This window comes from Streptomyces sp. NRRL B-24484, assembly GCF_000717715.1.
Lineage (GTDB): Bacteria > Actinomycetota > Actinomycetes > Streptomycetales > Streptomycetaceae > Kitasatospora.
In genome coordinates this window covers 1-113,757 of sequence record NZ_JOAI01000031.1, presented here as the reverse complement: position 1 = coordinate 113,757, position 113,757 = coordinate 1, and the positions used below count along the sequence as shown (strand labels likewise).

Sequence of the window (113,757 nt, the reverse complement as noted above, 5' to 3'; positions counted from 1 at the left end):
CCGTGGCCGCCTCAGTCCCGGTAGTCGTCCTCGTCGAGGGAGACCACGATGGACTGCTCGACGGCGTCCCCGTCGTCGGCCTGGTCCGCGCCGAGGGCCCGCCGCTCGCGCAGTTGCTCCAGTTCGTCGCCCTGGCGCTCGGCCACCTCCCGCTCCTCGTCCTCCGCCTCCATGACGGCCGGCGACTCCTCGTCGTAGTCTTCGGGGAACTCCGGGTTCTCTGGGTTCTGGACCATGGCGCCAGTATCCGTCGCGGACCGTCCGCCCGCGCCCCCTCGGCCGACCTCGGCGTGTTGGACGCCGCCGGCGGACGGGGCCCGCTCCCGGTTCAGGCGGCGTCGCGGGCCCGCCGCCGGTACTGGCCGGGCGGCAGCCCGTACGCGCGTTTGAAGGCCTTGGCGAAGGCGAATTCGGAGCGGTAGCCGACCCGGTCGCCGACCACCGCGATCGGGGTGTCGGAGTGCCGCAGCAGCCCGGCCGCGGTGGTCATCCGCCAGCGGGTGAGGTAGGCGAGCGGCGGTTCGCCGACCAGGGTGGTGAAGCGGCGGGCGAAGGCGGCCCGGGAGAGTCCGACGCCGGCGCCGAGGCCCTCGACCGTCCAGGCGCCGCCCGGCTCCGCGTGGATCGCCTTCAGCGCGGGGGCGATCGCCGGGTCGCGCAGGGCCGCGGCCCAGCCGGCCGCTGCGGCGTCGGGTTGCTCGTCGAGCCAGGCCCGCAGGATGTAGAGCAGCAGCAGGTCGATCAGCTGGGTGACGATGCCGTCCGAGCCGGGGCCGGGCCGCTCCAGTTCGGCGGCGAGCAGGTCGACCGCGGAGGCGAGCGCGGTGTGGCGGCCGCGCCGGGCCGGCAGGTGGATCAGCGGCGGCAGGGTGGCGACCAGCGGGTGGGGGCGCTCCTGGTCGAGGAGGTAGGAGCCGCAGAGGATCGAGGTGACCGGGCCGCTGCCGGCGTCGGCGGGGCCCGGGCCCGGCGGGAGCGGCCAGCTGCGGTCGGCCCGGTAGTCCACGACCGGGGAGCCGGGGTCGTCGGCGAGGACGTGCTCGCGGCCGCTGCGCGCGAAGACCACGTCGCCGGGGCCGAGCGGGGTGGCCGCACCGCCGGGCTCGATCAGCCAGCAGGTGCCGGAGAGCACCACGTGGAAGCCGGCGCCGGTCTGCTCGGCGAAGCGCAGGCCCCAGGGCGCCCGGCAGTCGGTGCGGGCGGAGACGGGACTGCCCGTCCGGACGGAGGCGACGGCGTCGGTGAGGATGTCCACCCGGCGAGCCTATCCGCCCGTCCGCGGAGGAGAGACGATCGGACATCGAATCGAGCGGATCAGCCATTCGCCGTCTTCCGTCCGGCTCCTACGGTGGATCCCGAACCGGTCGGCGGGGCCTCCCTGCCGCGCCTCCAGCAGCCCCGAGGAGTTCCCTGTGCGCGCCGTCACCCAGCTGTCCTTCGGCACCCCCGACGTCCTCGTCCCGACCGAGGCCGCCCGGCCGGTCCCCGGCCCCGGCGAGGTGCTGGTCCGGGTACGGGCGGCCTCGGTCAACCCGGTGGACGCCCACGTCCGGGCCGGCACGCTGCCGATGCTCGGCGAGCCGCCGTTCGTACTCGGCTGGGACGTCTCGGGCGTGGTCGAGGAGGTCGCCCCCGACGTCACCCGGTTCGAGGTCGGCGACGAGGTCTTCGGCATGCCGTGCTTCCCGCGGCCGGCCGGCGCCTACGCCGAGTACGTCGCCGCGCCGGCCGGGCACCTCGTCCGCAAGCCGGCGGCCCTGGACCACGTGCGGGCCGCCGCGCTGCCGCTGGCCGGACTCACCGCCTGGCAGGCGCTGGTCGGCACGGCCGGCCTGCGCGAGGGCATGCGCGTCCTGGTGCACGGCGCGGGCGGCGGGGTCGGCCACCTCGCGGTGCAGATCGCCAAGGCCCGCGGCGCGGAGGTGCTGGCCACGGCGAGCGCCGCCAAGCACGACCTCCTCCGCTCGCTCGGCGCCGACCGCGTCATCGACTACCGGACCGGCGACTTCGCCGCCGGGCTGGACGGGATCGACGTCGTCCTCGACGGGGTCGGCGGCTACGGGCCGCGTTCGCTGCCGGTGCTCGCCGAGGACGGCGTCCTGATCACCCTGATCGAGCGGAACAGCCCGGAGCTCGCCGCAGCCGCCGCGGCGGCCGGCCGGCGCCTCGCCGGGCCGGTGGTCGAACCCGACGCCGCCGGGCTGACGGCCCTGGCCGCGCTGGTCGAGCAGGGCCTGCTGCGGCCGTACGTGCAGCACGTGCTGCCGCTGGAGGAGGCCGCGAAGGCGCACGGTCTGATCGGGTCGCGCGCCACCCCGGGCAAGATCGTGCTGACCGTCTGAGCCCGGGTCAGGCGGGCCCGGCGGCGGCCCGGTCGAGGAAGACCAGCCGGGCCCGCTTCTCCGGCTTCTCGATCTCCGGGCCGGGTTCGAAGCCGCAGCGCCGCAGCAGGGCGATCGCCCGGCCGTTGCGGGCGTCCGGCTCGGCGACGATCCGGCGGCGGGCCGGGTCGGCGAACAGGAAGCGGACGAACACGCCGACCAGCGCCCGACTGACGCCGTGCTGCGGGGGGCCGTCCGGCGGGCCGATCAGCAGGTGCATCCCGTGGTCGCCGGGCCGGACCTCGTAGCACTCGCCGACCGGGTCGTGCTCGGGCCGGTAGCTCTGGAAGAGCGCGGCCGGGCGGCCGTCGCGCAGGGCGAGGAAGGCGTGGTGGGTGGTCAGCGAGTCGACGTACGCGTAGGTCTCCCGGACCTGTTCGCGGTCGGCGTCGAGCATGCCCCAGTAACGGGCGCGGGGTTCGGTGACCCAGCGGTGGACGAGCCCGGCGTCGGCGGCCGGGTCCAGCTCGACGATCCGGACGGCGCCCAACGCGGGCAGCTGCTCCTCGTGCAGCGCGGGGCGGTCCGCGGGCAGGGCCGCCCGGGCGGGGGTGTCGGCGGTCATCACGGCTCCTCGGTGAGACGGGTCCAGTCGGTGGTGACGGGTACGAGGCCGCCGCTCAGCCACAGCGGCAGCTGGTCGCGCCGGTGCGGGTGGCCGGGCAGCCCGGAGGCGCCGAACGGCACCACCCAGCGGCTGTTGTCGCGGTCGGCGAGGTCCCAGACGTACCGGGCCGCCGAGCCGCGGGCGCTGCGGTCGGTGAAGCCGGGCACGCTGGAGGTGGAGAGCACGCAGTCGTGGTCGCCGGCCAGTCCCGGCCACGCGTCGTCGGATCCGCCGTCGACGCCGGGCAGCGCCTGCCAGGGCGCCAGCCGGTGGGTGGCGCCCCAGGTGCGGCCGGTGTCCTCGGCCGCGGCGGTCTCCTCGGCGGCGGCCCGCACCAGCGCGGCCCGGTCCACGCCGGGCAGCCGGTCCTCCGCCAGCAGGGTCTCCAGCGCGTAGGCGATCCGGGGCAGCAGCGCCAGCCAGGGCAGGAACGGATCCGGGTACGGCGAGGGCCCGGTGAGGCCGGCGAGCGCCGGTTCGGCGGCGAAGCGGCGGACGACCGCGGAGCGCAGTTCGGCGAACCGGGCGGCGTCGGCGGAGTCGGCCGCCATCCGGCGGTCCCAGACCAGCAGCCGGTCGCGGAGCTTCTCCGCGGCCGGGCCCAATCCCTCCAGGGAGGCGAGCAGGTCGAGCAGCGGGGCGGCGGAGGCCAGGTGGGTGTCCATGTGGACGACCGCCGTGTCGGCCGCCGTCCAGGCGACCGGGGCGGCGAGCAGTTCGGCGATCCGGTCGGCCCGGTGCGGCGGCGCGAACTCCACGCCGAGCGGGGCCGCGAGGCCCCGCTGATTGGCCATCACCGCGGTGCCGTGCACCTCGGCGCGCGGCATCGGCCGCCGGCCGCGCCAGGCGTGCTCGGCCTCCCAGGCGGGGACGGGCCGCAGGCTGTTGGCGCGGGGCCGGTCCGGGACGGCGCCGGCGACCCGGTGCAGCAGGCCGCCCGCGGTGTCGGCGGCCTGGACGACGTTGACCGGCTCGATCCAGTGGTCGAGGGCGCGGTCGACGTCGGCGACGGTACGGGCGCGCAGCAGGGCGGGCAGCGCGTCGAAGCCGAGCTCGGCGTCGACCCGCGGCAGGCAGCGGAGACTGAGGGCCTCCCCGCCCCCGTCGGTGCCGTCGGGACCGCCGGTGATCACCGGTCCGCGGGCGGTCTCGACGATCTCGATCTCCACCGGTCCGGCGCCGGCGACCTCGACCGTCTCGCGGTGGACGGCGGCGGGCCGCCAGCCGTCCGGGCCGAGCGCCTCGACGCCCGGGCCGTCGGGGCCGTCGGTGCGGCGCAGCCGCTCCCGGTAGAGGTCCTGGTAGTCGGCCATGGCGTTGGTGATCGCCCAGGCGACGCCGCCGGTGTGGCCGAAGTGGCCGATGCCGGGGACGCCGGGCACGGCCAGGCCGATCACGTCGAACTCCGGGCAGGCCAGCCGGATCTGCTGGTAGATGCCCGGGTCCTCGATGAAGCGGTGCGGGTCGCCGGCGATCAGGGCGGCGCCGCTGGCGGTGCGTTCGCCGGCGATCAGCCAGCCGTTGCTGCCGGCGGTGCCGGGGCCGTCGGTGGCGAAGAGTTCGGTGTGCTCCTCGCCGAGGGTGCGGGCGACCCGGTCGCGCCAGAGCTTGGTGGGGAAGCCGGCGAACAGGACGTGGTGGGAGAGCCAGACGGAGAGCGGGGTCCACGGCTCCCAGTGGCCGGGGGCGGTCCCGGCGGCGGCGAACTCGGGTGCCCGGTGGCCGTGTTCGGCGAGACCGCCGTTGACGCCGTCGACGTAGGCGCGGACCCACGCGGCGGTCGCCGGGGCGAGCGCCTCGTAGCAGCGGCGGGCGGTGTCGGCGAGCCGGGCCCGCCGGGCGAAGACGTCCCAGCCGAGCGCGTCGGCGCCGAGGAAGGCGGCGGAGGTGCCGCGGGCGCGGTGCCGCTCGACCTCGATCTGCCAGGCCCGGTCGGCGGCGGCGTTGCGGCCCTGGGCGCGGGCGAGTTCGAGCGGGTCGTCGGCGCGCAGGTGCGGGATCCCGTACGCGTCGCGGTGGGTGCGGGCGGTCATGCCCGGCTCCCCTCGGGGCGCACGGCGCCGCGGCGGGCGGCGGGGACGACCAGCGGGGTTCCGGTCTCGGGGTCCTCGATGACCCGGCAGGGCAGCCGGAAGACCTCCTCGACGAGTTCGGCGGTGACGATCTCGGTGGGCGGGCCGGAGGCGACGACCTCGCCGTCGCGCATGGCGATCAGGTGGGTGGCGTAGCGGGCCGCGTGGTTGAGGTCGTGCAGGACGGCGACGAGGGTGCGGCCCTGCTCCTCGTGCAGCCGGGCGCACAGGTCGAGGACCTCGATCTGGTGGGCGATGTCGAGGTAGGTGGTGGGTTCGTCGAGGAGCAGCAGCGGGGTCTCCTGGGCGAGCGCCATGGCGATCCAGACGCGCTGGCGCTGGCCGCCGGAGAGCTCGTCGACGAGCCGGTCGGCGAGGGTGCCGACGCCGGTGGCGGCCATCGACTCGGTGACGACCTCCTCGTCCCGGGCGGACCACTGGCGGAGCAGGCCCTGGTGCGGGTAGCGGCCGCGGGCGACGAGTTCGGCGACGGTGATGCCGTCGGGGGCGACGGAGGACTGCGGCAGCAGGCCGAGGGTGCGGGCGACCTTGCGGGCCGGGATCGAGGCGATGTCCTGGCCGTCGAGCAGCACCGAGCCGGCGGACGGCTTGAGGGTGCGGGAGAGGGCGCGCAGCAGGGTGGACTTGCCGCAGGCGTTCGGGCCGACGACGACGGTGAACGACCGGTCGGGGACGGTGACGGTCAGGCCCTCGGCGATGGTGCGCTTCTCGTAGGCGAGGGTGAGGTCGGCGCCGGCGAGGCGCGGTCCGCCGGTTTCCATGGTCGGGACTCCGTTCCGGGTCGTGGTGCGGGTGCGGGGCGCGGGCTGTCTGCTCAAATCCGGCCTGCCCGGCGCTCGGTGGCGAGGAGCCAGACCAGGTAGCCGCCGCCGAGGACGCCGGTGACGACGCCGACCGGCAGCTGGTGGCCGGCGAAGGCCCGTTGGGCGAGGTAGTCGGCGGTGACGAGCAGGGCGGCGCCGGTGCACATGGCGGCGAGCAGGTTGGGGCCGGGTGCGCGGGTGAGCCGCTTGGCCAGCTGGGGGGCGGTGAGGGCGACGAAGTTGACCGGGCCGGCGGCGGCCGCGGCGAGCGCGGCGAGCAGGACGGCGCAGGCGAGCAGGGCGAGGCGGACGCGTTCGACCCGGATGCCGAGGCCGCCGGCGGCGTCGTCGCCCATCTCCAGCATCCGCAGGGCGCGGCCGGCGCCGAGCAGGACTGCGGGGCCGAGGACGGCGAGGGCGATCAGCAGCGGGACGGCGTCGCGCCAGCCGCGGCCGTCGAGGCTGCCGGTGAGCCAGAGCATCGCGCGGGCGGCGTCCATCAGCTGGGTGCGGGTCAGCAGGTAGCCGTTGATGCCGGTGAGGACGGCGGCGCTGCCGATGCCGACGAGGACGAGCCGGCTGCCCTGGACGCCCTGTCGCCAGGCGAGGGCGTAGATGGCGGCGCCGGTGGCGATGCCGCCGGCGACCGCGCCGCCGGCCAGGGCGAGGCTGCTGCCGCCGGCGAGGACGACCAGCAGGGCGCCGGCGCCGGCGCCCTGGGTGAAGCCGAGGACGTCGGGGCTGCCGAGCGGGTTGCGGACGAGGGACTGGAAGAGCGCGCCGGCCAGGGCGAGGGCGGCGCCGACCAGCAGGGCGGTGACGACGCGGGGCAGCCGCAGGTCGTTGACGATGAAGTCCTCGGCGGGGCTGCCGCCGCCGGTGAGGGTGCGCAGCACGTCCGAGGTGCTCATCGGGTAGTCGCCGCTGCCGAGGGCGAGGACGCCGACGGCGAGGGCGAGCAGGGCGGCCGCGGCACCGGCCAGCAGGGCGCGGGGCCGGTGGCGGACGGAGACGGCGGCGCCGATCCGGAGGGTGCTGCTCATGCCCGGGCCACCTTTCCGCGGCGTGCGAGGTAGAGGAAGAAGGGGCCGCCGAGGACGGCGGTGACGATGCCGACCTGGAGTTCGCCGGGCCGTCCGAGGACGCGGCCGAGCACGTCGGCGCCGAGCAGCAGGACGGGGGCGAGGACGGCGCAGTACGGGAAGAGCCAGCGCAGGTCGGGGCCGGTGAGGGCGCGGACGAAGTGCGGCACCATCAGGCCGACGAAGACGATCGGGCCGCAGGCCGCGGTGGCGGCGCCGCAGAGCAGGGTGACGGCGGTGATCGCGGCGGCGCGGACCAGTTCGGGCCGGGCGCCGAGGGCGCGGGCGGAGTCGTCGCCGAGCGCCATCGCGTTGAGCGGCCGGGCGAGGGCGAGGGCGAGCAGCAGGCCCGCGGCGATGAACGGCAGCACCTTGAGCACGGTGGAGCCCTGGGCGCCGGCGAGCGAGCCGACCGTCCAGAAGCGCATCTTCTCCAGGGCGCCGGAGTCGAGCAGCATCAGGGCGCTGACGTAGCTGTAGAGGGTGGCGTTGAGGGCGGAGCCGGCGAGGGCGAGCCGGGCCGGGGTGGCACCGCGGCCGCCGCCGACGGCGTAGACCAGGGCGGCGACCGCGGCGGTGCCGGCGAGGGCGAACCAGACGTAGCCGTCGAAGGTGGCGATGCCGAGGAAGGTGCCGGCGGAGACGACGGCGGCGGAGGCGCCGGCGTTGATGCCGAGCAGGCCGGGGTCGGCGAGCGGGTTGCGGGTGAGGGCCTGCATGACGCCGCCGGCGAGGCCCAGCGCGGTGCCGGCGAGCAGGCCGAGCAGGGTCCGCGGCAGCCGCATCTCGTGGACGACGGTGTACGAGCCGGAGGCGGGGTCGGTGAGGCCGTGCCAGACCTCGGCGGGCGAGAGCTCCTTGGCGCCGACGCCGATGCTCAGCGCCAGGACGGTGAGCAGGACGGCGAGGGCGACGAGGAGGCCGGCGGCGCGCAGCGCGGTGCGGGCGCCGGGAGGGCGTCGTCGGGGGTCGGCGGGTTCGGCCGAACTCCCTTGGGCCTGTGGCGGCTTGGTGAGGGACACGGATGGTGCTCCGACGCTGGCGGGGACCGTTTTCCGGAAGCCCCTCTGGACAACGACTTAGGTTAGGTTAACCTAAGTCCCGCTGCGGGTCCGCTGCCAGCCCCCGCCTGCACCAGCCGCTGCGCCCGCCCCCTTCGAACCGAGAGAGACACCGTCATGCCGCGTTCCAGAACTGCCGCTCACCTCTCCCGTCGCGGCCTGCTCGCCGCCGGTGGCGCCACCGCCCTCGGTGCCGTGCTCGCCGCCTGCGGCAGCAGCGGCGGTTCGGGTTCCGACGCGTCGGGCTCCTCGGCGAAGCCCGCCGGTGCGGGCCCCTGGTCGTTCACCGACGACCGCAGGAAGGCGCTCACCGCCGGGTCCGCGCCGAAGCGGATCGTGGCGTACACCGGCACCGCGGCGGCCCTGGTGGACTTCGGCCTGGACGAGCAGATCGTCGGCGTCTTCGGCGAGACGAAGACCGCCGACGGCAAGGCCGACCCGACGGCCGGCGACCTGAAGGTCGACACGGTCGAGATCCTCGGCAACGCCTGGGGCGAGTTCAGCGTCGAGAAGTACGCGGCGCTGCGGCCCGAGCTGCTGGTGACGCACATGTACGACCCGGACGCGCTGTGGTACGTGCCGGACGAGAGCAAGGACAAGATCCTGGGGCTCGCCCCGAGCGCCGCGATCACCACCGCCCGCGTCCCGATGACCAAGCCGATCGAGCGGTACGCCGCGCTCGCGGAGTCGCTCGGCGCGGACCTGAAGGCCAAGAAGGTCACCGACGCCAAGGCCCGCTTCGAGAAGGCCGCCGAGGAGCTCCGCCAGGCGGCCAAGGCCGGCGGCGGCATCAAGGTGATGGCCTGCTCGGGCAGTGCGGACGTCTTCTACGTCTCCAACCCGAAGATCTCCACCGACCTGATGTACTTCGCCGAGCTCGGCGTCGACATCGTGGTGCCCACCAAGCTGGAGGCCGGCGACTACTTCGAGGCGCTCAGCTGGGAGAACGCCGGCAAGTTCCCCGCCGACCTGCTGCTGCTGGACAACCGCTCCACCTCGCTGCAGCCCAAGGACCTCGCCGCCAAGCCGGCCTGGGGCCAGCTGCCCGCCGTCAAGGCCGGCCAGATCACCCCGTGGGACGCGGTGCCGCGCTTCTCGTACGCGGGCGCCGCGCCGCTGCTGGAGAACCTCGCCAAGGCGATCCGGAACGCCAGGAAGGTGAGCTGACGCCGCCATGGCCACCGCTTCCGCGATCGCGGCGCAGTACGGGTTCTTCGAGGCCGGGGTCGTCCGCACCCGCCGGCTCGGGCCGACGATGCTGCGGGTCACCTTCGGCGGCGCGCAGCTGGCCGGTTTCGCCTCGGGCGGCCGGGACCAGAGCTTCTCGCTCTTCCTGCCGCACCCCGGGCAGGACGCCCCGGTGCTGCCGATCGGAGAGGGCGAGGGCCGGTTCGCCGCCTGGCGGGCCCTCGACGAGGGCGTCCGGGCGGTGATGCGCTCGTACACCGTCCGCGCGCAGCGCCGCGACCCGGACGAGGTGGACGTCGACTTCGTGCTGCACGGGGTGGACTCGCCCGGTGCTGCCGGGCCGGCCGCCGTATGGGCGGCGAAGGCCGCACCGGGCGACCGGGTGGTCCTGCTCGGCCCGGCCGTCGAGGACAACCGCAGCGTCTGCTTCCGTCCGCCGGCCGGCACCGACTGGGTGCTGCTGGCCGCGGACGAGACGGCGCTGCCCGCCGTCGGCGGCATCCTGGACGGGCTGCCGCCGACCACCCGCGCCCGGGTCTGGATCGAGGTCCCGTACGCGGAGGACATCCAGGACCTGGCCGCCGGACCGGAGGTGGACATCACCTGGCTGGTCCGGGAGAGCGGGGCGACCCCGCTGGTGGAGGCGGTCCGCGCGGCCGACCTGCCGGGGGGCACCCCGTACGCCTGGATCGCCGGCGAGTCCGGGAGCGTCCGGGCGCTGCGCCGGCACCTGGTCGGCGAGCGCGGGACGGACCGCACCGCGGTGACCTTCGCCGGCTACTGGCGGCGCGGCGCCTCCGAGGAGCAGCTCCGACTGGAGGCCGCCTCCGGCACCGCTCCTGACGGGGACTGATTTCCGACACACCGTCAGCGCCACCTCCACGACGGCCCGTTCCCCGAATCCGGGGGCGGGCCGTCGCGCCCGCATGGAACTTAGGATAGGCTAACCTAAGTTCCACTCCCCGTCCGCGACCGTTGAGGACTGACCATGAGTTTCCGGGGCCACACCGTCGAGCCGTCGGCAGGCAGCACCGCCACCCTGGAGGACGCCAGATCACACCTGTTCAACGACCGCACGGTGGAGCGCTACCGGGATTCCCTGCGGGCCGGCGTCGAGACCGTCGCCGCCAAGGTCTCCACCACCACCCGCCCCTTCACCGGGACGACCCCGGACCGGCTGGCCCCGGAGATATCCGGCATCGACCTCGACCGTCCGCTCGGCGACCCCGCCGAGGCGCTCGCCGAGCTGGAGGACGTCTACCTCCGCGACGCCGTCTACTTCCACCACCCGCGCTACCTGGCCCACCTCAACTGCCCGGTGGTGATCCCCGCCCTGCTCGGCGAGGCCGTCCTCACCGCCGTCAACTCCTCGCTGGACACCTGGGACCAGAGCGCCGGCGGCACCCTCATCGAGCGCCGCCTGGTCGACTGGACGGCCGAGCGGATCGGCCTCGGCCCGGACGCCGACGGCGTCTTCACCAGCGGCGGCACCCAGTCCAACTTCCAGGCCCTGCTGCTCGCCCGCGAAGAGGCCTGCGCCGCCCTCGCGGCCGCCGCCGACACCCCGCCGGCCAAGCACGAACTGCTGCCGAAGCTGCGCATCATCGCCTCCGAAGCCAGCCACTTCAGCGTCAAGAAGTCCGCGAAACTGCTCGGCCTCGGCACGGACGCGGTGATCTCCGTGGAGACCGACCGCAGCCGCCGGATGAAGCCCGAGGCGCTCGCCCGGGAGCTCGCCCGCTGCACCGCCGAGGGCCTGACCGTGATGGCCGTGGTCGCCACCGCCGGCACCACCGACTTCGGCTCGATCGACCCGCTGCCCGAGATCGCCGGCCTGTGCGCCGCCGCCGGGGTGTGGATGCACGTGGACGCCGCCTACGGCTGCGGACTGCTCGTCTCCCCCACCCGCCGGCGGCTGCTCGACGGCATCGAGCGGGCCGACTCGGTCACCGTCGACTACCACAAGTCCTTCTTCCAGCCGATCAGTTCCTCCGCCGTTCTGGTCCGCGACGGCAGCACGCTGCGGCACGCGACCTACTACGCGGACTACCTCAACCCGGCCCGGATGGCCGAGCGGCGGATCCCCAACCAGGTCGACAAGAGCATCCAGACCACCCGGCGCTTCGACGCCCTCAAGCTCTGGCTGACCCTGCGCGTCATGGGCGCCGAGGCCGTCGGCCTGCTCTTCGACGAGGTCGTCGACCGGGCCGCCGCCGCCTGGGAGATGCTCACCGAGGACCCGCGCTTCGAGGTCGTCACCAAGTCGCAGCTGTCCACCGTCGTCTTCCGCTGGCTGCCGCCCGCCGGCCCGTCCCGCGAACTCGCCGACGAGGCCAACCTGTACGCCCGCGAGGCGCTCGCCGCCTCCGGCGAGGCCGTCGTCGCCGGCACCAGGGTCGACGGCCGCCACTACCTGAAGTTCACCCTGCTCAACCCGGAGACCACACTGGACGACATCGCGCACGTCCTCGACCTCCTCGCCGAACACGCCGGCCGGTACGTCAACGACCGGGCCGCCGTCGCCCCCGAGCTCTGCCCCACCGCGGTCTGATCCCCGCCCCCCTCCGCACCACGGGAGAAGCATGTCCACCCACGACTTCGTCGCGATCGGGCTGGGTCCCTACAACCTGGGCCTCGCCTGCCTCACCGAGCCGATCGACGGCCTCGACGGCGTGTTCCTGGAGAGCAAGTCGGACTTCGACTGGCACCCCGGGATGCTGCTCGACTTCGCCACCCTGCAGACGCCGTTCATGGCCGACCTGGTGACGCTCGCCGACCCGACCTCGCCGTACTCCTTCCTCAACTACCTGAAGGAGCGGGGCCGGCTGTACCCGTTCTACATCCGCGAGATGTTCTACCCGGTGCGCAGCGAGTACGACGACTACTGCCGCTGGGCCGCCGCCAAGCTGCGCAGCGTCCGCTTCGGGCACACCGTGACCCGGATCGAGTACGACGAGGCCGACGGCCTGTACACCGTCGTCTCCGGGACCGCCGGCGGGACGGTGCGGCACCGCGCCCGGCACCTGGTGCTCGGCACCGGCACCCCGCCCTTCCTGCCCGGGCCCTGCCGCGGGCTCGGCGGCGACCTGGTGCACAACTCCGGCTACCTGGACGCCAAGCAGGCGCTGCAGAGGAAGCGCAGCATCACCGTCGTGGGCAGCGGCCAGAGCGCCGCCGAGATCTACTACGACCTGCTCGCCGAGACGGACGTGCACGGCTACCGGCTCGACTGGGTGACCCGCTCGCCGCGGTTCTTCCCGCTGGAGTACACCAAGCTCACCCTGGAGATGACCTCCCCCGAGTACGTGGACTACTTCCACGCCCTGCCGGAGGAGACGCGCTACCGCCTGGAGTCCGAGCAGAAGGGCCTCTTCAAGGGCATCGACGCCGACCTGATCAACGGCATCTACGACCTGCTCTACCAGAAGAGCGTCAAGGGCCCCGTCCCGACCAGGCTGCTCACCAACTCCGCACTGCGCAGCGCCTCGTACGACGAGACGCTGGGCACCTACACCCTCGGGCTGCACCACGCCGAGCAGCAGCGGGACTTCTCGCTGACCACCGAGGGCCTGGTGCTGGCCACCGGCTACGCGTACACCCCGCCGGCCTTCCTGGAGCCGGTGCACGACCGGATCCGCTGGGACGGCCGCGGCCGCTTCGACGTCGCCCGCAACTACAGCATCGACACCACCGGGCGCGGGATCTTCCTGCAGAACGCCGGCACCCACACCCACAGCATCACCTCCCCCGACCTCGGCATGGGCCCGTACCGCAACTCGTGGATCGTGCGCGAGCTGACCGGCCGCGAGGTCTACCCGATCGAGAAGACCATCGCCTTCCAGGAGTTCGGCGCGCCGGAGGGCGCCCCCGTATGACGCTCTTCACCCGCACCGACGCCCGCCTCGGCGAGTTCTCGATCCGTCCGCTCGACCCGGACGCCGACGCCGCGCTGCTGCACGCCTGGGTCACCCGCCCCAAGGCCGCGTTCTGGATGATGCAGGACGCCACCGAGGACGACGTCCGCACCGAGTACCGGCGGATCACCGAGCACCCGCACCACGACGCCTTCCTCGGCATGGTCGACGGCGTGCCGGCCTTCCTGGCCGAACGCTACGACCCGGCCCGGCTCGAACTCGTCGGCCTCCACGACGCCGAACCCGGCGACGTCGGCATGCACTTCCTGTGCGCGCCCGCCGACACCCCGGTGCACGGCTTCACCCGGGCCGTCATCACCACCGTGATGGCCTTCCTCTTCGACGACCCGGCCGTCCGCCGCGTCGTCGTCGAGCCGGACGTCCGCAACACCGCCGTCCACGCCCTGAACGCCGCCGTCGGCTTCGAGGTGATCGGCCCGATCGCCAAGCCGGAGAAGGACGCCCTGCTCAGCGTCTGCACCCGCGCCCAGTTCCAGCACGCCCTCGCAGGAGCCGCCGCATGATGCCCGCCGAAGCCGTCGCCCACCTGACGCCGGACGCCTGGGCCCGGGCCAACCGGCAGCTCGTCCGCAAGGCGCTCGCCGAGTTCTCGCACGAGCGGCTGCTCGTCCCCGAGCGGCTGCCCGACGGCCGGTACGCCGTCCGCAGCGACGACGGCGCGGTGGAGTACCGCTTCGCCGCCCGGCTGCGCGCCCTCGACCACTGGCAGATCCCGGACGGGTCCGTCACCCGGCACCGCGGCGAGCAGGAACTCCCGCTCGACGCACTGGACTTCTGCATCGAGCTGCGCGGCACGCTGGGCCTGACCGACGAAGTGCTGCCGGTCTACCTGGAGGAGATCTCCTCCACCCTGGCCGGCACCGCCTACAAGCTGTCCCGGCCCGCCCTCGGCGCCGACGAACTCGCCAAGGCCGACTTCCAGACCGTCGAGACCGGCATGACCGAGGGCCACCCCGGCTTCGTCGCCAACAACGGCCGGATCGGCTTCGGCGTGCACGAGTACCACCGGTACGCCCCGGAGGCCGCCTCCCCCGTGAAGCTGGTCTGGCTCGCCGCGCACCGCGACCACTCGGTCTTCACCTCCTGCGCGGACACCGACTACGACACGCTGGTCCGCCAGGAGCTCGACCCGGCCACCCTGGCCCGGTTCGCCGCCGCGATGGCCGCCCGCGGGCTCTCGCTCTCCGACTACCACCTGCTGCCGGTGCACCCCTGGCAGTGGTGGAACAAGCTGTCGGTGACCTTCGCCGGCGAGGTCGCCCGGCAGCGGCTGGTCTGCCTCGGCGAGGGCGACGACGAGTACCTCGCCCAGCAGTCCATCCGCACCTTCTTCAACACCAGCTCCCCGTCCCGGCACTACGTCAAGACGGCCGTCTCGGTGCTCAACATGGGCTTCATGCGCGGCCTCTCGGCCGCCTACATGGAGGCCACCCCGGCCATCAACGACTGGCTGGCCAAGCTGATCGCCGACGACGAGGTGCTGCGCGGCACCGGCCTGACGATCATCCGCGAGCACGCCGCGATCGGCTACCGGCACCGCCAGTACGAGGCCGCCACCGACCGGTACTCGCCGTACCGCAAGATGCTCGCCGCGCTCTGGCGGGAGAGCCCCGTGCCCTCGCTCGCCCCCGACGAGCGGCTGATGACGATGGCCGCCCTGCTGCACACCGACCGGGCGGGCCGCTCGCTGGCCGCCGCCCTGATCGGGCAGTCCGGCCTCGCCCCCGAGGTGTGGCTGCGGCGTTACCTGGACGCCTACCTGACCCCGCTGCTGCACAGCTTCTACGCCTACGACCTGGCGTTCATGCCGCACGGCGAGAACACGATCCTCGTGCTGGACGGCGGCACCGTGCAGCGGGCGGTCTTCAAGGACATCGCCGAGGAGATCGTCGTCATGGACGAGAACGCGGTGCTGCCGCCCGCCGTCCAGCGCGTCCGCGCCGCGGTGCCCGAGGACATGAAGCTGCTGTCGATCTTCACCGACGTCTTCGACTGCTTCTTCCGCTACCTCGCCGCGACCCTCGCCGAGGACGGCGCGCTCGACGAGGACGGCTTCTGGCGGACGGTCGCCGAGTGCGTCGCCGACTACCGCGACTCGGTGCCGCACCTCGCCGACCGCTTCGACCAGTACGACCCGTTCGCGCCCGAGTTCGCGCTGTCCTGCCTCAACCGGCTGCAGCTGCGCAACAACCGGCAGATGGTCGACCTGGCCGACCCGTCCGCCGCCGTGCAGCTGGTAGGCACGCTGGTGAACCCGATCGCCCGCTTCGCCCCCGCGGCCCGGTGACCGCCGCCACCGCACCGGTGGAGTCTCACCGCGAGGCCCGGCTGCCCGGCCGGTGGCCGGCCCTCGCGGTGATCTGCCTCGCCCAGCTCGTCGTGGTGCTCGACAACACCGTGCTGAACGTGGCCGTCCCCACCCTCACCCGGGAGCTCGGCGCGGACACCGCCGGCATCCAGTGGATCGTCAACGCCTACTCGCTCGTCCAGGCCGGGCTGGTGCTCGTCGCCGGTGCCGCCGCCGACCGGTACGGCCGGCGGCGTCTGCTGCTCACCGGGCTCGTCCTCTTCGGCCTCGGCTCGCTCGCCGCCGGGCTCTCCACCACCACCGGGCAGCTGATCGCCGCCCGGGCCGGCATGGGTGTGGGCGGCGCCCTGCTGACGACCAGCACGCTCGCCGTGGTGATGCAGCTCTTCGACGCCGAGGAGCGCACCCGGGCGATCGCCGCCTGGAGCGCCGTCAGCGCGCTCGGTTTCGCCGCCGGCCCGCCGGTCGGCGGACTGCTGCTGGCGCACTTCGCCTGGGGCGCGCTCTTCCTGGTCAACGTCCCGGTGGTGCTGTTCGGCCTGGCCGTCACCCGGGCGCTCGTCCCCGAGTCCCGCGCCCCCGGCGGAGGCCCGCCGGACCTGCTCGGCGCCCTGCTCTCCACGGCCGGCACGACCGCCGTGGTCTACGCCGTCGTCTCCGGGCCCGAACACGGCTGGGCCTCCGCCCACGTGCTGCTGCCCGCCCCGGCCGGCCTGCTGCTGCTCGCCGCCTTCGCCCGCTGGGAACGGCGGACGGCCCACCCGATGCTCGACCCGGAGTTCTTCCGCGACCGGAGGTTCACCGGCGCGGTCACCGGCGTCGTGCTGATCACCTTCGGCAGTGCCGGGGTGCTCTTCCTGCTCACCCAGCAACTGCAGTTCGTCCGCGGCTACCCGCCGCTGGAGGCCGGCCTGCGGATGGCGCCGTTCGCGCTCACCGTCGTCGCGCTCAACTTCACCGGCCTCACCGCCCGGCTGATCGCCCGGCTCGGCACGCCCCGCTCCATCGCCCTCGGCATGGCGGTGCTCGCCACCGGCTTCTCCGTCGCCGCGTTCGCCGCCGACGGCTACGGGCCGCTGCTCGCCGGGCTGGTGCTGATGGGCACCGGCTGCGCGGTCGCCAACCCGGCCATCGTCGAGGCCGTGGTGGGTGCCATCCCGCCTGACCGGGCGGGTGCCGGGGCCGGCGTCGACGGCGCGATGGCCGAGCTCGGCAGCAGCCTCGGCGTGGCCGCGCTCGGCGCCGTGATGAACGCCCGGCTGACGGCCGTCCTGCCCGCCGCGGCCTCCGTGCCCGCCGCCCTCGCCGCCGCGCACGACGGGGCCGACCGGGCCGCCGTCCTGGACGCCTTCACCGGGGCCGCCCGTACCGCCCAGCTGGTCGGCGCCGCCGCCGTCCTCGCCGGCGGCCTGACCGCCGCCCTGCTGCTGGCCCGCGCCGCCCGGAACACCCCCGGCACCGGCCCCGCCTGACCCGACGGCTCCCGACAGCTCCCGTCTGCTCCCGGCCCGAACGGCCGTACTCCGTTTGCCGCCACCGGACCTCGGGCGGAGCGTGGCAGGTGACTCCCGCCTCCGCCCGAGGCGGCCCGGCGGAAGGGGCCCGGCATGGCGGACGACCGAGCCGAGACCATCGCGCGCTTCATCGCGCCGCTCCGGGTGGAGCCCGGGTCGGACGTCGACCTCGCCCGCGACTTCGACCCCCGCTACCGGGCCCACCTGAAGAAGCGGGACGGCGCCGAACTGCTCAGCACCGGCGTCGAACTGCTCGCCGAGTACCAGGACCGGCTCGCCGCCCAGGACACCTACGGCGTGCTGCTCTGCCTCCAGGCCCTCGACGCCGGCGGCAAGGACGGCACGATCCGCCACGTCATGAGCGGCGTGAACCCGCAGGGCGTGAAGGTCAGCAGCTTCAAGGTCCCCTCGCCCGAGGAGCTCGACCACGACTACCTGTGGCGCTACAACCTCCGGCTGCCCGGCCGCGGCGAGATCGGCATCTTCAACCGCTCGCACTACGAGGAGGTCCTCGTCGTCCGGGTCCACCCGGAGAACCTGGAACGGCAGCGGCTGCCCGAGGCCGCCCGCGGACCGGACGTCTGGAAGCACCGCTACCGCGACATCAACCACTGGGAGCGCCACCTCACCGACAACGGCTTCAAGGTGGTCAAGATCTTCCTCAACCTCTCCCGGGAGGAGCAGCGGATCCGCTTCCTCAAGCGGATCGACCTGCCGGAGAAGAACTGGAAGTTCTCCGCGGCCGACGTCCGCGAGCGCCGCTTCTGGGACGACTACCAGCTCGCCTTCTCCGAGATGCTCTCCGCGACCAGCACCGAGTGGGCGCCCTGGTACGTGGTACCCGCCGACCGCAAGTGGTTCGCGCGGATCTGCGCCGCCGCCGTCCTGGTGCACACCCTGGCCGGGATCGACCCGCAGTACCCGTCGGTCGACGCCGAGGCCCGCAAGCAGCTGCGCCTCGTCCGGCGCGACCTGGAGGCCGCGGCCCCGCCCGGCGCCGAGGCCGACCCGTACGAGGCGGAGCACGGGAAGGGCAAGAAGCGGAAGAAGAAGAAGGCGAGCCGATGACCCAGCAGGCTGACCCGGTGGCGGCTGCGCCCGCACCGAGCTGGTACACGCGGCCGCCGGCGGAGGTGCTGGCCGCCTTCGGCGTCGATCCGGCCGTCGGTCTGAGCGCCGCCGCGGCGGCCGAGCGGCTCGCCGCGGACGGCCCGAACGCGCTGCCCGAGGAGGAGCCGACACCGACCTGGCGGCGGTTCCTCGACCAGTACCGCAGCTACATGCAGATCATCCTGGTCGCCGCCGCGGTGGTCTCGCTGGCCATCAAGCAGTGGAGCACCGGCATCCTGCTGGTCCTGCTGACGCTGCTGAACGCCGTCGTGGGCCTGCGCCAGGAGGGCAAGGCCGAGAGCGCGATGAACGCGCTGAAGTCGATGATGAAGGCCACCGCGCGGGTCCGCCGGGACGGCACCGAGTCGGAGATCCCCGCCGAGCAGCTGGTCGTCGGCGACGTCGTGCTGATCTCGGCGGGCGACCAGGTCCCCGCGGACGGACGGATCGTCCAGGCGAGCGCGCTGCAGATCGACGAGTCCGCGCTCACCGGCGAGAGCGTCCCGGCGGCCAAGGACGCGGGCACGCTGACCGGTGAACGGCTGGCGCCCGGCGAGCAGTCGAACATGGCGTTCATGAACACCCCGGTGACGCACGGCAGCGGACTGCTCATCGTCACCGGCACCGGTGCCGGCACCGAACTCGGCAAGATCTCCGGCCTGCTCTCGGCCACCGAGAAGGAGCAGTCGCCGCTCGACCGGGAGCTCAACACCCTCACCCTGTGGATCGCCGGTGCGGCCGGCCTGACCATGATCGTGATGTTCGCGCTCGGCCGCAGCCGCGACCAGGCCTGGGACGCGCTCTTCGTCAGTGCCGTCTCGCTGGCCATCGCGGCCATCCCGGAGGCGCTGCCCACGGTCTCCCAGGTGATCCTCTCGGTCGGCAGCCTCAACCTGGCGAAGCGCCACGCGATCGTGAAGGAGCTGTCCTCGGTCCAGACCCTGGGCTTCACCTCGGCGATCAACTCGGACAAGACCGGCACCCTGACGATGAACCAGATGACGGCCGTGGAGGTGCTCAGCCCGACCGACCGCTACACCGTCTCCGGCACCGGCTACGGCCTGGAGGGCCGGATCCACCACGCCGCGGGGACCTCGGCCGGCGTCGAGGACGCGGTGCTGCCGTACCTGGTCGCCAGCGACGCCAAGCTGGTGGACGGCCGGGTCGTCGGCGACCCCACCGAGGGCGCCCTGCTGGTGCTCGGCCACAAGGCGGGCCTGGACATCGAGGCGACCCGGGAGCGCTACCCGCGGCTCGCCACGCTGCCCTTCGACCCCGGCTACAAGCTGATGGCCACCTTCAACTCGGCGGTGGACGCGATGGGCCGGCCGGTCGTCCGCTGCTTCGTCAAGGGCGCCGCCCCGGCGGTGATGGACCGGGCCGCCACCGCGCTCTCGGCGGGCACCAGCATCCCCTGGGACGGCGAACTCGCCCGCCGGGCGCAGGCGGCCACCGAGCGGATGGGCGGCGAGGGCCGCCGGGTGATGGCCGCCGCCGTCCGCGACATCGACCCGGCGCACTTCGACCCGGCGGGCGACCTGCTCGCCCTGGTCACCGACCTGCAGATGACCAGTCTGGTCGGCATGGTGGACCCGCCGCGCGAGGAGTCCAAGGCGGCGGTCGCCGAGGCGCAGGCCGCCCACATCCGGGTCCGGATGGTGACCGGTGACGACGTCACCACCGGTGCGGCGATCGCCCGGCAGCTCGGCATCGAGGGCGAGGCGGTGCTCGGCGCGGACTTCGCCGCCATGTCCGAGCAGGAGCAGCTGGAGCGGATCGACACCATCGGGGTGGTCGGCCGGGTCGCGCCCGAGCACAAGGTGCTGCTGGCCGACACGCTCAAGAAGAAGGGCGCCGTCGTCGCGATGACCGGCGACGGCGTCAACGACGCACCGGCGATCAAGGCCGCGGACATCGGCATCGCGATGGGCAGCGGCACCGACGTGGCGAAGAACGCCAGCCGGATGATCCTCTCCGACGACAACTTCGCCACCATCGTCTACGCGGTGGCGGAGGGCCGGAAGCTCTACGACAACCTCACCAAGTACATCCGCTTCGTGCTCCTGCTGCTGGTCACCTTCGTGCTGACCTTCCTCGGCGCGACGATCTTCAACATCGCCGGCGGCGAGCCCTTCCCGCCGCCGCAGGTGCTGTGGATCCACTTCGTGGTGAACGCGCCGTTCGGCTTCGCGCTCGGCTTCGACCAGGAGAGCCCCGGGCTGATGCAGCGGACGCCGCGGCCGCGCGGCGAGTCGGTGCTGACCCGGCCGGTGATGGTCACGGTGGGGCTGAGCGGCCTCGCGATCACCGTCTTCCTGCTCTCGCTGATCAAGCTCGGCGAGGACCGCTACGGCAGCGTGGACACCGGCAGCTCGATCGCCTTCACCGCCTTCTCGCTCTGCCTGATCGTCGCGGCCTTCGAGTGCCGCAGCGAGACGGCCTCGGTGTTCAACAGCACGACCTTCGACAGCAAGCAGATGAACTGGGCCGCCCTCGGCGAGTTCGTCCTGGCCGTGATGGTCACCCAGATGGACGGCTTCCGCCGGATCCTCGGCACCACCCGGATCAGCGTCCAGCAGTTCGGCTGGGCCCTGCTGGCGCCGCTGGCCCTGCTGCTGCTCTGGGAGATCGGCAAGTGGCTGGCCCGGCGGATGCGACCGGTGCCGGCCTCCTGAGGGGCCGAGGGGCCCGACCGGCCGGGCATGCGAAGGGCCGCACCCGTCGCGCGGGGCGGCCCTCCGTCGTCCGTTCCCGGACCTGCAGGTCAGGCCTGGGGCAGGCCGGCCAGCTGGGCGGTGATCCGGGCGATGTCGGCCTCGGCGGCCTCCTGGCGGCCGCGGATCTTGGCGACCACCTCGTCCGGGGCCTTCGCGAGGAAGGCCTCGTTGCCGAGCTTGGCGGTGGTCTGCGCCTTCTCCTTCTCGGCGACGGCGAGGTCCTTCTGCAGGCGCTTGCGCTCGGCGGCCACGTCGATCGCACCCGACAGGTCCAGCGCGACGGTGGCACCGGCCACCGGCAGCGAGGCGGTGGCGGCGAACTCGTCACCGGGCTCGGTCAGCCGCAGCAGCGAGCGGATCGCCTCCTCGTGCGCCACCAGCGGGGTGCCCGCCAGGTCCAGCCGGGCCGGGACGCGCTGGCCCGGCTTGAGGCCCTGGTCGGAGCGGAACCGGCGGACCTCGGTCACCACCTGCTGCAGCGTGGCGATCTCGGCCTCGGCGGCGGCGTCCCGGTAGCCGCTGTCCTTCGGCCACTCGGCGACGACCACCGACTCGGCGCCGGTGAGCGTCGTCCACAGGGCGTCGGTGACGAACGGGACGATCGGGTGCAGCAGGCGCAGCGTGACGTCCAGGACCTCGCCGAGCACCCGGCGGGAGGCGTCGGCCTGCGGGCCGCCGGCCGCCAGGGTCGTCTTGGAGAGCTCGACGTACCAGTCGAACACCTCGTCCCACGCGAAGTGGAAGAGGGCGTCCGACAGCTTGGCGAACTGGTAGTCGTCGTACAGCGCGTCGGCCTCGGCGACGGCGGCGTTGAGGCGGGAGAGGATCCAGCGGTCGGCGGCCGTCAGGTCCTCCGGTGCCGGCAGCGGGCCCTCGACCGTCGCGCCGTTCATCAGGGCGAAGCGGGTGGCGTTCCAGATCTTGTTGCAGAAGTTGCGCGAGCCCTGGACCCAGCTCTCGCCGATCGGCACGTCGGCACCGGGGTTGGCGCCGCGGGCCAGGGTGAAGCGGACGGCGTCGGCGCCGTAGGCGTCCATCCAGTCCAGCGGGTCGACGACGTTGCCGAAGGACTTCGACATCTTCTTGCCGAACTCGTCGCGGACCAGGCCGGTCAGCGCGATGGTGTGGAACGGCGGGGTGCCGTCCATCGCGTAGAGGCCGAACATCATCATCCGGGCGACCCAGAAGAAGATGATGTCGTGACCGGTCAGCAGGACGTCGGTCGGGTAGAACTTCTCGAGGTCGGCGGTCTTCTCCGGCCAGCCGAGCGTGGAGAACGGCCACAGGCCGGAGGAGAACCAGGTGTCCAGGACGTCGGTGTCCTGCGTCCAGCCCTCGCCGGCGGGCGCCTGCTCGTTCGGACCCACGCAGACGACCTCGCCGTCGGGGCCGTACCAGACCGGGATGCGGTGGCCCCACCACAGCTGGCGCGAGATGCACCAGTCGTGCATGTTGTCGACCCAGTTGAAGTAGCGGTTCTCCAGCTCCTTCGGGTGGATCTGGACCCGGCCGTCGCGGACGGCGTCGCCGGCGGCCTGCGCGAGCGGGCCGACCTTGACCCACCACTGCAGCGACAGGCGCGGCTCGACCACGGTCTTGCAGCGCGAGCAGTGGCCGACGGCGTGCATGTACGGGCGCTTCTCGCCGACGATGCGGCCCTCGGAGCGCAGCGCGCCGACCACGGCGGAGCGGGCCTCGAAGCGGTCCAGGCCGAGGAACGGGCCGTGCACGGTGATCACACCGCGCTCGTCCATCACGGTCAGCGACTCCAGGCCGTGCCGCTGGCCGATGGCGAAGTCGTTCGGGTCGTGGGCCGGCGTCACCTTGACGGCGCCGGTGCCGAACTCCGGGTCGACGTGCTCGTCGGCGACGACCGGGATCTCACGGTTCGTCAGCGGCAGCTTGATGGTGCGGCCGACCAGGTGCTTGTAGCGCTCGTCGTCCGGGTGGACGGCGACCGCGGTGTCGCCCAGCATCGTCTCGGCGCGGGTGGTGGCGACCACGATCGAGTCGTCGCCCTCGCCGTAGCGGATCGAGACCAGCTCACCCGGCACCTCGTCGTGCTCGACCTCGATGTCGGAGAGCGCGGTGAGGCAGCGCGGGCACCAGTTGATGATGCGCTCGGCGCGGTAGATCAGGCCGTCGTCGAAGAGCTTCTTGAAGATGGTCTGGACGGCCTGCGACAGGCCCTCGTCCATGGTGAAGCGCTCGCGCGACCAGTCGACGCCGTCGCCGAGGCGGCGCATCTGGCCGAGGATCCTGCCGCCGTAGTTCTCCTTCCACTCCCAGACCTTCTCGACGAAGGCCTCGCGGCCCAGGTCGTGCCGGGAGAGGCCGGACTCGGCGAGCTGCTGCTCGACCTTGTTCTGGGTGGCGATGCCGGCGTGGTCCATGCCGGGCAGCCACAGCGCCTCGAAGCCGAGCATCCGCTTGCGGCGGGTCAGCGCGTCCATCAGCGTGTGCTGGAAGGCGTGGCCGAGGTGCAGCGCACCGGTCACGTTCGGCGGTGGGATGACGATGGTGTAGGTGGGCTTGTCGCTCTTCGCGTCGGCGCTGAAGTAGCCCCGCTCCACCCAGCGCTCGTACAGCACGCCCTCTACCTCGGCCGGGGCGTAGGCGGTCGGCAGTTCGGGGTGGCTGATCGGCCCGCGGTCGGGGGCCTGCTGAGTGTCATCGGTCACCCCGCCATCCTAGTGGACGGGCCGCGAGCGGCCGGACGCCGTCCGTGCGGCGGCGCGCTGCGGCGGCGGGCGCGCGCCCTCGCGGCGGCGGCCCGGACGGTGGTCGGGGCGGCGGGACGGTGGCCGGGACAGCGGTCGGGCGGCGGTCGGGGCGGCGGTCGGGGCGGCGTTTCCGGCGGAGCGGGGGCGGGCCCGGGATCGGTAGGCTGTGCGGCATGTCTGCTCCCGCTGTTCGCGTCCGTTTCGCACCGTCCCCGACCGGCATGTTCCACGTCGGCGGCGCTCGTTCCGCCCTCTACAACTGGGCTGTGGCGCGACAGTCCGGCGGCACCTTCGTCCTGCGCATCGAAGACACCGATGCGGCGCGCAACAAGCCCGAGTGGATCGACGGGATCGTCAACGCGCTCTCCGCGATCGGCATCAACGAGTCCGACCCCGCCTTCGAGGGCCCCTACTTCCAGTCGCACAACGCCGACCGGCACCGCGAGGCAGCCGGGCAGCTGCACGCCGCCGGCAAGGCCTACTACTGCGACTGCACCCGCGAGCAGGTCCAGGAGCGCACCGGCTCGCAGCAGTTGGGCTACGACGGCTTCTGCCGCGAGCGCGGCCTCGACTGGGAGGCCGGCCGGGCGATGCGCTTCCGCACCCCGGACGAGGGCGAGACCGTGGTCGTGGACCTGATCCGCGGCGAGCCGGCCTTCCCGAACAGCGCCATCGAGGACTTCGTCATCGCCCGCGGCGACGGCACCCCGGTCTTCCTGCTGGCCAACGTGGTGGACGACCTGGACGAGGGCGTCACCCAGGTGATCCGCGGCGAGGAGCACCTCTCCAACACGCCCAAGCAGCAGCTGCTGTGGGAGGCGCTCGGCACGAAGCCGCCGGTCTGGGCGCACCTGCCGGTCATCGTCAACGAGAAGCGGCAGAAGCTCTCCAAGCGCCGCGACAAGGTGGCGCTGGAGGACTACCTGGCCGAGGGCTTCCTGCCCGAGGCGATGGTCAACTACCTGATGCTGCTGGGCTGGGCGCCGGGCGACGACCGCGAGATCCTGCCGTTCGAGGAGCTGCAGCAGCTCTTCCACGTGGAGAACGTCAACAGCTCCTCGGCGTTCTTCGACATCAAGAAGCTGACGGCCTTCAACGGCGACTACATCCGGGCGCTGAGCGCGGAGCAGTTCACCGCGGCCTGCGCGCCGTGGCTGGCCGCCCCGCACGCGCCGTGGCAGCCGGAGGCCTTCGACGCGGCCGTGTTCGAGAAGGTCGCGCCGCTCGCGCAGACCCGGATCGCGGTGCTGTCGGAGATCACCGCGCAGGTGGACTTCCTCTTCCTCGACGAGCCGGTCGCCGACGAGGCGTCCTGGGCGAAGGCGATGAAGGCGGGTGCGGCGGAGCTGCTCCGCGACGTCCGGGCGGAGCTCGCCACGGCGACGTGGACGGCCGAGGACCTCAAGACCGTCCTGGAGAAGGTCGGCACCGAGCACGGCCTCAAGCTCGGCAAGGCCCAGGCCCCGATCCGGGTGGCCGTCACCGGCCGCACCGTAGGCCTGCCGCTGTTCGAGTCGATGGAGCTGCTCGGCCGCGACCGCGTGCTGGCCCGCCTCGACGCCGCCGCGGAGCGCCTCGCCGCCTGACCCTCCTCGCAGTGCTCCGTCCGCCCCCGGACCACCGGCCCCGCCGGTACGGTCCGGGGGCGGCGGCGTTCGTGGGCCGCTCCGAATCCCGGAACGCAGAAAGCCCAGGCGCTCGATGAGCATCCTGGGCTTCCGTCCGAGCCGCCTGCGGGATTCGAACCCGCGACCTACGCATTACGAGTGCGTTGCTCTGGCCAACTGAGCTAAGGCGGCGCCGCTGCCGGGACTCCCCGACGAGGTCGAGGATCGCATCGGCAACGCGGGCCAGTCTACACAGTTTCCGGGGGTGGTCCGCACCGCGGACGGCCCGGGGGTCAGGCGGAGGAGACGGCGAGCTTGGCGGCGAAGCCGGCGAAGAGCAGGGCGACGCCGCTGGTGAGCCCTGCGGAGAGGCGCTTGCGGCGGCGGAAGGCGGTCGCGAGCGTGGTGCCGGCGAAGATCAGCACGGAGAGGTAGAGGACGCTGAAGGTCTGCAGGATGCCGCCGAGCAGGCCGAAGGAGAGCGCCGGCATGCCGTAGGACGGGTCCACGAACTGGGTGAAGAAGGACAGCAGGAAGAGGATGGCCTTCGGGTTGAGCAGGCTGATCACCAGCGCCCGGCGGAAGGGGTTCTCGGCGCTCTCCGGCAGCGTCTCGGCGGCCGCGGCCACGTCGAGCGCCTCGGCCGCGGCCCGCCGCTCGCGCCAGAGCTGCCGGGCGGCGCGGATCATGCCGACGCCGATCCAGAGCAGGTAGGCGGCGCCGCCGAACTTCACCACGGCGAAGACCGCCGGGTTGGCCTCCAGCAGCGAGGAGGCGCCGAGCGCGGTGAGGCTGATCAGGGTGAAGTCGCCGAGGAAGACGCCCGCGGCGGCCCGGTAGCCGGTGCGGACGCCCCTGCGGGCGGCGACGGACAGGACGTACAGCGAGTTCGGACCGGGCAGCAGGACGATGACCAGGGCGCCGAGGACGTACGTCGCCAGGTCGTTGACTCCGAACACGGGGGCTCCTGTCGGGGCGGTGGGACACGTGGGGGCGCCCCATGCTAGCCGCCAGCACCGTCAGGCAGGTACGGGTCTTACCTGCTGGACGGGGCGTGCGCTCCCGGCGCTCCGTGGATCCCCTCTACTTCGCGCAGCGCAGGCCGTCCGCGGGCGCCTCGCCGCCCAGCAGGTAGCGGTTGACCGCGCCGTCCACGCAGGTGTTGCGCCGCCCGTACGCGGTGTGGCCGTCGCCGTCGTAGGTGACCAGTCGGCCGGACTCCAGCTGGCCGGCCAGGGACTGCGCCCACGCGTACGGGGTGGCCGGGTCGCGGGTGGTGCCGACGACCACGATCGGGGCGGACCCGGCGGCGCGGACGGTGTGCGGCTGCCCGGTCGGCCGGTCCGGCCAGTAGGTGCAGGACAGCGCCATCCAGGCCATGTCGCGGCCGAAGTGCGGGGAGGCCGCGGCGAAGTCCGCCTCGGCGGCCCGGGCCTCCTCCGGGCCGGTGAACGGCGCCGGCAGGTCGAGGCAGTTGACGGCCATGTTGGCGGCCATCAGGTTCGGGTAGCTGCCGTCCTCGGCGCGCTCGTAGTACTCGTCGGACAGCGCGAGCAGCGCCGTGCCGTCGCCGGCGACCGCGGCGGTCAGCGCGGTGCGCAGCTGCGGCCAGAGGAACTCGGCGTACATCGCCTGGATGACGCCGGTGGTGGCCTGGGCCTCGGTGAGCGGGCGGCCGGAGTCGGTCGTCAGCGGCTTGGCGTCGATCTGCCGGAAGAGGGCGGTGAGCCGGTCGCCGATCTCCTTCTCGGTGCGGCCGAGCGGGCAGTCCTCGCGCTTGGCGCAGTCCTTGGCGAAGGCGGCCCAGGCGGTCTCGAAGCCGCCGGCCTGGGTGCGGTTGCCGGCCCGGGAGTCCAGGGACGGGTCCATCGCGCCGTCGAGCACCATCCGGCCGACCCGGCTCGGGAAGAGGCCCGCGTAGGTCGCACCGAGGAAGGTGCCGTAGCTCTTGCCGAGGTAGTGCAGCTTGTCGTCGCCGACGAGGGCCCGCAGGACGTCCATGTCGCGGGCGGCCTCGACGGTGGAGACGTGGGCGAGGATGTCACCGGACTTCGCCTTGCAGGCGTCGGCGAACTCCTTGTCGGCGGCGACCAGGGCGTCGGTCTCGGCCTGGTCGTCCGGGGTGATGTCGGTGGCGGTGTAGGCGTCCATCCGGTCGCCGGAGAGGCAGCTGACGGGTGCGGACCGGCCGACGCCGCGCGGGTCGAGGCCGACGAGGTCGTAGGCGGCGCGGACCTGCGGGTCGTAGCCGCGGGCGACGGCCTCCAGGTACTCGACGGCGGAGCCGCCCGGGCCGCCGGGGTTGAGCAGCAGCGAGCCGATCCGCTGGGCGTCGCCGGAGGCCTTCTTGCGGACGGCGGTCAGGGTGACGTCCCCGCCGGCCGGGCGGTCGTAGTCGAGCGGGACCTTGAACTGCGCGCACTCGAACTCGCCGTCGCAGGCCTTCCAGTCGAGCTTCTGCGCGTAGTAGGGGGCGAGGGCGGCCGGGGTCTGCTCGGGCAGCGGCTGCAGCGGTGCGGCCTTCGCCGCGGCCCCGGAGGCCGTCGCGGAGGCACCGGGCGCACCGGTCGTGCCGGGCTCCGGCGAGGCACCGGAGGAGCAGCCGGCCAGCAGCACGGCCGAGGCGGCTGCGGCGGCCAGGACGGCGGTCGCGGGGCGGTTCCGCCGGGTGGCTCGCATGGTGTGGATCTCCCTCGGGCGCGGCACGGCGCGGAACGGCGGTGCGGTGCGCGGGCCGGTCGCGGGTCCGGCGGCGCGGTCGCCGGGCCGCACCCAGCGTATCGGTCGCCGTCCGGGGCGCCCCGGTGCCGACACCCCGCGGCGGGGTCCGGGCCCCTGGGGCCGGGCCGGGGGCGGGTTCAGCGGGTCCGGTCGAGGGTGTCGGCGAGGTACTGCACGGCGACCCGGACCAGCCGCAGACGCTCCCGCTCCTGCGTGTAGTCCTGCACGATGTCGGAGACCTTGACGTCGGCGCGGGCGGCCGGGCCCTTGCCGCCGTGGAGCGCGGCCTGCAGCGTGCGGGCGGCGCCGACGCCCGCGGTGTCGGCCTTGGCGGCGGCGAGCAGCAGCCGGCCGGTGCTGTCGGCGGGTGCCTCGGCGCCGGCCTCGGCGAGTGCGGCGGTGTCGTACCGCCCGGAGACCGCGGCGGCGGCGCCGTAGAGGTCCGGGCGGGCCAGCCCCGCCGCGGCGGCGCAGGGGGCCCCGGCCTCGACGCCGAGCGCGCCCCAGCTGTCCGGACCGGCGGACAGGGTACGGAAGGCGGTGGTCACCGCGGTGCGCAGCGCGGCGTCGTCGGCGACGGCCTGCGGGGCGGCGGTGACCAGTTCGCAGGGGTGTTCGGTGCCGCTGGGGGCCTCGGGGGCGACGACCAGGAAGGGCTTCGAGCGGCCGAGCTTCACCGCGGAGGCGATGCCGTCGAAGAGGTCCGGCAGGTCGGCGTCGGCGGTCTTCCGCGGGGTGCCGGAGTGCAGGACGATCACCGGGAACCGGGCCTGCTCGTCGGTGCGGTACTGGGCGGGCAGCCAGACCCGGACGGCGCGGGGCCGGCCGTCGGGGCCGGGGACGGAGGCCTCCATCAGCTCGCCCTCGGCCGGGTGCCCGATCGAGGTGAAGGCGGTGGCCGCGGGCGGCGCGGCGTGGGCGGCGGCGGAGGGCTGCGCGGCGGCGGCCGGCTGCGGCCCGGCGGACCCGGTGCCCGCTGCGGCACCGGGGGCCGTCGAGGGCCCGGGGGCCGCCTCGGCCGCAACGTGCCGCGACCGCCCCCAGGTGCCGGGGGCCCGGCCGGGCAGCACGGCGGCGGCCAGGACGGCGGCGCAGACCAGGCAGAGCACGGCGGCGGCGGCCCGCAGCAGCAGCGGGCGCTGCTCGGCGGCGAGTCCGTAGGTGCGGGCGGAGCGGAGGTCGCGCCAGCCGGTGAGGGTGGCGCGGCCGAGCCGGAGTCCGGCCGCGGCGGCTGCGGCGGCCAGCAGCAGGGGGACGACGACGAGGAGCGGACGGGGCATGGGCGCACCACCTCCGAGCGAGCACGGTCGCCGGACCACGGCTTTCGGACCGACCGTCCACAGGGTGCACAACGGGTCGTGCGGGTCGGCGGGGGCCGGGCGGGCGCCGGCCGACGTTCACTCGAACGAGCGAGGTGACATGCCGTCAGCCGGAAGCCCTCCGGGGGCGCCCGTCGCGACAGGAGGCGGCCTGCCGCAGCGGACGCCGGGTCAGCGGTGCTGCCCGGCGGCGGGTCGGGACGGTTCAGCCGGCGCGCAGGGCGAGCGTCATCGCCTCGACGGCGAGCAGCGGGTCGACGTTGCGGTCCAGCGCCTCGCGGCAGGCGAGGACGGCCTCGATCCGGCGCAGGGTGGACTCGGCGGGGCCGGCGGCGGCGATCCGGTCGAGGGCCTGCCGGTGGTCCTCGTTGGCGAGCGGACCGGCGGAGCCGAACTGCAGGGCGAGGACGTCCCGGTAGAAGCCGAGCAGGTCGAGCAGCGCGGTGTTGAGGGTCTCGCGGCGGGTGCGGGTGGCCCGGCTCTTCTGCCGCTTCTCCAGCTCCTTGACCGCACCGGCCATGCCGCGCGGTGCCCGGCTGCCCTCGGCAGCGCCGTACGCGGCCTTCAGGTCGTCGGTCTCCTTGGCGTCCTGGGTCTCGGCGAGGGCCTCGGCGTCGGCCTTGGCGGTGTCGACCAGCCGCTGCGCGGCGGCGAGGCAGCCGCCGACGTCGGCGACCTCCAGCGGGATGCGCAGCACCTGGGCCCGCCGGGTCCGTGCCTCCTCGTCGACGGCGAGCCGGCGGGAGCGCTCGATGTCGCCCTGTCCGGCGAGGGCCGCGGCGTGCGCGGGGCCCGGGTCGACGCCGTCCCTGCGCACCAGCATGTCGGCGACCGCGTCGGCCGACGGCGTGCGCAGCACCAGCAGCCGGCAGCGGGAGCGGATGGTGGGCAGTACGTCCTGGACGGAGGGGGCGCAGAGCAGCCAGACGGTGCGCGGCGAGGGCTCCTCGACGCCCTTGAGCAGGGCGTTCGCGGCGGCCTCGGTGAGCCGGTGGGCGGCGTCGACGAGGATCACCGACCAGCGGCCGCCGGTCGGGTAGCTCGCGGCGCGCAGCACCAGGTCGCGCATGTCGCCGACGCCGATGGAGAGGCCGTCGGTGCGCACGTACTTCACGTCGGCGTGGCTGCCGGAGAGGACGGTGTGACAGCCCTCGCAGAAGCCGCAGCCGGGCGTGCCGCCGAGGTCGAGGTCGGGGCTGGTGCACTGGAGGGCGGCGGCGAAGGCGCGGGCGGCGGTGGTCTGGCCGGCGCCGGGCGGGCCGGTGAACAGCCAGGCGTGGGTCATCAGCGAGGCGTTGCCGCCCGCTCCGGCCGGCGCGCCGGGGGTGCGTCCGGCGGCGACGGCGGCCCGGGCCGCCCGGGCGGCCGCGGACAGCTGCTCGACCACACGGTCCTGGCCGACCAGGTCGTCCCACACGCTCACGCCGTACTCCCTGCCGTGCCCACCGTCCGTCCCGGCCGCCTGCCCGCCGGGTCCGCCACGAGCCTAACGCCCGTCGCCGACACCGCGGGCGGCCATCGGGCCGCGGGTGTCGGTCGGCCGGGGCTCCGGCTCGGACGGCCTCCGGTCGGACGGGCCGTGGGCGGACGGGCGCGGGACGGGCAGCGGCACCCCGCGCACCTTGGCGAAGGAGGCCGCCAGCCGGGGCTTGAGCCAGCGGGCGGCGGGCCGCTCGACGTAGCGGTGCACCAGCCAGGAGACGACGGTCATCACGACCAGCAGCGCCCCGACCAGCAGCCAGGGGTCGACCCGGCCGCCGACGGCGTCGATCACCTCCCAGCCGATGTACTCGTGCAGCAGGTACAGCGGGTAGGTGACGGCGCCGGCGGTGGCGAGCCAGCGCCACTGCACGGCGCGGAACCGGTCCAGGGCGACGCCGGCCATCAGCAGGTAGAAGACGGCGAGCAGGGCGACCACGCCCCACTCGGGCACCGGGTAGCCGGCCTGGGCGGCGACGAAGCGGTAGGTGGGCAGCACGGACCGGCAGCCCGCCAGGAAGGTGAAGCCGACCAGCAGCCAGAGCAACAGGTCCGGTCCGAACCGGCGGATCAGGTAGAAGGCCAGGCCCCCGATGAAGAACCAGCAGTACTCGGGCATCGCCAGCACCTGGAGCAGCTGCTCGCCGGGTGCGGCCATGGCGAGCACCCCGGCCGCGCACCAGAGCAGGCAGAAGGCGAGCACCCGGCGGTAGGTGAGGCCGAGCGCCACCACCACCGCGAAGATCAGGTAGAACCGGCCCTCGACCCACAGGCTCCAGTAGACGCCGTCGACGTAGGGCGCCCCGAACGGGTACTCCATCATCGTCAGGTTGGTCAGCACGTCCCTGGTCGCCCGCGGACGGCTGCCGCCCGGTACGGCCGCGAGCACTGCCGTGGTGAGCAGCACCGCGAACCAGTACGCGGGGAAGAGCCGCACCACCCGGGAGCTCAGGAAGTCGGCCAGCGAGCGGCCCCAGCAGCTCAGGCAGATCACGAAGCCGCTGATCAGGAAGAACAGCTGCACGCCCATCCAGCCGTAGGCGGCGGGTCGGTACAACACCGGGAAGAGCTCGGCACGCGGCCTGCCCCAGTCGGAGCCGAACGCGACGTAGTGGTAGACGACGACCAGCAGCACGGCCACGAACCGCAGCCCGTCCAGCGCCAGCAGCCGGTCTGCGGCCGGTCTGCGCGCCGCCTCCGGGGCGGTGGCCTCGGCGGCGCGGGCGGGCGGGGCGGCTGCGGCAACAGTCACGGGTACGGGCTTCCTCGGCTGTCTGCGGACGGAAAAACGGGCACCGCAGTCTTTCAGACTGCGGTGCCCGTTCCATCCGTCCGTGGTCGGGCCCGGTGGGTCCGCGCCGGGCCCGCCACCCTCGGCGGGCTCAGTCCCGGCGGCGCTTGCGACCCCAGCCGCGGCGCTCCGGGCCCTCCTCGCCGTCCTCCTCGGACTCCCAGCGGGACCACTCGTCGCGCGAGCCCAGCAGGCTGTCGGTGAGGCTGGGCAGGTCGTCCATCGGCGTCTCCTCGGCCCAGGACGGGCGAGGCCGGTCGACCGGCGTGAGCTCACGGGTGGTCTCCGGGGACGGCTCGTCCCGCCACAGGCCCGGCGGCACCCGGTCACCCGCGGCCGGGTCGGCCTGCGGCAGTACGGCCGTCTCCTCGACCTGCGGCAGGACGGCGGTCTCGTCCGCGAGCGGCGCCTTGCGGAAGTCGGCACGCTCCGCCTTCGGCAGCACCGCCGTCTCGTCGGCCTTGGGGAGTACGGCCGTCTCGTCCGCCTTCGGCAGCACCGCGGTCTCGTCCGCGAGCGGCGCCTTGCGGAAGTCCGCGGGCTCGGCCTTCGGCAGCACGGCGGTCTCGTCGGCGGCCGGAACGGTCGGCAGCGGGGCCGTCACGTCGGCGGGGCCGGCCTGCTCGGCGGCCCGCACGGCCTTCCGGCGCTCGACCTCGGGGATCTCCCGGGTGGTCTCGGCGTCGTCGTCGCCGTCCGCCGCGACCTGCGGAAGCTCCGCCGTCGGGGCGGCCGATCCGGCGGCCGCGGCGGCCGCCTCCGCCTCCCGGCGCTCCTGCTCGGCGGCCTCGGCGTGCAGCCGGGCCTCCTCGGCGCGCTGCAGGGCCTCCTCGGCACGGCGGCGCTGCTCGGCCCGCTGCAGTTCGCGCTGGCGCTGGATCTCGGCCTGGGCGGCGGCCTCCGCCTCGCGGCGCTCGCGCTCGGCGGCCTCGGCCTTGAGCCGGGCCTCCTCGGCGGCCTCCCGGCGGGCCTCCTCCTCGGCACGCTCCTTCGCCTGCTCCTCGGCCCGCAGGCGGGCCTCCTCGGCGGCCTTGCGGGCCTCCTCGGCGGCGATCCGCTCGGCCTCCAGCTTGGCGAGGCGCTCCTTCTCGGCCTGCTCGGCGCGCAGCTCCTCCAGCAGGGCCTGCCGCTTGCGCTCGGCCTCCTCGGCCTCGGCCTTGAGCCGGGCCTCCTCGGCGGCGCGGCGCTCGGCGGCCTCCCGGGCGAGGCGCTCCTGCTCGGCGAGGGCGGCCTTCTCCTGCCCGGAGAGCGGCAGCTCGCGGTCGAGCCGGTGGCGGATCGCGGTGGTCACCGGGGCGGGCTGCTGACCCGCGTCGACGACCAGGTAGCGGGCCGGGTCCGCGGCGGCGAGGGCGAGGAAACCGGCCCGGACCCGGGCGTGGAACTCGGTCGGCTCGGACTCCAGCCGGTCGAGCGCCTCGGTGAACCTCTCGCGGGCGGTGGTCGGGTCGACGTCCAGCACCACGGTGAGGTCCGGGAGGAGCCCGCCGGTGGCCCAGCGGGAGATCCGGGCGATCTCGGTCGCGGCGAGGTCGCGGCCGGCGCCCTGGTAGGCGATGGAGGAGTCCATGTACCGGTCGGTGATCACCACCGCGCCGCGGGCGAGGGCGGGCCTGATGACGCTCTCGACGTGCTCGGCGCGGTCGGCGGCGTAGATCAGCGCCTCGGCGCGGTGCGAGAGGCCGGTGTTGCCGACGTCCAGGACGAGACCGCGCAGCCGCTGGCCGACCGGGCTGCCGCCGGGCTCGCGGGTGAGCACCACCTCGTGGCCCTTGGCGCGCATCCACTCGGCGAGGGCCTGGGCCTGGGTGGACTTGCCGGCGCCGTCGCCGCCCTCCAGGGCGATGAAGAATCCGGTGCCGGCGGTGCGGTGCGGGGCCGGCACGGTGCCGCCGAGGACGGCCAGGAACAGCTCCTTGCTGAACGGCGCCACACCGCGGCGGTCGTCGGTGCGCAGCAGCACCACCGCGGCGAGCACCAGGGTGAGCAGGCCGGCGGTGGAGACGGCGAGGGCGGCACCGTCGTGGATGAAGGTGAAGCTGCCGGGCTCGACCCGGCCGAGGGTGACCTCGCCGTAGGCGGCGGCGATCAGCGGGACGACGATCAGCGCACTGCCGACCACGGCCCGCAGCACCGCGTAGAGGTGCTCGGTGACCTTGGGCAGCCGCGCCTCCTCGACCTCCTGCGCGAGCAGGGTGCGGCCGACCGACACGGTCAGCCCGGCGGCGACGCCGGCCAGCACGGTGAGCAGCAGGACGAGGACGAAGTCCAGCACCAGGCCGGCCAGGATCAGCGCCACGCCCTCGACGAGCAGGGCGAGCGTGAGCAGCCGGCGGCGGGAGAACGAGGGCAGGGTGGCCCGGGTGAGCCGGACGCCCGCGGCCGGGGCGAGGCCCGCGGCGAGGACGACCAGGCCGTAGCCGACCGGGCCGGCCCGGTGCTCCAGCGCGGTCAGCAGGCCGAGCGAGGCGACGCCCGCCATCGAGGCGTATGCGGCGGCGACCGCGAAGGTGAAGTAGGGGGCGGAGCCGGTGCGGCCCTTGCTCAGCGCCTTGCCGGGGGTGGCGTCGACGGGGGCGCGCAGGCCCTGCAGCGGGGAGTGCGGCGCGGCGGCGGGGCCGGCGGGCAGCTCCTGCAGGAAGACCAGCACGGCGGAGGCGGCGAAGACCAGGGCGCCGCCGACCGCGGCGGAGGTCATCTGGTGGGCCCGCAGCCAGTCCGGGCCGAGTGCGGCGAGGACGTTGTTGAGCAGGGTGAGAGCCACGAGGGCGGTCGCGCCGAGCGGCACGGTGGCCCAGCCGGTCCGGTCGTCCACGGTGCGGACGGCGTCCAGGGAGGCGGCGGAGGGCTTGCGGCGGTCGGGCGCGGCGTAGGGGTCGGCGGGCGGCAGCAGGCCGGGGACGGCGGCGGCCTTGGCGACCGCCCAGATCCGCTCGGCGGCGCCGGCGGCGAAGACCGTGCCGAGCAGCAGCCAGGTGGCGGAGCCGGGCGCCCAGATCGACCACCAGGCGGCGACGCCGATCAGGACGGCGCGCAGGACGTCCGCACCGAACAGGACCCAGCGGCGGTCCAGCTTCTCGCCGAACAGTGCGTGCACCGGGCCGAGCAGGGCGGCGCCGAACAGCACGGTGGCGAGCATCCGCGCGGTGAACACCGCGGCGACGGCGAGGGCCAGCGAGCGGTAGCCGTCGCCGAACTGCCCGCCGGCCATGGCGGCGACCACGGTCAGCGGGACGAGGACGAGCAGCGAGAGGCGGTCCGCGGTGCCGCTGACCAGCTGGGCCGTCCACAGCCGCCGGTAGGGGCGGAGCCGGAGCAGGGACCGGGCCCGTTCACCCGGTGTCCCGGCCGGCGGAACCTCCGGACGGTCGGGCGGGGCTGTGCTGGGGCCGGTGGTCTGCTCCTCACTCGTCATACCGTCAGCGTAGCGGTCGGGCGCTACGGCCCAAGGGGCGGACGGGGTTCCGGAAGCCGGTCATGACACGGTTGTGACGCACCGCGGGCCCGCACCCCGGTGGGTGCGGGCCCGCGTGGCGGAGGTCGGCTCAGTCCTCGTCGGAGGCCGCGGCGGCGGTCCTCTTCGCGGCGGTCGCCTTGGTGGCCGTCTTCTTCGCGGCCGTCTTGGCCGCGGTGGTCTTGGCGGCCGTCTTCTTCGCAGCGGTCTTCTTGACGGCCGTCTTCTTGGCCGCGGCCTTCTTCGCCGGCGCCTTCTTGGCCGTCTTCTTCACCGGCCCGCGGGCACGCTTCTCGGCGAGCAGCTCGTAGCCGCGCTCCGGCGTGATCGTCTCGACGTCGTCGTCCTTGCGGAGCGTCGCGTTGGTCTCGCCGTCGGTGACGTACGGTCCGAAGCGGCCGTCCTTGACGACCACCGGGCGCTCGCTGACCGGGTCGGTGCCGAGCTCCTTCAGCGGGGCGGCGGCGGCCGCGCGCCCGCGCTGCTTGGGCTGGGCGTAGACGGCCAGCGCCTCGTCCAGGGTGATGGTGAACAGCTGGTCCTCGCTGGTCAGCGACCGGGAGTCGGTGCCGCGCTTGAGGTACGGGCCGTACCGGCCGTTCTGCGCGGTGATCTCGTTGCCCTCGGCGTCGGCGCCGACCACCCGGGGCAGCGAGAGCAGGCGCAGCGCGTCCTCCAGGGTGACGGTGTCCAGGGACATCGTCTTGAAGAGCGAGGCGGTGCGCGGCTTCACCGCGTTCTTGCCGGTCTTCGGGGTGCCCTCGGGCAGCACCTCGGTGACGTACGGGCCGTAGCGGCCGTCCTTGGCCACCAGCGGGTTGCCGCTCTCGGGGTCGGTGCCGAGCGCGCGCTCGCCGCTGGGCTTGGCCAGCAGCTCCTCGGCGAGCTCGACGGTGAGCTCGTCCGGCGGCAGGTCGTCGGGGATGTCGGCGCGCTGGCCCGGCTCGCCCTCGACGGCGGCGGCCTTCTCGACGTACGGCCCGTAGCGGCCGACCCGCAGGGTGATCTCCTCGCTCAGCGGGAAGGAGCTGATCTCCCGGGCGTCGATCGCGCCGAGGTCGGTGACGAGCTCCTTCAGGCCGCCGAGGTGGTCGCCGTCGCCGTTGCCCGCCTCGGCGGCGCTGCCGGCGGCCGCACCCTCGCCCTCGCCCTCGCCGAAGTAGAAGCGCTTCAGCCACGGCACGGACTCGGCCTGGCCGGCCGCGATCCGGTCGAGGTCGTCCTCCATCTTGGCGGTGAAGTCGTAGTCGACGAGCCGGCCGAAGTGCTTCTCCAGCAGGTTCACCACGGCGAACGACAGGAAGGACGGGACGAGCGCCGTGCCCTTCTTGAAGACGTACTTGCGGTTGATGATCGTGTCGATGATCGACGCGTAGGTGGAGGGGCGGCCGATCTCGCGGTCCTCCAGCTCCTTCACCAGCGAGGCCTCGGTGTAGCGCGCCGGCGGCTTGGTGGCGTGGCCCTCCGGGGTGAGCCGCTCGGCGGCCAGCGGGTCGCCCTCGGCGACCTGCGGCAGCCGGCGCTCGCGGTCGTCGAGCTCGGCGTTGGGGTCGTCGGCGCCCTCGACGTAGGCCTTGAGGAAGCCGTGGAAGGTGATGATCTTGCCGGAGGCGGAGAACTCGGCGTCCCGGCCGTCGGCGGAGCGGCCGCCGACCCGGACGGTGACGGACTGGCCGACGGCGTCCTTCATCTGGGAGGCGACGGTGCGCATCCAGATCAGCTCGTACAGCCGGAAGTCGTCGCCGGACAGGCCGGTCTCGGCCGGCGTGCGGAAGCGGTCGCCGGAGGGACGGATCGCCTCGTGCGCCTCCTGGGCGTTCTTGACCTTGCTGGCGTAGACGCGCGGCGCGTCCGGCAGGTAGTCGGCGCCGTAGAGCTGGGTGACCTGGGCGCGGGCGGCGGTGACCGCCGTCTCCGACAGCGTGGTGGAGTCGGTGCGCATGTAGGTGATGAAGCCGTTCTCGTACAGCTTCTGCGCGACCTGCATCGTCCGCTTGGCACCGAAGCCCAGCTTGCGGCTGGCCTCCTGCTGGAGCGTGGTGGTGCGGAACGGCGCGTACGGCGAGCGGCGGTAGGGCTTGGACTCGACGCTGCGGACGGCGAACGCGGTCTGCTCCAGCGCGGCGGCCAGCGTCCGGGCGGCCTGCTCGTCGAGGTGCAGGGTGTTCGCGGCCGCGGCGGCGTCGCGCAGCCGGCCGTCCGAACCGAAGTCGCGGCCGGTGGCGATCCGTCGGCCGTCGACGGAGACCAGCCGGGCGCCGAAGGTCTCCGGGTTGGCGGCGTCGGCCGCGGTGCGGCCGGTGGCGAAGGTGCCGACCAGGTCCCAGTACGAGGCGGAGCGGAAGGCCATCCGCTCGCGCTCGCGCTCGACCACGAGCCGGGTGGCGACGGACTGCACGCGGCCCGCCGACAGCTTCGGCATGACCTTCTTCCACAGCACCGGCGAGACCTCGTAGCCGTAGAGGCGGTCGAGGATGCGGCGGGTCTCCTGGGCGTCCACCAGGCGCTGGTTGAGGTCGCGCGGGTTGCGGACGGCCTCCTGGATGGCGTCCTTGGTGATCTCGTGGAAGACCATGCGGTGCACCGGCACCTTGGGCTTCAGCACCTGCTGCAGGTGCCAGGCGATCGCCTCGCCCTCGCGGTCCTCATCGGTGGCGAGGAAGAGCTCGTCGGACTCCGCGAGCAGCGACTTGAGCTTGGTCACCTGCGACTTCTTGTCGGGGTTGACCACGTAGATGGGGGCGAAGTCGTGGTCGACGTCGACACCGAGCCGGCGCACCTCGCCGGTGTAGCGGTCCGGCACCTCGGCGGCTGTGCCGGGCAGGTCCCGGATGTGCCCGACGCTGGCCTCGACGATGTAGCCGGGGCCGAGGTAGCCCTTGATCGTCTTGGCCTTGGCCGGCGACTCGACAATGACGAGTCGCTTGCCGTGCGCGGTCTCGCTGCTCGGGGACACCTTCGCTCTTCTCTCCCGGTCGTTATCTGTGCTGGCGGCGCGGGCGGCGGGGGAGGCGCTCCGCCCGTCCTTCCGCCGTCCGGGGCTGTCGCTGTGCGACGACCCCACCAGCGGAGTGTGACCGTACCCTGGCCACCCTTGTCAAACGGACGGTTCCCGCTTTTTCACCGGCAAGGCCGACCGACGCCACTCGAACGGTAACCCGACGACGAGGCCGCGCGCCCCACGGAGGGGGTTGCCGGCCGGTGGGGAGACCGGATCCGGACGTATCCCGGCCGACGGTGACGGGCCCGGGACGGCTGTGGACGAAGGGACCGGGCGCACGTTGCGGTGTCCTCCCGGCGGGCCCTCGCGGGCGGACCGCGCGCCCCGTGGACCGGGCTTCCCCGCTGGCGGCGCCTCCGAGCGACCGGAGTTCCGTTGCGAGCGGCGCGTCCGCCTCGGCCCGCACCCAGGGGGTGCGTTCCGGCGGCGGGCGGTTCCGGCTCCGGCCGGTCCGGCGGCGTCGGCTCAGCGGGCGAACAGCGAGGCGAACAGGCTGAGCCCGCCGGCCAGTGCGCCGGTGCCGAGCAGCGCCCAGAAGACGTCGGTGGCCAGCGTCGACAGCAGGTCGGTGCCGGCCAGGACGACCCGGCTCGGACGACGCGCGTCGTACATGACCTGCACCAGGGCGCCCGGCACCAGCCGGTTCGGCCGCCGCAGCGGGGTCGCCCCGCGGGGACGGGCCAGCACGGTCTCGGCGGCGCGGACGGCGCGGGCCCGGCCGGCCTCGGCCGCACCGCGCACCGACACGACCTCCACCTCCGGCAGCGCGGTGTAGGAGAGCAGCGGCGCGCTGTCGAGCTCGCCGAAGGTGTCGCCGTAGGGCTCGCCGTACGGATCGCCGTCGGCGACCACCCGGGCGGTCGCGGGTATGCCGTGGCGGCGCAGATGGTGGCGAAGGCGCAACTCGGCGGCGCACCACAGCAGCAGTGCGCTGCCGAAGAAGGTCAGAACCGCACCTGCCGCGACCGCCGTCGGCGTCTCCACCGTCCCCGCCCTCCCTGGCCTCAGTCCACCGGCCGGCGCGCTGTCCCGAGCGCGCTCGTCCACAACCTGTGGACGGAGCCTGGCAGTCTGCGGACAACCCCGGACTGACGTTCGACGTACGACGGGGAACATCCCGGGGGCGGCGAGGTGAACGACGGTCCGTGGACGGCGTTTCTCCGGGGGCGGCGGCGGTCTGTGCGCCCTTAGGTGGCCGGAGGGACGTGCGCGTCCACGGGTGGCCGGTGGAACCTGCGCGGCCGGGGTGGCCGGAGGGGTCCGATCTGCTGCCCGATGCGCGTCGCAGGTCCGCGGAACGTCACGGGGAGGCCGCCCGCGTAACGGCTCGGCCCGGGCTGTCACAGCCCCGCTACGGCGGCACCCGTACCGTCCTCGCAAGGGGTACACCAGTAGCGGCACCACAGCGCAGGACCACACACATCGGCCGGAGCCCGCCGGTCGCACTCGGGGGGAGAACCACCATGTCCGCACGCCGTCTGTTCGCAACCGCCGCCCTGCTGGGCGCGGCCACGCTCGCCCTCACCGCCTGCGACCCGAACGGCGCCGGCGCGGACACCGCCGCCCCGGGCACCGGTGCGACGGCCTCCGCCGCCCCCTCGTCCTCCGCCTCGTCCGAGCCGACCGCGAGCGCCGCCCCGACCAAGGCGAGCGCCCGGCCCAGCGGCCGGCCGTCCACCGGCCGCACCACGACCGCCAAGCCCTCCGGGACCGGCAAGCCCGCCGCCGACTGCACGGCCGCCGCCCAGCGTCCGGGGCACAAGGTCATCAGCGTCACCGCCGCCACCGCGACCAAGGTCACCGCGACGCCCACCCGCTTCGTCTGCGGGCCGAATGTCGACGACGACGGCTACTACGAGCCCACCGGTGCCGCCGGCACGTACACCTTCGCCCCGGGCGCCACCGCGGAACTGTTCGCGATGAGCAGCACGATGGCGCCCAAGGCCGTCCCGCTGGCCGAGTTCGCCACCCACGCCGAGGACTGCGCCCACAACCGCGAGGTCCCCCAGCCGTACTCCTGCTACGGCGGCAACTACGACGTCACGGTCGACTCGGCCGGCCGGATCACCAAGATCAGCGAGCTCTTCCACCCATGACGGTGCCCGCCCGGCGCTGAGGTGCGCCGACGGGGCTGACGTCAGCGGGCCGACGGCCCGGTGAACCGCCGAGCGGACGGGCGGGGCGGTCGACACGCAGTCGGCCGCCCCGCCCGTCCGCCGCTTGTCGTCAGCCGTCCGCCGTCAACCGTCCGCCGTCTGCCGTCGGGGGGCTGTCAGGGCGCGACGGGAGCGACGAAGCCCTGCTCGGTGAGCATCCGCAGCGACTCCGGGACCCGGTCCCGCAGCACCACGCGGTCCTCCCCCAGCAGGTGGGCGATCGCATCGACGATGTCGCCCGCCGCGAGGCTGCCGTCGCAGGCTCCGACGAATCCGGCGCCGACCGTATCGACCTTGGTCGCCCGCCGCATGCCCCGGTTGTGACGCAGGATCACGTGCTCCGGGTCCTCCGCGCCGGGCGCCCCGACCTGCTCCTGCACCACCTCGTCGACGAGCACGTAGCGGGCCGCGAGCAGTGCCGCGTCGTCGTGCGAGCGGAGGAAGTCCTGACGGGCGAACCACTCCTCGATGTGCGGGCCGAGCGGCTGCTCGACGGGGTGCGGCCACTCCTCGATCCGGACGGTCGGCTCGGTCGCACCGCTCGCCCGCAGGGTGATCCAGCCGAAGCCGACGCCCTCGACACCGGCCGTCTCGAAGGCGTCCAGCCACTCGCCGTACCGCGCCCGGTAGTCGTCGCCCCGGCCGAGGTGGTCGCCGCCGTCGCGCAGCCACAGCTCGGCGTATTCGGCGATGTCCTGGACCTGGCGCTGCACCACCCAGGCGTCCAGTCCGGTACCGGCCACCCAGCCGGCCAGCCGCTCGTGCCAGTCCTCGCCCTTGACGTGCTGCCAGTTCGCCAGCAGCTGGCAGTAGCCGCCCGGCTCCAGGTGCGCGGCGGCGCCGCGGACGATGCTGCGGCACAGGTCGTCACCGGCCATGCCGCCGTCCCGGTAGACGAACCGGCTCCCCGGTGAGATCACGAACGGCGGGTTGGAGACGATCAGGTCGAACCGCTCGTTCGGAACGGGCTCGAAGAGGCTGCCCTCGGCCGTCCCGGTGTTCTCGAAACCGGAGAGCGCCAGGGTGAGCCGGGCGAACCGGAGGGCTCTCGGGTTGAGGTCCGTGGCGGTGACGTGCTGGGCGTGCCGTGCCGCGTGCAGGGCCTGCACGCCGGAGCCGGTGCCCAGGTCCAGGGCCGAGCGCACGGGACGCCGCACCGCCAGGTTGGCCAGCGTCGTGGAGGCGCCGCCCACGCCGAGCACCAGGTCCCGGCGGGCCACGCCGCCGGAGCCCTCACCGGCACCGATGCCGCCGGCACCGCCCACCGCGCAGCCGAGGTCGGAGACGACCCAGGCATCGGCGCTCGGCAGCCCGGCCACCTCGTTGGCGTACGGGCGGACGTCGACGGTCGCCCGCACCCGGTCGCCGTCCTCGGTCAGCCAGCCGTCGGTGAGGCATTCCTCGACGGAGAGCACGGCCGCGGCGGCCGCGCGCGGGACGGGCTGCTGCAGCAGGAAGAGCCGCACCAGCGTCTCCAGCGGGCTGCCGCCCCGGGTCGCCCGCAGGGCGGGCACCGTCTCGCTGCGCGCGAGGGCGGCGTAGGCGGTGGGGCCGAGCAGGTCGAGGCAGCCGTCGGCCGTGTACTGGGCGGCGAGCAGCGCCTCACGGAACCTGGCGAGGCGGACGGGATCGGGCGTAGGGCTGTTGGTCACCCAGCCATTGTCGCGCGGACGCACGACGTGACGGGCGCGGCCACGGCGGGCCCGCGCGTCATCCTCCCTGGCCATCGGGCCCGCGCCACCGTGTCCGGGGGGCCGGGAGGGTGACGCGGACCTGCGCGGTTTCCGCCGGTCAGCCTGCGGAGGCGCTCGGCGAGGCGGCGTCGGACGGCTGGGCCGAGCTGCCCGCGGACGGCGTGGCCGCCCCGCCCGAGGCGCTGCCGGACGGCTTCGCCGAGGGCTTGCCGGAGGTGTTGCCGGCCTTGCTGCCGGACGGCGCGGCGGACTGCGCACCCGTCCCGCCGGAACCCACCTGGTCCGCACCCGCCGACGCGGTGCCACTGGCCACCGGGGCCGCCACGGCATCCGCCTTGCAGCCGGGCTGGCGCTTCATCGCGTCGCCCGCCTCACCTGTCTGCAGGCGGTTGAGCCCCTGCGTGGAGAGCTGGGCGAGCTGCTGGACCTGGTCACCCACGCTGCGGAGGCCGTCCGCGAACTTCGCCTGGTCGCCGGTGGCCAGGGCCTCCAGCTTCTTCTGGACGTCCAGGTAGCCCTGGGCGGCCTTGCGGAGCTCGTTCACCGCGTCCGTCCGGGCCGTCTCGCCGTCCTCCGACTTCGGCGCCCCGGCCTTGTCGACGGCGTCCGCCAGTCCGGCGTTGGACTTGGCCAGCTCGGCCAGGTCGGCCGACAGCCGCTTCTGCAGCGCGACGGGCTCCTCGCCGGGCGTCACCTTGGCGGTGTCGGCGAGGGCGACCCGCGACTGGCCGATCGGGGCCCGCGCAGCGTCGCAGACGCTCTTCGCCCAGCCGTCGAGCTGCTTGCTGTTGTCGTCGTCGCTGCACGCGACGGCGCCGAACGCGAGCAGCGCGCCGAGCGCGGGGACGGTCAGCAGTCGCTTGTTCACCGGGTGCCTTCCGGTCGGGGACGTCGATCTGCGAACCTACACGGCCGTCCGCGCCGCCCGTCGGCGCCCCTTACACCCGCTCGACCCGGATCGCGTCCCCGTCACGGACGGTGCGGAGCACCGCGGGGTCCCCGTCCAGCGCCCCGAGCAGGTTGCACGGGCTCGCCAAGCGGCACTCGCCGTGGTGCGAGATCGGTGTCGGGCCGAACGGCAGCGCCAGGCTGTCCCCGTCCGTCCAGAACGCCACCGTTCCCGGGTCCACGACCTGTGCCGCGTCCGGCTCCCGCGGGACGCTCAGGCCGGCGTCGAAGTACACCTCGTCGCCCCAGGTGCGGGCGGTGGAATCGATCGGCAGCGCGGCCCAGAGCTTCTCCGAGGTGGGCGTCGACCGGAGCTCGGCCGTCGCCTGCCCGGCCGGCCAGAGGATGCGTATGCGCATGGGGGTGTCACTCGTCCCGTCGTTCTCGAACCGAACCGGTCGCGCCGGGAGCAGGAAACAGCCCGCTTCAACAATGTGTCAATGCGCGCGTGGTGCGGGGGTGTCGAGGGCACGACGGCATCGGCCCGGCGGCGCAGCCGCTGCGGGTCATGAGGTGGACGGACGGCTCCCGGCGAGCGGCAGTCGGCCCGGCGAACGCCGCACGAGCACCCGCGGACCGGGGGCGGAGCCAAGCGGGGCCCGGAACCGGGCGAGCGGGACGTCAGACGGCGACGGGTGCGGTGGAGACCGGCCAGCTCATCCTGATGAGGCCGCCCCCTCCACCGTTGGTGACCTCGACGTCCTCCACCAAGCCGCTGATCACGGCCAGGCCCAGGGCGTCCTCGCCGGGGTCGGCGCCCTCGCCGGACGCCGGGGACGGGACGGAGGCGTCGCCGGCCTCGTCGGCGACCTCGATGAGGAAACGCTTCTCCTGCTCGATCAAAGCGACGCGGATCGCTCCGTGGGCGTCGCCGCGCTGGTGCAGGCCGACAGCTCGCGAGCAGGCCTCACCGACGGCGAGGCGGACCTCGTCGAGCACCGACTCGTCGACCCCCGCACGTCTGGCCACCGCAGCTGCCACCAGCCGGGCCGTGCGCACGTGCTCGGGAAGCGCGCTGAATCGAAGTTCGACGGTTGCCATTCCTCCCCCTCCGGGGTTGCTCCCTGGTGGGCCGGGGTGTGCGTACACATCCCGGCGCGGGGCCGCCACCGGCCCCGCCGGACCGGCGGGACCGCAGGACGGCCCCGCCGGTGCGGGCAAAGACTGTCAGTCGGTGGAGGCGACGGCGTCGTCCACCGAGTTGTGGATCGGGAAGACCTTGGTCAGGCCCGTGATCCGGAAGATCTTCAGAATGCGCTCCTGGTTGCAGACCAGGCGGAGCGAGCCCTCGTGCGCACGAACCCGCTTGAGCCCGCCCACGAGCACGCCGAGACCGGTGGAGTCGAGGAAGTCAACGCCCTCCATGTCGACGACGAGGTGGTAGTTGCCGTCGTTGACGAGCTCGACAAGCTGCTCGCGCAGCTTGGGGGCGGTGTACACATCGATCTCGCCGCCGACTTCGACGACCGTGCGATCGCCGACCGTACGGGTCGACAGGGACAGGTCCACGGAACCTCCAGCACCTTGCCTTGCTACGTCATTGCGATCCTCGGCCGGGCGGCCGCCACCGCGTGGTCGCAGGCCGGGCGAGGCAAGCCGCTGCTGACCAGCATCGGCGTGCGTCCCTCGGCCGTGCGGCCGTCACGGCCTCATTGAACCACCTGCGACCATGCCCGCACGATGGCTTGCGGCGATTCTCCGTCACGCCGGTGACACACTGGGTCTTCATGCCGCCCCGTCACACCGCGCCCGAAGCACTGCTGAAGACCCTGTCCACCAACCGGGGCCGGTCGGACCGCCTCACCCATACGGAGCACCTTCCCTCCCGTCCCGCGCGCCATTCCTCCTGGCCGGAAGGAATCCGTCCGGAAATCCGCGAAGCCGCCAGCGAGCTCGGTGTGCGCGAGCCGTGGGCGCACCAGGCCGAGGCGATGGAGCTCGCCCGGGCCGGGCGGAGCGTGGTGATCGCCACCGGTACCACCTCGGGGAAGTCCCTGGGCTACCTCGCCCCCGTACTGAGCTCGCTGCTCGACGGCACGGAGGCCCGCAACGGGCGCGGCGCCACGGCGCTCTACCTGGCGCCGACCAAGGCGCTCGCGGCCGACCAGCGCCGGCGGGCGGCCGAACTGGTGCCGCCGCGGGTGCGGGTCGCGCTGTACGACGGGGACACCCCGCCCGAGGAACGCGAGTGGGTGCGCCAGTACGCCTCGTACGTGCTCACCAACCCGGACATGCTGCACCGGGGCATTCTGCCGGGGCACGCCCGCTGGTCCTCCTTCCTCAAGGCACTGCGGTACGTGGTGGTCGACGAGTGCCACAGCTACCGCGGCGTCTTCGGGTCGCACGTCGCTCAGGTGCTGCGTCGGCTGCGTCGGCTCTGCGCGCGGTACGGGGCCGAACCGACGTTCCTGCTCGCCTCCGCCACCACCGCGGAACCGGCCGTCACCGCCGAGCGCTTGACCGGGCTGCCCGCGGTCGCCGTGACGGAGGACGCCTCGCCGCGCGGGCCACTGGTGTTCGCGCTGTGGGAGCCGCCGCTGACCGAGCACGTGGGCGAGCAGGGCGCGCCCGTCCGCCGGACGGCGACCGCCGAGGCCGGCTACCTCCTCACCGACCTGGTGGAGTCCGGGACGCGCACGGTGGCCTTCGTCCGCTCCCGTCGTGCCGCCGAGCTGGTCGCCCTGCAGGCGCAGGACCTGCTGGGCAGTCCGCTCGCCGGGCGGGTCGCGGCCTACCGCGGCGGCTATCTGGCCGAGGAGCGCCGCACGCTGGAGCGCGACCTGCACTCCGGGCGGCTGCTCGGTCTCGCCTCGACCTCCGCGTTGGAGCTCGGCGTCGACGTCTCCGGTCTGGACGCCGTCCTGCTGGCCGGGTACCCGGGCACCCGGGCCTCGCTCTGGCAGCAGGCCGGGCGGGCCGGACGGGAGGCGCAGGGCGCACTGGCGGTGCTGATCGCCCGCGACGACCCGCTGGACACCTATCTGGTGCACCATCCGGAGGCGCTCTTCGCCAATCCGGTGGAGGCGACCGTGCTGGATCCGGACAATCCACACGTCCTGGCCCCGCACCTGTGCGCCGCGGCGGCCGAACTGCCGATCACCGATGCGGACCTGGACCTCTTCGGGCCGTCCACGGCCCAGTTGCTCCCGGTGCTGGAGCGGCGGGGCCTGCTGCGCCGCCGTGCGGACGGCTCCTGGTACTGGACCCGGCGGGAGCGGGCCGCGGACGGCGTGGACCTGCGGGGAAGCGGCGGGAACCCCGTCCAGATCGTGGAGGCCTCCACCGGGCGGCTGCTCGGCACGGTCGACGCGGCCGCGGCACACACCACCGTGCACACCGGCGCCGTCCACCTCCACCAGGGCCGCACCTACCTGGTGCAGGACCTCGACCTGGAGACCTCGGTCGCCCTGGTGGAGGCGGCCGATCCGCCCTACACCACGGCTGCCCGGGACATCACGTCCATCTCCGTGCTGTCGACCGACCGGTCGGAGGAGTGGGGCGAGGCCCGGCTGAGCTTCGGTTCGGTCGAGGTGGTCAACCAGGTGGTGGGATTCCTGCGCAAGCGGATCTCCACCGGTGAGGTGCTCGGCGAGACCAAGCTCGACCTGCCGCCGCGGACGCTGCGGACACGGGGGGTCTGGTGGTCGGTGACGGAGGACCAGCTCTTCGACGCCGAGATCCCGTTCGACCAGCTGCCGGGCGCCGCGCACGCCGCCGAGCACGCCTCGATCGGCCTGCTGCCGCTGTTCGCCACCTGCGACCGGTGGGACATCGGCGGCGTCTCGGTGCCGCTGCACCCGGACACCGGCCTGCCGACCGTGTTCGTCTACGACGGCCACTCCGGCGGGGCCGGCTTCGCCGAGCGCGGGTACACCCGTGCCGTGCAGTGGCTCACCGCCACCCGGGACGCCATCGCCGCCTGCGAGTGCGAGCGCGGCTGCCCGTCCTGCGTGCAGTCCCCCAAGTGCGGCAACGGGAACGACCCGTTGGACAAGGCGGCCGCCGTCCGACTGCTCGACGTGCTGCTCGCGGGGGCGCCGGCCGTCGAGGGCGGCCAAAACGGGGCGATACCGCAGTAGGGGCGCTCGCGACCGTCGTCGGTCGACCGGGGTGGGCGGCCGGGACCGAACGGTGCCCGTGGCGTCCACGCCGTCGGCGGAGGTGGCTTCGCCACCGCCCGCCGGGGCCCACACCGGACCTGCGCGGGCGCGGGCCCGGGCCGGGCCCACCGGGAGCGGCAGATGGCCCGTCGCGACCTCCACCACCACCTCGACGGCGTCCTCGTCCGGGTCAGGTGTGCAGGAGACCAGGTCGGCGCCGTGGGCGGCCGTGATCCGCGCCGCGCGGCCGCAGCCCCCGTCGGGGTCGATCAGCAGGCGTTCGGCGGCGGCCAGCGCTGCGAGGTCGGCGGCGGACTCCGCGCGGTGCCGGGCCGCAACGGCCGACCCCACGGCGAGCGCGACCGCGAACACCGCACAGCCGAGCATGCCCATCGCGAGCAGCCAGACGGTCGCGGATCCGGTGTCACGGTGACGGGCAGACGCGCGGCCGTACGAGGGACCGGGCACGGAATCGCGCTCTCTCAGGACGGCCATGGCGCACCGCCCCCGGCCTCGCCCGGGGCATCCTCGCGGGCCGCAACGGCGGAGGCGCCCAACCGGACCGACAACGCCGCGCCGATCCGGCCCGGTGCCGGAAACGGGGCCTCGACCGTGACCCGTACGGTGTCGTCGTCCTGGGTGATCTCGACGGACGCACCGGGCGGGGCGGCCGCTCGGGCCGCCGCCACCGCGTCGGTGTCCCCGCGAGCGGCCGCCCTGGCCGCGATCCGGGCGGCGTCCACACAACGGATCTGGCCCGCGGCCGCGACGACGCCCCAGATCAGCATGGCTGCGAGCAGCACCATGGCCGGCATCGCCACCGCCGTCTCGGCGGTGACCGTCCCCGCATCGGAGGGCCGACCGAGCCGGGATCGTACGGCGCGGCCCCGCACGGTCGCACGGGGCCTGCGCCGACGGTCGTGGTCAGACCGCATGGAGGGCCCTGTCGAGGAGTTCCCCGAGCGCCCCGGAGACCGTCCCGCTGGTGACCACGCGGTAGAGGATCGCGGCGAAGGCGCAGGCCGCCACCGTGCCGATCGCGTACTCCGCCGTCGTCATACCGGCGTCCGGCGGGCCGACCGTTGCTCCGCGGATCCGTCGCGCGAGACCTCGGACGAGACGCCGCGCGAGACGCGCGCGGGCCGTGGCCATCCGGTGGAGCCCGAGCGGGCGGCGCACCCGGGCACGGGCGGGTGCGCCCACGGAGACCGGGACGAGGGCCGCCGGGGCGCCGGGGTCGGGCGCATCCCCGGCGGAGTCGGCAGTAGGGGACGGAGGGTCGGTGAGGCGGACAGTGGGCTGGAACATTGCAGACTCCTCGGGGCAGGCCCGTCCTTGGGTGCGGGTGGAGCGATCCCGACGGGCGGGGTGTCAGATTCGGTGGGCATAGAGGGTGGCGAGGCCCATGACGACGGGCGCAACGCCGATCAGGACGAAGGCGGGGAGGAAGCAGAGCCCGAGCGGGGCCGTGGCGAGCACGCCTGCTCGCCGGACCCCGGCATGGGCGGCGCGGGCGGCGGCCGCCCGTTGCGTCTGGGCGAGGCCGCTCAACGCGGCCGTCGGCGGCGTACCGCTGCGGCTGGTCCTGATCAGGCAGCGTGCCAGCGGCGCCAGTGCGGGGCTGGCCGCACCGAGCTGTTCCCAGCAGACCTCCGGCGGAGCGCCCAGGGCGAGCTGTGCCGCCGCTGCCGCCAACCGGTCCCGCATCGGGGAGTCCACGCCGGCGGCCACCACGGCGGCAGCACGGCCCGGTGCGGAGGCCGAGCCGAGGCAGGCGGCCATCAACTCCGCGGTGAGCGGCACTTGGCGGAGCAGGCGTTCCTCCTCAACGGCCACCAGCCGTGCGGCGGCCGACACGGGCCGGGGCAGCCAGCGGTAGGCCGCCACGGCCGCCACTGCTCCGATCACCAGGCCCACCGTGCCACCGGTGGCGGCTGCGGCACCGAGGCCGATCGCCAGGGGCGCGCACCAGGCGCGGCCGGGCAGGCTGCGTGGCGACCGCCGCATCGGGCGGCAGCGGTACTCCGGACTCCGGCTGGGCCGGCGATCGGGCAGGCAGTGCCGGAGACGGCGTCTGAGGCCGCGCCGTCGTGCCGGCCTCCGCAGGACCGTCAGGCCACCGAGGACGGCCGACCATGTGGCAGCCAGCGCGATCACCTGGCCACCTCCCCCTTCGGAGCTCGGAGGCCCGACCGCTCCGGACCGTCCCGACGGTCCGCACGGCGGCGGGAGATCCCGCAGACAGAACGTCGGCCCGGTGTGCCGTCCTCGCTCACCGGCCGGTCCGGGGAGACGGAGGGAGCATCCTCGGCCGCCCTGACGATCCGTGCCGTCCACATCAGTCCTCCGGCCTCCAGCGCGGCACCGGCGGCGAGACAGGCCAGCCCCAGCGGTGTGTGCAGCAACGTCGGCAGCGGGTGAGCGCCGAGGGCCGTTCCGAGCAGGAGGCCGAACACGGGGAGCACGGCGAGCAGCGCCACCGTCGCCCGGGACCCGGCCAGTTCACCGGCCACCTCCTCGGCGAGGGCACGTTCGGCGCGCAGCGCGTCGGCGAGTTGGTCGAGGCCCTCCAGCAGTCCGGTGCCGCTGTCGGTGCTCACCTGCCAGCAGGCGGCCACGGCTGCGGCGCCGCGGCCTCCCGGCAGTTCCGCGACCAGCCGGAGTGCGGCCGGGACGTCGGCTCCGTAGCGGGCCGCCGCGAGTCGGGCGGACGGTTCGGCTCCGAGGTCGTCCCGGAGTGCCGGGGCGCGGCCGATGACGGCTTGCAGGGCGTACTCGGGGGTGGCGCCGCTGCGGAGCTCGCCGACCAGGCCGGTGCACAGCTCGATCACGGCCGCCGAGCGGCGTCGCGCCTCCTCGGCCGTCCGACGCCGGGCCCGCAGCCTGCGCAGCGGCAGGACACCGACGGCCGCGGCCATGAACGGGACCGGGGAGTGGGTGGCGTGGCCGGCCGCGATCCCGATCGGCAGCAGGACCAGCTCGGGGACCAGCCCCCGTGGGCGGCGTGCGTTCGCCGCCGCACGTCGGAGGAGCGTGGAGAAGGCCGCGCTCCTTCGGCCGGCAGGCTCCCCGGCCATGGTGCCGAGCAGCAGTCGGGCCCGTCCTCCGCCGGGCGGACGCCGAACCGCGCCGCGCGGCACGCCGGTCGGCGGCCGGATCGACACTGTTGTGCCCGTCGACGGCCCGTTCACGGCTGCCTCCGCCGGTCGGGTGCGGCCGGGTCGCCCTCCGGCCCTGCGGCGGCCGACTGCAACAGCCACCACGCCAGCCCGGTCGTGCCGCAGAGCGCCAGGGCCCAGAGGACCTCCAGTTGGCGGAGCGTCATTCCGGCCTCCCCGCGAGGACGACGCCGCGCTCGGCACAGACGCGCTGGAGCGCGGCCCAGCCCGGTCCGGTCTCGCAGCGGCCGCCGGGCCGGAAGAGCAGGGCGGGCCGGGTGGTCGCGAGGCCGCGGGCGTCGCCCTCCACCGTGTGGAGCTCGGCGACCCGCCGCTGCCCGGTCGCAGGGTCCCGGACGAGGTGGACGACCAGGTCGACGGCGGCCCGGAGCTGGCTGTGGAGCGAGAGCCGGTCGAGCCCGGCGAGCGACCCGAGAGCTTCCAGGCGGGCCGGGACGTCGGCCGCCGCGTTGGCGTGGACGGTGCCGAATCCCCCGTCGTGGCCGGTGTTGAGCGCGGCGAGCAGGTCGACCACCTCGGCGCCGCGGACCTCGCCGACGACCAGCCGGTCGGGGCGCATCCGCAGGGCCTGCCGGACGAGGTCGCGCAGGGTGAGCTCGCCGAGGCCCTCCTGGTTCGGCGGGCGGCTCTGCAGGCGCACCACGTGGGCGTGGTCGGGGCAGAGTTCGGCGGAGTCCTCGACGACGACGATCCGCTCCTCGGCGGCGACGAGTCCGAGCAGGGCGGCCAGCAGGGTGGTCTTGCCCGAGCCGGTTCCGCCACTGATGAGCAGGGAGAGCCGGGCACGGAGCACACTGCGGAACAGGTCGGCGCCGGCGCCGGTCAGTGTGCCGCCGGCGACGAGCTCGTCCAGGGTGAACGGGCGGGCCCGGCAGATCCGCAGGGAGATGTGGGTGCAGCCGCCGACGGCGATGGGCGGCAGCACGGCGTGCAGCCGGGTGCCGTCCGGGAGACGGGCGTCGACCCAGGGCATGGCGTCGTCGAGGCGTCGGCCGGCGGCGGTCGCCAGCCGGTGGGCCAGCCGCCGGACGGCCTCGTGGTCCGGGAAGCGGACCTCCGGTGCCCTTTGCAGACCTCTGCCGCAGTCGATCCACACGTCGTCAGGCCCGTTGACGAGCACGTCCGTCACGTCGGGGCGGTCGAGGAGCTCGTGGAGCGGCCCCGCGCCGACCAGTTCGGCCTGGAGGGCCCGCACGGTGTCGAGGACGTCGCCGCCGCCCAGGGTCGGCCGGTTGGCGCGCAGGGCGGCCGCGACGGATCCGGTGGTGGGCAGGGCTCCGGTCTCGGCCAGGTGGAGCCGGACGGCGTCGAGCAGGGTGCCGCGGCGGTGCGCGGCCTCGTCCTGGACCCGGGTGGTGGCTGCTGCGGCGTGTGCGCCGTATCGGCCGTCGGACCGCAGGGCGGCGGCCGTGCGCAGCGAGCCGCCGCTGCCGAGCCGCAGACCGGTGCCGAGGCGGCTGCGGTGCTGCGCGGGCAGGGCCCAGGGGCCGCCGGACAGGCGGCGGCGCGGGAGACGGTCGGTCATGACGCACCGCCCGTGGCCGCCACCGGCGGCATGACCTCGTGCAGGAAGCCGCTGCAGAAGCGGGCGAGCGGGCCGCGCTCGCGCAGGCCGGGCGGCAGTCCGCGCTCGACGTCGAGGCCGAGCCCTGGCTCGGGTGGAAGCTCGCCGGCGAAGGCGAGCCGCAGGTTGCGGGCGATCTCGGCGGAGGGGAGTCCGACCGGGCCGGGCACCCGGACCACGGCACGGAGGTCGGTCAGCCGCATCCGGGCGGCAGCGGCCACGCGGTCCGTGGCGGCGAGGGCCCGCAGTTCGGCGGGCACCACGAGCAGGCCGGTGTCGATCTGTTCGAGCGCCTGGGCGGCGGCCGGATCGAGGTGGCGGGGCAGGTCGACCACCACCAGCCCGCCGCGGCGGCGGGCCGCGGCGAGCACGCTGCGCATCGCCTCGGGCGGGACGGCCAGGCAGTCGCTGCGGTCCCAGGAGAGCGCGCTGAGTCCCTGCAGTTCCGGTAGTGCGCCGACGAGTTCGGCTCCGCCGATGCGTCCGCGGGAGCCGGCGAGGTCGGGCCAGCGGAGCCCCTCGGCGCTCTCGCCGCCGAGCAGGACGTCGAGCCCTCCGCCGAGCGGGTCGGCGTCGACCAGCATGGTGCGGTGGCCGCTGCGGGCCGCGGTCACGGCCAGCGCGCAGGCCAGCGTGGAGGCGCCGGCGCCACCGCGGCCGCCGAGCACACCGACGGTGAGCGCGGGCGGGCCGACGCCCTCCGCCGCATCGGCGATCCGGTCCAGCAGCCAGGCCTGGGCGTCCGGCAGGAAGAGCACGTGCTCGGCGCCGAGGCGCACGGCCCGCACCCAGACGCTGCCGTCGTCGAGGTCGAGCCCGAGCAGCAGCACGCCGGACCGGCGCGGCAGCCCGGAGCACGATTCGGAGAGGTCGTCGCCGACCAGCACGAGCGGCGCGTCCTCCCAGAGCGAGCGCGGCGGTTCGCCGCGGACCAGGTGCGGTTCGGCGCCGGCCGCGGCGCAGATCCGGGCGAGGTGGTCGGCGAGCGCGTCGTCCGCGGTGACGATCAGCGGACCGGTGGTCGCGGGGCGGCCCGTCGGGCGGGAATCGGTGGTGGGTGTCGACATGGCGGTCTCCCCCAGGGGCGGCGCCCGGCCAGTGCCGGGCGGTGTCCGAGTGGTCCGGGCCGGTCGGCGCGCGCGGGGCGCGTGCGGCGGCCGGTGCGGGGCCCGCCGATCTGCCCGACGATCGGGTGGTGCGGCGGTGGCCCGGGCACCACCGTGGCGGACCGGGGGCGTGCCTGATCCGCCCGTTGCATTCGCTGTGGACAACTCGGGGCTGTGGATAACTTGCTTCACTCGCCCGGGGGGCAATGCATCGCAGAATTGACGCGAGAGGCATGGGAACACGCCTTCTGCGGGCTCTGCGATTACCGATGAATCAGTCACCCAGAGTGACAGCAGTGGCGTGGCGATGGCGGCTGCGCGCCGAACGGGCCCGAAGGTCACCGATCCGTTCCGGGCGGACACCGCGGGTGTCAACTACCCTGCGGAAACGGGTCCGGACATGCGACGACCCCCGCCGGGGGGGAGAGCGGGGGTCGTCTATCCACGGCCCGACTCGGGGGGGAGGAGCCGGACCGGGTTAGCACGGTCGCGAACGATCCGTGACTTCCATGGTGTACCCGACCGGCCAGAAACACAAACCCGCGCGCCGCCGAGTACGCCGAATGGCGGGGGCTTTCGGCCCGCCCTCTATCCTCGGTCCCGTGGACACCACCGAGAACGCCGACACCGTCGACAACGGTCCCGACTCGGGGCGCGCAACCACCCCCGACGCGCCCCCGTCGACCCCCTCCGGTCCGGCGGAGGCGCCGGCCGACGGTCCCGCACCCGAGGTCGGCACCCCGGGCGACGGGGAGGACGACCCGAGCACCGTCGCGGACGGCACGGACGGATCCGCCGACGGGTCCGCGGAGGCGGAGCAGACCGCCACCCCGACCCGGGCGCTCGGCACCCCCCGGACGGCCGCGTTCTTCGACCTCGACAAGACGATCATCGCCAAGTCGAGCGCGCTCGCCTTCAGCCGGCCCTTCTACCAGGGCGGACTGATCAACCGTCGGGCCGTGCTCAAGAGCGCGTACGCCCAGTTCGTCTTCCTCGTCGGCGGCGCGGACCACGACCAGATGGAGAAGATGCGGCAGTACCTGTCGGCGCTGACCCGCGGCTGGAACGTCCAGCAGGTCCGCGAGATCGTCGCGGAGACCCTGCACGAGCTGATCGATCCGATCATCTACGAGGAGGCGGCGTCGCTGATCGAACAGCACCATGCCGCCGGACGCGACGTGGTGATCGTCAGCAGCTCCGGTTCGGAGGTCGTCGAGCCGATCGGCCGGCTGCTCGGCGCCGACCACGCGATCGCCACCCGCCTCAAGGTCGAGAACGGTTGCTACACCGGCGAGATCGAGTACTACGCGTACGCCGAGAACAAGGCGGCGGCCATCCGCGAGCTCGCCGCGGAGCAGGGCTACGACCTCGCCGAGTCCTACGCGTACAGCGACTCGTCCACCGACGTGCCGCTGCTGGAAGCGGTCGGCCACCCGTCGGCGGTCAACCCCGACCGGGCGCTGCGCAAGGAGGCGGCGGCCCGCGAGTGGCCGGTGCTGGTGTTCAACCGTCCGGTCGAACTCCGTAGCAGGATCCCGGAGTTCAGCACTCCGAGCCGGTCCGTCCTGCTGGCCGTCGCGGTCGGCGCGGCGGCCCTCACAGCGGGCCTGCTCTGGTACTCCGCGCGCCGCCGTCGACCCGTGCTCTGACCTGCGCGTCAGGCCCGGTCGCCATATCGGACAAACGGGAAAAAGTTCTTTTTTCGGGTTCCGCTTTGGGGCGATCCGCGATAGAAAGGACTTACGGCCCGCGAGACCCGGTCAGGACCCTAAGGGGTCGTTCCGACAACGCAGTTAAGGCCCACGGACCGCGCACAGCCAGCTGGGCACCCACATGCAGCCGACCCGCTGACGGGCCGCCGCACCAGGTGAACGGGCCAGATCCCCACCTGATGGGCAACTCCGGTGCATGCTTGGTAACCCGGCACCTGTGCCAGCGGCGGCACCGAGCAGGACCGGGTGCCGCCGCATCTGCATGTCACGGGATCCGCACGTCAACGGCCGTCCACCCCGGGACGCGCGCATCCACGGCCGTCCGCTGCATGACCGCTGCACGACCGGTGCGCGACGCGGGCGTCCGCACCGGCCCCCCGTCAGACCATGCCGCGCTGCATTGCCTCGCAGACCGCAGTGCTCTCCCGGACACCGAGCCGGAGCGCCTCCCCGCAGTGCCGGATCCACCGCGCCATGCCGTCACCGGTGCCGCTGAGGTATCCAGCCAGGGCGTCCCGGTAGGCGGCGGTGCCGAGCTCGGCGAAGCCGACCTCGGCCGGGCAGATGGACTTCGGGTCGAGGCCCTCGGCGATGAGGACGATGCGCTGCGCGGCCCGCGCGATCACCCCGTTGTGCGAGCCGAAGGGCCGCAGCGCGAGCAGCTCGCCGTGCACCACGGCGGCCGCCACCAGAGCCGGCGCACCGTTCGCGGCACTCTCGGAGCGGGACACCAGGAGGCGCGACAGCTGGTCGAGGCGCGCCGCGGCCTCCTCCGCGCCCGGCGCGGGCGGGAGTTCCACGCTCTCCACCTGCCTGTCGAACCCCTCGGAGGCAGCCAGCTCGACCGGGAAGAGCGGCTCCGCCACCTCGCCCGCGCGCCGGGGACGGCCGGCGGACGCATCGGCGTCGCCGACCGCGAGCAGGTGCAGCCGGGCCAGCACCTGCAGCGGCGAGTGCCGCCACACGCCCAGCAGCTGTCCGGCCTCGGCCGAGATGCGCAGCGCGCCGCCCACCGTGCGGGCGTCGGCGTCGCCGCCGAAGTCGGTGCGCCGCCGGATCTCCTCCAGCGGCCAGTCGGCGCCGTCGAGGGCGGCCGACGCGCGGGCGCCGCGGAGGGCGGCCTCGGACGTCACCTCGGCGGCTCGGCGGCGCATCACGCGGTGGCCGTAGAGCCGGTCGACGGCCTTGCGCACCTCGGCAACGGCCTCGGGCACCCCGGGCAGCTCGGCCAGCGGGGCGAGGGGATCAGTTCCAGTGCTCACGTACCCGAGGGTAATGAACCACCCCCCACCCCCCGCACAGCAACCCCGCCATCACCCGATCGAGGCAATCCGCCGTTCCCACCCGCGTGGCACCCCAAACCACCGCTAGCATGACCACTATCGGTGACGATAACGATTTCCAACATCCCTTCGGCGGCACCGACCGTCGCAGCGAGAGCCGGAGCCCCAGATGAAGATCGCGTTCGTCGGCAAGGGCGGCAGCGGCAAGACGACGCTGTCCGCGCTGTTCATCCGCCACCTGGCCGCGGCCGGCCGCCCGGTGATCGCCGTCGACGCCGACATCAACCAACACCTGGGCCCGGCGCTCGGCCTGACGGACGAGCAGGCGGCCGCGCTGCCCTCGCTCGGCGCCCACCTGCCGGAGATCAAGGAGTACCTCCGCGGTGACAACCCGCTGATCGGTTCGGCCGAGGAGATGATCAAGACCACTCCCCCCGGCCGGGGTTCGCGGCTGCTGCGGATCGTCGAGGAGAACCCGGTGTACGCAGCGTGCGCCCGTCCGATCGCGCTCGACGAAGGGTCCGTCCGACTGCTGGCCACCGGCGCCTTCACCGAGGCGGACCTCGGCGTGGCCTGCTACCACTCCAAGGTCGGCGCGGTCGAGCTGCTGCTCAACCACCTGATCGACGGACAGGACGAGTACGTGGTCACCGACATGACCGCCGGCTCGGACTCCTTCGCCTCCGGGCTGTTCACCCGGTTCGACCTCACCTTCCTGGTCGCCGAACCGACCCGCAAGGGCATCTCCGTCTACCGCCAGTACAAGGAGTACGCGCGCGACTTCGGCGTCGCCCTCAGGGTCGTCGGCAACAAGGTGCAGGGGCCGGACGACCTGGCCTTCCTGAGGCGGGAGGTGGGCGACGACCTGCTGACGACCTTCGGCCACTCGAACTGGGTGCGGCGGCTGGAGCAGGGCGCCGAGCCGCCCCTGAGCTCGCTGGAGCCGGCCAACCGCGGCGTCCTGGAGGAGCTGGAGGCGGCGGCGGACGCCGCCCACGGACTGCGCGACCCGCACGAGTACACCGCCCGGGCGGTCCACTTCCACCTGCGCAACGCCGAGAGCTGGGGCAACGCCAAGGTCGGCCGCGACCTCGCCGTCCAGGTCGACCCGGAGTTCGTGCTCGGACTCGGGGACGCCGCCGGAGGCGGCAGCCGGGCGGGGCTGGGCGCCGCCCGCGTCTGACCCACCGCACCCGATCCACCGGACTCGATCCACCGGGCCTGCAGCCACCGGGCGGCCGGCCGCGGCACCACGGCCGGGAGGGTCGGCGGACACCCGCTGAGCTGGGCGTTCGCCGGCCCTCCCGGCCGTCGGGTTCCCGGCCCGACCGGCCTCCACTCATAAAGGTGAATCCAACGCTCCGGCCTGTCGTTCGTATTCACGCTGTGCAAAGATCCCATTACTCTCGGTTTACCGATTCTTGGCAGACCGGACTGATGGTCCTTGGGCCCCGCGGCCAGGCCGCCGCGCCCACACCATCCCGCCAAACCGTCGCGACCCACGACAGCCGATCCGCTGACAGCACCACCACCGGACCTGACTGCGTACGTTCCCCCGGAAAGACGGGACTCCATGACCCTCGACATCTCCTCCGCACCCATCGCCTCGGACACCACCGACCACGCACCGCCGTCCGGCGGCCGGTCGTCCGGGCCCGCGCACCGCCCCGGCAGGATGGGCGACAGGGGCCGCTCCCTGCTCCTTCGCGACCTGCCGGCCTCGCTGGCGGTCTTCCTCATCGCGGTGCCGTTCTCGCTCGGCATCGCCCTCGCGACAGGGGCCCCGCTGACCGCGGGCCTCGTCGCGGCCGCCGCCGGCGGCCTGGTGGCCGGCCTGCTCGGCGGCACCGCGCTGCAGGTCAGCGGCCCCTCAGCCGCCCTCACCGTGATCACCGCGGGCGTGGTCGCACAGTACGGCTGGCAGATCGCCTGTGCGGTGACCGTCGCGGCCGGGTTGCTCCAACTCCTGCTCGGCTCGCTGCGGGTGGCCCGGGCTGCACTGGCCGTCTCGCCCGCGATCGTGCACGGCATGCTGGCGGGCGTCGGCCTCACCATCGCCCTCGCCCAACTCCACGTCGTGCTCGGCGGATCGCCGCAGAGCTCCGCCCTGGCCAACCTGCTCTCCCTCCCCCACCAACTCGCCGGGCCGCACCTGCCGGCCCTGGCGGTCGGCGTGCTCGCCGTCGCCGTGCTCTTCTGCTGGCCGCGCCTCGGCCGGCTCCCCGGCGCCGCCGGTCGGACGGGCGCGCGACTCGCCCGGCTTCCGGCCGCCCTGGTCGCCGTGGCCGCGGGCACCGCCCTCTCGCTCATCCTCGGCCTGCACCTCGCCCGGGTCGAACTGCCGGGCTGGCAGCACCACGCGCTCGCCGCGGCCCCGAGCGGCCGGCTGCTCGCCGAACACTGGCCCGCCCTGCTCGCCGTGGTGCTGACGGTCACCGCCGTCGCCGGGGTGGAGTCGCTGCTCTCCTCTGTCGCGGTCGACCGGATGACGCACACCACCAGCGACCTGGACCGGGAGCTGCGCGGCCAGGGCCTGGCCAACATGGTCTCCGGCCTGCTCGGCGGCCTTCCGGTGGCCGGCGGTGCCGTCCGCAGCACGGCCAACGTGCAGGCCGGGGCCGCCTCCCGGTGGTCGGCCGTGCTGCACGGCTGCTGGGTGGTGCTGGCCGCGCTGGCCCTGGCCGGCGGACTGCGCCGCATCCCGCTCGCCGCACTGGCCGCCCTGGTGCTCGTCGTGGGCGTGCAGATGGTCAGCTTCGCGCACATCCGGCGCATCCACCGGCACCGCGAGTTCCCGGTCTACCTGGTGACCGTGCTCGGCGTGGTCGGCCTGGGCGTCCCGCTCGGCGTGCTGCTGGGCGGAACGGTCGCCGGCCTGCTCGCCCTCCACCGGCTGACCCGTGCGCGCGTGGACGTCACCGCCGAGCCGGACGGCACCCACCGCGTCCGGACGCACGGCCCCCTCACCTTCGCCGCCGTCCCCCGGCTCAGCCGCACGCTCGCCCGGATCCCGACCGGCGCGACGGTCACCGTCCACCACGACGGCTCGTTCCTCGACCACGCCGCGTACGAGGCGCTGCACACCTGGCGGGCCATGCACCAGGCCGCGGGCGGGCGGGTCGCGATGGTGACGGACCAGCACGGCCAGCAAGCGGCGCTCGACCCCGACGGCACGATGGACCCGGATCCGGCCGCGGGCTCGCAGCAGTTCCGCGCCTGGACGCCGTGGATGGGCCACCACAGCATCGAGCAGGACGGCGACGACGCGCACGGCCGACTGCTCGACGGCGTACGCGGATTCCAGGAGCACACCGCACCGCTGGTCCGTCAGGAACTGGCCCGGCTCGCCCGCGAGGGCCAGACGCCCTCCCAGCTGTTCCTCACCTGCGCCGACTCCCGCATGGTCACCAGCATGATCACCAGTAGTGGGCCCGGCGACCTCTTCACGGTGCGGAACGTGGGCAACCTGGTGCCCGCCCCCCACGAACCGGGCGCCGCGGACGACTCGGTGGCGGCCGCCGTGCAGTACGCGGTCGAGGTGCTGGAGGTCGGCTCGATCACGGTCTGCGGGCACTCCGGCTGCGGGGCGATGAAGGCCCTGCTGGACGGCGTCCACGAGCAACCCGGCACGCCGACCCCGCTCGCGCGCTGGCTGCGCAACGGCCGCGGCTCGCTCGCCCGGTCCAGGCGCGCACCCACCCGCTTCGCCGACCGGCCCGCCGTCGACCCGGTCGAGGAGCTCTGCATCACCAACGTCGTCCAGCAACTCGACCAGCTGATGGCCAACCCCGCGGTCGAACGCCGGGTCGCCGCCGGCACTCTGCGCCTGGTCGGGATGTACTTCGACTTCGCGACCGCCCAGGCGTACGTACTGGACAACGGCACCGGGCGCTTCGCCCCGGTGTCCGCCGAACGGTGCAGCGAACCGCTCCGGGAACGAACACCCGTGACGGCCTGACATCCGTCGGCGCAGCCGGCCGGGTACGGCCCGGCCGGACCGCCCGTGGCCTCCGCAGCCCGTCGTCCACGCCACCCCGCGGACGGGCGGCCACGTACGGGCAGCCGTCAGGACAGCAGCTCCGCCAGGTCCGCCGGCGTGACGTACCCGGGCCACCGGCCGTCCGAGAACAGGTGGACACCGGCGTCCAGGTAGCACTGGTCGACCAGCTGGGAGCAGATCATGTGGCGGCTGCTCGCCACGTAGCCCTTGATCAGCGGACCGATGGGCAGCCGGAAGCGGTGGGCGGCCAGCGCGAAGTAGTCGGCTGCGCTGTAGGGAACGCCGATGTACCAGCGGGCGGCAGTGACGACGGCCGCCCGCTGGGCATCCGTCAGGGCGTACCTGCCGGTGGACCAGCGCGCCGGGCTGCCGGCGTACACGGAGAGGGGGCGCAGTTCGGCCCCGCCGGGCTGCGCCTCGACCAGTTGCCCCTCGCCCACGAAGACGAAGGCGTGCTCGTAGTCGGCGAAGCCGTCTCCGTTGAGCCACTGGCCGAACCGGATGAGCCGACCGACGTGGCCGTCCATGCGGACGACGGCGAAGTCACCGGGCAGGGGCACGGCGGATGAGGAGGAAGAAGAGGGAGGAGGTGTGGCCGGCATGACTCCGACCTCCGTCGCATGAGGGGTGCGCCGTTGGTCGGGCCCGCAGCAGATGCCGCAGGCCCGCCTGGTCAGTGGAGTACCGATGCGGCAGGTCGTCAAGTGGTCCTGCACGGTCGGTTCCGCGGCCGACGGTGTGCCGCAGGGGCCCGTCCCCGTACGCATCGGCCGCCGACACCCCGCACGCCGCCCCGGCAGCCGCCCGGGCATCAGGCACAGCAGGCACCCTGCGCACCCCTACCGATCCGCGGCACCGCTCGCCGTGCGGATCGGCCCACCCGGCGCACTCCGCACCTCTCGCGCCCTTCACCGGGCACTCCGCGCCGCGCCCGGAACCGACACCCGGCATCCGGCGCCCAGCACCTGAGCCACCGGTCGGACACCCGCCCGTCCGCCGCACCTCCGGGGCCGGCCGACCGGAGTTCACCCGCGCGCCCTCCGCGCGCCCTCCGGCACCCGGCCCGCGTCCACCTCCGGGCTCGCCGGGCAGGTGGGCCGGTCGGCGGCGGCACGTCAAAGGTCTACACCAATTCTCGGGAGGCTCTTGTCAACACACCCGTTCGCCTGGTGAGCTGTGTGCTGGGACACACGGGACAATCCCGCAGGGGATCACCCGGCAGATGAGACTCGATGAGGAGTACGCGTTGAGCAACGAGAGCCTGGCCAATCTGCTGAAGGAGGAGCGCCGCTTCGCGCCGCCGGCCGCGCTGGCCGCGTCCGCGAACGTGACCGCGGACGCCTACGGGCAGGCCTCGGAGGACCGGCTCGCCTTCTGGGCGGAGCAGGCCCGCCGCCTCACCTGGTCCGTCGAGCCGACCGAGACCCTGGACTGGAGCAACCCGCCGTTCGCGAAGTGGTTCGCCGACGGCCGGATCAACGTCGCGTACAACTGCGTCGACCGGCACGTCGAGGCCGGCCTCGGCGACCGGGTCGCGATCCACTTCGAGGGCGAGGGCGGCGACACCCGCACCATCACCTACGCCGACCTGAAGGACGAGGTCTCCCGGGCCGCGAACGCGCTGCTCGAACTCGGCGTCGCCAAGGGTGACCGGGTCGCGATCTATCTCCCGATGATCCCCGAGGCCGTCGTCTCGATGCTCGCCTGCGCCCGGATCGGCGCGACCCACTCCGTGGTCTTCGGCGGCTTCTCCGCCGACGCCGTCGCCTCCCGCATCCAGGACGCCGACGCCAAGCTCGTCATCACCGCCGACGGCGGGCACCGCCGCGGCAAGCCGTCCGCCCTCAAGCCGGCCATCGACGAGGCGCTCGACCGCTGCCCCGGCGTCGAGCACGTGCTCGTGGTGCGCCGCACCGGCCAGGACACCGCCTTCACCGAGGGCCGCGACGTCTGGTGGCACGAGGTCGTCGACCGTCAGTCCGCCGAGCACACCCCCGAGGGCCACGAGGCCGAGCACCCGCTGTTCATCCTCTACACCTCGGGCACCACGGGTAAGCCGAAGGGCATCCTGCACACCACCGGCGGCTACCTCACCCAGGCCTCCTACACCCACCACGCCGTCTTCGACCTCAAGCCGGAGACCGACGTGTACTGGTGCACGGCCGACATCGGCTGGGTCACCGGGCACTCGTACATCGTCTACGGGCCGCTCGCCAACGGCGCCACCCAGGTCATCTACGAGGGCACCCCGGACACCCCGCACCAGGGCCGGTTCTGGGAGATCGTGCAGAAGTACGGCGTGACGATCCTCTACACCGCGCCGACCGCGATCCGCACCTTCATGAAGTGGGGCGACGACATCCCCGCCAAGTTCGACCTGTCCAGCCTGCGGGTGCTCGGCAGCGTCGGCGAGCCGATCAACCCCGAGGCGTGGGTCTGGTACCGCGAGCACATCGGCGGCGGCCGCTGCCCGATCGTGGACACCTGGTGGCAGACCGAGACGGGCGCCATCATGATCAGCCCGCTGCCCGGCGTCACCGAGACCAAGCCCGGCTCCGCCCAGCGCGCGCTGCCCGGCATCGCCGCGACCGTGGTCGACGACGAGGCCCGCGAGGTCCCCAACGGCTCCGGCGGCTACCTGGTGCTCACCGAGCCGTGGCCGTCCATGCTCCGCACCGTCTGGGGCGACGACCAGCGCTACCTGGACACCTACTGGTCCCGCTTCGAGGGCCGGTACTTCGCCGGTGACGGCGCGAAGAAGGACGAGGACGGCGACATCTGGCTGCTCGGCCGGGTCGACGACGTCATGCTGGTCTCCGGTCACAACATCTCGACCACCGAGGTCGAGTCCGCGCTGGTCTCGCACCCGGCCGTCGCCGAGTCGGCCGTGGTCGGCGCCACCGACGCCACCACGGGCCAGGCCATCGTGGCCTTCGTCATCCTGCGCGGCACCGCCGAGGCCGGCGACGACCTGGTCGCCGACCTGCGCAACCACGTCGGCCGCACGCTCGGCCCGATCGCCAAGCCCAAGCGGATCCTGCTGGTCAACGAGCTCCCCAAGACCCGCTCCGGCAAGATCATGCGCCGTCTGCTGCGCGACGTCGCGGAGAACCGCGAGATCGGTGACGTCACCACGCTCGCCGACTCCTCGGTGATGAACCTCATCCAGGCCCAGCTGCCCTCCGCCCCGAGCGAGGACTGACGCACCGCCGAGGGCCGGCTCCCCGCTCCCGCGGGGCGCCGGCCTTCGGCGTGTTCGGGGGCGTGGCCGACGTCCGGTCAGCTGCCGCGCGGGGCGCGGAGCGTCGTGTGCGCGGTCCGGACGAAGCCCAGGCGAGTGGTCGGCAGGGTGTTGCCCATCGCGACCAGGACGGCCGCGGCCACAGGGCCGAATCCGGCGTACGCCGTGAAGCGCAGGGCCGAGCCGTGGGTGGCGTCAACGGCCGCGTCCGTGCCGCCCTGGCGGGTGCAGCAGGGTGCCGACCATAAGGACGGGCCGCGGTTCACGCATCCCGTCGCACGCCGTCCGGGGGACGGTGTCCGGCGGCCCCTGCGGGCCCGGTCGCGTCGCCGGGCGGCCGGCGCCGACGTGCATAGACTGCGGCCGATCCGCCGCCGTCGCGCACTCCGTAGAATGCGGTGGGGCGTCAGGACCGCTCCGAGGCGCGCCGGGAAGTCTGGTCGGCATCCGTACGACAGGTGTCCCCCGTACGGGGAGACCGCCCGTCCCAGCCCCAGGAGGTCCCGCCGTGGCCACACCGCCCGCGCCCGACCAGCCGCCTGTGCCCGACCGTCGGTCCCCGTCGGACCGGTCCTCCCGGGACGGGCAGCGCCGGATGTTCCTCGGCCTGCTGCCGCTGCCCGAGCGGCGGATCATCCTGGACGCGCTGCGGACCGAGACGGTCGGCGGTGTGCTGCTGCTCGTCGCCGCGGTCGCCGCACTCGTGTGGGCCAACGTCTGGCCGGCCTCCTACGCGTCCGTGAGCGGGTACACGATCGGGCCGTCGACGCCGCTGCACCTGGACCTGACCGTGGAGACCTGGGCCGCCGACGGGCTGCTGGCGATCTTCTTCTTCGTGGCGGGCATCGAGCTCAAGCGCGAGTTCACCTCGGGCGAGCTGCAGTCGCCGAGCGCGGCCCTGCTGCCGGTGACCGCTGCGGTGAGCGGGGTGGTGCTGCCCGCGGTCGTCTACACCCTGGTGAACCTCGCGCCCGGCGGCCACCCCGGCGGATGGGCGATCCCGACCGCGACGGACATCGCCTTCGCGCTCGGCGTGCTGGCGGTGGTGGGCAGTCAGCTGCCGTCGGCGCTGCGGGCCTTCCTGCTCACGCTCGCGGTGGTGGACGACCTGATCGCGATCCTGATCATCGCGGTCTTCTACACCTCGGAGATCAAGTTCTGGGCGCTGGGCCTCTCGCTGGCCGGGCTGGTGCTGTTCTGGCTGCTGAACCGCCGCGAGGTGCACGGCTGGTACGTCTACGTGCCGCTGGCGCTGGTGATCTGGGCGCTGATGCACGAGAGCGGGGTGCACGCGACGGTCGCCGGCGTGGCGATGGGCATGCTGCTGCGCTGCCGCACCCGGCCGGGCGAGGAGCAGTCCCCCGGCGAGCACGTCGAGCACCTGGTGCGGCCGCTGTCGGCGGGTGTCGCGGTGCCGTTGTTCGCGCTCTTCGCGGCCGGGGTGCCGGTGTCGGGCAAGGCGCTCGCCGAGGTGTTCACGGAGGCGACCCCGCTCGGCGTGGTGCTCGGCCTGGTGGTGGGCAAGTCGGTCGGGGTGTTCGGCGGCACCTGGCTGGCGGCGCGCTACACCCGGGCGGAGCTCAATCCGCAGCTCGGCTGGGGGGACGTGTTCGCACTCTCGACCCTCGCCGGCATCGGCTTCACCGTCTCGCTGCTGATCAGCGAGCTGGCCTTCCCCGACGACCACACGCTGGCCGAGCAGTCCAAGGAGGCCGTGCTGACGGGTTCGGTGCTGTGCGCGGTCTTCGCGACCGTCCTGCTGAAGCTCCGCACCCGGCACTACCGCCTGCTGTACGAGGAGGAGAACGCGGACTCCGACCACGACGGCGTCCCGGACGTCTACGGGCGGCCGACCTGACGCGCAGTCTCCTGACACGCCGCCGACCGGGGGCCGGAGTGGTGTGCGGACTGCCGGGCGAGGCATGATGCTGAGCTGTCGAACGAGTGCAGCCGCCGCGAAGGAGAACCGCCGATGTCCGCAGGAACCGCAGGCCGGGCCCCCTACGAGGGCGAGCGTTCCATCGGCGAGCTGTTCGCGGCGGCGACCAACGACCTCTCCGCGCTGGTGCACGACGAGATCGCGCTGGCGAAGGCGGAGATCCGGGCGGACGTCAAGCGCGGTGTGACCGGCGGCGTCTCCTTCTCGGTCGCCGGTGTGGTGGCGCTGGCGTCCGTCCCGATGCTGAGCTTCGCCGCGGCGTACGGCCTGCAGGCGCTCGGGCTGACGCTCGGCTGGTCCTTCCTGATCGTCGGCGGCGCCTACCTGCTGCTGGCCGCGCTGCTCGGTCTGCTGGCGATGCGCTCGTTCAAGAAGATCGAGAAGCCGCACCGGACGATCGAGGGCGCCCAGGCCACCGCGGACGTGCTGAAGAACGCGCGCCCGCGGCCGGCCACCAAGGAGGAGATCGACCGGGCGCTCGGCCGGATCTCCTGACCCGCGGGCGTCCCGCACCGCTGCCCGCCGGGCGACCCGGACCGGCGGCCGCCGGACGGTCCGGCCCGGTGTCCGCCGACGGTCCGTTCCGGATCGTTGCGGAGCGACGCGAGTGCCGGAGACGTGTTCGTAGCACGCGTATGACAGGCTCTCGGTATGCCGTTGGACCAGAAGCCCGTGCCCGCGAAGCCCGTCGAGCCCCGTCCCGGGACCTCCCGGCCCGCCGCGGGCCGGCCCGTGTCCCCCTCCGCCGGGGACCCCGCGGGCGCCGGAGCCCCCTGGAGCGTCCGCTCGCCGGGGCCCTGGACGCACCGCGACCTGGCCGCCAACGGGGCCCGCTTCCACATCGCCGAGGCCGGTGACGGCCCGCTGGTGCTGCTGGTGCACGGCTGGCCGGAGTACTGGTGGGCCTGGCGCCACCAGATCACCGCGCTCGCCGAGGCCGGGTACCGCGCCGTCGCCCTGGACCTGCGCGGCATCGGCGGCAGCGACCGCACGCCGCGCGGCTACGACCCGGCCAACCTGGCGCTGGACATCACCGGCGTGATCCGGTCGCTGGGCGAGCGGCACGCCCATCTCGTGGGCCACGCCAGCGGCGGTGCGCTGGCCTGGGTGGCGGCGGTGATGCGGCCGTCGGTGATCCGCAGCCTGACCGTCGTGTCGGCGGCGCACCCGCGGCACCTGCGCCGCGCCCTGCTCACCGACCGGCGCCAGATCGCCGCCTTCGAGCACGTGCTGGGCTTCCAGCGGCCGTGGATCCCGGAGCGGCGGCTGGTCGCGGACGACGCCGCGCTGGTCGCCGAGTACCTGCAGGCCTGGACGGGCCCGAACGGCATCGAGCCGGAGGCCGTCGAGGCGTACCGGCAGGCGATCCGGATCCCGTCCACGGCGCACTGCTCGATCGAGCCGTACCGGTGGCTGATGCGGTCGATGGCCCGTCCGGACGGTCTGCAGTTCGCGCGCCGGATGAAGAAGCCGATCACCGCGCCCACGCTGCACGTCCAGGGCGCCGCCGATCCGGTGCTGCTGGCGCACACCGCGCTGGGGGCGGGCGAGTACGTGGAGGCGCCGTACCGGTGGCGGCTGCTGCCCGGGGTGGGGCACTTCCCGCACGAGGAGACCCCCGAGCAGTTCACCGAGGAACTGCTGGCCTGGGTGGGGCAGCACAAGGACTGAACACCGCGGGAGGGGGCCCGGAAGCCGCACCGAGCACCCCACTCGAAAATCTGACCATCACTCATATGACAGTCGCATAAGCCAGGTGGGCAGTCCGGAGGCGGTTACTCCTCCTGGCCCAGGGGCATCCTCCCGGTATGACCTGGATGCCCGATCGCGATGCCGCACCGCGCCGACGCCGTCGTGGGAGCAGCAGCTCGCAGAGCCAGTCCCACCAGTCCGACCGGCGCCGGGGAGGCACCCCAGGACCATCGGACGGCACGTGGGCGCACGGGCTCGGCATCCCCCGCATCCTGGGCCGGCGGGCCCGCTGGGTGGGCGCCCGGCTGCGCCGCGAGGGCTGACCCGGGCACCGGCGGCGCCCGGGCGGGCCCTCAGAGCGCGCAGCCCTCGGTGTCCACCCTGGCGGTGGCGCCCTCGCCCAGCGTGGCGTCCTGGAGCACCTCGGCGGCGGTGAGCACGTAGCCGGTGTCGGCGCTGTCCAGCGACTTGGCGAAGACCACGCCGTACACCTCGCCGTTCGGGCTGAGCAGCGGGCCGCCGCTGTTGCCCTGGCGGACGAGGGAGCGCACCGAGTACACGTCGCGGACGACCTGGCCGCGGTGGTAGATGTCCGGCCCGTTGGCCTGGATCCGGCCGCGGATGCGGGCGGGCTGGACGTTGAACGAGCCGTTCTCCGGGAAGCCCGCGACGATCGCGGAGTCGTTGGTGCGCGCCTCGCCGGCGAAGGAGAGCGCCGGGGCGTTCAGCTTCGGGACGTCCAGCACGGCGATGTCGCGCTGCCAGTCGTACCGGACCACCGTCGCGTCGTAGACCCGGCCGGTGCCGCCGACCTGCACGGTGGGCTCGTCGACGCCGCCGACCACGTGCGCGTTGGTCATCACCCGGTGCGGGGCGAAGACGAAGCCGCTGCCCTCCAGGGTCTTGCCGCAGGACGGCGCGGTGCCGACCACCTTCACCAGGCTCTGCCGGGCCCGCTGGACGGCCTCGCTGCCGGCCAGCGCCGGGTCCGGCGCCTCGACCTCGGTGATCGGCTCGTGCTCGAAGGGGTTGAAGACCTGCGGGAAGCCGTTGCGGGCCAGTTCCTTGCTGAAGTCGGAGAACCAGTTCGGCGCGTCCGAGGGCAGCACGCCCTGCACCGTGGAGAGCACCGCGGAGGTGCGGACCTGCTTGGAGACGGTGGGCAGCGAGGTGCCGGCCAGCGCCGAGCCGATCAGCCAGGCCACCAGCAGCATCGAGATGACGTTGACCACCGAGCCGCCGATCGCGTCCATGGTCTTCGCCCGGCCCCTGCCGATCCGGCCGCGCAGCTTCCAGCCGAAGTGCGTGGTGACCGCCTGGCCCACCGCGGCGAACACGATCACCACCACGACCGCGACCACCGAGGCCGTGGTGCCCGGGCCGAGCCGGCGCAGCAGCAGCGGCAGCAGTTGGACGGCGATCAGGCCGCCGCCGAGGAACCCGAGGACGGAGAGCACGCCCACCACGAAGCCCTGCCGGTAGCCGGACACGGCGAAGCCCACCGCGGCGGCGATCAACAGCAGATCCAGGACATTCACCCCGATACCCTCCCATGGACGGAGCCCTGCGCCGCCACGGGCCACCGGGCCCGGCGGCTCAGCGCGGTGCGGGCGATCCCCTGTCGTGCTGCCGGTCGGCTCCGGTGAGGTTCAGCGCCTCCTCGGAGAGGGTCAGGGTACGCCGGACGTCCCACGGACGTTCCAGCCCGCTGTAGTGCAGCACCCGGTCGATCACGCCCGCGGTGAAGCCCCAGACCAGCCGGCCGGCCACCTCGAAGGCCGGGCCGACGTGCCCGGACGGATGGCGCAGCCGGGCCCGGTTCGCCGGGTCGGTGAGGTCGGTCAGCGGCACCCGGAAGACCGCGCCGGTCTCCGCCGGGTCGACCGGCCCGACCGGGGTCTCCCGGCGCCACCAGCCCAGCACGGTGGTCACCACGAAGCCGGAGACCGGGATGTACAGCGCGGGCAGGGTCGCGAAGACCTGCACCCCCGCCGGGTCGAGGCCGGTCTCCTCCTCGGCCTCGCGCAGCGCCGCGGCGACCGGGCCGGGGCCGGCCGGGTCGCCGTCCTCCGGGTCGAGCGCGCCGCCGGGGAAGGACGGCTGTCCGGCGTGCGACCGCAGCGAGCGGGCCCGTTCGATCAGCAGCAGGTCCGGTCCGGTCTCGCCGTGGCCGAAGAGCATCAGCACCGCGGACGGCCGGCCGCCGGAGGCGGGCGGCAGGAAGCGGCTGAGCTGCTCGGGCAGGACGGTCTCGGCGGCGGCGCGGACGGGCAGCAGCCACTCGGGCAGGCCGTCCCGTTCGATGGCGACGGTCATCCGGCGACCGCCATGTCCGCGACCTCGCCGTCGTGGGCGTCGGCCTCGGCACGGGCCGCGGCCTCCCCGGGGAAGTCGGCCGGCGGGCGCAGCCGCTGCCCGGGCTTGCCGGCCAGCTCGTACTTGAGCAGCTTGGCGGCCTTCTCCGGGTCGGTCTCGCCGGCTCCGAAGGAGGGGCAGAGTGCGGTGATCGGGCAGGCGCCGCAGGCCGGCTTCCGGGAGTGGCAGACGCGCCGGCCGTGGAAGACGACCCGGTGCGAGAGCATCGTCCACTCGGACTTGGGGAAGATCGCGGCGACGGCGGCCTCGACCTTCTCCGGGTCCTCCTCCTGCGTCCAGCCGAAGCGGCGGACGAGCCGGCCGAAGTGGGTGTCGACGGTGATGCCGGGGACGCCGAAGGCGTTGCCGAGGACGACGTTGGCGGTCTTGCGGCCGACTCCGGGCAGGGTGACGAGGTCCGCCAGGCGGCCCGGGACCTCGCCGCCGAACTCGTCGCGCAGCGCGGCGGAGAGGCCGAGCAGCGACTTCGCCTTGTTCCGGAAGAAGCCGGTCGGCCGGATGATCTCCTCCAGCTCCTCCGGGACGGCGGCGGCCATGTCCTCCGGGGTGGGGTACTTCGCGAAGAGCGCCGGGGTGGTCTGGTTCACCCGCAGGTCGGTGGTCTGCGCCGACAGCACGGTGGCCACCAGCAGTTGGAAGGGGTTGTCGAAGTCCAGCTCGGGGTGCGCGTACGGGTACTGCTCCGCGAGCTCCCGGTTGATCCTCCGGGCCCGCCGCACCATCCCGAGGTGGGACTCCGGCTTCTTCGGCCTCGCCGCCGGATCCTTCGGCTTCGCCGCCCGTGGCCCGGCCGTCCGGGCCTTGCTCTCTGCCATGCAGGAAGGCTACGCCCCGGGGCGGGTCGCGCGGGAACGATCGGACCGCCCGCCGGGCGGCTCCGGCACTGCCGGCGTCAGCACTGCCAGAGGAAGGCCGCTCGGCCGCAGGGCTCGCAGGCGAAGGCGTAGGCGCTGCCGCTGCCGAAGTTCATCGCGGTGAGGTGGTCGGGCCCCTCCTCCAGCTGGACGGCCATCGTCATGGCCCGGTCGCAGGACGGGCAGTCGGGCGTCTGGTCGTACTGGAGCCAGGCGGGTTCGCCGCCGAGCTGCCCGAGCGGCGCCGCTCCGCGCCGTACGAGGCGGGCGGCCTCGTAGTCGCCGCCCGGGTCCGGCCGGTAGGAGAAGGCGCGGACGGCGCCGAGCTGCCGGGGGTCGCCGTCGTCCTCGTCGTGGTCGTCGGGCAGCGGGGGCAGGGGCAGCGGGCCGCTGCCGTCGACGGGGAGCAGCAGGGCCAGGTTGCCGCCGGCGCGGGCGTCCCACTCCTGGCAGCCGCCGGGGTCGTTCTGGCACATGAACAGCGCGAGCAGGGCGCGGCCGTCCGCGGCGCCGGCGCCGTTGTGCCGGCCGAGGTCGTCGAGCAGGACCTGGGCGAGGAACTGCATCGCGCCGCCGCAGGTCGCGCAGTGCGGCCAGGCGGTGCCGGCCGGCGCGAGCGGCAGTCCGCCGGTGCGGGTGACCGGGGCGTCGGGGGCGACCGGGCCGGCGTCGGTCATCAGGGTCGTCATGTCGGGTCACCCTAGGGTGCGGCACCGACGCCGGTGGGCGCGCCGGGGTGGCGGCGGGTCAGAGCGGTTCTCCGCAGCGGAGGTTCCAGCGGCCGGCGCGTCCGGTGAGGTGCGTGGCGGTGAGCGGGCGGACGTCGAGCCGCCAGAAGGCGGTGGCCGGGGCGCCGAGGGCGTGCACGGCGGCGGCGCGCACGGTGTCGGGTTCGACGACGGCGGTCACCGGCGGCCCGTCCCCGGGCAGCGCGGCCAGCCAGCCGGCGACCCGGTCCAGCAGGGCCTGCAGGGGTTCACCGCCGTGGGGTGCGGCGGCGGGGTCGGCGAGCCAGCGGGCGAGGGCCTCGGGTTCGGCGGCGGCGACCTCGTCGAGGGTCCGGCCGCGCCAACGGCCGCTGTCGCAGCCGGCCAGGGCGGGTTCGTCGACGGGCGAGGGCAGGCCGAGCACCTGCGCGGTCCGACGGCAGCGCGGCGAGGGTGCGACGGGGGTGGGCCCGTCCGCGCGGAGGGTGCCGGCGGCGGCCTCGGCGGCGCGCAGTCCGAGGGCGTCCAGCGGTCCGCCGTCGTCGAACCGGGCCTGCCGGGCGGCCTCGCTCATGGCCGCTGAGATCAATGTCACGCGCACTGTCGGTCCTCCCACAACTCCTTTGCCGGGCAGGCGAATCGCCATCGCTCTCCGGCCGGGGCCGCGGCGGCCGGGCGGTCGTGGCGGTGAATGCGCCGTCCGCACGCCCTTGGCGGGCCCCGCGGCTGACGGTACCTTCTTGGCGATGTGCGACGGCACGACGGAAGCCGGTGAGACTCCGGCACGGTCGCGCCACTGTGAGCCGATGGTCCTGCTCCTCGGAGCGGGGACTGTCGGTGAGTCAGACCCGGTGTCGTCGCCTGTGCACCGTCTAGCGGGACGCGAGTTCCCGAGGAGGTTCCTGCCATGGCCCAGTCCGCCGCACCCGCGGTCGTCTCTCCCGTCGGCCAGTCCGCCGCACCGCTCTCCGTCAAGGCGATCCTGCCGTGGGCGGTGTTCTTCGGCATCCTGATGATGACCCTCGTCTACTTCGTCGGCGCCGAGCAGGGCGCCGTCTCCCTCGTCTCCGGCGAGAACGTGCACGAGTGGGTGCACGACGGCCGCCACCTGCTCGGTTTCCCCTGCCACTGACGGGACGGGAACCGTGAACAACTCCACACCCGTCAGATCCTTCCTCGTCCGCGGCATGCTGGGCGGGTTGGGCGCAGCCGTGCCCGCCCTGCTGGTCGCCTACCTGCTGGGTGAGCCGCGGGTCGACGCCGCGATCGCCTTCGAGGAGTCCCGGCCCCACTCGCACGGGGAGGGGCCGGAGCTGGTCAGCCGGTCGCTGCAGTCCACGGCCGGCCTCGCCACCGGCATCCTGGTGTACGGCATCGCGCTGGGCGGCATCATCGCGCTGGCGTACTGCTTCGCACTGGGCCGGATCGGCCGGTTCGGTCCGCGGGCCACGGCGATGCTGGTCTCCGGCACCGGTCTGGTCGCGCTGTACGTCGTCCCGTTCCTCAAGTACCCGGCCAACCCGCCCGCGGTGGGCAATCCGGACACCATCGGGCAGCGCACCACGCTGTACTTCCTGATGATGCTGCTGGGGCTGCTGCTGTCGATCGCCGCGGTGATCGTCGGCAGACGGCTCGCTCCGCGGCTGGGCAACTGGAACGCCACGGTGGTGGCGCTCGCCGGCTTCACGGTGGCGGTGGGTCTGGCGTACGCCTTCCTGCCGTCGTTCAACGAGGTACCGGCGGAGTTCTCGGCGACCCTGCTGTGGCAGTTCCGGCTGGCGACGCTCGCCGTGCAGGCCACGCTGTGGCTGGGCTTCGGCCTGATCTTCGGCCACCTGGCCGAGCGGCTGCTGAACCCGAAGGCCGCTGCGGCGGCCTCGCCCGGCGCGGTGGCTTCCGCGGCCTGACGGACGGCCGAGGGGCGCGTGGGGGTACCTCCCCACGCGCCCCTCGCCGTCCGTTCGGCCCTGTGAGGCGTCCCGCACCCTTCGAGGGCGGTTCCTAGGCGCCGAGGTGGCGGCGGAGGAAGCGGAGGGCGGCCGCGTCGTCGTCCGGGCCGCCGGCCTCGTGGCCGTTGTAGCGCCAGACGTCGATCTCCTTCGGTCCGGCGTAGGCGTTGTGGGCGGCGAACACGGTGGACGGCGGGACGACCTGGTCCATGAGTGCGGCGGAGAACCGGGCCGGGGCGGTGGCGCGGGCGGCGAAGAGCACGCCGTCCACGTACGAGAGGGTGCGGTGCACCTGCTCGGCGCTGCCGCGGTGGACGGACAGGTAGTCGGCGATCTCCCGGAAGGGGTGGGCGTCGGTGACGACCACGGCCCTCGGGAAGTCGCAGAGGAAGGGCACGTGGGCGACCACCGCGGCGAGGTCGGGGACGAGTCCGGCCGCGGCGAGGGCGGTGCCGCCGCCCTGGCTGTTGCCGAGGACGGCGACCCGGTCCGGGTCCACCTGCGGCAGCGTGCGGACGGCGTCCACGGCGCGGACGGCGTCGGTGAACAGCCGCCGGTAGTAGTAGTCGTGCGGGTCCTCGATGCCGCGGGTCATCACGCCGGGCACCTGCGGTCCGGCCGGCCCGGAGTCGGGGGTGTCGCCGCGGCTCCACACCGAGCCCTGGCCGCGGGTGTCCATCTGCAGGTGGGCGAAGCCGGCGGAGGCCCAGACGAGGTTCTCCAGGACGTGGCCGCGGCCGCCGCCGTAGCCGACGTACTGGACGACGGCGGGCAGCGGGCCGTCGACGCCGCGGGGCAGCCGCAGCCAGGCCCGGACGGGCTCGCCGGCGTACCCGGGGAAGGTCACGTCGAAGGTGTCGACGGTGGTGAGGCCGGTCGGCACGGGGACGGCGGCGGTGTCGCCGCCCGCGGCACGGGCCTCGTCGAGGGTCTTCCGCCAGAAGGCGTCGAAGTCGGCGGGCGCGGTCTGGGCGCTGCGGTACGAGCGGAGGTCGTCCTCGGGCAGGTCGGTGTACAACGTCGGCTCCTTCGGCCGGTGGTTCCTGCGGTCGGGGTCCACCTGCCCCGGCCTCGGCCGCCGCACTCCGGCGAAGCGGTACCGGAGTGCATGGGGCCGGGACAGGTGGGGTCCGGGGGCGGCTACCGCCCGTCGAGGACGTCGAGGACGTCGAGGACGGGGTGCAGCCGGCGGGTGTGGTCGACCGTGCGGACGGGACCGGTGAGCTCGACCTCGGCGGTGAGCCGCGGATCGGTGCTGGAGGCGGCGAGGCGGAGCTCCAGGGCACCGGGTTCGACGATCCGGCGGCCGTCCCGGCCGGTGAAGGAGGCCAGTTCGGCGGGGACGGTCGCGGTGATCCGGCACTGCTCGCCGGGGCCGAGCGGCACCCGCAGGTAGCCGACGAGGCGCTGGACGGGCTGCACCACGGAGGCGACCGGGTCGTGCAGGTAGAGCTGGACGACCTCGGTGCCGGGCCGCCCGCCGGTGTTGCGGACGGTGAAGGAGAGCCGGAACTCGCCGGCGGTGTCCGTCCGTCCCGTCCCGACGGCGAGGTCGGACCAGGCGAAGGTTGTGTAGGTCAGGCCGTGGCCGAAGCCGTACGCCGGGGTCGGGTCGGTGCTGGACACGTCGGTGGGTCCGGCGAGCCGGGCGGCCAGGTAGGAGGAGGGCTGGACGCCGGGGCGGCGCGGCACGCTGACGGGCAGCCGGCCGGACGGCTCGACCCGACCGCTGAGCACGCCGGCGAGCGCGCCGGTGCCCTCCTCGCCGGGGAAGAAGGTCTGCACGATCGCGGCGGCCTCGTCCACGGCGCGGCCGAGCGCGTAGGGCCGGCCGGCGAGCAGGGCGACCACCACGGGGGTGCCGGTGTCGAGCAGGGTGTCGAGCAGCTGCTGCTGGGCGCCGGGGAGGTCGAGCGACTCGGCGTCGCAGCCCTCGCCGCTGGTGCCGCGGCCGAACAGGCCGGCGCGGTCGCCGAGGGCGAGCACGACGACGTCGGCGCGGCGGGCCAGCGCGGTGGCCTCGGCGAAGCCGGCGGTGCTGCCGTCGTCGACGCCGGTGCCGGTGGCGGTGAAGACCTCGGCGCCGTCGAACTCGGCGGCGAGGGCCTCGCGCAGGGTGGGCAGCCGCAGCCCGACCGGGGTGTCGGGGTGCTGGCGGCCGACGTGCACCGGGAAGGCGTAGCAGCCGAGCACGGCGGTGGACTCGTCCGCGTTGGGGCCGATCAGGGCGATCCGGGCGGGCCGGGCCAGCGGCAGGGTGCCGTCGTTGCGGAGCAGGACGACGGACCGTTCGGCGAGCTCGCGGGCGAGTTCGCGGTTGCCGGCCGGGTCGAGGTCGACGGTGCCGCGCAGCGCGGCCGGGTCGGTGAGGTCGGCGCCGGCGAGGACGGCCGGGACGGGCGTCCAGTCGGGGTCGAGCAGGCCGAGTTCGGCCTTCTGGACGAGGACGCGGCGCAGTGCCCGGTCGACCAGTCGCTCGGGCAGCCGGCCGGTGGTGATCGCCTCGACGAGCGGTTCGCCGAAGGTCTTCACGGTGGGCAGTTCGACGTCGACGCCGGCGGCGAGGGCGGCGCCGGCGGCCTCCGCCCAGTCGCCGGCGATGCCGTGCAGGGTCCGCAGGAAGCCGATGCCGAAGTAGTCGGCGACCACCGTGCCGGTGAATCCCCAGGTGTCGCGGAGGAGTTCGGTGAGCAGCCGGTCGTCGGCCGCGGAGGGCACGCCGTCGGTGTCGGTGTAGGCGTGCATCACCGAGCGGGCGCCGCCCTCGCGGACGGCCATCTCGAACGGCGGCAGGATGACGTCGGCGCGTTCGCGGGCGCCCATGCCGACGGGGGCGAGGTTGCGGCCGGCCCGGGAGGCCGAGTAGCCGGCGAAGTGCTTGAGGGTGGCGACGATCCCGGCGGACTCCAGGCCCTGCACGTAGGCGGTGCCGACGGTGCCGACCAGGTACGGGTCCTCGCCGATGGTCTCCTCGACGCGGCCCCAGCGGGCGTCGCGGACGACGTCCAGGACGGGGGCGAGGCCCTGGTGGACGCCGACCGCGCGCATGTCGCGGCCGATCGCGGCGGCCATCCGGCGGACCAGCGCGGGGTCGAAGGCTGCGCCCCAGGCGAGCGGCACGGGGTAGGCGGTGGCCTTCCAGGCGGCGAAGCCGGCCAGGCACTCCTCGTGGGCGACGGCCGGGATGCCGAAGCGGTTGGCGGCGGCGATCCGCTGCTGGGTGCGCATCAGCGAGAGCGCGCCGGTGGCCGGGTCGACGGGGGCGGTGCCGAACGGGCGGGTGAGCTGTCCGAGTCCGTGCGGCAGCAGGGTGTCGAGGGCGGGCGGTTCCTCCATCTCGTGCTGGTAAGGGGCGACCTCGCCGCCCTCGTCGGAGGCGCCGACCCAGACGCCGAAGAGCTGGGCGATCTTCTCCCGGAGGGTCATGGCGGCGATCAGGGCGTCGGCCCGCGCGCCCGGGTCGCGGGTGGTGTCCTGCCAGGCGGGGACGGCGGAGGCGGTCTCTACGGCCAGGTTCATGTGTCGGTCACTTTCCTCCGACGCCCATGAGCCCCTGGACGAGGGCGCGGCGGGCGAACAGGTAGACGAGCAGGATCGGGATCATGGACAGCACGACGGCGGCCAGCAGCCCGGGGACGTTGATGCCGTACTGGGTCTGGAAGTCGTAGAGGCCGAGGGTGATCACCTTGGTCTCGTCGGACTGGGTCAGCACCAGCGGGAAGAGGAAGCCGTTCCACGCCTGGAGGGCGGAGAAGACGGTGATGGTGGAGAGCCCGCCCTTGGAGAGCGGCAGGACCAGCTGGAGGAAGACCCGCCGGGGGGTGGCGCCGTCCATGGCCATCGCCTCGTAGAGCTCGGGGGTGATGTCGCGCATCACTCCGGTGAGGACGAGGGTGCAGACCGGCAGCGAGAACGCCGCGGTCGGCAGGATCACGCCGATCAGGTTGTCGTACAGACCGGCCTTGCTGATGACGTAGAACATGGGCACGATCACGGCCTGCGCGGGGATCGCGAGGCCCAGCAGGAACAGCCGGAACACCAGGTCGGTCGTCCGGCCGCGGCTGCGCACGATGGCGTAGGACAGCGGCGGGACCACCAGCAGCACGACGGCGACCACGCTCACCGTGACGATCACGGTGTTGAGGAAGTACTGGCCGAAGCCGCCCTCCAGGTCGTCGAGGTAGTTCTGCAGGGTGAGGTGCCGGGGCAGGCCGAGCGGCCCGCTCTCCGCGTAGTCGGCCCGGCTCTGCAGGGTGGCGGCCAGCATGGTGTACAGCGGCAGGCCGACGACGAACAGCCAGACCAGCGAGCCGAATCCGGCCAGGACGTTGGGGCGTCGCCTCATCACAGGCCTTCCGAGGTGCTGCGCATCCGGTCGTAGCCGGACAGCCGGACGACGGCGAGCGAGATGGCGGTGGCGACCAGGACGAGCAGCAGTGCGACCGCCGATCCGGTGCCGAAGTCGAAGCCCTTGAAGGCCTTCTGGTACATGTAGTAGGCGCTGATGGTGGTGTCGGTGCCGGGCCCGCCCTGGGTGAGGATGAGCACCGTGTCGAAGGTGGTGAGACCGCCGACCACCATGAGGATCACCGAGGTGACGATCGCGTTGCGCAGCTGCGGCAGCGTGATGTGGAAGAACTGCCGTACGGTGCCGGCGCCGTCGATCGCGGCGGCCTGGTAGAGCACCGGCGGGACGGCGCGGGCCGCACCCTGGTAGATGAGCGTGTGGAACGGCGTGAACTGCCAGGCGCCGACGAGCACCAGCACCCCGATCGCGCCGCTCTGCGAGCCGAACAGGTTGCCGTCGCCGAACAGCCACTCGGCCTCGGCGGGGACGCCGAAGTTGGGGTCGAGCAGGGCCCGCCAGAGCACCGAGACGGCGGTGGCCGAGAGCAGCAGCGGCACGAAGTAGATCGCCGACAGCACGGCCCGGTTGCGCTGGTGCCCGGCCGCCCAGACCCCGAGCAGGATGCTGATCGGGGTCTGGACGGCCACGCCGAGCAGGGTGAGCAGCAGGCTCAGCCACAGGCTCTTGACCATCACGGGGTCGTCGAAAAGCCGGTTCCAGTTGTCGAAGCCGGCGAACTCCGGTGAGCCGAGGCCGTTCCAGCGGGTGAAGGACAGCACGGCGACCAGGACGAGCGGCACGATCGCGAAGAGGACGAAGAAGACCGTGGCCGGGAGCGCCCAGGCGAACCCTGGGCGGGTCACCGCGGTGCCCGCCCGGCTCACCGGTCGGCGCCGCGTCACGGCCCCGGTGGCAAGAGTTGTGGTCATGGTGCGACCCGTCTGGTGTCAGGAGTTCGGCAGGGCCTGCATGGCCTTGATGAAGCCGTTCTCGTCGATCTGGCCGTTGAAGAACTGCTGGACGGCCTGGTGGATGGGCGTGATCGCGGCCGGCGGGTACGCCTGGTCCCAGGACAGCTGGAACGACGGCGCGGCCTTCACCAGGTCGAACTGGAAGGTGGAGTAGGCCGGGTTGGCCGCGGTGCTGAGGAACTTGGGGGTGTTGGTGGTGGTCGGCAGGTTGCCGATCGCCAGCTGGCCCTGGACGAACTCGTCGGAGTACTGGAGCTTGAGGAACTCCGCGACGGCCTCCGGGTGCTTGGTCTTCTTCAGCACCGAGTAGAAGTTGTTGGTGTTGCCGACGACGTTCTTCGGGTCGCCCTTGCCGCCGGTGACGGTCGGGAAGGAGCCGTAGCCGAGGCTGGACTTGGTGAAGTCCGGGCTGGCGTCCTGCTGGGTGGAGTACTCCCAGGAGCCCATCAGCTCGAAGGCGGCCTTGCCGCGGGCGAGCAGGGCGGGCGAGCCGCCGTCGGTGAACTTCACCGAGTCGAAATTGGTGCCGAACGCGCCCGCGTCGATGAGCTGCTTGAGCATGCCGAGGGCCTTCTTGCTGTCCTCGCTCGCCCAGGCCGCCTTGTCGCCGCCGAGCGCCTTCTTGAACAGGTCGGGGCCGGCGACGCGGTCGTAGAGGTACTCGAACCACATCAGGGTCGGCCACTGGTCGCCGCCGCCGAGGGCGATCGGGGTGACGCCCTTGCCCTTGAGCGTCTGCACCGCGGCGAGCAGGTCGTCGAAGGTCTTGGGCGCGGCCACGCCGGAGTCGGCGAGGACCTTGGTGTTGCTGAAGAGCAGCACCGGCTGGGTGCCGCGCATCGGGACGCCGTAGGCCTTGCCGTCGACCACGGCGGTGTCGAAGACCGAGGACAGGAAGTCGGCCTTGAGGGCCGGGTCCTTGGCGATCATGTCGTCGAGCGGCATCAGCAGGCCGGCGTCGACGAACGGCTTGATGCTGCCGCCGCCCCAGTTGAAGAAGACGTCCGGGGCCTGCTTGGTGTTGATGATCGTCTGCAGCTTCTGCTGGTAGTCGGCGCCCGGAATGGTGTCCAGGACTGCCTTCACCTTCGACGTCTTGTTGAAGGTGTCGACGATCTGCTTCTCGACCTTGTTGGTGGCGTCCCCGTAGACCAGGACGTGGATCTCACCCGAACCGCTGTCCCCGGAGGAGCCGGAGCCGCTGCCGCAGGCCGTCAGGGTGATTCCCAGGACCACGGCCGCGCTGCCTGCGGCGAGGGAACGGGAGAGCCGAGCGTGTCTTGTCATCGCGGTGCCTTTCGAAATCTTTCGGCATCTTCGCCGAAATTCTTGGCGCGCTGTGACGCTAGATCCGCGCTCCGAGGGGGGTCAACCCCCCGTCGCGCAGTTACCGGAACGTGACCTGGACACGTGCCTTATGCTGCACGCCATGCGAGAAGAGGAGGAGAACGGCCGCGTCACGCTCGCGCAGGTGGCGGAGGAGGCCGGCGTCTCCGTGTCCACGGTTTCGAAAGTTCTCAACGGCAGGCAGGACGTCTCCCGCCCGACCCGCCTCAAGGTCGAGCGCCTGCTGGAGGTCCACGGCTACCAGCGGACGCCCAAATCGGCCTGGGAGGCGCCGCTCGTCGAGATCGTCTTCCCCGAGCTCGACAACCTCTGGGCGATGGAGCTGATCAAGGGCGTCGAGAACGTCGCCAAGGAGCACGGGGCCAGCGTGGTGCTCACCGAGAGCGGCACCCGGCACGCCCCGGACCCGAGCTGGATCGAGGGCGTGCTGCGCCGCCGACCGCTCGGCGTGGTGCTGGTCTTCTCCAGCCTGCCGCTGGAGGTCAAGCAGCAACTCCGGTCCCGCGCGATCCCGTTCGTCATCATCGACCCGGCCGGCGACCCCGAGCCGGACGTGCCGTCGGTGGGCTCGGCGAACTGGGCCGGCGGCCTCGCCGCGACCCGCCACCTGGTCGAGTGCGGGCACCGCCGGATCGCCATCATCACCGGGCCCGAGGACATGCTCTGCTCGCTGGCCCGGCTCGACGGCTTCCGCTCCGCGATGGGCATGGCCGGGCTGGAGATCCCGCCCGGCTACGTCTCCTTCGGCGACTTCCACGTCGAGGGCGGCCGCCGCCGCGCCATGGAACTGCTGGCCCTCCCCGAGCGGCCGACCGCGATCTTCGCCGGCAGCGACCTGCAGGCGCTCGGCGTCCTGGAGGCCGCCCGGGTGCACGGGCTGAAGGTCCCGGACGACCTGTCGGTGGTCGGGTACGACGACGTGCCGATCGCCCAGTGGACGAGCCCCGCCCTCACCACCGTCCACCAGCCGCTGCGGCAGATGGCCGAGGAGGCCGCGCAGATGCTGATCCGGATGCGCGCCGAGGGCGGCAGCGCCGCCCGGCTGGAGCTGGCGACCAGTCTGGTCGTCCGCAAGAGCACCGCCCCGCCACCGACCGCCTGACCGGTCGGCCGTTTTTCGAAAACGTTCGGCCGGCGACGGTCCACGGCACCGGTCACCCGGCCGTGGTCACCGGAGCGTGCAGGCCGGCGCGGCGGCACGGACGGTCGCGGCGGCACGGACGGTCTCGGCAACCGGCAGCAATCTCTTGCAGAAAGTTACATACATACTGCCGAGTAACACTTGACTCCCGTCCCGGCCGGGCGCATGGTCGGGACTACGCCGCCACCACCCCGCGCGGCCCCTCCTCCTGTGCCATCCCCGCAGGTCAGCCGCCCCACCCGCTGACGGTCGCGCCCCCACGCGACCGCCTGTGCCGTCCGAGGAGGGCCAGCCCCCATGACCATCGGCCTCCCACCGGCCGGGCCCCGTCCGGGCCCCGCCGTCGCCACCGCCCATGCCCCGAGGGCCGCCCGTCCCGGGTACCACCACCCGCTGTGGCTGGTCACCGTGCCCACCACCCACGGCGACGGCCGCACCGGCACCCAGAGCTTCGCAGTCCGCGCCCTCACCGTGCAGGACGCACTGGCCGCGGCCGGCCGGCGCGCGCACGACGCCGGTGCCCGGGCGCGCCGCCGCGGCGCCCGGCTCGACCTCCGCAACGCGAGCGCCGTCCTGCACCGCTGAGCGGCTTCGGCCCTCGGCCTCCCGCGCCCTCAGCCGCCGGCCGCCCGCGCCTTCAGCAGTCGGGTCAGCGCCTCGGCGTAGAGCTGGGGGCAGCGGCGCCGCGCGACGGCGACGCCGAAGTGCCGGGCGGGCCGCGGCGGGCGGACCGGCACCACGCGGGTGCCCGGGAGCGGCGGGTCCAGCGCCACCTGCGGCACCAGGGAGACCCCGACCCCGGCGGCCACCAGCGACCGGGCGAAGAAGTAGTCGGTGGTGCTGCCTGCGACCCGCAGGTCGAAGCCGGCCAGTGCGGCGTGCCGGTGCAGGAAGGCCTCGGTCTTCGAGCAGCCCACCACCCAGCGGTCGGCGGAGAGTTCCGCGAGGTCCAGTTCCTCGCGGCCGGCCAGCGGGTGGGCCTCCGGCAGCACCACCGAGAGCGGGTCGTCCATCAGCGGCGTCCAGTCGAGTCCGGAGCGGTCGCCGGGCTGGACCGGCAGCGGGCCGTCGAAGTGGTAGGCGATCGCGAGGTCCGCGGCGCCCTCGCGGACCATCGGCAGGCTGTCCTCCGGCTCCCGCTCCAGCACGTGCAGTTCGGCCTCGGGGTGCTCGGCGGCGAACCGGGCCAGCACCGCCGGCAGCAGGTGCCGGCCGCCGGTGGTGAAGGTGGCCACGGTCAGCCGCGGGCGCGGCGCGGCGAGCCGGTCGATCTGTTCCCGCGCGTACCGGAGTTCGGCCCCGATCGCGCCGGCCGCCTCGACCATCAGCCGCCCCGCCCCGGTGAGCACCACACCGCGCGTGGAGCGCTCCACGACGAGCGTGCCGAGGCCCCGTTCGAGCGCCGCGACCTGCTGGGACACCGCCGACGGGGTGAGCAGCAGCGCGGCCGCCGCCCGGTTGAAGCTGCCGTGCTCGGCGACCGCCTGCAGCACCCTGAGCCGTTGGACGTCGATCACCGCGGCCTCCCCGGTCGACAGTTCTCCTTACGACCGGTTCAGCAGGTCGCCAGTTCCGCTGCTGACGATACGCCAGCAGGGTGGAGCCATGAGAAACGTCTGCATCATCGGCGGGAGCCGGTACTTCGGTCTGCACCTGGTGTCGCTGTTCCGGGACGCCGGGGCGGCGGTCACCCTCGTCAACCGCGGCTCGGCCGCCCCTCCCCCGGGCGTCGACCACGTCCGCGCGGACCGCTCGGACGAGGCCGCCCTGGCGGCCGCGCTCGGCGACCGGACCTTCGACGCGGTGGTCGACCAGGTGCTCTACACCCCGGTGCAGGCCGCCGTGGCCTGCCGGGTGTTCGCCGGCCGCACGCCGCGCTACGTGATGACCTCGACCATGGAGGTCTACGACCCGGCGACCTCCCCGCTGCTCGCCGCCGCGGACGCCCCGGTCACCGAGGACCTGGTCGACCCGGCGGCCTGGGCCGTCGACCCGGACCTGCCCTGGCACGACCCCGAGGCGCTGGCCCGGTACTTCGACGCGGCGACCGCCTACGCGGAGGGCAAGCGGCAGGCCGAGGCGGTGCTCGCGCGGTCCGCACCGTTCTCCTGGGCGAGCGTCCGCAGCGCGCATGTGCTCGGCGGCGGCGACCGGGACTTCACCGGACGGCTGGCGCACTACGTCGAGCGGATCGCGGCGGGCCGCCCGGTCGCCGTCCACCGGGACGCCCGGCCGACCTCCTTCGTCCACCACCGCGAGATCGCCGCCGTGCTCGCGCGGGCCGCCGCCTCCGAGGCGACCGGGCCGCTGAACGCCTGCTCGCACGGCTCGCTCACCGCCGTCGGGCTCAGCGAGCTGATCGCCGAGCGGCTCGGCACCACGGCCCGCTACCGGACGGCGGACGGCGCCGACGTCTCCCCGTACTCCTTCGACCGCGCTTACGCCATGGACAACGGCCGGGCCGCCGCGCTCGGCTTCCCGTTCTCCCGGACGGCCGACTGGCTGCCGGGCGCCGTCGACGAGGCGGCCGCCGCCGTGGCCGGAAAGGCGCTCTGACATGCACCGGCGCAGCATCGGCGGCACCGCCGTCCATCCGATCGGCCTCGGCGCCATGCCGCTCTCCGTCGAGGGCCGCCCCACCGAGGAGGACGCCCTCGCGGTCGTCGACGCCGCCCTCGACGCGGGCGTCACGCTGATCGACACCGCGGACTCCTACCACTGGCACGCCGGCGAGCGCGGGCACAACGAGCGACTGATCGCCCGCGCCCTCGCCCGCCGGGGCGGCGACCGCGACCGGGTGCTGGTGGCCACCAAGGGCGGCCGCGGCCGCCCGGGCGACGGCTCGTGGACGGTCGACGGCCGGCCCGAGCACCTGCGGCGGGCCTGCGAGGAGTCGCTGCGGCGGCTCGGCACCGAGGCGATCGGCCTCTACCAGCTGCACAAGCCGGACCCGCGGGTGCCGTGGGCCGAGTCGGTCGGCGCCCTGCGGGAGCTGCTGGACGCCGGGAAGATCCGCGCCGCCGGGATCTCCAACGCGGACGCTGCGCAGATCCGGCAGGCGCACGCCGTCCTCGGCGCCGGCCTGGTCTCGGTGCAGAACCGCTACTCCCCCGCCGACCGGTCCGCCGAGCCGGAGCTGCGGCTCTGCGAGGAGCTCGGGCTGGCCTTCCTGCCGTGGAGCCCGCTCGGCGGCATCTCCCGCAGCTCGCTGGACGGCCCGTCGGACACCGGGCCGGCCGACACGCCCTTCCACCGGGTCGCGGCGGCCCGCGGCGTCTCGCCGCAGCGGATCTGCCTGGCCTGGCTGCTCGCGCTCTCCCCCGCCGTCGTCCCCATCCCCGGGGCGAGCCGGCCGGCCTCCGTCCGGGACTCCGCGGCCGCCGCCGGCACCGTCCTGGAGTCCGCCGAACTCGCCCTGCTGCCCGCCCGGGCGCAGGCCGGGACACCCGCCTGACCGGACGCGGCGCTGGTACGGGTGGGTGCGAATGGCCCCGTAGGGCGCTCGACGGCCGACCCCTCCTCATATGATCGGAGCGACATGCGCCATCCTTGGTGGTGAGAAACACCACCGGACGATGCAGGAGGAAGCACGTGGACGACGTTCTTCGCCGCGCCGCGCTGTTCGCGGCCCTCGACGACGACCAGGCTGCCGAGCTGCGCGCTTCCATGACCGAGGTGACGCTCGCCCGCGGCGAGTCGCTGTTCCACGAGGGCGATCCGGGCGACCGGCTGTACGTCGTCGTCGAGGGCAAGGTGAAGCTGCACCGCGCCTCGCCGGACGGCCGCGAGAACATGCTCGCCGTGCTCGGCCCCAGCGAGATGATCGGCGAGCTGTCGCTGTTCGACCCGGGCCCGCGCACCGCCACCGCCACCGCACTGACCGAGGTCAAGCTGCTCGGCCTCGGCCACGGCGACCTGCTGCCGCTGCTGCACGCCCGCCCCGAGGTGTCGATCGCGCTGCTGCGCGCCATCGCCCGCCGGCTGCGCCGCACCAACGACGTCATGTCGGACCTGGTCTTCTCCGACGTGCCCGGCCGCGTCGCCAAGGCGCTGCTCGACCTCTCGCGGCGCTTCGGCGTGCAGTCGGAGGAGGGCATCCACGTCTCCCACGACCTCACCCAGGAGGAGCTGGCCCAGCTGGTCGGCGCCTCCCGCGAGACGGTCAACAAGGCACTGGCCGACTTCGCCGGCCGCGGCTGGCTGAAGCTGGAGGCCCGCGCGGTCGTCCTGCTCGACGTCGAGCGCCTCTCCCGCCGCTCCCGCTGACCCGGGGCGGCCGAAGCCGGCCAGGGGCGCCGGGGGAACCTCCCGGCGCCCCTGGCTGCTTGCCCCGCCTGCCGCCCCGGCTACAGGCCCTGGATGAGCCCGTGGTCCTCCAGGTAGCCGAGCTGGGCCCGGACGGAGAGCTCTGCGGCGGGCCACAGGGCCTTGTCGACGTCGGCGTAGACCCGGGCCACCACCTCCTCGGCGGTCCGGCAGCCGGCCTCCACGGCGGTCTCCACCTGGGCGAGCCGGGCGGCCCGGTGGGCGAGGTAGTAGTCGACGGCGCCGAGCGCGTCGGCGAGCACCGGGCCGTGCCCGGGCAGCACCGTCCGCACGCCGTGCTCCGCCGCCATGGTGTGCAGGTGCCGCAGCGAGTCTAGGTAGTCGCCGAGCCTGCCGTCCGGGTGCGCGACCATCGTGGTGCCGCGGCCGAGCACGGTGTCCCCGGTGAGGATCGCGCCGTCGGCGGGCAGGTGGAAGGTCAGTGAGTCCGCGGTGTGCCCGGGGGTCCCGACCACCCGGATCTCCAGCCCGCCGACCTCGACGACCTCGCCGTGCCGCAGCCCTTCGTCACCGAGCCGCAGGGCCGGGTCCAGCGCGCGCACGTGGGTGCCGGTGAGCTCGGCGAAGCGGGCCGCGCCCTCGGCGTGGTCGTGGTGGCCGTGGGTGAGCAGGGTCAGCGCGATCCGCTTGCCCTGCCGTTCGGCGGTGTCGACGACGCGGCGCAGGTGGCCCTCGTCCGACGGGCCCGGGTCGACCACGACGGCGAGGTCGGAGCCGGGTTCGGACAGCAGCCAGGTGTTGGTGCCGTCCAGGGTCATCGGGGAGGGATTGGGCGCCAGCACGCAGTGCGCCCGCGGGGTGGCCCCGCCGCCGACGGTGGCGGCGGGGTCGCCCGGAAGGAGACCGCTCACCGGCCGCCCTCGCGCACCAGGATCCGCGTCGGCAACGCGCGGACGAGCCTGCGCGGGGCGGTGCGGTCCTCGACGTGGCCGTCGCAGGCGACGGCCTTGGGGATGATGCTGCGGGCGGGCAGGTCGTGCTCCGTCCGGCGAGCCACGTCGTTGTGGTTCATCGGCCAGTGTCCTTCCGTGTGTTCGGGTGGGTCGCCCGGCGTGGGATCACGCCGGGAAGTCTCCGTCGATGGTCAGATCGTCATACCCGGGCCAGCGGACGGTCATTCGGTCGCCGTCGACCTCGGCCCGCCCCAGGACGGGCGCGACGGTGCGCCCGCGCGCGGCGGCCAGGGCCTCGGCGGCGGACCGCACCGGCAGCAGCTCGCGCAGCACGGTGACGGTCGGCGGCAGCATGCCGTAGCGGCCCTCCGCGTACCCGCCGACGGCCTCCGCGGGGGCCAGCCAGGCCACCCGGTCGGCCTCGCCGACCTGCGAGGCGGCGGACTGCCCGGCCGGCAGTGCAGCCACGAAGAACCAGGTGTCGAAGCGGCGCTCCTCGAACTCCGGGGTGATCCAGCGGGCCCAGCCGCCGAGCAGGTCGCTGCGCAGCACCAGGCCGTGCTTGTGCAGGAACTCGGCGAAGGAGAACTCGCGGGCCTCCAGTGCGGCCCGGTCGGCGGACCAGTCGCGTGCCCCGGCGGTGGAGTCGGCGTCGGGGCCGGCGAGCAGCACGCCGGACTCCTCGAAGGTCTCCCGGACGGCCGCGCAGACGACGGCCTGCGCCGTCCGGGGGTCGGTGCCGAGGCGGGCGCCCCACTCCTCGGGCGGCGGGCCGGCCCAGGCGATCTCGGCGTCGGCGTCCCGGGGGTCCACGCCGCCGCCGGGGTAGGCGTACATGCCGGCGGCGAAGGCCATCGAGGTGCGGCGGCGCAGCAGGTACGCCTCGGGTCCGTCGGCGGCGTCGCGCAGCAGCACGACCGTCGCCGCGGCCCTGGGCTCGACCGGGGTCAGCTCGCCGGCCGCGAGGGCACGGATCCGGGCGGGCCAGCCGGGCGGCATGGGGGCCGACGGTGCGCGATCATCCATGCCCCGGATGCTAAGCGTGCAGGGGTGGGCTTGGACAGGGCCCACCCCCGCGCGGTGCTCGTCGGGGGCTCAGGCCCCGGCCCGCACCCGGACCTGGATCTCGACCTCGACGGGGGCGTCCAGCGGCAGGACGGTGACGCCGACGGCGCTGCGGGCGTGCACGCCGGCCTCGCCGAGGACCTCGCCGAGCAGCTCGCTGGCGCCGTTGATCACCGCGGGCTGGCCGGTGAAGTCGGGGGCGGAGGCGACGAAGCCGACGACCTTGACGACCTGCTCGACACGGTCGAGGTCGCCGATCACGGACTTCACCGCGGCGAGCGCGTTCAGCGCGCAGATCTGCGCGAGCGCCTTGGCGCGCTCGGGCGTCACCTCGGCGCCGACCTTGCCGGTGTGCTGGAGCTTGCCGGCCACCATGGGCAGCTGGCCGGAGGTGAAGACGTGGTCGCCGGAGCGGACGGCCGGCACGTAGGCCGCGACCGGCGGGGCCACCTCGGGGAGGGTCAGGCCGAGTTCGGCCAGCTTCTCCTCAACCTTGCTCATCAGCTCTTCTCCCGCTTGAGGTAGGCCACGAGCTGCTCGGGGTTGTTCGGGCCGGGCACGACCTGGACGAGCTCCCAGCCGTCCTCGCCCCAGGTGTCCAGGATCTGCTTGGTGGCGTGCACGAGAAGCGGCACGGTGACGTATTCCCACTTGGTCATGGGGGTGACTCTAGACGGTCCGGCCACCCGGCCCGGCGACGCCACGGGAGCCGCGGGCGGGCCGCCGCGGGCGCCCGCCCGCGGCGGCCCGCGGTGTGAGGTGGGACACAAAGGGGGCATGAATCCGGCCGGGCACCCGGATGGTCCCGCCATCGGCGGCGTCGGCTGGTTACCCTCGCCAAGGAGGGGGCACCCGCTGCGGTGCCCGGTCGACGCAGGACGGAGACGGAGCGTGGCGAGCACCCCCGGCCCATCGGCGCAGGCCGACCCCGACTGGGAGGGGGTCCGGCTGCACGTCGTCAGCGGCAAGGGCGGCACCGGCAAGACCACCGTCGCGGCGGCGCTGGCCCTGGCGCTCGCCGCCGAGGGCGGACGGACGCTGCTCATCGAGGTCGAGGGGCGGCAGGGCATCGCCGAGCTGTTCGGGATGGCCGCGCTGCCGTACGAGGAGCGCAAGGTCGCCACCGTGTCGCCGTCCCGGCTGGGACTGCCCGGCACCGGCCAGGGCGAGGTGTACGCGCTGGCGATCGACACCGAGCTGGCGCTGCTCGAGTACCTGGAGATGTTCTACAAGCTCGGCCGGGCCGGGAAGGCGCTGCAGAAGGTCGGCTTCGTCGACTTCGCCACCACCGTCGCGCCGGGCGTGCGGGACGTGCTGCTGACCGGCAAGGCCTGCGAGGCGGCCCGCCGCAAGGGCCCGGACGGGCGCCGCGCGTACGACGCGATCGTGATGGACGCGCCCCCGACCGGGCGCCTCACCCGCTTCCTCAACGTCAACGAGGAGGTGGCCGGGCTGGCCAGGTTCGGCCCGATCCACGGTCAGGCGCAGGCCGTGATGCGGGTGTTGAAGTCCCCGGAGACGGCGGTGCACTTCGTGACGCTGCTGGAGGAGATGCCGGTGCAGGAGACCGTGGACGGCATCGCCGAACTGCGCGCGGCGCAGCTGCCGGTCGGCGGGGTGGTGGTCAACATGGTCCGGCCGCCGGTGCTGGACGCGGCGGCGGTGGCGGCCGTCGACGGCGACCACCGCGAGGAGGTCGCGGTGGCGCTCGGCGAGGCCGGACTCGGCGGCCGTTCGCGCAAGCCGGAGACCGTCCGGGCGGCCGTGGAGCCGCTGCTCGCCCCGCTGCTGGAGCAGGCCAGGGAGCACGCCGAGCGGGTCGAGCTGGAGCGGGCGCAGCGGGCGGACCTGCAGCGGGCGAAGCTGCCGACGTACGAGCTGCCGCTGCTGGGCGAGGGCGTGGACCTCGGCGGGCTGTACCGGCTGGCGGGCGAGCTGAAGCGGCAGGGGGCGGCATGACGGCGGACACCCGCAAGGAGCGGACGACGTCCGCGCTGGACGTGGACGCGCTGATCGACGACCCGGAGACCCGGATCGTGGTGTGCTGCGGCTCGGGCGGCGTCGGCAAGACGACCACGGCGGCGGCGATCGGGCTGCGGGCCGCGGAGCGCGGCCGGAAGGTCGTCGTGCTGACCATCGACCCGGCCCGCAGGCTCGCCCAGTCGATGGGCCTGACCGAGCTGGACAACACCCCTCGGCCGGTGAAGGGCGCGCAGGGGCCCGGCGAGCTGCAGGCCATGATGCTCGACATGAAGCGGACCTTCGACGAGGTCGTGCTGGCCCACGCCGAGCCGGAGCGGGCGAAGGCGATCCTGGCGAACCCCTTCTACCAGTCCCTGTCGGCCGGCTTCGCCGGTACGCAGGAGTACATGGCGATGGAGAAGCTCGGCCAGCTGCGGGCCGAGGACCGCTGGGACCTGATCGTGGTGGACACCCCGCCGTCCCGGTCGGCCCTGGACTTCCTGGACGCGCCGAGCCGGCTGGGCTCCTTCCTCGACGGGAAGGTGATCCGGCTGCTCACCGCCCCGGCCAAGGTCGGCGGGCGCAGCGCGATGAAGTTCCTGAACGTGGGCGTGGGCCTGCTCACCGGCACGCTCGGCAAGATCTTCGGTGCCCAGCTGCTGACCGACGTGCAGACCTTCGTCTCGGCGATGGACTCGATGTTCGGCGGCTTCCGGGAGCGCGCCGACCGCACGTACCAGCTGCTCAAGGCACCGGGGACGGCGTTCCTGGTGGTCGCGGCGCCGGAGCGGGACGCGCTGCGTGAGGCGGCGTACTTCGTGGACCGGCTGGCCGCGGACGAGATGCCGCTGGCGGGACTGGTGCTCAACCGGGTGCACAGCACCGGGGCGCCGCAGCTGACCGCGGAGCGGGCGCTGGCGGCGGCGGAGGCGCTGGAGGAGAACGGTTCGCAGACCTCGACGGTGGCTGCGGAGACGCTGGCGGCGGGGCTGCTGAGGCTGCACGCCGAGCGGATGCAGATCATGGCGCGGGAGCGCCGTACGCGCGACAGGTTCGTGTCGGTCTATCCGGACGTGCCGATCGTCGAGGTGGCCGCGCTGGCCGGCGACGTGCACGACCTGGACGGGCTGCGGGCGATCGGGGACCGCCTGGGGGCCATCGACCCTGCGGGCGCGGTGAACTGAGCGCCCGCCAGGTGTCGTGATGTGCCGCCGGGGGCGGACCGTCGGTCCGCCGCCCGGTCAGCCCGCCTGCGCGTAGTCCGTCAGCACCACACCGGTGGCCAGCGAGGCCTCGTACTCGGTGCGGGCGGTCTCCAGCAGCCGGCGCCACGAGACCACCGTGGGCCTGCGGCGGAGCAGTGCCCTGCGCTCGCGCTCGGTCATCCCTCCCCAGACGCCGAACTCCACCCGGTTGTCCAGTGCGTCGGCGAGGCACTCCGTCCGCACCGGGCAGCCGCTGCACACGGCCTTGGCGCGGTTCTGTGCCGCCCCCTGCACGAACAGCTCGTCCGGATCACTCGTGCGGCAGGCCGCCTGCGCACTCCAGTCGTCCACCCAGCCCATTTCGGCGCCGTCCTCTCCCGAATCGGGGCTCCCCCACGGCGGCAACGGCATATTCACCGCTGCCAGTTGAGGACGTTACGGAAGAACGGCAGCGAGCAACAGCCCCTTCGGGCCCAATCTCAGATGGCCCGATCGGACTATGGGTGCCCGGAAGCTCACTCGTTGGAGTGATCGCAGGTCGCAGGGCTTGCCAGGGCCGCTTCGGCCACTTTCGTCACACTGCGCAATCAGGCACCGCTCGTCACACCCGGACAGCAGATAGCAAACCGACTCAAATTGGACAAACCTCATCACTCACAAGAGTGATGATGATGAACAGAGAGAAGCTGTCGCAGTTCTGTGACAAGCGTAGGCGAACACCTGCCCCCCTGTACGGGAATCCGCGACGTAGTGTTCTCCCCATGGCGACTGAGCGACCCGCGGGCTCCGTACTCGACAAGGCAGGCCTCGGCATCAAGCTCCTGGGCACCAGCGTGCTGGCCGGGATCCTGGTGGCCGGCATGGCCCTGCCGGCCGTGGGCGCGCTCGGTCTGACCGCCAAGGACACCGCGGACAGCTTCGACGACATCCCGAGCGACTTCACCACCCCCGCCCTCTCCCAGGCGTCGCTGATCTACGACTCCAAGGGCGGCGTGATCGCCAAGGTCTACGACCGCGACCGGACGATCCTCACCAAGGAGCAGATGGCGCCGATCATGCGCCAGGCCCAGGTGGACATCGAGGACAACCGGTTCTACGAGCACGGCGCCGTCGACCTCAAGGGCGTGCTGCGCGCGGCCACCAAGAACGCCGAGGCCGGGTCCGCCACCCAGGGCGCCTCCACACTGACCCAGCAGTACGTGAAGAACGTCTTCGTCGAGCAGGCCGGCGACAACCAGGACGCCTTCCTGGACGCCACCCGCAAGAGCCTGGGCCGCAAGGTCAAGGAGCTGAAGATCGCCATCAAGTTGGAGGAGGACCTGACCAAGGACCAGATCCTCACCAACTACCTGAACATCACCTTCTACGGGCACCAGGCGTACGGCATCGAGGCGGCGTCCAACCGCTACTTCAGCAAGAGCGCCAAGGACCTCACGATCCCCGAGGCCGCCATGCTGGCCGGCCTCGTGCAGAACCCCTCGGCGTACGACCCGGTGCTGCACCCCAAGGCGGCGCAGGTCCGCCGGGACACCGTGATCAACAAGATGCTGGAGTACAAGCACATCACGCCGGAGCAGGCCAAGGAGGCCCTGGCCGCGCCGCTCGGCATCAAGTACAAGGAGCCGCTGAACGGCTGCATCACCGCGCAGTCCGGCATGGGCTTCTTCTGCGACTACGTCCGCCACGTGGTCAAGCAGGACCCGGTCTTCGGCAAGACCGCGGCCGAGCGCCAGAAGCTGTGGAGCCAGGGCGGCCTCAAGATCTACACCACCATCGACCCGGCCAAGCAGGAGGCCGCGCACGACGCGGTCACCAGCAAGGTCAAGGTGACCGACTCGGTCTCCGCCGCGATGACCATGGTCAAGCCCGGCACCGGCGAGATCCTCGCGATGGCCCAGACCCGCCCCTACGGCCTGGACTCCAAGCAGAACCAGACCGTGCTGAACCTCAACGTCGACGCGGCCATGGGCGGCGGCAACGGCTTCGCCCCCGGCTCGACCTTCAAGCCGATCCTCGCCGCGGCCGCCCTGGAGTCCGGCGTCCCGATCGACCAGCAGTACCCCTCGCCGTACCAGATGACCTACCCGAAGATGACCACCTGCGACGGCACCTGGAACGAGAAGGGCGTGCCGGTCGAGAACGAGAGCTCCTCCGAGCAGGGCCCGTTCTCGCTCAAGGACGCCATGGCGAAGTCGGTCAACACCTACTTCGTGCAGATGGAGGAGGAGGTCGGCCTCTGCGCGATGAAGCAGATGGCCACCAAGCTCGGCATCGGCAAGCTCGCCAACGGCAGCCCGATCAAGCAGGTCCCCTCCATGGTGCTCGGCACCCAGGAGGTCAGCCCGCTCACCATGGCCAGCGCCTACGCCGGCTTCGCCGCCCGCGGCAAGTACTGCAAGCCGGTCGCGATCACCTCGGTGGTCAACGCCGACAACAAGAAGCTCCCGGTGCCGAAGGCCGACTGCACCCAGGTGATGGCCCAGACCACCGCCGACGGCATCAACACCCTGCTGCTCGGCGTGACCGAGAAGGGCACCGCCTCCGGGATCAACATCTCGGACGGCCGCCAGATCGCCGGCAAGACCGGTACCACCGACAACCGGTACGCCGCCTGGTTCACCGGCTACACCCCCGACCTGGCCACCTCGGTCTGGCTCGGCGGCCCCAGCGGCAACGTCTCGATGCGCAACATCCGCATCGGCGGCCGGTACTACTCCTCGGTCTACGGCGCCGACGGCCCCGGCCCGATCTGGCAGAAGGCCATGAACGAGGTCCTCGTCGGCACCAGGCGCAGCAGCTTCGACACGGTCACCGTCCCCGAGGCCAACCCGACGCCCACCGAGTCCCCGGCCCACGGCGGGAACGGCAACGGGAACGGTGGGAACGGCAACGGTGGGAACGGCAACGCCACCGGCCTGATCAACGGCGGTTTCACGCTGCCGCCCGGCACCTTCGGCGGCCTCCGGCGTTTCCGTCCTCTGTCCTGCGTCCTCGCCCGGCTGTCCTGCGTCCTCGTAGCGGGCCGTCCAACGCCTCCGCGGGGGTCTCCGCCGGTAACGCCGGTCAGCCGATCAGCGCCGCCTTGACCGCGGCGGCGACCCGGCCGCCCTCGGCCCGGTCGCCCACCTTCGGGCGCACCAGCTTCATCACGGCGCCCATCGCCTGCGGACCGGACGCACCGCTCTCCGCCACCGCCTCGGCGACGATCGCGGTCAGCTCCTCGTCCGACAGCTGCTGCGGCAGGTACCCGGCGAGCACCTCGCCCTCCGCCCGCTCCTGCGCGGCCGACTCGGCGCGGCCGGCGTTCTCGAACGCCTCCGCGGCCTCCCGGCGCTTCTTCGCCTCGCGGACGATCACCTTCAGCACCTCGCCGTCCGAGAGCTCCCGCTTGGTCTTGCCCGCCACCTCCTCGGAGGTGACCGCGGCCAGCGTCAGCCGGAGAGTGGACGAGCGGAGCTCGTCCCGGGCCTTGATCGCAGCCGTGAGGTCCTCCTGCAGCTGCTCCTTGAGCGTCGTCATGGCGCAAATCCTCGCAGCCCGGGGCGCTTTCCGCGCACCAATTTGGCCCGGACCCGGACACCCGTGCCCGCCCCGGCCCGCCGAAGGGCCCGCGGGAACGCCGGACGGGCCGGACGGGCGCGTGCGAGGATCCCGGCATGGCGACGGCGGGAACGGACGCGTACCGGGCCGTGGACGGCCTCCCGGGCGGGGTCGCCCGGGCCGTGGCGGCCGCGCGGACGGCCGGCTTCCCGAACTCCTGCCGCCCCGAGCAGGGACGGCTGCTGCAGGCGCTCGCCGGCGGGGCGCGGGTACGGATCGGCGAGAGCGGCACGGGGTACGGCGTCGGGCTGGCCTGGCTCGCCGCCGGAGCCGCGCCCGGTGTCGACCTGGTCAGTGCCGAGCGCGACCCGGCCCGGGCCGCGGCGGCCGCGGAGCTGTTCGCCGGCGACCCCCGGGTCCGGGTGCTCGCCGCCGACTGGACGGAGCTGTACGCCCACGGCCCCTACGACCTGCTGGTGCTGGACGGCGGCGGGCAGGGCAAGACCGGCGCCGCGGCCGACCCGGAACGGCTGCTCGCCCCGGGCGGGGTCCTGGTGGTGGACGACTTCACCCCGGCCGACGGCTGGCCGCCGCTGTTCGAAGGACGCCCCGACGGGGCGCGGCTGCACTGGCTGCAGCACCCCGCGCTGCGCGCGGTCGACCTGCCGCTCGCCGCCGACCTCAGTACCGTCGTAGCCGTCCGCCGGCACCGGGGCTGATCCGGGGCGTCCTCCGACGACCTGCCCGTCTCACGGTCCGAATCGGTGTCTGAGAGCATGGACCGATGCGACCGCTGTACTCCGTCCCGCTCGGTGTCGCCGCCGCCGGCGCCGCCTGCCTCGCCTACTCCGCCGGCTACGAGGTGCGTGCCTTCCGCCTGCGCCGAGTCGAGGTCCCGATCTTGCCGCGCGGTGCGCGGCCGATCCGGATCCTGCAGGTCTCCGACATCCACATGGTGACCGGGCAGCACAAGAAGCAGCGCTGGCTGCAGAGCCTCGCCGGCCTCCGCCCCGACCTGGTGGTCAACACCGGCGACAACCTCTCGGACCCGCTCGGCGTCCCCGCGACCCTGGACGCCCTCGGGCCGCTGATGGACTTCCCCGGCGTGTACGTCTTCGGCTCCAACGACTACTACGGGCCGGCCCGCAAGAGCCCCACCCGCTACCTCAGCGCGCTGCGGACGGGCGTGCACGGCCTCAACAACCCGGACGGCACCGGCCGCCGCGGCATCAAGGGCGCCGTCCACAACCCGTGGCAGAAGCTCCGCGACGGCTTCGACGAGGCCGGCTGGCTGAACCTCAACAACGCCCGCGGCCGGCTCACCCTCGCCGGCCTCGACGTCGAGTTCACCGGCCTGGACGACCCGCACATCCGGCACGACAAGTACGCCAAGGTGGCCGGCGGGCCGTCCGCGGACGCCGACCTGTCGCTGGCCGTCGTGCACGCCCCGTACCTGCGGGTGCTGGACGCCTTCACCGCGGACCGCTACCCGCTGATCCTCGCCGGGCACACCCACGGCGGGCAGCTCTGCATCCCGTTCTACGGCGCCCTGGTCACCAACTGCGACATCGACACCGACCGGGTGAAGGGCCTCTCCACCCACAAGGCCGGCGGGCACCGCTCGTACCTCCACGTCTCGGCCGGGTGCGGCACCAACCGCTACACCCCCGTCCGTTTCGCCTGCCCGCCGGAGGCCACGCTGCTGACCCTCACGCCGGGCCGCTGACCTGCTCCGACGCCCCCGGGGGAATCGGATTTCGTCTCTCGGCACACCTCCTGTAGAGTTCTACTCGTTGCGCCGGAGACGGAAGGCAACAGAGCAGGACCGGGGTGTAGCGCAGCTTGGTAGCGCGCTTCGTTCGGGACGAAGAGGCCGTGGGTTCAAATCCCGCCACCCCGACCCAGTGCAGAGGCCCTGCCGGAGAGATCCGGCAGGGCCTCTGTCGTTGTACGTGTCGACCTGCGTGACTACGCCTCAGGGGCGCTCGAAGAGTTGGCCCATGACCGTGGCCCCGGTCCGGATCATCGGACGGATCCGCTTCCGGTGGACCTCCTCCGTGACCGCCGTGGTCGAATCCGGCGAAGCGCGGATCCCTTCCGGTGCCGCCGATGCGGCAGAGGGCGTCCGGCGCGGTGGATCCGCGGCCCGGGGACAGGTGTCCGACCCCGGCGGTGTATGAAAAGGATCAGCAACTTCTGGAGGGGGATGTTCATGCGAACCACACGCGGCAGAGGACCCGCGGCGCTCGGACGCGCCGCCGCCGCCGTCCTGCTCGGGGCGACCGCGCTCGCGACCGCAGCACCCGCGGCCGTGGCTGCGCCGCCGGCGGCCACCACGGTGCGGGTGACCGGCTCCAACTCGACGTACCAGTCGGTTCTGCCGTCGGGCCAGTCCCTGAAGCCGGGCCAGAGCCTGGTGGACGGCGAGATGGCCCTCATCATGCAGGGCGACGGCAACCTCGTGCTCTACCTGGTCGGCCCGTACGGCAACCACGGCCCGGCGCTCTGGAGTTCCGGCACCTACGGCAATCCCGGGGCCTACGCGGTGATACAGGCCGACGGCAACTTCGTCGTCTACCGCCAGGGCCGCAGCGACCCGGGCGGCGCCCTCTGGTCCAGCCGGACCTGGGGCAACCCCGGCAGCTACGTCGGGATCATCAACGACACGCTCTACATCGGTGGCGCGAGCGGTGTCGCCTGGCAGGGCTTCTCGAACACCATCTACGGCAACACGGTGACCGGCATGATGTGGCCCAAGACCTTTGCCGAGTCGGCGTCGGTCTGGCTGTTCATGCAGGCCGACGGCAACCTCGTGCTCTACCGCAAGCGCGACGGCGCGGCACTGTGGTCCAGCGGCACCTGGAACCACCCCGGCGCCTACGCCCTGGTCAGCGGCGGCCGACTGACCGTCAACACATCGAGCAGGCAGCTCTGGTCCAGCCGGAGCGGGGACCTGCGCGAGGCCTCCTACCTCAAGGTGCAGGACGACGCCAACGTCGTCGTCTACCGCCAGGGCCGCAGCGACCCGGGCGGCGCCATCTGGTCCACCCGGACCTGGGGCCGCGGCTGATCCGGGCCGCCGCCGACCTGGTGGACGGGTGCGGCCCTGCCACACCTGTGTGCTTCCCGGCGTGGGAGAAATCCGGGAGATATTGAAGGTCGAGCCCCCCGCCACACCGACCCAGCGCAGAGGCCCTGCCGGAGAGATCCGGCAGGGCCTCTGTCGTTGCGTGCGACCGTCCGAGTGACACCGCCTCGGTCAGGCCGGCGTGCGCTCGCCATCGGGTGGCGACCGGTCAGATCCCCAGTGTGTGGGCGCGGGCGGCGGCGGAGGCGAGCACCCGGTGGACGTCCGCCTCGTGGGTGGTGGGGGCGTCGTTGAAGACGTCCGGGGAGCTGACGGCGATGCCCCTGGCGTGCAGCACCTCCATGACCTGGGTGCGGGCCCGGCGGACGGTCTGCGGCGAGCCGTAGCCGTGTGCGAGGACGGCGGCCTGGGCGCCGAGCAGGCACACCCGGCCACGGGAGTCCCACAGGGCGCCCTGCAGCCAGCCGTGGGCGGTGAGGTAGCGCGAGGTCAGCTGCAGGTGCCCGGCGACGGAGACCGGGACGGCCCGGGGCGGGCGGTGCGCGAGCCGGTCGAGGACCGAGCGGCGGGGCAGCGGCTGGTCGGCGTTCCACGGCTGGAGGACCCGGCCGAGCGGGCAGACGTACGGGACGGGGACGCGGGCGGAGGGCGGCAACGAGGCCAGGTAGTCCTCGATCTCCGCGATCAGGGCGGAGCCGTCGGCGGTGACGGTCAGTGGGGGCGGCGGACCGACGATGAGGTTGGAGACAGGCATGGCTCTGATCCTTTTATCCGGTTTCGTCCGGATTCATTGATAACCCGAAAGGCCCCCTGCGGCGCGCCAGGACGCCGCCCCGCGCGCGTCGGCGCAGCCCGGCGGGCACCGGCGCGAGAACGGCACGAGAACGGCACGAGGGCCGGTGCCAGGGCCCGTCCGCGGGCGTCAGAGCAGGTCGGCGAGGTCCTGACGGGAGGTGATGCCCAGCTTCGGGTAGGCCTTGTAGAGGTGGTGGCCGACCGTGCGCGGGCTGAGGAACAGCTGGGCGGCGATGTCGCGGTTGGTCAGCCCCTGCCCGGCGAGCCGGACGATCTGCAGCTCCTGCGGGGTCAGACCGGCGAGCGGCCCGGCGGCCGGCGCGGCGGGTGCGCCGACACCGGTGGCGGTCAGCTCGGTGCGGGCCCGCTCCGCCCAGGGCCGGGCACCGAGCAGGTCGAAGGCCTCCAGGGCGGCCCGCAGCTGCGGCCGGGCGTCGGTGCGGCGGCGGGTGCGGCGCAGCCACTCGCCGTAGAGCAGCGCGGTGCGGGCCTGTTCGAACGGGCGCTCGGCGGTGCGGTGCAGGTCGAGGGCGGCCAGGTAGGCGTCCTCGGCGAGCTCGTCGGGGCCGAGCAGGGCCTGGCAGCGCAGCAGCAGGGCGCGGGCCCAGGGCCGGTCGCAGGCCTCCGTCCAGCGGGCGAACCGCCGGTACGGCTCCTCGGCCTGCTCCGGCCGGCCGAGGCGGACGGCGGCCTCGACCAGGTCGGGGACGGCCCGGGTGCCGGAGACGTGGTGGCGCTGGGGGCCGCCGGTGAGTTCGGCGAGCCGGTCCAGGGCCTCGGCGGCGCGGCCCTCGCCGAGGTCGAGCAGGCCGAGCGCCCACTGCGTCCAGGCGCGGCCGGCGGGCCTGGCCGGGCCGCTGCCCGCCAGGGCCTCGGCCACGTGGGCGGTGCACCGGTCGGCGTCGCCGGCGAGGGCGGCGAGCAGGGCCAGCAGCGCGGCGAGCTGGCTGGTCCACTGGTGCTGCCCGGTGTCGCGGGCGAGCGACAGGCCCTCGGCGGCGGTGACCTCGGCGTCGCGGTGGCGGCCGTGGAAGAGCTGCGCCTCGGCGTGGAAGAAGAGCAGCGTGGGCAGGGCGCCGACGGCGCCGGCCCGGCGGGCCTCGTCGATGAGGTCGGCGGTGACGCGGTGGGTCTCCTCGTCCCGGCCGAGCACCAGGGTGATGCCGCTCAGCTGGGTGAAGTCGCGGACGACGTCGGCGCCGGCCCGACGGGCGCGGTCGACGGCCCCGGCGGCGTCGGGCGGGGCCTGGGCGGGGCGGCCGAGCAGCGGCAGGGTGCCGGCGAGCAGGTAGTCGGCGATCGGCGCCGCCGGGTCCTCGGGCGGCAGGTCGAGGGCGGCCAGGCGGTCGGCGAAGGCACCGAGTTCGGTCTCGCCGAGGTACCAGGCGGCGTGGCAGGCCTGGAAGAGCATCCGGGCGGCGTGCGGGGCGGCGATGTCGCCCGCCGCCGCGTCGAGGAGCAGCCGGAAGGCGGCGGGGTGGTCGCCGCGCAGGAAGGCGGCGGTGGCCCGCAGGTGGTCGATCAGGGCGAGCGCGAGGGGGTCGGCGGTGCGGCTGCGGGCGCGGACGGCGAGCTGCTCGGCGCGGTCGGTCTCGCCGGCGTCGGCGGCGGCCTCGGCGGCGAGGACGAGGCGGCGGGTGCGGCCGTCGGGGTCCGCGGTGAGCCGGGCGGCGCGCTCGTGCGCGGCGGCGGCGCCGGCGTGTCCGCCGCGGGCCTCGGCGCGGTGGGCGGCCTCCTCCAGGGCGTCGGCGAGGGCGGCGTCCGGGCCGGTGGCGGCGAGGGCGAGGTGCCAGGTGCGGCGGTCGCCGTCGAGGGCGCCGGCGAGGGCGCGGTGGACGGCGAGCCGCTGGTCGAGCGGGGCCCGCTGGAGGACGGCGGCGCGCAGCAGCGGGTGGTGGAAGGCGATCCGGGTGTCGCCGGCGCGGACGAGGCCGTCCTGTTCGGCGGGCGGCAGGTCGGCGGGGCCGGCGCCGAGGGCGGCGGCCGCGGCGAGCACGGTGGCCGGGTCGCCGGTCTCCTCGGTGGCGGCGACCAGCAGCAGGGTCTGGGTGGCGGCGGGCAGCCGGGTGAGCCGTCCGTGGAATGCGAGCTGCAGCCGGCCGGGCAGCGGCAGCGGCCCGGCCGGCTGGTCGGTGCCGAGGGCGGCGGGGAGTTCGGTGAGGGCGAGCGGGTTGCCGTGGGCCTCGGCGAGCACCCGGCGGCGGACGGCCGGGTCGAGGGCGGCGGGCAGCAGCCGTTCGGCGTCGGCCCGTCCGAGCGGGGCGGGCCGCAGCTCCGGCAGTCCGCCGGCGGGGAAGGCGCCCTCGCCGTCGCGGGCGGCGAAGAGCAGCACGACGCCCTCCTCGCGGAGCCGTCGGGCGGCGACGAGCAGTGCCCCGGCGGAGGCCTGGTCCAGCCACTGGGCGTCGTCCACCAGGCACAGCAGCGGCTGTTCGGCGGCGAGTTCGGCGAGCAGGTGCTGGGCGGCGAGGCCGAGCAGCAGGCGGTCGCCGGGGTCGGTGTCGGCGAGGCCGAAGGCGCCCTGCAGGGCGCGGCGCTGCGGTCCGGGCAGGGCGTCCAGCCGGTCGAGTGCGGGGGCGAGGAGCAGGTGCAGTCCGGCGAAGGGGAGTTCGGCCTCGTACTCGATGCCGGCGGCGCGGACGATCCGGAAGTCCCCGGCGTCACGGGCGGCGGCGTCGAGCAGGGCGGTCTTGCCGATGCCCGGCTCGCCGCGCAGGACGAGGGCGCCGCTGCGGCCGCCGCGTGCCGCGTCCAGCAGTGCCCGGACCTGTGCCTGCTCCCCCGCCCTGCCGTACAGCATGACCGTCACCCTACCCAGCGGATTCCGTTGCGGGGCGCGGCACTTGCCTATGGCTGACGGATTCGCCGGGTGTGGATCCCGCCTACCGTCTTGAGCAGCGGGAACGGCCCGCCAGGGATCGGGAGGACACCACCGTGAGCGACCTTCAGCAGATCGTGGAGCAGTACATCGCCGTCTGGAACGAGACCGACGGCGGGGCCCGCCGGGCCGTGATCGAGACCCTGTGGGCGGAGGACGGCAGCTACACCGACCCGCTGGTGGACGTGGCCGGGCGGGACGGGCTGGACGCGACGGTGGCGGCGGTGCAGGCGCAGTTCCCGGGCTTCGTCTTCACCCTGGGCCCGGTCGACGCGCACCACCACGTGGCCCGGTTCACCTGGGGCCTGGGGCCGGCGGGCGGGGAGCCGCTGGTGGAGGGCTTCGACGTGCTCGTCCTGGACGGCGCCGGGCGGGTCGCCTCGGTGGCCGGGTTCCTGGACAGGGTGCCGGGCGCCTGAGGGCCGCCGCGGCACCGGCCCGGTGCCCGGCGCGGTCGGACGCGTTCCGTTCCGCGCCGGGCATCGGGTTGGATGGGGGGATGAGCGAGGAGAAGAGCAGCGCACCGGCGTGGGAGCAGCGGTTCCGGGCGGCCCGGGTGTCGTTGCCGGACTGGGCGGACGACGCCCCGGAGCGGGCGCTGTACGTGTCGAACTCCACCGGCACCTACGAGGTGTACGCCTGGGACCGAACCGCGGACGTGCACCGCCGGGTGACGGACCGCCCCAACGGCACCACGGACGCCGAGCTCAGCCCGGACGGCGGGTGGGTCTGGTGGTTCGACGACACCGACGGCGACGAGTTCGGGGTGTGGCGGCGTCAGCCGTTCGAGGGCGGCCCGGACGAGGAGGCGGTGCCGGGCGTGCCCGCCGCGTACTCGGCCGGCCTGGCGCTGGGCCGGGACGGCACGGTGGTGGTCGGCACCTCGACGGACGACGAGGGCACCACGCTGTTCCTGCGCCGCCCCGGCGCGTCGGAGGTGGAGGAGGTCTACCGGCACGCCGAGTACGGCGGCATCGGCGACCTCTCGTACGACGGCTCGCTGCTGGCGGTCGACCACACCGAGCACGGGGACGCGATGCACTCGGCGATCCGGGTGCTGCGGCTCTCGGACGGCGCGGCGCTCGCCGAGCTGGACGAGGTGACGGGCCGGGAGGAGCCGCACGGGGTCGCCTGCCTGGGCTTCGCGCCGGCCGACGGCGACACCCGGCTGCTGGTCGCGCACCAGCGGCGCGGCCGTTGGGAGCCGATGCTGTGGGACGTCGTCACCGGCACGGAGACCGAGCTGGGCCTGCGCGACGAGCAGGGCCGGGAGTTCCCGGGCGACCTGTCGGCGCAGTGGCGGCCGGGCGCGGAGGCGCTGCTGATCGAGCACGAGTACGAGGCGCGCAGCGAGCTGTTCTCGTACGACCTGGCGAGCGGCCGGCTGTCGCGGCTGGACACGCCGCGGGGCACGGTCGCGGGGGCGACGGCGCGGCCGGACGGCACGGTGGAGTTCCTGTGGTCCTCGGCGGCGGAGCCCTCGGCCGTCCGTTCGACGGCGGGCACGGTGGTGCTGCGGGCTCCGGGGCCGGTGCCGCCGGGGTCGGTGCCGGTGGAGGACGTCTGGGTGGAGGGCCCGGGCGGACGGGTGCACGCGCTGGTGCAGCGGCCGGCCGGCGAGGGCCCCTTCCCGACGGTGTTCGAGGTGCACGGCGGTCCGACCCACCACGACAGCGACTCCTTCGCGGCCGGGCCGGCGGCCTGGCTGGACCACGGCTTCGCCGTCGTCCGGGTCAACTACCGGGGCTCGACCGGCTACGGCCGGGAGTGGACGGACGCGCTGCGCGAGCGGGTCGGCCTGATCGAGCTGGAGGACATCGGCGCCGTCCGGGCGTGGGCGGTGGAGTCGGGGCTGGCGGACCCGGCGCGGCTGGTGCTGTCCGGCGGTTCGTGGGGCGGCTACCTGGCCCTGCTCGGTCTCGGGGTGCAGCCGGGCGACTGGACGGTGGGCCTGGCGGCCGTCCCGGTCGCGGACTACCTCACCGCGTACGACGACGAGATGGAGGCGCTGAAGTCGCTGGACCGCACGCTGTTCGGCGGCACCCCGGAGGAGGTGCCGGACCGCTGGCGGGCGTCCTCGCCGCTCACCTACGTGGAGCGGGTGCAGGCGCCGGTGTACATCAGCGCCGGGGTGAACGACCCGCGCTGCCCGATCCGGCAGATCGAGAACTATGTCGGTCGCCTGGAGGAGCTGGGTAAGGTGCACGAGGTCTACCGCTACGACGCCGGCCACGGCTCGCTGGTGGTGGAGGAACGCATCCGGCAGCTGAGGCTGGAGATCGACTTCGCGCGGCGCCACATCGACGGCCCCGCGCTCGGGGGAGACGGCAGATGAGCAGACGCACCGCCCTGGCCACCGCCGCGGCCCTGACCGTGCTGCTGACGGCGACCGCGTGTTCGGACGAGAGCGACGACCCGTGCGACTTCGACGCGGCGGGCCGGCCCTCGCTCTCGGTGGACGCGTTCACGGTCGCCGGGACGGACGCGGCCGACACCGCCGCGGACGGCGCCGGGGCGGGCGGTGCGCTCGGCGGTGACCTGTCCGCGCAGTTGCTGGCCAAGACGGGGCGGAGCGCGAAGAAGTCGAAGAGCAGCCGCACGGTGCACCACCACCACAGCACCACCTCGGGGTCGACCTCCGGGTCGAGCGGTGACGGCTCCTGCGGTTCCTCGCCGAGCCCGTCGCCGAGCGGGTCCTGGTCCTTCCCGAGCGCCTCGCCGGGGACGGCCGCCGGGGGCGTTCTGCCCTCGCCGCGCTCGCCGCTGCCGACGGCGAAGACCCCGCTGCCGACGAAGCGCTGACCGTCCGGGCCACCGGGCCCCCGGCTCAGACGAGCCCGAGGGCCCGGTCCTGGGCGGCCTCCGCCTCGCGACGCACGAGGCGGAACCACATGAAGACCACGAAGCCGGCGAAGACGAACCACTCCAGCGTGTAGCCGAGGTTCTGGAAGGCGCGCAGGGTGAGGCCGTTGCCGCCCTGCGGCTCGACGGTGGGTACCGCGGTCAGCGGGCCCGGCACCCGGTCGGCGGCGATCCAGCCGTCGTAGACGGGGTACGGCAGCACGTTGATGAGGGTGGCCGGGCTGATGGTGCCGAGCTGGCCGGCGGGCAGGCCGCCGGCGACGGCGCCGCCGCTGCCGCTGTTCTCCGGGGCCTGGAGCCGGCCGGCGACGGTGACCTCCCCGGCGGGGGCCGCCGGGACGGACGCGCCGGCGGCCGGGTCGCCCGGCGCCCAGCCGCGGACGACCGCGGCGGCCCGCCCGTCGGCGGTGCGCAGCGGGGTGAGGACGTAGTAGCCCTGCCGTCCGTCGAGGGCTCGGCCGGGCACCAGGAGCTGGTGGGCGGTGTCGTAGCTGCCGGTGACGGTGACCGCCCGGCCGACGGTGTCGGTGCCGACCTCGGGCCGGCCGGCGGTGAGCACCTCGCCGAGCGGGACGGCGGCGGACGCCCGGGCCGCGGCGGACGCGCCGGTGTTCCGGTGGGAGTCGACCCGGGACTCGAAGCGGCCGAGCTGCCAGGTGCCGAGCAGCAGGCAGACCACGATGGCGACCACGCCGACGGCCGTGGCGGCGATCCACCGCGGAGTCAGGAGAAACCGGTACACACCCACCACGGTAACCGCCTCCTACGGCAGCCCCTGCGACCGGGGTGTCCCCCGCATCCGCGGCGCGCCGCACGCACGTCACGCGGCTGCCCGTGGCCCCGGGCGTCCGGAGTCGGTCCAGGGGCGCGTGGGGGCACCTCCGTGGCACCCGTCGCCGTGGAGACGCGCGCTAGCTCGGGCCCGGGGTGGCGAGGGCCGTCGGGGACTCGACCGGGACGGCTTCCGGGGCGGCGCGGTAGACGGTGCCGCCGCAGCTTCCGGTGATCACGGTGCTGGCCGCCGTCGGGTCGCCGCCGACCGGCGTGTGGGCGACGGTGACGCTCGGCGGGTCGGCGGTGGGCGTCGGGCTGGGGCTGGGGTCCGCCGTGGCGGCGGCGGGCACGACCGGGGGGTTGCCGGCCGTGGCGGTGGCGGTGGGCCCGGGTGCGGCAACGGCGGCCCTGGGGGCGCTGCTCGGGCAGGCGCCCTCGGGCACCCAGCCGAACCGCACCCGGTACCCCTCGCCGGGGCCGAGCACGATCGGCAGGCCGGCCGGGCCGGGGGCGGGCAGGGCGGTGGCCGGGTCACCCGCGATGTGGTCGACGACCTTGATCCGAGTCTGGTCGGCGGGGCCGCCGGCGGTGGCGGCGACGGTGCCGGGCCCGGTCACCCCGCAGCTGCGGGCCGAGGTGTTGCGGACGGTGAACCAGCCGTAGGTGCTGCCCGCGCTGTCGACCGGGTCCAGGTGGGTGGTGGCGCGGCCGAGGTCGGTCCGCAGGCAGGCGGGGACGGAGACGGGCGTGCTCGCGGCGGTGCTGCCCGGGTCGACGGCGGCGGCGCTGCCGCCCGCGCCGGTGGACGGGGTGGGCCGCCCGTCCGGCTGGGCGGGGAGCGGGGCGGTGCGCGGACCGCCCGTGGAGCCGCGGGTGGCGCGCGGGGTGCGGTCGACGCCCTGCGTGTCGGCGCTGCCGGCGGTGGGGCCGCCGGAGAGGTCGAACGGCCGGACGGCGTGCAGGGTGGGGACGGCGGCCGCGGCGATCAGGGTGGCGGCGACGGCGCCCGTCCAGGCGTTCCGGCGGCGGGCGCGGCGGCGGGGCACGCCGTGCCGGATCCGGCCGAGGGCGGTCGGATCGGGTTCGACGGAGGACACCGCCCGGTGCAGGAGGGTCCGCAGCTCGTGCTCGGCGCGGGCGTCGCCCGGCTGATCGTCAGTCATGGCCGCCCTCCATCGTGACGCGCAGCGCGGCCAGTCCGCGGGAGCCGTACGCCTTCACCGAGCCGACGGAGACGCCGAGCACCTCGGCGACCTGGGCCTCCGTCAGATCCGCGTAGTAGCGCAGCACGAGCACCTCCCGCTGACGGCGCTGCAGTCCCCGCAGCGCGGTCCTCAGCTGATCGCGCTCCAGCGCATCGTAGGCCCCTTCTTCTGCACTGGCCATGTCAGGCATGGGCTTGGGCAGGAGACGCAGGCCGAGGATGCGTCGACGCAGGGTCGAGCGGGACAGGTTGACGACGGTCTGCCGCAGGTAGGCGAGGGTCTTCTCGGGTTCGCGCACCCGCCGCCGGGCGGCGTGCACCCGGATGAACGCCTCCTGGACGACGTCCTCGCAGGAGGAGAGGTCGTCGAGCAGGAGCGCGGCCAGGCGCAGCAAGGACCGGTAATGGGCCTGGTACGTCTCGGTGAGCTGGTCGACGCTGGCCCCTGTCGCGTCCGCCGCCGCGGCCGAGCCCATCCGACTAGCTGCCGACCGGCGCACCGGCAGCGGCAGCGACACCACCGGCACCGCTTCGATCACGTTCGACACGCCTGTTGGACACTCGATCCCCCGTCATGGTTGCCCGGACGGCCTGCCATTCTTCCGTACCGACCGGAGCCCGCTCCAGCGGGACAACGGGTGATTCTGACGGATTGTCTCGGAAGGATCGGGAGAAACCGTGACGGTGCGCCCCGATCGCGGGCCGACGGGCCCGGCCGCCGCAGGCGGACGGGCCGGGACACCGCGGTGGGTGCCCCGGCCCGTCCGGTGCGTCAGCGGCCGGTGCCGCCGTAGACCACGGCCTCGTCGGTCTCGGTGTCCAGGCCGAAGGCGGTGTGCACGGCGCGCACGGCCTCCGGGATGTCCTCGGACCGGGTGACGACCGAGATGCGGATCTCTGAGGTGGAGATCAGCTCGATGTTGACCCCGGCCTCGGAGAGCGCCTCGAAGAACGTGGCGGTGACACCCGGGTTGGAGCGCATGCCGGCGCCGACCAGCGAGAGCTTGCCGATGGCGTCGTCGTAGCGCAGCGATTCGTAGCCGATGCCGTCCTTGACCCGGCCGAGGGCGTCGATGGCCTTCTGGCCGTCGGTCTTCGGCAGGGTGAAGGAGATGTCGGTCAGACCGGTCGACGCGGTGGAGACGTTCTGCACCACCATGTCGATGTTGACCTCGGCGTCGGCGATGGCGCGGAAGATCCGGGCCGCCTCGCCCGGCTTGTCCGGCACTCCGACGACGGTGATCTTCGCCTCGGACGTGTCGTGGGCGACTCCGGAGATGATGGCCTGCTCCATCTCGCCCCCTTCGGGCTTGTTGGGGTTGTCGGCGCTCACGATAGTCCCCGGCAGGCCGGAGAACGACGAGCGGACGTGGATCGGGATGTTGTAGCGGCGGGCGTACTCGACGCAGCGGTCGAGGAGCACCTTGGAGCCGGACGAGGCCAGCTCCAGCATGTCCTCGAAGGAGATCCAGTCGATCTTCCGCGCCTTCTTCACCACGCGGGGGTCGGCGGAGAACACGCCGTCCACGTCGGTGTAGATCTCGCAGACCTCGGCCCCGAGCGCCGCCGCCAGGGCGACGGCCGTGGTGTCCGAGCCGCCGCGGCCGAGCGTGGTGATGTCCTTGCTGACCTGCGACACGCCCTGGAAGCCGGCCACGATCGCGATGTTGCCCTCGTCCAGGGCGTTGCGGATCCGGCCCGGCGTGACGTCGATGATGCGTGCCCTGTTGTGCGTGGCGTCGGTGATGACGCCCGCCTGGCTGCCCGTGAAGGACTGGGCGTCGAAGCCCAGCGTTTTGATCGCCATGGCCAGCAGCGCCATGGAGATGCGCTCTCCTGCGGTCAGCAGCATGTCGAACTCACGGCCGGACGGAATAGGGGTCACCTGTTCCGCGAGTTCGATGAGCTCGTCCGTCGTGTCTCCCATCGCGGACACCACGACGACGACCTCATGGCCGGCCTTCCTGGTGTCGACGATCCGTCGGGCGACGCGCTTGATGCCTTCGGCATCCGCTACGGATGAGCCGCCGTACTTCTGCACGACAAGGCCCACGTGCGCTCCTCGACTTGTGTCGTTTCGGGGGTGGTGGCCCCCTTCTGCGGTCGCGGCCAGTCTATCGAGCGGGGCGCGGGCGACCGGAGCCATCCATATGACGAGACGACCATATCGCCTGGTGAGCACCGGGAACAGGCAGGTCTGCGGGCCGGGAGCCGCCCGCCGAAAGAAAATCCGGGGCCGGGCTGGTGCCCGACCCCGGATTTCACGTTGTGGAGATTCGGTGGAACCTTCGTCACAGCCCGAGTTCGGCGGCCATCAGGTCGCCGGCCTGCTGCTCCAGCTGCTCGTCGGTGAGCCCGTCCTGGTCGGTGTCCGCGCCGTCCACGGCCGCACCGATCGGGCTGTCCAGCCGGACGTGCGCGATCAGCGACTGCAGCGCCCGCAGCACCGCGGTGCAGGTCGAGCCCCAGTTGGACAGGTACGAGAACTGCCACCACCACAGCGCCTCGCTGACCCGGCCCTCCCGGTAGTGCACCAGGCCGTGCCGCAGCTCGGCGACCACGCCCGCCAGGTCGTCCGAGATCCGGAAGGCGCTCGGCTTCTCCGGCGGCCCGTACGGGTCGAAGACCTCGTGGTAGACGTCGATCGGCGCCAGCAGCTCGGCGAGCCGCTCGCGCAGCTCCACGCCGTCCGGCTCCGGCCCGGTGTCCGGCTCGAAGCGGTCCTCCGGCACGACGTCCTCGATCGCCCCCAGCCGGCCGCCTGCCAGCAGCAGCTGCGAGACCTCCAGCAGCAGCAGCGAGATCGCGCTGCCCGGCTCGTCGCCCTTGGCCACCTCGGTGACGGCGAGCACGAAGCTCCCCACCGAGTCGGCGATCTGCACGGCGAAGTCGTCGGGCTCGCTGGTGTGGGCGGTGTCCCTGTGGTCAGACATCGAGCAGTCGTCTCCCTTCGAAGGCCCGGCCGAGGGTGACCTCGTCGGCGTACTCCAGGTCCCCGCCGACGGGCAGGCCGCTCGCCAGCCGGGTCACCTTCAGGCCCATCGGCTTGCAGAGCCGGGCCAGGTAGGTGGCGGTCGCCTCCCCCTCCAGATTGGGGTCGGTGGCGAGGATCAGCTCGGTGACCGTGCCGTCGGCGAGCCGGGTCATCAGCTCCCGGATCCGCAGGTCGTCCGGGCCGACGCCCTCGATCGGGCTGATCGCGCCGCCCAGCACGTGGTAGCGGCCGCGGAACTCGCGCGTCCGCTCGATCGCCACCACGTCCTTCGGCTCCTCGACCACGCAGATCACCGTGAGGTCGCGGCGCGGATCCAGACAGACCCGGCACTGCTCGGACTCCGCGACGTTGCCGCAGACCGCGCAGAACCGGACCTTCTCCTTCACCTGCATCAGCGCGCCGGCCAGCCGCCGGACGTCCACCGGGTCGGCCTGCAGCACGTGGAAGGCGATCCGCTGGGCGCTCTTGGGCCCGACGCCGGGCAGTCTGCCCAGTTCGTCGATCAGGTCCTGAACCACGCCCTCGTACACGTCACGCCTTCCTTCGGCCGGGGCCACGGCCCGGAACCCAGTGCTCCGGTGCCCGTCGCTCCGGTGCCATCATCCAACGGTCGGGCGCCGGACACACCGTCCGGCGCCCGACTCACCCATAAATCACACAGCACCGGCGCGTGTCGGCACACGGCACGCGACCGGAGCGCCACCCGCCGTGCACCGCGCGCCCGGCGGGCAGCCGCGGCAGCGTCCCGGCCGTGCCCGTCCGGGCCCGGTCAGCAGGCGCCGGGGGTCAGAACGGGAGGCCGGGGATGCCGCCGCCGCCCAGGCCCTGGGTCAGCGGGCCCATCCGCTCGGCCTGCAGCTTCTGGGCCGCCGCGTTGGCGTCCCGCACGGCGGCCAGCACCAGGTCGGCCAGGGTCTCGGTGTCCTCCGGGTCGACCGCGGCCGGCGCGATCGCCAGCGCGACCAGCTCGCCGGAGCCCGTCACGGTCGCCTCGACCAGACCGCCGCCCGCCGAACCGCTCACGTGGGTCTCGGCCAGCTCCTTCTGGACCTTGCCGAGCTCCTCCTGCATCTTCTGCGCCTGCTTCAGCAGCTGCTGCATGTTGGGCTGGCCACCAGGGAACACGGCACATCTCCTGTCCTGTACGACATCGTCGTCCCCGAGCCTACGCGGCCCGGACGGCCCCCGGGGCCGACCCGTCCCGCCCGGCCGACCGGCGGCCTCGGACCGATCCGGACGCGGTCGGCGGCCGGCCCGGACGGTGCGGCTCAGCCGTTGTGGTGGATCTCCTCCAGGACGGTCGCCCCGAGCTCACGGATGATCAGTTCCTGCCCGGAGAAGGCCTCCTCGGTCAGGTCAGGGTCGTCGTCCTCGGCGATGTCGTCCTCCGGCGCGACCGGCGGCGGCTGCGGCGCCTGGTACCCGCCCGCGGCCTGCGGCGGGGCGGACGGCGGCTGCTGGGCCGCGGCCTGCGGGGCCGGACGCTGCGGCTGCACCGGGGCCGCCGGCTGCGGGGCCGCGGCCTGCGGCGGGGCCGCCGGCTGGGGCTGGAGCGGCTGCGCGGCCGGAGCCGGGGTCGCGGGGCGCTGCGGTGCGCCCCAACCGCCGGCGCCGCCTCCGCCCGGTGCCGGCGCGGCGGGCGCCGCGGCCCCGCCGGACGGGTCCACGATGCACTCGACCCGCCAGTCCACGCCGAGCGCGTCCGCCAGCGCCTGGCGCAGCACCTCGTCGCTGTTGCTGCTCACGAAGCTGTCGCGGGCGCCGGCGTTGATGAAGGAGACCTGCAGCACGTTGCCGTCGAAGCCGGCCACCTGGCCGTTCTGGCTGAGCAGGATCCAGGTGAAGCGGCGGCGGTTCTTCACCGCCTCCAGGATCTGCGGCCACATCTGGCGGATCTGGGCGGCGCCCTGCTGCGCGGCGGCCGAGGGGGCGCCGGCCGCCGCGGGGGCTGCCGGAGCCGGGGCGGACGGGGCCACCGGCGCGGTGGGCGCCGGGGCCTGCGGGGGCGCGGACGGCTGCGCGGGCTGGGCGGGTGCCTGACCGGGGGCCTGGCCGGCGGCGGGGAAGCTGCGCGGGATCGGCCAGGCACCGGGGGCCGGGGGCCCTGCCTGGGCGGGCGCGGCAGCCGGTGCGACCGGGGCGGGAGCGGCCGGGGCCTCCGCGGCGGGCTGCTGCGGGACGGCCTGCGGCATCGCCACCGCCGGCACGGGGGGCGCGGCCGGAAGGTCCGGCGCCGCCTGCGCGCCGGGCACCTGGGCGGCCGGCGCCTGCATGCCCGGCATCGGTGCGGCGGCCGCCGGGAAGCCGGCTGCCGGGAAGCCTCCGGTCGAGGCGCGCCGCTCCAGCTTGTCCAGCCGGGCCTGCAGCGAGAGCTCGTCGCTGTACGCGCCGGGCAGCATCACCCGGGCGCAGATCAGCTCCAGCTGGAGGCGGGGGGCGGCGTTGCCGCGCATCTCGGTGAGGCCGGTGTTGACGATGTCGGCGGCCCGGCTGAGCTCGGCCGCGCCGAAGCGGTCCGCCTGCGCCTGCATGACGGCGATCCGGTCGGCCGGGGCGTCGATCAGGCCCTTCTCGCCGGCGTCCGGCACTGTGGCGAGGATCACCAGGTCGCGCAGCCGCTCCAGCAGGTCCGTCACGAAGCGGCGGGGGTCGTGGCCGCCCTCGACGACCCGGTCGACCACCTGGAAGACCGTCGCGCCGTCGTGCGCGGCGAAGGCGTCCACCACCTCGTCGAGCAGGGCGGAGTCGGTGTAGCCGAGCAGCGCGGTGGCCATCTGGTAGGTCACGCCGGCCTCGCCCGCGCCGGCCAGCAGCTGGTCCATCACCGACATCGAGTCGCGGACGGAGCCGGCGCCGGCCCGGACGACCAGCGGGAAGACCGAGTCCTCGACCTGGATGCCCTCGCGGCCGCAGACCTCCGCCAGGTAGTCGCGCAGGGTGCCGGGCGGCACCAGGCGGAAGGGGTAGTGGTGGGTGCGGGACCGGATCGTCCCGATCACCTTCTCCGGCTCGGTGGTCGCGAAGATGAACTTGAGGTGCTCCGGCGGCTCCTCCACGACCTTCAGCAGGGCGTTGAAGCCGGCCGAGGTCACCATGTGCGCCTCGTCCAGGATGAAGATCTTGTACCGGCTGTGGACCGGTGCGAAGAAGGCCCGCTCGCGCAGCTCGCGCGCGTCGTCGACGCCGCCGTGCGAGGCGGCGTCGATCTCGATCACGTCGATCGAGCCGGGGCCGCCGGTCGCCAGGTCGCGGCAGGACTGGCACTCACCGCAGGGGGTGGGCGTCGGGCCCTGTTCGCAGTTCAGGCAGCGGGCCAGGATGCGGGCACTGGTCGTCTTGCCGCAGCCGCGCGGCCCACTGAACAGGTACGCGTGATTGACCCGGTTGTTGCGCAGGGCCTGCTGGAGCGGGGCGGTCACGTGCTCCTGCCCGATGACCTCCGCGAAGGTCTCGGGGCGGTAGCGGCGGTACAGGGCTAGGGACACGCCACCGACGATATCGGGACGGGCCGACAAACGCGGCCTCCCCGGCACGGCCGGGCGCCGTCCAGGAACGCAAGGACCCCTCGTGCACCCGCCAGAGCCCTCCTACCCTTGCTGCCTTCCGGCCCTGGGGGGGTTCAGAGAGATGACGCCGCACGAGGGGCTGCCCCAAGAGTAGCGGATCGCGGGCGCCGGGTGGCCCACCCCACCCGTCTGAGATCCGCAGGCGACCGCGCACGGGCACCTGCGGATAGCGGTTCGCGAGCACCCCTCGACATGTACTAAGCTCTCCCACGGAGGATTCGCCTAGAGGCCTAGGGCGCACGCTTGGAAAGCGTGTTGGGGGCAACCCCTCACGAGTTCGAATCTCGTATCCTCCGCCTCTGCCCGCCAGGGCAAACGAAAGGCCCCGACCGGTCTCCGGTCGGGGCCTTCGTCGTATCCCGTCTCAGTTCTCGTCTCAGTCGGGCGTGCTGGCGCCCTCGGCGGGCCCCTCCCTCGCCTTCCCCCAGAGCAGTCCGCCGATCTTCTCGGCCGTCTCCATCAGCATGGGGTCGGTCACGTGCTGGTAGCGCCGGACCATCGAGACGGACGACCAGCCCATGATGGCCATCACCACTCGTTCGGGGACCTTGAGCACCAGCAGCACAGTGCCGGCCGTGTGCCGGGCATCGTGGAGACGTGCATCACGGACCCCGGCGGCCCCCAGGATGTCCTTCCACTCGTGGTAGTCGGTGTTGGGGTTCAACGGCTGGCCGGTCGGCGAGGTGAAGACGTACCCCTTGTCGTCCCAGAGCTGCCGGGCGGCCTGCCGCTCGCGCTCCTGCTCCTCCCGGTGCTTCCGGAAGAGGTCGGTCACCTCGTCCGGGAGCGGGATCGGCCGCCGGCCGGCGCGGGACTTGGTGTCCTTCGTCTCACGGCGGATCTGCACCTTCTGGCGGCAGAAACCGGCCTTCCGGCCGCAATCCCCGCCACAGCCGTGCTCGTACTTTGGACGGAGCCGGTTGCGACGGAGCCGAATGACCCCGGCATCCAGGTCGACGTCGGCCCACTTCATGCCCAGCGCCTCGCCCTGGCGCAGGCGAGCGCAAGGGCGATGACCCACCGGGCCGGGTGCCGTCTGAACCTTGACCCGGATGACCCGCGCCCGCCGTACCAGCAGGTCAGCAGCTCTCTGCGCGCCTCGATCCTCACCAAGAAGCCAGGCTTCGAGGCCGGCGACAAACTGCCGTCTGGCCCGGAGCTGGCGAAGCGCTTCGGCGTGGCACGCGGCACCGTGGATAAGGCCCTCGACCTGCTCCGCACCAAGGGCCTGATTGTGACCCGGCAGGGCAGCGGTTCCTTCGTGCGGGAGCGCACCTCCCGGCCGGTGGGCCTACACCCTCACCTCGAAGCGGCCTTCGAGCAGCCGCACGTGACCCTCGACTTCGCCGGCTTCTCCAGCGAGACGCTGCACAACGCATTGCAGGAACCGCTCGACAAGGTCCGGTCCGGCCGCCTCGCGCCGGAGTCCATCACCGTCCGGCTGCTGCTGCCGGACACGGACGAGCCGATGGCCGTACCCGTCCTGGTCGACGGCCTCAAGGACGAACCAGCACTACGGGAACGCGCCCGTAACATCGCGCTGACCAACGCTGGCGGCATCGCGCACTCCGTCGAGGTGCTGGCCGAACTCGGGCTGGTCCAGTCGGCGGCCGTAGAGGTGCGGGTGCACCGGGCGTCCAGCCTGTTCAAGCTCTACATCCTCAACCGCTCCGAGGCATTCTTCGGCTTTTACCCGCTCCGCGAGCGCACGGTGGCCACTAACGGCGACAGCCACACCTTCTACGATGTGACCGGCAAGGACACCATGCTGTTTCACCATGCTGCAGGCCCGGATGACGCTTCTGGGCCTTCGCCCGTGAAGGTGGACACGCGGTTGGTTGTCACGCGGCGAGGGTGAGCTTAGCGGTGTGGTGTCGCCGTTCGTATTCGTTGGGGCTGAGGT

At 74.0% G+C, this 113,757-nt stretch carries 95 protein-coding genes, 3 tRNA genes, 1 other RNA gene, 3 pseudogenes and 1 riboswitch; of the genes and pseudogenes, 39 read left to right on the top strand and 63 right to left on the bottom strand.

The features are described 5' to 3' along the window. Positions 1-11: 11 nt before the first annotated feature. Both IE98_RS0125770 and IE98_RS0125765 read right to left on the bottom strand, forming a co-directional pair. Complete coding sequence (locus tag IE98_RS0125770; RefSeq protein WP_030272841.1) at positions 12-236, bottom strand: hypothetical protein; 225 nt, start codon at positions 234-236, stop codon at positions 12-14. A gap of 92 nt (positions 237-328) precedes the next feature. Continuing rightward, complete coding sequence (locus IE98_RS0125765; protein WP_030272839.1) at positions 329-1,255, bottom strand: AraC family transcriptional regulator; 927 nt, start codon at positions 1,253-1,255, stop codon at positions 329-331. Between the two features lie 157 nt (positions 1,256-1,412). On the opposite strand from IE98_RS0125765, the gene IE98_RS0125760 reads away from it, so the two are divergent. After that, positions 1,413-2,342 carry an NADP-dependent oxidoreductase gene (locus tag IE98_RS0125760; RefSeq protein ID WP_030272837.1) on the top strand — a complete coding sequence of 310 codons (930 nt, stop codon included), beginning with the start codon at positions 1,413-1,415 and terminating at the stop codon, positions 2,340-2,342. A 7-nt stretch (positions 2,343-2,349) separates the two neighbouring features. Here IE98_RS0125760 and IE98_RS0125755 read toward each other — a convergent pair whose 3' ends face one another. From IE98_RS0125755 to IE98_RS0125735, 5 genes are read right to left on the bottom strand one after another with little or no spacing between them, the layout of a single operon-like run. Then, positions 2,350-2,946, bottom strand: coding sequence for a GNAT family N-acetyltransferase (locus tag IE98_RS0125755; RefSeq protein ID WP_043175112.1), 597 nt, complete (start codon positions 2,944-2,946; stop codon positions 2,350-2,352). Continuing rightward, positions 2,946-5,021: a penicillin acylase family protein gene (locus IE98_RS0125750; protein WP_030272833.1), complete on the bottom strand. Its 2,076-nt coding sequence runs from the start codon at positions 5,019-5,021 to the stop codon at positions 2,946-2,948. The genes IE98_RS0125755 and IE98_RS0125750 overlap by 1 nt, the downstream gene beginning before the upstream one ends. Further along, complete coding sequence (locus IE98_RS0125745; RefSeq protein WP_030272831.1) at positions 5,018-5,842, bottom strand: ABC transporter ATP-binding protein; 825 nt, start codon at positions 5,840-5,842, stop codon at positions 5,018-5,020. Before IE98_RS0125745 ends, IE98_RS0125750 begins: the two co-directional genes overlap by 4 nt. A 53-nt stretch (positions 5,843-5,895) precedes the next feature. Further along, positions 5,896-6,927: a FecCD family ABC transporter permease gene (locus IE98_RS0125740; protein ID WP_030272829.1), complete on the bottom strand. Its 1,032-nt coding sequence runs from the start codon at positions 6,925-6,927 to the stop codon at positions 5,896-5,898. After that, the gene (locus tag IE98_RS0125735) at positions 6,924-7,988 is read right to left on the bottom strand and encodes an iron ABC transporter permease (protein WP_030272827.1); all 1,065 of its coding nucleotides are present in this window, start codon (positions 7,986-7,988) and stop codon (positions 6,924-6,926) included. Before IE98_RS0125735 ends, IE98_RS0125740 begins: the two co-directional genes overlap by 4 nt. A 156-nt stretch (positions 7,989-8,144) precedes the next feature. Between IE98_RS0125735 and IE98_RS0125730 the strand changes: the two genes are divergently transcribed. The 9 genes from IE98_RS0125730 to IE98_RS0125690 all read left to right on the top strand — a co-directional run bounded on the left by IE98_RS0125730 (position 8,145) and on the right by IE98_RS0125690 (position 20,757). Continuing rightward, positions 8,145-9,194 carry an ABC transporter substrate-binding protein gene (locus IE98_RS0125730; RefSeq protein ID WP_030272826.1) on the top strand — a complete coding sequence of 350 codons (1,050 nt, stop codon included), beginning with the start codon at positions 8,145-8,147 and terminating at the stop codon, positions 9,192-9,194. A 7-nt stretch (positions 9,195-9,201) separates the two neighbouring features. Continuing rightward, complete coding sequence (locus IE98_RS0125725; RefSeq protein ID WP_030272824.1) at positions 9,202-10,068, top strand: siderophore-interacting protein; 867 nt, start codon at positions 9,202-9,204, stop codon at positions 10,066-10,068. A 135-nt stretch (positions 10,069-10,203) separates the two neighbouring features. Beyond that, entirely contained in the window at positions 10,204-11,766 is a 1,563-nt protein-coding gene (locus IE98_RS0125720) for a pyridoxal phosphate-dependent decarboxylase family protein (RefSeq protein ID WP_030272821.1), read from the top strand. A 31-nt stretch (positions 11,767-11,797) separates the two neighbouring features. Continuing rightward, positions 11,798-13,090 (top strand): lysine N(6)-hydroxylase/L-ornithine N(5)-oxygenase family protein, encoded by a 1,293-nt coding sequence (locus IE98_RS0125715; protein ID WP_030272819.1) that lies wholly within the window; start codon positions 11,798-11,800, stop codon positions 13,088-13,090. Continuing rightward, the gene (locus tag IE98_RS0125710) at positions 13,087-13,653 is read left to right on the top strand and encodes a GNAT family N-acetyltransferase (protein WP_030272814.1); all 567 of its coding nucleotides are present in this window, start codon (positions 13,087-13,089) and stop codon (positions 13,651-13,653) included. Before IE98_RS0125715 ends, IE98_RS0125710 begins: the two co-directional genes overlap by 4 nt. Then, the gene (locus IE98_RS0125705; RefSeq protein ID WP_030272812.1) at positions 13,650-15,437 is read left to right on the top strand and encodes an IucA/IucC family protein; all 1,788 of its coding nucleotides are present in this window, start codon (positions 13,650-13,652) and stop codon (positions 15,435-15,437) included. The genes IE98_RS0125710 and IE98_RS0125705 overlap by 4 nt, the downstream gene beginning before the upstream one ends. Before the next feature lie 17 nt (positions 15,438-15,454). Next, positions 15,455-16,930: an MFS transporter gene (locus tag IE98_RS0125700; protein ID WP_234443673.1), complete on the top strand. Its 1,476-nt coding sequence runs from the start codon at positions 15,455-15,457 to the stop codon at positions 16,928-16,930. A 135-nt stretch (positions 16,931-17,065) separates the two neighbouring features. Next, complete coding sequence (locus tag IE98_RS0125695) at positions 17,066-18,040, top strand: polyphosphate kinase 2 family protein (protein ID WP_030272807.1); 975 nt, start codon at positions 17,066-17,068, stop codon at positions 18,038-18,040. Beyond that, the gene (locus IE98_RS0125690) at positions 18,037-20,757 is read left to right on the top strand and encodes a cation-translocating P-type ATPase (protein WP_030272806.1); all 2,721 of its coding nucleotides are present in this window, start codon (positions 18,037-18,039) and stop codon (positions 20,755-20,757) included. Before IE98_RS0125695 ends, IE98_RS0125690 begins: the two co-directional genes overlap by 4 nt. A gap of 89 nt (positions 20,758-20,846) precedes the next feature. Here IE98_RS0125690 and IE98_RS0125685 read toward each other — a convergent pair whose 3' ends face one another. Further along, positions 20,847-23,480, bottom strand: a complete 2,634-nt coding sequence (locus IE98_RS0125685) for a valine--tRNA ligase (RefSeq protein ID WP_030272805.1) — start codon at positions 23,478-23,480, stop codon at positions 20,847-20,849. Between the two features lie 263 nt (positions 23,481-23,743). Between IE98_RS0125685 and gltX the strand changes: the two genes are divergently transcribed. Beyond that, positions 23,744-25,108 carry a glutamate--tRNA ligase gene (gene gltX, locus IE98_RS0125680; protein WP_234443676.1) on the top strand — a complete coding sequence of 455 codons (1,365 nt, stop codon included), beginning with the start codon at positions 23,744-23,746 and terminating at the stop codon, positions 25,106-25,108. Positions 25,109-25,247: 139 nt separating this feature from the next. Here the strand turns inward: gltX and IE98_RS0125675 are convergent. The 9 genes from IE98_RS0125675 to IE98_RS0125635 all read right to left on the bottom strand — a co-directional run bounded on the left by IE98_RS0125675 (position 25,248) and on the right by IE98_RS0125635 (position 39,378). Then, positions 25,248-25,321 (bottom strand) — tRNA-Thr (locus IE98_RS0125675). Positions 25,322-25,422: 101 nt separating this feature from the next. After that, positions 25,423-26,088 (bottom strand): leucine efflux protein LeuE, encoded by a 666-nt coding sequence (gene leuE / locus IE98_RS0125670; RefSeq protein WP_030272802.1) that lies wholly within the window; start codon positions 26,086-26,088, stop codon positions 25,423-25,425. 124 nt (positions 26,089-26,212) lie between these two features. Continuing rightward, entirely contained in the window at positions 26,213-27,808 is a 1,596-nt protein-coding gene (locus IE98_RS0125665) for an alpha/beta hydrolase (RefSeq protein WP_052390964.1), read from the bottom strand. Between the two features lie 179 nt (positions 27,809-27,987). Then, positions 27,988-29,130 carry a hypothetical protein gene (locus IE98_RS0125660; RefSeq protein ID WP_030272797.1) on the bottom strand — a complete coding sequence of 381 codons (1,143 nt, stop codon included), beginning with the start codon at positions 29,128-29,130 and terminating at the stop codon, positions 27,988-27,990. A gap of 244 nt (positions 29,131-29,374) precedes the next feature. Beyond that, positions 29,375-30,592 carry a DNA polymerase III subunit delta' gene (locus IE98_RS0125655; RefSeq protein WP_030272795.1) on the bottom strand — a complete coding sequence of 406 codons (1,218 nt, stop codon included), beginning with the start codon at positions 30,590-30,592 and terminating at the stop codon, positions 29,375-29,377. A gap of 63 nt (positions 30,593-30,655) precedes the next feature. Further along, a complete protein-coding gene (locus IE98_RS0125650) occupies positions 30,656-31,900 on the bottom strand; it encodes an acyltransferase family protein (RefSeq protein WP_052390958.1) in 1,245 nt (414 codons plus the stop codon). Between the two features lie 130 nt (positions 31,901-32,030). After that, entirely contained in the window at positions 32,031-35,354 is a 3,324-nt protein-coding gene (gene tmk, locus IE98_RS0125645) for a dTMP kinase (protein WP_030272791.1), read from the bottom strand. Between the two features lie 130 nt (positions 35,355-35,484). Further along, positions 35,485-38,349 (bottom strand): type I DNA topoisomerase, encoded by a 2,865-nt coding sequence (gene topA / locus IE98_RS0125640; protein WP_030272790.1) that lies wholly within the window; start codon positions 38,347-38,349, stop codon positions 35,485-35,487. Positions 38,350-38,859: 510 nt separating this feature from the next. Beyond that, a complete protein-coding gene (locus IE98_RS0125635) occupies positions 38,860-39,378 on the bottom strand; it encodes a DUF3592 domain-containing protein (RefSeq protein ID WP_030272789.1) in 519 nt (172 codons plus the stop codon). A gap of 479 nt (positions 39,379-39,857) precedes the next feature. Between IE98_RS0125635 and IE98_RS45020 the strand changes: the two genes are divergently transcribed. After that, a complete protein-coding gene (locus IE98_RS45020; protein ID WP_030272788.1) occupies positions 39,858-40,490 on the top strand; it encodes a hypothetical protein in 633 nt (210 codons plus the stop codon). Between the two features lie 176 nt (positions 40,491-40,666). Here IE98_RS45020 and IE98_RS0125625 read toward each other — a convergent pair whose 3' ends face one another. The 5 genes from IE98_RS0125625 to bldG all read right to left on the bottom strand — a co-directional run bounded on the left by IE98_RS0125625 (position 40,667) and on the right by bldG (position 44,701). Beyond that, on the bottom strand, positions 40,667-42,202 hold the full coding sequence (locus IE98_RS0125625) for a DUF7059 domain-containing protein (protein ID WP_030272787.1): 1,536 nt from the start codon (positions 42,200-42,202) through the stop codon (positions 40,667-40,669). A 139-nt stretch (positions 42,203-42,341) separates the two neighbouring features. Next, positions 42,342-43,112: a hypothetical protein gene (locus tag IE98_RS0125620; protein WP_052390957.1), complete on the bottom strand. Its 771-nt coding sequence runs from the start codon at positions 43,110-43,112 to the stop codon at positions 42,342-42,344. 70 nt (positions 43,113-43,182) lie between these two features. Continuing rightward, positions 43,183-43,551, bottom strand: coding sequence for a cyclophilin-like fold protein (locus IE98_RS0125615; RefSeq protein WP_030272784.1), 369 nt, complete (start codon positions 43,549-43,551; stop codon positions 43,183-43,185). A gap of 262 nt (positions 43,552-43,813) precedes the next feature. After that, positions 43,814-44,233, bottom strand: a complete 420-nt coding sequence (locus IE98_RS0125610; protein ID WP_030272782.1) for an ATP-binding protein — start codon at positions 44,231-44,233, stop codon at positions 43,814-43,816. A 126-nt stretch (positions 44,234-44,359) separates the two neighbouring features. Beyond that, positions 44,360-44,701, bottom strand: a complete 342-nt coding sequence (gene bldG / locus IE98_RS0125605; protein WP_030272780.1) for an anti-sigma factor antagonist BldG — start codon at positions 44,699-44,701, stop codon at positions 44,360-44,362. Positions 44,702-44,919: 218 nt separating this feature from the next. On the opposite strand from bldG, the gene IE98_RS0125600 reads away from it, so the two are divergent. Beyond that, positions 44,920-47,271, top strand: a complete 2,352-nt coding sequence (locus tag IE98_RS0125600) for a DEAD/DEAH box helicase (protein WP_078661303.1) — start codon at positions 44,920-44,922, stop codon at positions 47,269-47,271. Positions 47,272-47,397: 126 nt separating this feature from the next. Here the strand turns inward: IE98_RS0125600 and IE98_RS52635 are convergent. The 8 genes and pseudogenes from IE98_RS52635 to ssd form a co-directional block, all read right to left on the bottom strand. After that, positions 47,398-47,787, bottom strand: a pseudogene (locus IE98_RS52635) (Rv3654c family TadE-like protein); the annotation flags it as partial. Further along, positions 47,775-48,098 (bottom strand): TadE family type IV pilus minor pilin, encoded by a 324-nt coding sequence (locus IE98_RS0125590; protein ID WP_234443672.1) that lies wholly within the window; start codon positions 48,096-48,098, stop codon positions 47,775-47,777. The gene IE98_RS0125590 and the pseudogene IE98_RS52635, both read right to left, overlap by 13 nt. Positions 48,099-48,216: 118 nt before the next feature. Then, complete coding sequence (locus tag IE98_RS51100; RefSeq protein ID WP_030272772.1) at positions 48,217-48,444, bottom strand: DUF4244 domain-containing protein; 228 nt, start codon at positions 48,442-48,444, stop codon at positions 48,217-48,219. 219 nt (positions 48,445-48,663) lie between these two features. Beyond that, positions 48,664-49,299, bottom strand: coding sequence for a type II secretion system F family protein (locus IE98_RS43050; RefSeq protein WP_052390956.1), 636 nt, complete (start codon positions 49,297-49,299; stop codon positions 48,664-48,666). A gap of 146 nt (positions 49,300-49,445) precedes the next feature. Then, positions 49,446-50,369, bottom strand: coding sequence for a type II secretion system F family protein (locus IE98_RS0125575; protein ID WP_106976705.1), 924 nt, complete (start codon positions 50,367-50,369; stop codon positions 49,446-49,448). Positions 50,370-50,479: 110 nt separating this feature from the next. After that, positions 50,480-50,617 (bottom strand): hypothetical protein, encoded by a 138-nt coding sequence (locus IE98_RS49395; protein WP_159401051.1) that lies wholly within the window; start codon positions 50,615-50,617, stop codon positions 50,480-50,482. Beyond that, on the bottom strand, positions 50,614-51,996 hold the full coding sequence (locus IE98_RS0125565; protein WP_078661298.1) for a TadA family conjugal transfer-associated ATPase: 1,383 nt from the start codon (positions 51,994-51,996) through the stop codon (positions 50,614-50,616). The genes IE98_RS49395 and IE98_RS0125565 overlap by 4 nt, the downstream gene beginning before the upstream one ends. Continuing rightward, positions 51,993-53,102 carry a septum site-determining protein Ssd gene (ssd, locus tag IE98_RS0125560; protein ID WP_030272765.1) on the bottom strand — a complete coding sequence of 370 codons (1,110 nt, stop codon included), beginning with the start codon at positions 53,100-53,102 and terminating at the stop codon, positions 51,993-51,995. Before ssd ends, IE98_RS0125565 begins: the two co-directional genes overlap by 4 nt. 887 nt (positions 53,103-53,989) lie before the next feature. Between ssd and IE98_RS0125555 the strand changes: the two are divergent. Continuing rightward, positions 53,990-54,790 (top strand): annotated as a pseudogene (locus IE98_RS0125555) (HAD family hydrolase); the annotation flags it as partial. A gap of 443 nt (positions 54,791-55,233) precedes the next feature. Here the strand turns inward: IE98_RS0125555 and IE98_RS0125550 are convergent. Further along, positions 55,234-56,115, bottom strand: a complete 882-nt coding sequence (locus IE98_RS0125550; RefSeq protein ID WP_030272761.1) for a hypothetical protein — start codon at positions 56,113-56,115, stop codon at positions 55,234-55,236. A gap of 190 nt (positions 56,116-56,305) precedes the next feature. On the opposite strand from IE98_RS0125550, the gene IE98_RS0125545 reads away from it, so the two are divergent. Then, entirely contained in the window at positions 56,306-57,319 is a 1,014-nt protein-coding gene (locus IE98_RS0125545) for an ATP-binding protein (protein WP_052390954.1), read from the top strand. 390 nt (positions 57,320-57,709) lie between these two features. Beyond that, the gene (locus IE98_RS0125540) at positions 57,710-60,094 is read left to right on the top strand and encodes a SulP family inorganic anion transporter (RefSeq protein ID WP_030272757.1); all 2,385 of its coding nucleotides are present in this window, start codon (positions 57,710-57,712) and stop codon (positions 60,092-60,094) included. A 107-nt stretch (positions 60,095-60,201) separates the two neighbouring features. Here the strand turns inward: IE98_RS0125540 and IE98_RS0125535 are convergent, their stop codons facing one another. Continuing rightward, on the bottom strand, positions 60,202-60,696 hold the full coding sequence (locus tag IE98_RS0125535; RefSeq protein WP_030272755.1) for a hypothetical protein: 495 nt from the start codon (positions 60,694-60,696) through the stop codon (positions 60,202-60,204). Between the two features lie 686 nt (positions 60,697-61,382). On the opposite strand from IE98_RS0125535, the gene acs reads away from it, so the two are divergent. Continuing rightward, positions 61,383-63,338 (top strand): acetate--CoA ligase, encoded by a 1,956-nt coding sequence (acs, locus tag IE98_RS0125530; RefSeq protein WP_030272753.1) that lies wholly within the window; start codon positions 61,383-61,385, stop codon positions 63,336-63,338. 77 nt (positions 63,339-63,415) lie between these two features. Here the strand turns inward: acs and IE98_RS49390 are convergent, their stop codons facing one another. Continuing rightward, positions 63,416-63,643: a hypothetical protein gene (locus IE98_RS49390; RefSeq protein WP_159401050.1), complete on the bottom strand. Its 228-nt coding sequence runs from the start codon at positions 63,641-63,643 to the stop codon at positions 63,416-63,418. A gap of 329 nt (positions 63,644-63,972) precedes the next feature. On the opposite strand from IE98_RS49390, the gene nhaA reads away from it, so the two are divergent. From nhaA to IE98_RS0125510, 3 genes are all read left to right on the top strand, one after another. Further along, positions 63,973-65,235, top strand: coding sequence for a Na+/H+ antiporter NhaA (nhaA, locus tag IE98_RS0125520; RefSeq protein ID WP_043175109.1), 1,263 nt, complete (start codon positions 63,973-63,975; stop codon positions 65,233-65,235). Between the two features lie 114 nt (positions 65,236-65,349). Further along, on the top strand, positions 65,350-65,811 hold the full coding sequence (locus IE98_RS0125515) for a phage holin family protein (protein ID WP_030272749.1): 462 nt from the start codon (positions 65,350-65,352) through the stop codon (positions 65,809-65,811). Between the two features lie 156 nt (positions 65,812-65,967). Further along, positions 65,968-66,987 carry an alpha/beta fold hydrolase gene (locus IE98_RS0125510; RefSeq protein WP_078661295.1) on the top strand — a complete coding sequence of 340 codons (1,020 nt, stop codon included), beginning with the start codon at positions 65,968-65,970 and terminating at the stop codon, positions 66,985-66,987. A 374-nt stretch (positions 66,988-67,361) separates the two neighbouring features. Here the strand turns inward: IE98_RS0125510 and IE98_RS0125505 are convergent, their stop codons facing one another. The 5 genes from IE98_RS0125505 to IE98_RS0125485 form a co-directional block, all read right to left on the bottom strand. Then, positions 67,362-68,546: a MarP family serine protease gene (locus IE98_RS0125505; protein WP_030272744.1), complete on the bottom strand. Its 1,185-nt coding sequence runs from the start codon at positions 68,544-68,546 to the stop codon at positions 67,362-67,364. A gap of 58 nt (positions 68,547-68,604) precedes the next feature. Beyond that, entirely contained in the window at positions 68,605-69,324 is a 720-nt protein-coding gene (locus IE98_RS0125500) for an NUDIX hydrolase (RefSeq protein WP_043175106.1), read from the bottom strand. Continuing rightward, the gene (gene nth / locus IE98_RS0125495; RefSeq protein WP_063749001.1) at positions 69,321-70,199 is read right to left on the bottom strand and encodes an endonuclease III; all 879 of its coding nucleotides are present in this window, start codon (positions 70,197-70,199) and stop codon (positions 69,321-69,323) included. Before nth ends, IE98_RS0125500 begins: the two co-directional genes overlap by 4 nt. Before the next feature lie 77 nt (positions 70,200-70,276). Next, the gene (locus IE98_RS0125490; RefSeq protein WP_030272738.1) at positions 70,277-70,927 is read right to left on the bottom strand and encodes a hypothetical protein; all 651 of its coding nucleotides are present in this window, start codon (positions 70,925-70,927) and stop codon (positions 70,277-70,279) included. A 58-nt stretch (positions 70,928-70,985) separates the two neighbouring features. Continuing rightward, positions 70,986-71,540: a histidine phosphatase family protein gene (locus IE98_RS0125485; protein WP_324605796.1), complete on the bottom strand. Its 555-nt coding sequence runs from the start codon at positions 71,538-71,540 to the stop codon at positions 70,986-70,988. A gap of 132 nt (positions 71,541-71,672) precedes the next feature. After that, a riboswitch (cobalamin riboswitch) is annotated at positions 71,673-71,819 on the top strand. Between the two features lie 33 nt (positions 71,820-71,852). Between IE98_RS0125485 and IE98_RS0125480 the strand changes: the two genes are divergently transcribed. Together IE98_RS0125480 and IE98_RS0125475 are read left to right on the top strand one after the other, a co-directional pair. Next, positions 71,853-72,077, top strand: a complete 225-nt coding sequence (locus IE98_RS0125480; RefSeq protein ID WP_030272734.1) for a CbtB domain-containing protein — start codon at positions 71,853-71,855, stop codon at positions 72,075-72,077. Between the two features lie 13 nt (positions 72,078-72,090). Beyond that, the gene (locus IE98_RS0125475) at positions 72,091-72,852 is read left to right on the top strand and encodes a CbtA family protein (protein WP_030272732.1); all 762 of its coding nucleotides are present in this window, start codon (positions 72,091-72,093) and stop codon (positions 72,850-72,852) included. Between the two features lie 94 nt (positions 72,853-72,946). Here IE98_RS0125475 and IE98_RS0125470 read toward each other — a convergent pair whose 3' ends face one another. The 5 genes from IE98_RS0125470 to IE98_RS0125450 form a co-directional block, all read right to left on the bottom strand. Beyond that, a complete protein-coding gene (locus IE98_RS0125470; protein ID WP_030272730.1) occupies positions 72,947-73,912 on the bottom strand; it encodes an acetylxylan esterase in 966 nt (321 codons plus the stop codon). Between the two features lie 122 nt (positions 73,913-74,034). Further along, complete coding sequence (locus tag IE98_RS0125465) at positions 74,035-76,413, bottom strand: glycoside hydrolase family 3 N-terminal domain-containing protein (RefSeq protein ID WP_030272728.1); 2,379 nt, start codon at positions 76,411-76,413, stop codon at positions 74,035-74,037. Positions 76,414-76,420: 7 nt separating this feature from the next. Next, complete coding sequence (locus IE98_RS0125460) at positions 76,421-77,239, bottom strand: carbohydrate ABC transporter permease (protein WP_030272725.1); 819 nt, start codon at positions 77,237-77,239, stop codon at positions 76,421-76,423. Beyond that, positions 77,239-78,171, bottom strand: a complete 933-nt coding sequence (locus tag IE98_RS0125455) for a carbohydrate ABC transporter permease (protein ID WP_030272724.1) — start codon at positions 78,169-78,171, stop codon at positions 77,239-77,241. The genes IE98_RS0125460 and IE98_RS0125455 overlap by 1 nt, the downstream gene beginning before the upstream one ends. Before the next feature lie 18 nt (positions 78,172-78,189). Continuing rightward, a complete protein-coding gene (locus IE98_RS0125450) occupies positions 78,190-79,500 on the bottom strand; it encodes an ABC transporter substrate-binding protein (protein WP_030272722.1) in 1,311 nt (436 codons plus the stop codon). Positions 79,501-79,630: 130 nt separating this feature from the next. Here IE98_RS0125450 and IE98_RS0125445 point away from each other — a divergent pair, with 130 nt between their 5' ends. Further along, positions 79,631-80,662, top strand: coding sequence for a LacI family DNA-binding transcriptional regulator (locus IE98_RS0125445; RefSeq protein WP_030272720.1), 1,032 nt, complete (start codon positions 79,631-79,633; stop codon positions 80,660-80,662). A 336-nt stretch (positions 80,663-80,998) separates the two neighbouring features. Continuing rightward, positions 80,999-81,286, top strand: coding sequence for a hypothetical protein (locus tag IE98_RS0125440; RefSeq protein ID WP_030272718.1), 288 nt, complete (start codon positions 80,999-81,001; stop codon positions 81,284-81,286). A gap of 29 nt (positions 81,287-81,315) precedes the next feature. Here the strand turns inward: IE98_RS0125440 and IE98_RS0125435 are convergent, their stop codons facing one another. Then, on the bottom strand, positions 81,316-82,218 hold the full coding sequence (locus IE98_RS0125435; RefSeq protein ID WP_052390950.1) for a LysR family transcriptional regulator: 903 nt from the start codon (positions 82,216-82,218) through the stop codon (positions 81,316-81,318). 88 nt (positions 82,219-82,306) lie between these two features. Here IE98_RS0125435 and IE98_RS0125430 point away from each other — a divergent pair, with 88 nt between their 5' ends. From IE98_RS0125430 to IE98_RS0125420, 3 genes are all read left to right on the top strand, one after another. After that, on the top strand, positions 82,307-83,257 hold the full coding sequence (locus tag IE98_RS0125430) for an NAD-dependent epimerase/dehydratase family protein (RefSeq protein WP_030272714.1): 951 nt from the start codon (positions 82,307-82,309) through the stop codon (positions 83,255-83,257). Position 83,258: 1 nt separating this feature from the next. Then, positions 83,259-84,155: an aldo/keto reductase gene (locus IE98_RS0125425; protein ID WP_030272712.1), complete on the top strand. Its 897-nt coding sequence runs from the start codon at positions 83,259-83,261 to the stop codon at positions 84,153-84,155. Between the two features lie 137 nt (positions 84,156-84,292). Beyond that, on the top strand, positions 84,293-84,967 hold the full coding sequence (locus tag IE98_RS0125420) for a Crp/Fnr family transcriptional regulator (RefSeq protein ID WP_030272710.1): 675 nt from the start codon (positions 84,293-84,295) through the stop codon (positions 84,965-84,967). An 80-nt stretch (positions 84,968-85,047) separates the two neighbouring features. Here IE98_RS0125420 and IE98_RS0125415 read toward each other — a convergent pair whose 3' ends face one another. The 5 genes from IE98_RS0125415 to IE98_RS48275 form a co-directional block, all read right to left on the bottom strand. Further along, entirely contained in the window at positions 85,048-85,878 is an 831-nt protein-coding gene (locus tag IE98_RS0125415) for an MBL fold metallo-hydrolase (protein WP_030272708.1), read from the bottom strand. Beyond that, entirely contained in the window at positions 85,875-86,039 is a 165-nt protein-coding gene (locus tag IE98_RS49385) for a hypothetical protein (protein ID WP_159401049.1), read from the bottom strand. Before IE98_RS49385 ends, IE98_RS0125415 begins: the two co-directional genes overlap by 4 nt. 46 nt (positions 86,040-86,085) lie before the next feature. Next, positions 86,086-86,946 carry an NUDIX hydrolase gene (locus IE98_RS0125405; RefSeq protein WP_030272706.1) on the bottom strand — a complete coding sequence of 287 codons (861 nt, stop codon included), beginning with the start codon at positions 86,944-86,946 and terminating at the stop codon, positions 86,086-86,088. A 69-nt stretch (positions 86,947-87,015) separates the two neighbouring features. After that, positions 87,016-87,486, bottom strand: coding sequence for a RidA family protein (locus IE98_RS0125400; RefSeq protein ID WP_030272705.1), 471 nt, complete (start codon positions 87,484-87,486; stop codon positions 87,016-87,018). After that, on the bottom strand, positions 87,486-87,644 hold the full coding sequence (locus IE98_RS48275; RefSeq protein WP_095874066.1) for a DUF4177 domain-containing protein: 159 nt from the start codon (positions 87,642-87,644) through the stop codon (positions 87,486-87,488). The genes IE98_RS0125400 and IE98_RS48275 overlap by 1 nt, the downstream gene beginning before the upstream one ends. Before the next feature lie 232 nt (positions 87,645-87,876). Between IE98_RS48275 and IE98_RS0125390 the strand changes: the two genes are divergently transcribed. Further along, the gene (locus tag IE98_RS0125390) at positions 87,877-88,944 is read left to right on the top strand and encodes an ArsA-related P-loop ATPase (protein ID WP_052390949.1); all 1,068 of its coding nucleotides are present in this window, start codon (positions 87,877-87,879) and stop codon (positions 88,942-88,944) included. Next, entirely contained in the window at positions 88,941-90,131 is a 1,191-nt protein-coding gene (locus tag IE98_RS0125385) for an ArsA family ATPase (protein WP_030272702.1), read from the top strand. Before IE98_RS0125390 ends, IE98_RS0125385 begins: the two co-directional genes overlap by 4 nt. 57 nt (positions 90,132-90,188) lie before the next feature. On the opposite strand, the gene IE98_RS0125380 is transcribed toward IE98_RS0125385, so the two are convergent. Further along, a complete protein-coding gene (locus IE98_RS0125380; RefSeq protein WP_043175103.1) occupies positions 90,189-90,512 on the bottom strand; it encodes a WhiB family transcriptional regulator in 324 nt (107 codons plus the stop codon). 401 nt (positions 90,513-90,913) lie between these two features. Here IE98_RS0125380 and IE98_RS0125375 point away from each other — a divergent pair, with 401 nt between their 5' ends. Further along, positions 90,914-93,238, top strand: a complete 2,325-nt coding sequence (locus tag IE98_RS0125375; protein WP_078661293.1) for a transglycosylase domain-containing protein — start codon at positions 90,914-90,916, stop codon at positions 93,236-93,238. Here the strand turns inward: IE98_RS0125375 and IE98_RS0125370 are convergent. Further along, positions 93,216-93,671, bottom strand: a complete 456-nt coding sequence (locus tag IE98_RS0125370) for a GatB/YqeY domain-containing protein (RefSeq protein ID WP_030272699.1) — start codon at positions 93,669-93,671, stop codon at positions 93,216-93,218. The genes IE98_RS0125375 and IE98_RS0125370 overlap by 23 nt on opposite strands. A gap of 137 nt (positions 93,672-93,808) precedes the next feature. On the opposite strand from IE98_RS0125370, the gene IE98_RS0125365 reads away from it, so the two are divergent. From IE98_RS0125365 to IE98_RS45015, 4 genes are all read left to right on the top strand, one after another. Continuing rightward, positions 93,809-94,411: a class I SAM-dependent methyltransferase gene (locus IE98_RS0125365; protein ID WP_030272698.1), complete on the top strand. Its 603-nt coding sequence runs from the start codon at positions 93,809-93,811 to the stop codon at positions 94,409-94,411. Positions 94,412-94,476: 65 nt separating this feature from the next. Beyond that, positions 94,477-95,418 carry a metallophosphoesterase gene (locus IE98_RS0125360; protein WP_030272696.1) on the top strand — a complete coding sequence of 314 codons (942 nt, stop codon included), beginning with the start codon at positions 94,477-94,479 and terminating at the stop codon, positions 95,416-95,418. A gap of 100 nt (positions 95,419-95,518) precedes the next feature. Continuing rightward, a tRNA-Pro gene (locus tag IE98_RS0125355) sits at positions 95,519-95,592 on the top strand. 312 nt (positions 95,593-95,904) lie between these two features. Beyond that, positions 95,905-96,762 carry a hypothetical protein gene (locus tag IE98_RS45015; RefSeq protein ID WP_159401048.1) on the top strand — a complete coding sequence of 286 codons (858 nt, stop codon included), beginning with the start codon at positions 95,905-95,907 and terminating at the stop codon, positions 96,760-96,762. A 226-nt stretch (positions 96,763-96,988) separates the two neighbouring features. On the opposite strand, the gene IE98_RS45010 is transcribed toward IE98_RS45015, so the two are convergent. Together IE98_RS45010 and IE98_RS0125335 are read right to left on the bottom strand one after the other, a co-directional pair. Beyond that, the gene (locus IE98_RS45010; protein WP_052390947.1) at positions 96,989-97,534 is read right to left on the bottom strand and encodes a DUF6197 family protein; all 546 of its coding nucleotides are present in this window, start codon (positions 97,532-97,534) and stop codon (positions 96,989-96,991) included. A gap of 168 nt (positions 97,535-97,702) precedes the next feature. Then, entirely contained in the window at positions 97,703-100,375 is a 2,673-nt protein-coding gene (locus IE98_RS0125335; protein WP_030272691.1) for an AAA family ATPase, read from the bottom strand. Positions 100,376-100,509: 134 nt separating this feature from the next. Between IE98_RS0125335 and IE98_RS0125330 the strand changes: the two genes are divergently transcribed. From IE98_RS0125330 to IE98_RS0125320, 3 genes are all read left to right on the top strand, one after another. Then, positions 100,510-100,872 (top strand): nuclear transport factor 2 family protein, encoded by a 363-nt coding sequence (locus IE98_RS0125330; RefSeq protein WP_030272690.1) that lies wholly within the window; start codon positions 100,510-100,512, stop codon positions 100,870-100,872. A gap of 80 nt (positions 100,873-100,952) precedes the next feature. Further along, positions 100,953-102,788, top strand: coding sequence for a S9 family peptidase (locus IE98_RS0125325; protein ID WP_030272688.1), 1,836 nt, complete (start codon positions 100,953-100,955; stop codon positions 102,786-102,788). Further along, complete coding sequence (locus IE98_RS0125320) at positions 102,785-103,255, top strand: hypothetical protein (protein WP_030272686.1); 471 nt, start codon at positions 102,785-102,787, stop codon at positions 103,253-103,255. The genes IE98_RS0125325 and IE98_RS0125320 overlap by 4 nt, the downstream gene beginning before the upstream one ends. A gap of 25 nt (positions 103,256-103,280) precedes the next feature. Here IE98_RS0125320 and IE98_RS0125315 read toward each other — a convergent pair whose 3' ends face one another. From IE98_RS0125315 to ffs, 9 genes are all read right to left on the bottom strand, one after another. After that, entirely contained in the window at positions 103,281-104,057 is a 777-nt protein-coding gene (locus IE98_RS0125315; RefSeq protein WP_030272684.1) for an SURF1 family protein, read from the bottom strand. 169 nt (positions 104,058-104,226) lie between these two features. Continuing rightward, complete coding sequence (locus IE98_RS0125310; protein ID WP_052390946.1) at positions 104,227-105,252, bottom strand: hypothetical protein; 1,026 nt, start codon at positions 105,250-105,252, stop codon at positions 104,227-104,229. Further along, entirely contained in the window at positions 105,245-105,769 is a 525-nt protein-coding gene (locus IE98_RS0125305) for a SigE family RNA polymerase sigma factor (RefSeq protein ID WP_106976703.1), read from the bottom strand. Before IE98_RS0125305 ends, IE98_RS0125310 begins: the two co-directional genes overlap by 8 nt. A 296-nt stretch (positions 105,770-106,065) precedes the next feature. Next, the gene (locus tag IE98_RS0125300) at positions 106,066-107,346 is read right to left on the bottom strand and encodes an aspartate kinase (RefSeq protein ID WP_030272679.1); all 1,281 of its coding nucleotides are present in this window, start codon (positions 107,344-107,346) and stop codon (positions 106,066-106,068) included. Positions 107,347-107,584: 238 nt separating this feature from the next. After that, complete coding sequence (locus IE98_RS0125295) at positions 107,585-108,226, bottom strand: DUF5063 domain-containing protein (protein ID WP_030272677.1); 642 nt, start codon at positions 108,224-108,226, stop codon at positions 107,585-107,587. Then, a complete protein-coding gene (recR, locus tag IE98_RS0125290) occupies positions 108,219-108,818 on the bottom strand; it encodes a recombination mediator RecR (RefSeq protein ID WP_030272675.1) in 600 nt (199 codons plus the stop codon). Before recR ends, IE98_RS0125295 begins: the two co-directional genes overlap by 8 nt. A gap of 256 nt (positions 108,819-109,074) precedes the next feature. Then, on the bottom strand, positions 109,075-109,389 hold the full coding sequence (locus IE98_RS0125285) for a YbaB/EbfC family nucleoid-associated protein (protein ID WP_030272673.1): 315 nt from the start codon (positions 109,387-109,389) through the stop codon (positions 109,075-109,077). Between the two features lie 167 nt (positions 109,390-109,556). After that, positions 109,557-111,773 carry a DNA polymerase III subunit gamma and tau gene (locus tag IE98_RS0125280; protein WP_043175102.1) on the bottom strand — a complete coding sequence of 739 codons (2,217 nt, stop codon included), beginning with the start codon at positions 111,771-111,773 and terminating at the stop codon, positions 109,557-109,559. Between the two features lie 71 nt (positions 111,774-111,844). Then, positions 111,845-111,935: signal recognition particle sRNA small type (ffs, locus tag IE98_RS45760), an RNA gene on the bottom strand. A gap of 130 nt (positions 111,936-112,065) precedes the next feature. Between ffs and IE98_RS0125275 the strand changes: the two genes are divergently transcribed. Beyond that, positions 112,066-112,150: transfer RNA gene (locus IE98_RS0125275), tRNA-Ser, on the top strand. Between the two features lie 80 nt (positions 112,151-112,230). Here IE98_RS0125275 and IE98_RS43045 read toward each other — a convergent pair. Next, positions 112,231-112,889: pseudogene (locus tag IE98_RS43045) on the bottom strand (tyrosine-type recombinase/integrase); the annotation flags it as partial. On the opposite strand from IE98_RS43045, the gene IE98_RS0125265 reads away from it, so the two are divergent. After that, on the top strand, positions 112,867-113,712 hold the full coding sequence (locus IE98_RS0125265; RefSeq protein WP_234443670.1) for a GntR family transcriptional regulator: 846 nt from the start codon (positions 112,867-112,869) through the stop codon (positions 113,710-113,712). The pseudogene IE98_RS43045 and the gene IE98_RS0125265 sit on opposite strands and share 23 nt — an antisense overlap. The last annotated feature ends 45 nt before the right edge of the window (positions 113,713-113,757 follow it).

Excerpts from the sequence above, each read along its gene's own strand:
- IE98_RS0125615 (WP_030272784.1), bottom strand. The coding sequence starts at position 43,551 with ATGCGCATACGCATCCTCTGGCCGGCCGGGCAGGCGACGGCCGAGCTC.
- IE98_RS0125295 (WP_030272677.1), bottom strand. The coding sequence starts at position 108,226 with ATGTCTGACCACAGGGACACCGCCCACACCAGCGAGCCCGACGACTTC.
- IE98_RS43050 (WP_052390956.1), bottom strand. The coding sequence starts at position 49,299 with ATGCGGCGGTCGCCACGCAGCCTGCCCGGCCGCGCCTGGTGCGCGCCC.
- IE98_RS0125590 (WP_234443672.1), bottom strand. The coding sequence starts at position 48,098 with ATGGTGCTGCTCGCAGCCATGCTGATCTGGGGCGTCGTCGCGGCCGCG.
- IE98_RS0125425 (WP_030272712.1), top strand. The coding sequence starts at position 83,259 with ATGCACCGGCGCAGCATCGGCGGCACCGCCGTCCATCCGATCGGCCTC.
- IE98_RS0125545 (WP_052390954.1), top strand. The coding sequence starts at position 56,306 with ATGAAGATCGCGTTCGTCGGCAAGGGCGGCAGCGGCAAGACGACGCTG.
- IE98_RS0125325 (WP_030272688.1), top strand. The coding sequence starts at position 100,953 with ATGAGCGAGGAGAAGAGCAGCGCACCGGCGTGGGAGCAGCGGTTCCGG.
- IE98_RS45020 (WP_030272788.1), top strand. The coding sequence starts at position 39,858 with ATGTCCGCACGCCGTCTGTTCGCAACCGCCGCCCTGCTGGGCGCGGCC.
- IE98_RS0125600 (WP_078661303.1), top strand. The coding sequence starts at position 44,920 with ATGCCGCCCCGTCACACCGCGCCCGAAGCACTGCTGAAGACCCTGTCC.
- IE98_RS0125310 (WP_052390946.1), bottom strand. The coding sequence starts at position 105,252 with ATGACTGACGATCAGCCGGGCGACGCCCGCGCCGAGCACGAGCTGCGG.
- IE98_RS0125710 (WP_030272814.1), top strand. The coding sequence starts at position 13,087 with ATGACGCTCTTCACCCGCACCGACGCCCGCCTCGGCGAGTTCTCGATC.
- tmk (WP_030272791.1), bottom strand. The coding sequence starts at position 35,354 with ATGACGAGTGAGGAGCAGACCACCGGCCCCAGCACAGCCCCGCCCGAC.
- IE98_RS0125690 (WP_030272806.1), top strand. The coding sequence starts at position 18,037 with ATGACCCAGCAGGCTGACCCGGTGGCGGCTGCGCCCGCACCGAGCTGG.
- IE98_RS0125365 (WP_030272698.1), top strand. The coding sequence starts at position 93,809 with ATGGCGACGGCGGGAACGGACGCGTACCGGGCCGTGGACGGCCTCCCG.
- IE98_RS0125305 (WP_106976703.1), bottom strand. The coding sequence starts at position 105,769 with ATGGGCTCGGCCGCGGCGGCGGACGCGACAGGGGCCAGCGTCGACCAG.
- IE98_RS0125370 (WP_030272699.1), bottom strand. The coding sequence starts at position 93,671 with ATGACGACGCTCAAGGAGCAGCTGCAGGAGGACCTCACGGCTGCGATC.
- IE98_RS0125695 (WP_030272807.1), top strand. The coding sequence starts at position 17,066 with ATGGCGGACGACCGAGCCGAGACCATCGCGCGCTTCATCGCGCCGCTC.
- IE98_RS0125335 (WP_030272691.1), bottom strand. The coding sequence starts at position 100,375 with ATGCTGTACGGCAGGGCGGGGGAGCAGGCACAGGTCCGGGCACTGCTG.
- IE98_RS0125715 (WP_030272819.1), top strand. The coding sequence starts at position 11,798 with ATGTCCACCCACGACTTCGTCGCGATCGGGCTGGGTCCCTACAACCTG.
- IE98_RS0125400 (WP_030272705.1), bottom strand. The coding sequence starts at position 87,486 with ATGAGCAAGGTTGAGGAGAAGCTGGCCGAACTCGGCCTGACCCTCCCC.
- IE98_RS0125770 (WP_030272841.1), bottom strand. The coding sequence starts at position 236 with ATGGTCCAGAACCCAGAGAACCCGGAGTTCCCCGAAGACTACGACGAG.
- IE98_RS0125755 (WP_043175112.1), bottom strand. The coding sequence starts at position 2,946 with ATGACCGCCGACACCCCCGCCCGGGCGGCCCTGCCCGCGGACCGCCCC.
- IE98_RS0125430 (WP_030272714.1), top strand. The coding sequence starts at position 82,307 with ATGAGAAACGTCTGCATCATCGGCGGGAGCCGGTACTTCGGTCTGCAC.
- nth (WP_063749001.1), bottom strand. The coding sequence starts at position 70,199 with ATGGCAGAGAGCAAGGCCCGGACGGCCGGGCCACGGGCGGCGAAGCCG.
- IE98_RS0125380 (WP_043175103.1), bottom strand. The coding sequence starts at position 90,512 with ATGGGCTGGGTGGACGACTGGAGTGCGCAGGCGGCCTGCCGCACGAGT.
- IE98_RS0125320 (WP_030272686.1), top strand. The coding sequence starts at position 102,785 with ATGAGCAGACGCACCGCCCTGGCCACCGCCGCGGCCCTGACCGTGCTG.
- IE98_RS0125510 (WP_078661295.1), top strand. The coding sequence starts at position 65,968 with ATGCCGTTGGACCAGAAGCCCGTGCCCGCGAAGCCCGTCGAGCCCCGT.
- IE98_RS0125575 (WP_106976705.1), bottom strand. The coding sequence starts at position 50,369 with ATGGCCGGGGAGCCTGCCGGCCGAAGGAGCGCGGCCTTCTCCACGCTC.
- IE98_RS0125460 (WP_030272725.1), bottom strand. The coding sequence starts at position 77,239 with ATGAGGCGACGCCCCAACGTCCTGGCCGGATTCGGCTCGCTGGTCTGG.
- IE98_RS0125285 (WP_030272673.1), bottom strand. The coding sequence starts at position 109,389 with ATGCAGCAGCTGCTGAAGCAGGCGCAGAAGATGCAGGAGGAGCTCGGC.
- IE98_RS0125445 (WP_030272720.1), top strand. The coding sequence starts at position 79,631 with ATGCTGCACGCCATGCGAGAAGAGGAGGAGAACGGCCGCGTCACGCTC.
- IE98_RS45015 (WP_159401048.1), top strand. The coding sequence starts at position 95,905 with ATGCGAACCACACGCGGCAGAGGACCCGCGGCGCTCGGACGCGCCGCC.
- IE98_RS0125515 (WP_030272749.1), top strand. The coding sequence starts at position 65,350 with ATGTCCGCAGGAACCGCAGGCCGGGCCCCCTACGAGGGCGAGCGTTCC.
- IE98_RS0125440 (WP_030272718.1), top strand. The coding sequence starts at position 80,999 with ATGACCATCGGCCTCCCACCGGCCGGGCCCCGTCCGGGCCCCGCCGTC.
- IE98_RS0125455 (WP_030272724.1), bottom strand. The coding sequence starts at position 78,171 with ATGACCACAACTCTTGCCACCGGGGCCGTGACGCGGCGCCGACCGGTG.
- IE98_RS0125610 (WP_030272782.1), bottom strand. The coding sequence starts at position 44,233 with ATGGCAACCGTCGAACTTCGATTCAGCGCGCTTCCCGAGCACGTGCGC.
- IE98_RS0125360 (WP_030272696.1), top strand. The coding sequence starts at position 94,477 with ATGCGACCGCTGTACTCCGTCCCGCTCGGTGTCGCCGCCGCCGGCGCC.
- IE98_RS0125660 (WP_030272797.1), bottom strand. The coding sequence starts at position 29,130 with ATGCCCCGTCCGCTCCTCGTCGTCGTCCCCCTGCTGCTGGCCGCCGCA.
- IE98_RS0125450 (WP_030272722.1), bottom strand. The coding sequence starts at position 79,500 with ATGACAAGACACGCTCGGCTCTCCCGTTCCCTCGCCGCAGGCAGCGCG.
- IE98_RS0125730 (WP_030272826.1), top strand. The coding sequence starts at position 8,145 with ATGCCGCGTTCCAGAACTGCCGCTCACCTCTCCCGTCGCGGCCTGCTC.
- IE98_RS48275 (WP_095874066.1), bottom strand. The coding sequence starts at position 87,644 with ATGACCAAGTGGGAATACGTCACCGTGCCGCTTCTCGTGCACGCCACC.
- IE98_RS0125665 (WP_052390964.1), bottom strand. The coding sequence starts at position 27,808 with ATGCGAGCCACCCGGCGGAACCGCCCCGCGACCGCCGTCCTGGCCGCC.
- IE98_RS0125705 (WP_030272812.1), top strand. The coding sequence starts at position 13,650 with ATGATGCCCGCCGAAGCCGTCGCCCACCTGACGCCGGACGCCTGGGCC.
- IE98_RS0125405 (WP_030272706.1), bottom strand. The coding sequence starts at position 86,946 with ATGGATGATCGCGCACCGTCGGCCCCCATGCCGCCCGGCTGGCCCGCC.
- IE98_RS0125265 (WP_234443670.1), top strand. The coding sequence starts at position 112,867 with ATGACCCACCGGGCCGGGTGCCGTCTGAACCTTGACCCGGATGACCCG.
- IE98_RS0125490 (WP_030272738.1), bottom strand. The coding sequence starts at position 70,927 with ATGACGACCCTGATGACCGACGCCGGCCCGGTCGCCCCCGACGCCCCG.
- ssd (WP_030272765.1), bottom strand. The coding sequence starts at position 53,102 with ATGTCGACACCCACCACCGATTCCCGCCCGACGGGCCGCCCCGCGACC.
- IE98_RS0125375 (WP_078661293.1), top strand. The coding sequence starts at position 90,914 with ATGGCGACTGAGCGACCCGCGGGCTCCGTACTCGACAAGGCAGGCCTC.
- IE98_RS0125540 (WP_030272757.1), top strand. The coding sequence starts at position 57,710 with ATGACCCTCGACATCTCCTCCGCACCCATCGCCTCGGACACCACCGAC.
- IE98_RS49395 (WP_159401051.1), bottom strand. The coding sequence starts at position 50,617 with ATGACGCTCCGCCAACTGGAGGTCCTCTGGGCCCTGGCGCTCTGCGGC.
- IE98_RS0125500 (WP_043175106.1), bottom strand. The coding sequence starts at position 69,324 with ATGACCGTCGCCATCGAACGGGACGGCCTGCCCGAGTGGCTGCTGCCC.
- gltX (WP_234443676.1), top strand. The coding sequence starts at position 23,744 with ATGTTCCACGTCGGCGGCGCTCGTTCCGCCCTCTACAACTGGGCTGTG.
- IE98_RS51100 (WP_030272772.1), bottom strand. The coding sequence starts at position 48,444 with ATGGCCACGGCCCGCGCGCGTCTCGCGCGGCGTCTCGTCCGAGGTCTC.
- IE98_RS45010 (WP_052390947.1), bottom strand. The coding sequence starts at position 97,534 with ATGCCTGTCTCCAACCTCATCGTCGGTCCGCCGCCCCCACTGACCGTC.
- IE98_RS0125385 (WP_030272702.1), top strand. The coding sequence starts at position 88,941 with ATGACGGCGGACACCCGCAAGGAGCGGACGACGTCCGCGCTGGACGTG.
- IE98_RS0125745 (WP_030272831.1), bottom strand. The coding sequence starts at position 5,842 with ATGGAAACCGGCGGACCGCGCCTCGCCGGCGCCGACCTCACCCTCGCC.
- IE98_RS49385 (WP_159401049.1), bottom strand. The coding sequence starts at position 86,039 with ATGAACCACAACGACGTGGCTCGCCGGACGGAGCACGACCTGCCCGCC.
- IE98_RS0125565 (WP_078661298.1), bottom strand. The coding sequence starts at position 51,996 with ATGACCGACCGTCTCCCGCGCCGCCGCCTGTCCGGCGGCCCCTGGGCC.
- nhaA (WP_043175109.1), top strand. The coding sequence starts at position 63,973 with ATGTTCCTCGGCCTGCTGCCGCTGCCCGAGCGGCGGATCATCCTGGAC.
- IE98_RS0125725 (WP_030272824.1), top strand. The coding sequence starts at position 9,202 with ATGGCCACCGCTTCCGCGATCGCGGCGCAGTACGGGTTCTTCGAGGCC.
- IE98_RS0125740 (WP_030272829.1), bottom strand. The coding sequence starts at position 6,927 with ATGAGCAGCACCCTCCGGATCGGCGCCGCCGTCTCCGTCCGCCACCGG.
- IE98_RS0125720 (WP_030272821.1), top strand. The coding sequence starts at position 10,204 with ATGAGTTTCCGGGGCCACACCGTCGAGCCGTCGGCAGGCAGCACCGCC.
- IE98_RS0125750 (WP_030272833.1), bottom strand. The coding sequence starts at position 5,021 with ATGACCGCCCGCACCCACCGCGACGCGTACGGGATCCCGCACCTGCGC.
- IE98_RS0125480 (WP_030272734.1), top strand. The coding sequence starts at position 71,853 with ATGGCCCAGTCCGCCGCACCCGCGGTCGTCTCTCCCGTCGGCCAGTCC.
- IE98_RS0125465 (WP_030272728.1), bottom strand. The coding sequence starts at position 76,413 with ATGAACCTGGCCGTAGAGACCGCCTCCGCCGTCCCCGCCTGGCAGGAC.